General features: G+C 44.8%; 116 protein-coding genes, 20 tRNA genes, 7 rRNA genes, 4 pseudogenes and 2 other annotated features (2 of these 149 only partly in view). Of the genes and pseudogenes, 137 read left to right on the top strand and 10 right to left on the bottom strand.

The genetic code is table 11. The features are described from left to right. From yabQ to BDD39_RS00530, 104 genes are all read left to right on the top strand, one after another. A protein-coding gene (yabQ, locus tag BDD39_RS01040; RefSeq protein WP_166907348.1) for a spore cortex biosynthesis protein YabQ crosses the window boundary here: on the top strand, window positions 1–515 show its 3' portion. 118 nt of this gene lie to the left of the window's left edge; only the last 515 of its 633 coding nucleotides appear in the window; the start codon falls outside the window, past its left edge; its stop codon occupies window positions 513–515. 18 nt (window positions 516–533) lie between these two features. Then, complete coding sequence (locus tag BDD39_RS01035; protein WP_166907346.1) at window positions 534–905, top strand: FtsB family cell division protein; 372 nt, start codon at window positions 534–536, stop codon at window positions 903–905. Window positions 906–1,023: 118 nt separating this feature from the next. Beyond that, a complete protein-coding gene (locus BDD39_RS01030; RefSeq protein WP_166907344.1) occupies window positions 1,024–1,422 on the top strand; it encodes a S1 domain-containing RNA-binding protein in 399 nt (132 codons plus the stop codon). 340 nt (window positions 1,423–1,762) lie between these two features. After that, window positions 1,763–1,839, top strand: a tRNA-Met gene (locus tag BDD39_RS01025). Window positions 1,840–1,845: 6 nt separating this feature from the next. Next, a tRNA-Glu gene (locus BDD39_RS01020) sits at window positions 1,846–1,917 on the top strand. A 199-nt stretch (window positions 1,918–2,116) separates the two neighbouring features. Continuing rightward, window positions 2,117–4,594, top strand: coding sequence for a stage II sporulation protein E (spoIIE, locus tag BDD39_RS01015; protein ID WP_166907342.1), 2,478 nt, complete (start codon window positions 2,117–2,119; stop codon window positions 4,592–4,594). 63 nt (window positions 4,595–4,657) lie between these two features. Beyond that, window positions 4,658–5,395: a VWA domain-containing protein gene (locus tag BDD39_RS01010; protein WP_166907340.1), complete on the top strand. Its 738-nt coding sequence runs from the start codon at window positions 4,658–4,660 to the stop codon at window positions 5,393–5,395. Next, window positions 5,361–6,338, top strand: a complete 978-nt coding sequence (locus BDD39_RS01005; protein ID WP_166907338.1) for a protein kinase domain-containing protein — start codon at window positions 5,361–5,363, stop codon at window positions 6,336–6,338. Before BDD39_RS01010 ends, BDD39_RS01005 begins: the two co-directional genes overlap by 35 nt. A gap of 125 nt (window positions 6,339–6,463) precedes the next feature. After that, window positions 6,464–7,852 (top strand): tRNA lysidine(34) synthetase TilS, encoded by a 1,389-nt coding sequence (tilS, locus tag BDD39_RS01000; RefSeq protein ID WP_243845962.1) that lies wholly within the window; start codon window positions 6,464–6,466, stop codon window positions 7,850–7,852. A 33-nt stretch (window positions 7,853–7,885) separates the two neighbouring features. Further along, window positions 7,886–8,431 (top strand): hypoxanthine phosphoribosyltransferase, encoded by a 546-nt coding sequence (gene hpt / locus BDD39_RS16240; RefSeq protein ID WP_243845961.1) that lies wholly within the window; start codon window positions 7,886–7,888, stop codon window positions 8,429–8,431. A gap of 95 nt (window positions 8,432–8,526) precedes the next feature. After that, entirely contained in the window at window positions 8,527–10,434 is a 1,908-nt protein-coding gene (gene ftsH, locus BDD39_RS00995; protein WP_166907336.1) for an ATP-dependent zinc metalloprotease FtsH, read from the top strand. A gap of 99 nt (window positions 10,435–10,533) precedes the next feature. Continuing rightward, window positions 10,534–11,310: a type III pantothenate kinase gene (locus tag BDD39_RS00990; RefSeq protein ID WP_166912192.1), complete on the top strand. Its 777-nt coding sequence runs from the start codon at window positions 10,534–10,536 to the stop codon at window positions 11,308–11,310. A 14-nt stretch (window positions 11,311–11,324) separates the two neighbouring features. Continuing rightward, window positions 11,325–12,215: an Hsp33 family molecular chaperone HslO gene (hslO, locus tag BDD39_RS00985; RefSeq protein WP_166907334.1), complete on the top strand. Its 891-nt coding sequence runs from the start codon at window positions 11,325–11,327 to the stop codon at window positions 12,213–12,215. Window positions 12,216–12,309: 94 nt separating this feature from the next. Continuing rightward, window positions 12,310–13,236 (top strand): cysteine synthase A, encoded by a 927-nt coding sequence (cysK, locus tag BDD39_RS00980; protein WP_166907329.1) that lies wholly within the window; start codon window positions 12,310–12,312, stop codon window positions 13,234–13,236. A gap of 116 nt (window positions 13,237–13,352) precedes the next feature. Further along, window positions 13,353–14,774: an anthranilate synthase component I gene (trpE, locus tag BDD39_RS00975; RefSeq protein ID WP_166907324.1), complete on the top strand. Its 1,422-nt coding sequence runs from the start codon at window positions 13,353–13,355 to the stop codon at window positions 14,772–14,774. 6 nt (window positions 14,775–14,780) lie between these two features. Further along, the gene (gene pabA / locus BDD39_RS00970) at window positions 14,781–15,359 is read left to right on the top strand and encodes an aminodeoxychorismate/anthranilate synthase component II (RefSeq protein ID WP_166907320.1); all 579 of its coding nucleotides are present in this window, start codon (window positions 14,781–14,783) and stop codon (window positions 15,357–15,359) included. A gap of 3 nt (window positions 15,360–15,362) precedes the next feature. Next, window positions 15,363–16,241, top strand: coding sequence for an aminodeoxychorismate lyase (gene pabC, locus BDD39_RS00965; protein ID WP_166907316.1), 879 nt, complete (start codon window positions 15,363–15,365; stop codon window positions 16,239–16,241). Next, on the top strand, window positions 16,238–17,092 hold the full coding sequence (gene folP / locus BDD39_RS00960; protein ID WP_166907312.1) for a dihydropteroate synthase: 855 nt from the start codon (window positions 16,238–16,240) through the stop codon (window positions 17,090–17,092). The genes pabC and folP overlap by 4 nt, the downstream gene beginning before the upstream one ends. Then, entirely contained in the window at window positions 17,085–17,444 is a 360-nt protein-coding gene (folB, locus tag BDD39_RS00955; protein WP_341801480.1) for a dihydroneopterin aldolase, read from the top strand. Before folP ends, folB begins: the two co-directional genes overlap by 8 nt. Then, the gene (gene folK / locus BDD39_RS00950; protein WP_166907307.1) at window positions 17,445–17,972 is read left to right on the top strand and encodes a 2-amino-4-hydroxy-6-hydroxymethyldihydropteridine diphosphokinase; all 528 of its coding nucleotides are present in this window, start codon (window positions 17,445–17,447) and stop codon (window positions 17,970–17,972) included. It begins immediately after the preceding gene. Then, the gene (locus BDD39_RS00945; protein WP_166907305.1) at window positions 17,924–18,139 is read left to right on the top strand and encodes a helix-turn-helix domain-containing protein; all 216 of its coding nucleotides are present in this window, start codon (window positions 17,924–17,926) and stop codon (window positions 18,137–18,139) included. Before folK ends, BDD39_RS00945 begins: the two co-directional genes overlap by 49 nt. Window positions 18,140–18,155: 16 nt before the next feature. Continuing rightward, window positions 18,156–19,157, top strand: a complete 1,002-nt coding sequence (gene dusB / locus BDD39_RS00940; protein WP_166907303.1) for a tRNA dihydrouridine synthase DusB — start codon at window positions 18,156–18,158, stop codon at window positions 19,155–19,157. An 89-nt stretch (window positions 19,158–19,246) separates the two neighbouring features. Beyond that, on the top strand, window positions 19,247–20,731 hold the full coding sequence (gene lysS / locus BDD39_RS00935) for a lysine--tRNA ligase (RefSeq protein ID WP_166907301.1): 1,485 nt from the start codon (window positions 19,247–19,249) through the stop codon (window positions 20,729–20,731). A gap of 355 nt (window positions 20,732–21,086) precedes the next feature. Next, window positions 21,087–21,203 (top strand): 5S ribosomal RNA (gene rrf, locus BDD39_RS00930). 10 nt (window positions 21,204–21,213) lie between these two features. Next, window positions 21,214–21,289, top strand: a tRNA-Val gene (locus BDD39_RS00925). A gap of 418 nt (window positions 21,290–21,707) precedes the next feature. Further along, window positions 21,708–21,783: transfer RNA gene (locus tag BDD39_RS00920), tRNA-Lys, on the top strand. A gap of 4 nt (window positions 21,784–21,787) precedes the next feature. Continuing rightward, window positions 21,788–21,872: transfer RNA gene (locus tag BDD39_RS00915), tRNA-Leu, on the top strand. A 14-nt stretch (window positions 21,873–21,886) separates the two neighbouring features. Beyond that, window positions 21,887–21,961: transfer RNA gene (locus BDD39_RS00910), tRNA-Gly, on the top strand. A 6-nt stretch (window positions 21,962–21,967) separates the two neighbouring features. Beyond that, window positions 21,968–22,053: transfer RNA gene (locus tag BDD39_RS00905), tRNA-Leu, on the top strand. 3 nt (window positions 22,054–22,056) lie between these two features. Further along, window positions 22,057–22,133: transfer RNA gene (locus BDD39_RS00900), tRNA-Arg, on the top strand. 3 nt (window positions 22,134–22,136) lie between these two features. Beyond that, window positions 22,137–22,210, top strand: a tRNA-Pro gene (locus tag BDD39_RS00895). A 13-nt stretch (window positions 22,211–22,223) separates the two neighbouring features. Next, window positions 22,224–22,296 (top strand) — tRNA-Ala (locus tag BDD39_RS00890). A gap of 114 nt (window positions 22,297–22,410) precedes the next feature. Further along, window positions 22,411–23,967, top strand: a 16S ribosomal RNA gene (locus BDD39_RS00885). 268 nt (window positions 23,968–24,235) lie between these two features. Next, a 23S ribosomal RNA gene (locus BDD39_RS00880) occupies window positions 24,236–27,166 on the top strand. Between the two features lie 357 nt (window positions 27,167–27,523). Next, window positions 27,524–27,640: ribosomal RNA gene (gene rrf, locus BDD39_RS00875) — 5S ribosomal RNA — on the top strand. Together the 16S, 23S and 5S rRNA genes with 8 tRNA genes alongside form the textbook arrangement of a ribosomal RNA operon. A gap of 261 nt (window positions 27,641–27,901) precedes the next feature. Beyond that, window positions 27,902–28,363: a CtsR family transcriptional regulator gene (locus BDD39_RS00870; protein ID WP_166907298.1), complete on the top strand. Its 462-nt coding sequence runs from the start codon at window positions 27,902–27,904 to the stop codon at window positions 28,361–28,363. A gap of 14 nt (window positions 28,364–28,377) precedes the next feature. Next, window positions 28,378–28,926: a protein-arginine kinase activator protein McsA gene (gene mcsA / locus BDD39_RS00865; protein WP_166912190.1), complete on the top strand. Its 549-nt coding sequence runs from the start codon at window positions 28,378–28,380 to the stop codon at window positions 28,924–28,926. 4 nt (window positions 28,927–28,930) lie between these two features. Then, complete coding sequence (gene mcsB / locus BDD39_RS00860) at window positions 28,931–30,010, top strand: protein-arginine kinase McsB (RefSeq protein WP_166907296.1); 1,080 nt, start codon at window positions 28,931–28,933, stop codon at window positions 30,008–30,010. A 6-nt stretch (window positions 30,011–30,016) separates the two neighbouring features. Beyond that, window positions 30,017–32,449 carry an ATP-dependent protease ATP-binding subunit ClpC gene (gene clpC, locus BDD39_RS00855; RefSeq protein ID WP_166907294.1) on the top strand — a complete coding sequence of 811 codons (2,433 nt, stop codon included), beginning with the start codon at window positions 30,017–30,019 and terminating at the stop codon, window positions 32,447–32,449. Window positions 32,450–32,530: 81 nt separating this feature from the next. After that, window positions 32,531–33,904: a DNA repair protein RadA gene (gene radA / locus BDD39_RS00850; RefSeq protein ID WP_166907292.1), complete on the top strand. Its 1,374-nt coding sequence runs from the start codon at window positions 32,531–32,533 to the stop codon at window positions 33,902–33,904. Window positions 33,905–34,015: 111 nt separating this feature from the next. Further along, window positions 34,016–35,110 (top strand): PIN/TRAM domain-containing protein, encoded by a 1,095-nt coding sequence (locus tag BDD39_RS00845; protein ID WP_166907290.1) that lies wholly within the window; start codon window positions 34,016–34,018, stop codon window positions 35,108–35,110. A 20-nt stretch (window positions 35,111–35,130) separates the two neighbouring features. Continuing rightward, the gene (gene ispD / locus BDD39_RS00840) at window positions 35,131–35,817 is read left to right on the top strand and encodes a 2-C-methyl-D-erythritol 4-phosphate cytidylyltransferase (protein WP_166907288.1); all 687 of its coding nucleotides are present in this window, start codon (window positions 35,131–35,133) and stop codon (window positions 35,815–35,817) included. A gap of 15 nt (window positions 35,818–35,832) precedes the next feature. Beyond that, window positions 35,833–36,309 carry a 2-C-methyl-D-erythritol 2,4-cyclodiphosphate synthase gene (ispF, locus tag BDD39_RS00835; RefSeq protein WP_166907286.1) on the top strand — a complete coding sequence of 159 codons (477 nt, stop codon included), beginning with the start codon at window positions 35,833–35,835 and terminating at the stop codon, window positions 36,307–36,309. A 96-nt stretch (window positions 36,310–36,405) separates the two neighbouring features. Further along, a complete protein-coding gene (gltX, locus tag BDD39_RS00830; RefSeq protein WP_166907283.1) occupies window positions 36,406–37,866 on the top strand; it encodes a glutamate--tRNA ligase in 1,461 nt (486 codons plus the stop codon). 46 nt (window positions 37,867–37,912) lie between these two features. Further along, window positions 37,913–38,145: a binding site (T-box leader), on the top strand. An 88-nt stretch (window positions 38,146–38,233) separates the two neighbouring features. Next, entirely contained in the window at window positions 38,234–38,905 is a 672-nt protein-coding gene (gene cysE / locus BDD39_RS00825) for a serine O-acetyltransferase (RefSeq protein WP_166907279.1), read from the top strand. After that, a complete protein-coding gene (gene cysS, locus BDD39_RS00820) occupies window positions 38,883–40,283 on the top strand; it encodes a cysteine--tRNA ligase (RefSeq protein ID WP_166907277.1) in 1,401 nt (466 codons plus the stop codon). Before cysE ends, cysS begins: the two co-directional genes overlap by 23 nt. 6 nt (window positions 40,284–40,289) lie before the next feature. Next, the gene (locus tag BDD39_RS00815) at window positions 40,290–40,709 is read left to right on the top strand and encodes a Mini-ribonuclease 3 (protein WP_017434037.1); all 420 of its coding nucleotides are present in this window, start codon (window positions 40,290–40,292) and stop codon (window positions 40,707–40,709) included. Window positions 40,710–40,711: 2 nt separating this feature from the next. Next, window positions 40,712–41,452, top strand: coding sequence for a 23S rRNA (guanosine(2251)-2'-O)-methyltransferase RlmB (rlmB, locus tag BDD39_RS00810; protein WP_166907274.1), 741 nt, complete (start codon window positions 40,712–40,714; stop codon window positions 41,450–41,452). Next, entirely contained in the window at window positions 41,452–41,964 is a 513-nt protein-coding gene (locus BDD39_RS00805; protein ID WP_166907272.1) for an NYN domain-containing protein, read from the top strand. The genes rlmB and BDD39_RS00805 overlap by 1 nt, the downstream gene beginning before the upstream one ends. Before the next feature lie 93 nt (window positions 41,965–42,057). Next, entirely contained in the window at window positions 42,058–42,684 is a 627-nt protein-coding gene (gene sigH / locus BDD39_RS00800; protein ID WP_166912188.1) for an RNA polymerase sporulation sigma factor SigH, read from the top strand. Window positions 42,685–42,795: 111 nt separating this feature from the next. Next, window positions 42,796–42,945, top strand: coding sequence for a 50S ribosomal protein L33 (rpmG, locus tag BDD39_RS00795; RefSeq protein ID WP_166907269.1), 150 nt, complete (start codon window positions 42,796–42,798; stop codon window positions 42,943–42,945). A gap of 43 nt (window positions 42,946–42,988) precedes the next feature. Further along, window positions 42,989–43,171, top strand: coding sequence for a preprotein translocase subunit SecE (gene secE, locus BDD39_RS00790; protein WP_166907266.1), 183 nt, complete (start codon window positions 42,989–42,991; stop codon window positions 43,169–43,171). A gap of 130 nt (window positions 43,172–43,301) precedes the next feature. After that, window positions 43,302–43,835 (top strand): transcription termination/antitermination protein NusG, encoded by a 534-nt coding sequence (gene nusG / locus BDD39_RS00785; protein ID WP_166907265.1) that lies wholly within the window; start codon window positions 43,302–43,304, stop codon window positions 43,833–43,835. A 250-nt stretch (window positions 43,836–44,085) separates the two neighbouring features. Further along, a complete protein-coding gene (rplK, locus tag BDD39_RS00780) occupies window positions 44,086–44,511 on the top strand; it encodes a 50S ribosomal protein L11 (RefSeq protein ID WP_017434030.1) in 426 nt (141 codons plus the stop codon). Between the two features lie 108 nt (window positions 44,512–44,619). Beyond that, window positions 44,620–45,321, top strand: coding sequence for a 50S ribosomal protein L1 (gene rplA, locus BDD39_RS00775; protein WP_017434029.1), 702 nt, complete (start codon window positions 44,620–44,622; stop codon window positions 45,319–45,321). A gap of 48 nt (window positions 45,322–45,369) precedes the next feature. Next, window positions 45,370–45,523: a sequence feature (ribosomal protein L10 leader region), on the top strand. 44 nt (window positions 45,524–45,567) lie between these two features. Then, window positions 45,568–46,068, top strand: coding sequence for a 50S ribosomal protein L10 (gene rplJ, locus BDD39_RS00770; RefSeq protein WP_166907263.1), 501 nt, complete (start codon window positions 45,568–45,570; stop codon window positions 46,066–46,068). 48 nt (window positions 46,069–46,116) lie between these two features. Further along, window positions 46,117–46,485 (top strand): 50S ribosomal protein L7/L12, encoded by a 369-nt coding sequence (rplL, locus tag BDD39_RS00765; protein WP_017434027.1) that lies wholly within the window; start codon window positions 46,117–46,119, stop codon window positions 46,483–46,485. Between the two features lie 102 nt (window positions 46,486–46,587). Continuing rightward, window positions 46,588–47,190 carry a class I SAM-dependent methyltransferase gene (locus tag BDD39_RS00760; protein WP_166907261.1) on the top strand — a complete coding sequence of 201 codons (603 nt, stop codon included), beginning with the start codon at window positions 46,588–46,590 and terminating at the stop codon, window positions 47,188–47,190. A 227-nt stretch (window positions 47,191–47,417) separates the two neighbouring features. After that, on the top strand, window positions 47,418–50,987 hold the full coding sequence (gene rpoB / locus BDD39_RS00755; protein ID WP_166907259.1) for a DNA-directed RNA polymerase subunit beta: 3,570 nt from the start codon (window positions 47,418–47,420) through the stop codon (window positions 50,985–50,987). 107 nt (window positions 50,988–51,094) lie between these two features. Then, window positions 51,095–54,694: a DNA-directed RNA polymerase subunit beta' gene (gene rpoC, locus BDD39_RS00750; RefSeq protein WP_166907257.1), complete on the top strand. Its 3,600-nt coding sequence runs from the start codon at window positions 51,095–51,097 to the stop codon at window positions 54,692–54,694. Between the two features lie 132 nt (window positions 54,695–54,826). Beyond that, a complete protein-coding gene (locus BDD39_RS00745; RefSeq protein WP_166907255.1) occupies window positions 54,827–55,075 on the top strand; it encodes a 50S ribosomal protein L7ae-like protein in 249 nt (82 codons plus the stop codon). Between the two features lie 99 nt (window positions 55,076–55,174). Then, a complete protein-coding gene (gene rpsL / locus BDD39_RS00740) occupies window positions 55,175–55,597 on the top strand; it encodes a 30S ribosomal protein S12 (protein WP_166907252.1) in 423 nt (140 codons plus the stop codon). Between the two features lie 39 nt (window positions 55,598–55,636). Continuing rightward, window positions 55,637–56,107 (top strand): 30S ribosomal protein S7, encoded by a 471-nt coding sequence (gene rpsG, locus BDD39_RS00735; protein WP_017434021.1) that lies wholly within the window; start codon window positions 55,637–55,639, stop codon window positions 56,105–56,107. A gap of 161 nt (window positions 56,108–56,268) precedes the next feature. After that, complete coding sequence (gene fusA, locus BDD39_RS00730; RefSeq protein ID WP_166907250.1) at window positions 56,269–58,347, top strand: elongation factor G; 2,079 nt, start codon at window positions 56,269–56,271, stop codon at window positions 58,345–58,347. Window positions 58,348–58,490: 143 nt separating this feature from the next. Next, on the top strand, window positions 58,491–59,678 hold the full coding sequence (gene tuf / locus BDD39_RS00725; RefSeq protein WP_166907246.1) for an elongation factor Tu: 1,188 nt from the start codon (window positions 58,491–58,493) through the stop codon (window positions 59,676–59,678). Window positions 59,679–59,985: 307 nt separating this feature from the next. After that, window positions 59,986–60,294, top strand: a complete 309-nt coding sequence (gene rpsJ, locus BDD39_RS00720; RefSeq protein ID WP_003247558.1) for a 30S ribosomal protein S10 — start codon at window positions 59,986–59,988, stop codon at window positions 60,292–60,294. Between the two features lie 20 nt (window positions 60,295–60,314). Beyond that, window positions 60,315–60,950 carry a 50S ribosomal protein L3 gene (rplC, locus tag BDD39_RS00715; RefSeq protein WP_166907244.1) on the top strand — a complete coding sequence of 212 codons (636 nt, stop codon included), beginning with the start codon at window positions 60,315–60,317 and terminating at the stop codon, window positions 60,948–60,950. Window positions 60,951–60,979: 29 nt separating this feature from the next. Further along, a complete protein-coding gene (rplD, locus tag BDD39_RS00710; RefSeq protein WP_166907242.1) occupies window positions 60,980–61,603 on the top strand; it encodes a 50S ribosomal protein L4 in 624 nt (207 codons plus the stop codon). Further along, on the top strand, window positions 61,603–61,890 hold the full coding sequence (gene rplW, locus BDD39_RS00705) for a 50S ribosomal protein L23 (protein ID WP_166907240.1): 288 nt from the start codon (window positions 61,603–61,605) through the stop codon (window positions 61,888–61,890). Before rplD ends, rplW begins: the two co-directional genes overlap by 1 nt. A 27-nt stretch (window positions 61,891–61,917) precedes the next feature. Then, window positions 61,918–62,748 (top strand): 50S ribosomal protein L2, encoded by an 831-nt coding sequence (rplB, locus tag BDD39_RS00700; protein WP_166907238.1) that lies wholly within the window; start codon window positions 61,918–61,920, stop codon window positions 62,746–62,748. 57 nt (window positions 62,749–62,805) lie between these two features. Continuing rightward, window positions 62,806–63,084, top strand: coding sequence for a 30S ribosomal protein S19 (rpsS, locus tag BDD39_RS00695; protein ID WP_003247570.1), 279 nt, complete (start codon window positions 62,806–62,808; stop codon window positions 63,082–63,084). An 18-nt stretch (window positions 63,085–63,102) separates the two neighbouring features. Further along, window positions 63,103–63,444, top strand: a complete 342-nt coding sequence (rplV, locus tag BDD39_RS00690; RefSeq protein WP_012748888.1) for a 50S ribosomal protein L22 — start codon at window positions 63,103–63,105, stop codon at window positions 63,442–63,444. Between the two features lie 3 nt (window positions 63,445–63,447). Continuing rightward, complete coding sequence (gene rpsC / locus BDD39_RS00685; RefSeq protein ID WP_166907236.1) at window positions 63,448–64,104, top strand: 30S ribosomal protein S3; 657 nt, start codon at window positions 63,448–63,450, stop codon at window positions 64,102–64,104. 2 nt (window positions 64,105–64,106) lie between these two features. After that, window positions 64,107–64,541 (top strand): 50S ribosomal protein L16, encoded by a 435-nt coding sequence (rplP, locus tag BDD39_RS00680; protein ID WP_017434012.1) that lies wholly within the window; start codon window positions 64,107–64,109, stop codon window positions 64,539–64,541. Then, window positions 64,531–64,731 (top strand): 50S ribosomal protein L29, encoded by a 201-nt coding sequence (gene rpmC / locus BDD39_RS00675; protein WP_043903323.1) that lies wholly within the window; start codon window positions 64,531–64,533, stop codon window positions 64,729–64,731. The genes rplP and rpmC overlap by 11 nt, the downstream gene beginning before the upstream one ends. A gap of 23 nt (window positions 64,732–64,754) precedes the next feature. Then, window positions 64,755–65,018 (top strand): 30S ribosomal protein S17, encoded by a 264-nt coding sequence (gene rpsQ, locus BDD39_RS00670; RefSeq protein WP_003247581.1) that lies wholly within the window; start codon window positions 64,755–64,757, stop codon window positions 65,016–65,018. Window positions 65,019–65,068: 50 nt separating this feature from the next. Next, a complete protein-coding gene (gene rplN / locus BDD39_RS00665; RefSeq protein WP_008881934.1) occupies window positions 65,069–65,437 on the top strand; it encodes a 50S ribosomal protein L14 in 369 nt (122 codons plus the stop codon). 37 nt (window positions 65,438–65,474) lie between these two features. Then, window positions 65,475–65,786, top strand: coding sequence for a 50S ribosomal protein L24 (rplX, locus tag BDD39_RS00660; RefSeq protein ID WP_043903325.1), 312 nt, complete (start codon window positions 65,475–65,477; stop codon window positions 65,784–65,786). A gap of 27 nt (window positions 65,787–65,813) precedes the next feature. Then, complete coding sequence (rplE, locus tag BDD39_RS00655) at window positions 65,814–66,353, top strand: 50S ribosomal protein L5 (protein WP_166907234.1); 540 nt, start codon at window positions 65,814–65,816, stop codon at window positions 66,351–66,353. Between the two features lie 34 nt (window positions 66,354–66,387). Further along, window positions 66,388–66,573: a type Z 30S ribosomal protein S14 gene (locus BDD39_RS00650; protein ID WP_003247599.1), complete on the top strand. Its 186-nt coding sequence runs from the start codon at window positions 66,388–66,390 to the stop codon at window positions 66,571–66,573. A gap of 33 nt (window positions 66,574–66,606) precedes the next feature. Further along, window positions 66,607–67,005 carry a 30S ribosomal protein S8 gene (gene rpsH / locus BDD39_RS00645; protein ID WP_012748893.1) on the top strand — a complete coding sequence of 133 codons (399 nt, stop codon included), beginning with the start codon at window positions 66,607–66,609 and terminating at the stop codon, window positions 67,003–67,005. 31 nt (window positions 67,006–67,036) lie between these two features. Continuing rightward, on the top strand, window positions 67,037–67,573 hold the full coding sequence (rplF, locus tag BDD39_RS00640; protein WP_166907232.1) for a 50S ribosomal protein L6: 537 nt from the start codon (window positions 67,037–67,039) through the stop codon (window positions 67,571–67,573). A 32-nt stretch (window positions 67,574–67,605) separates the two neighbouring features. Beyond that, window positions 67,606–67,968 carry a 50S ribosomal protein L18 gene (gene rplR / locus BDD39_RS00635; RefSeq protein ID WP_043903328.1) on the top strand — a complete coding sequence of 121 codons (363 nt, stop codon included), beginning with the start codon at window positions 67,606–67,608 and terminating at the stop codon, window positions 67,966–67,968. A gap of 19 nt (window positions 67,969–67,987) precedes the next feature. Then, window positions 67,988–68,488: a 30S ribosomal protein S5 gene (rpsE, locus tag BDD39_RS00630; protein ID WP_017434005.1), complete on the top strand. Its 501-nt coding sequence runs from the start codon at window positions 67,988–67,990 to the stop codon at window positions 68,486–68,488. A gap of 13 nt (window positions 68,489–68,501) precedes the next feature. Continuing rightward, window positions 68,502–68,690, top strand: a complete 189-nt coding sequence (rpmD, locus tag BDD39_RS00625) for a 50S ribosomal protein L30 (RefSeq protein ID WP_017434004.1) — start codon at window positions 68,502–68,504, stop codon at window positions 68,688–68,690. Between the two features lie 23 nt (window positions 68,691–68,713). Then, a complete protein-coding gene (gene rplO, locus BDD39_RS00620; protein ID WP_017434003.1) occupies window positions 68,714–69,154 on the top strand; it encodes a 50S ribosomal protein L15 in 441 nt (146 codons plus the stop codon). Continuing rightward, window positions 69,154–70,446, top strand: coding sequence for a preprotein translocase subunit SecY (gene secY, locus BDD39_RS00615; protein WP_166907230.1), 1,293 nt, complete (start codon window positions 69,154–69,156; stop codon window positions 70,444–70,446). Before rplO ends, secY begins: the two co-directional genes overlap by 1 nt. A 50-nt stretch (window positions 70,447–70,496) precedes the next feature. Next, a complete protein-coding gene (locus tag BDD39_RS00610; RefSeq protein WP_166907228.1) occupies window positions 70,497–71,147 on the top strand; it encodes an adenylate kinase in 651 nt (216 codons plus the stop codon). Beyond that, the gene (map, locus tag BDD39_RS00605; RefSeq protein ID WP_166907226.1) at window positions 71,147–71,893 is read left to right on the top strand and encodes a type I methionyl aminopeptidase; all 747 of its coding nucleotides are present in this window, start codon (window positions 71,147–71,149) and stop codon (window positions 71,891–71,893) included. Before BDD39_RS00610 ends, map begins: the two co-directional genes overlap by 1 nt. A gap of 102 nt (window positions 71,894–71,995) precedes the next feature. Further along, window positions 71,996–72,214, top strand: a complete 219-nt coding sequence (gene infA, locus BDD39_RS00600; RefSeq protein WP_003247618.1) for a translation initiation factor IF-1 — start codon at window positions 71,996–71,998, stop codon at window positions 72,212–72,214. A 34-nt stretch (window positions 72,215–72,248) separates the two neighbouring features. Continuing rightward, on the top strand, window positions 72,249–72,362 hold the full coding sequence (rpmJ, locus tag BDD39_RS00595) for a 50S ribosomal protein L36 (protein WP_003247619.1): 114 nt from the start codon (window positions 72,249–72,251) through the stop codon (window positions 72,360–72,362). 20 nt (window positions 72,363–72,382) lie between these two features. Then, window positions 72,383–72,748, top strand: coding sequence for a 30S ribosomal protein S13 (gene rpsM / locus BDD39_RS00590; protein ID WP_017433999.1), 366 nt, complete (start codon window positions 72,383–72,385; stop codon window positions 72,746–72,748). A gap of 25 nt (window positions 72,749–72,773) precedes the next feature. Next, window positions 72,774–73,166: a 30S ribosomal protein S11 gene (gene rpsK / locus BDD39_RS00585; RefSeq protein ID WP_166907223.1), complete on the top strand. Its 393-nt coding sequence runs from the start codon at window positions 72,774–72,776 to the stop codon at window positions 73,164–73,166. A gap of 177 nt (window positions 73,167–73,343) precedes the next feature. Next, entirely contained in the window at window positions 73,344–74,288 is a 945-nt protein-coding gene (locus tag BDD39_RS00580; RefSeq protein WP_166907221.1) for a DNA-directed RNA polymerase subunit alpha, read from the top strand. A 164-nt stretch (window positions 74,289–74,452) separates the two neighbouring features. Then, the gene (rplQ, locus tag BDD39_RS00575) at window positions 74,453–74,815 is read left to right on the top strand and encodes a 50S ribosomal protein L17 (protein WP_017433996.1); all 363 of its coding nucleotides are present in this window, start codon (window positions 74,453–74,455) and stop codon (window positions 74,813–74,815) included. A gap of 132 nt (window positions 74,816–74,947) precedes the next feature. Next, entirely contained in the window at window positions 74,948–75,787 is an 840-nt protein-coding gene (locus BDD39_RS00570; protein WP_166907219.1) for an energy-coupling factor ABC transporter ATP-binding protein, read from the top strand. Then, window positions 75,763–76,638: an energy-coupling factor ABC transporter ATP-binding protein gene (locus BDD39_RS00565; RefSeq protein WP_166907216.1), complete on the top strand. Its 876-nt coding sequence runs from the start codon at window positions 75,763–75,765 to the stop codon at window positions 76,636–76,638. The genes BDD39_RS00570 and BDD39_RS00565 overlap by 25 nt, the downstream gene beginning before the upstream one ends. Then, entirely contained in the window at window positions 76,628–77,425 is a 798-nt protein-coding gene (locus BDD39_RS00560) for an energy-coupling factor transporter transmembrane component T family protein (RefSeq protein ID WP_166907214.1), read from the top strand. Before BDD39_RS00565 ends, BDD39_RS00560 begins: the two co-directional genes overlap by 11 nt. 13 nt (window positions 77,426–77,438) lie before the next feature. After that, window positions 77,439–78,185, top strand: a complete 747-nt coding sequence (truA, locus tag BDD39_RS00555) for a tRNA pseudouridine(38-40) synthase TruA (protein WP_166907211.1) — start codon at window positions 77,439–77,441, stop codon at window positions 78,183–78,185. A 151-nt stretch (window positions 78,186–78,336) separates the two neighbouring features. Further along, complete coding sequence (gene rplM, locus BDD39_RS00550; RefSeq protein WP_166907208.1) at window positions 78,337–78,774, top strand: 50S ribosomal protein L13; 438 nt, start codon at window positions 78,337–78,339, stop codon at window positions 78,772–78,774. Between the two features lie 21 nt (window positions 78,775–78,795). Beyond that, on the top strand, window positions 78,796–79,188 hold the full coding sequence (gene rpsI / locus BDD39_RS00545) for a 30S ribosomal protein S9 (RefSeq protein ID WP_166907205.1): 393 nt from the start codon (window positions 78,796–78,798) through the stop codon (window positions 79,186–79,188). 122 nt (window positions 79,189–79,310) lie between these two features. Beyond that, window positions 79,311–79,751, top strand: coding sequence for a YbaK family protein (locus tag BDD39_RS00540; RefSeq protein ID WP_166907202.1), 441 nt, complete (start codon window positions 79,311–79,313; stop codon window positions 79,749–79,751). Between the two features lie 66 nt (window positions 79,752–79,817). After that, window positions 79,818–80,528 carry an N-acetylmuramoyl-L-alanine amidase CwlD gene (gene cwlD, locus BDD39_RS00535; protein ID WP_166907200.1) on the top strand — a complete coding sequence of 237 codons (711 nt, stop codon included), beginning with the start codon at window positions 79,818–79,820 and terminating at the stop codon, window positions 80,526–80,528. Window positions 80,529–80,620: 92 nt separating this feature from the next. Then, on the top strand, window positions 80,621–81,637 hold the full coding sequence (locus tag BDD39_RS00530; RefSeq protein WP_166907197.1) for an Mrp/NBP35 family ATP-binding protein: 1,017 nt from the start codon (window positions 80,621–80,623) through the stop codon (window positions 81,635–81,637). Between the two features lie 40 nt (window positions 81,638–81,677). Here the strand turns inward: BDD39_RS00530 and gerD are convergent, their stop codons facing one another. After that, the gene (gene gerD / locus BDD39_RS00525) at window positions 81,678–82,310 is read right to left on the bottom strand and encodes a spore germination lipoprotein GerD (protein ID WP_166907194.1); all 633 of its coding nucleotides are present in this window, start codon (window positions 82,308–82,310) and stop codon (window positions 81,678–81,680) included. Window positions 82,311–82,461: 151 nt separating this feature from the next. Between gerD and BDD39_RS00520 the strand changes: the two genes are divergently transcribed. After that, window positions 82,462–83,067 carry a KinB-signaling pathway activation protein gene (locus BDD39_RS00520; protein WP_166907192.1) on the top strand — a complete coding sequence of 202 codons (606 nt, stop codon included), beginning with the start codon at window positions 82,462–82,464 and terminating at the stop codon, window positions 83,065–83,067. Window positions 83,068–83,127: 60 nt separating this feature from the next. Here BDD39_RS00520 and pdaB read toward each other — a convergent pair whose 3' ends face one another. Continuing rightward, window positions 83,128–83,889, bottom strand: a complete 762-nt coding sequence (gene pdaB, locus BDD39_RS00515) for a polysaccharide deacetylase family sporulation protein PdaB (protein ID WP_166907189.1) — start codon at window positions 83,887–83,889, stop codon at window positions 83,128–83,130. 431 nt (window positions 83,890–84,320) lie between these two features. On the opposite strand from pdaB, the gene BDD39_RS00510 reads away from it, so the two are divergent. From BDD39_RS00510 to BDD39_RS00410, 21 genes are all read left to right on the top strand, one after another. After that, window positions 84,321–85,877, top strand: a 16S ribosomal RNA gene (locus BDD39_RS00510). A gap of 268 nt (window positions 85,878–86,145) precedes the next feature. Next, window positions 86,146–89,076: ribosomal RNA gene (locus BDD39_RS00505) — 23S ribosomal RNA — on the top strand. Window positions 89,077–89,235: 159 nt separating this feature from the next. Next, window positions 89,236–89,352 (top strand): 5S ribosomal RNA (gene rrf / locus BDD39_RS00500). 259 nt (window positions 89,353–89,611) lie between these two features. Continuing rightward, a tRNA-Asn gene (locus BDD39_RS00495) sits at window positions 89,612–89,686 on the top strand. 4 nt (window positions 89,687–89,690) lie between these two features. After that, window positions 89,691–89,763: transfer RNA gene (locus BDD39_RS00490), tRNA-Thr, on the top strand. A 17-nt stretch (window positions 89,764–89,780) separates the two neighbouring features. After that, window positions 89,781–89,852, top strand: a tRNA-Glu gene (locus BDD39_RS00485). A gap of 17 nt (window positions 89,853–89,869) precedes the next feature. Beyond that, a tRNA-Val gene (locus tag BDD39_RS00480) sits at window positions 89,870–89,945 on the top strand. 106 nt (window positions 89,946–90,051) lie between these two features. Then, window positions 90,052–90,124, top strand: a tRNA-Thr gene (locus BDD39_RS00475). Between the two features lie 6 nt (window positions 90,125–90,130). Next, a tRNA-Tyr gene (locus tag BDD39_RS00470) sits at window positions 90,131–90,212 on the top strand. A gap of 79 nt (window positions 90,213–90,291) precedes the next feature. Beyond that, window positions 90,292–90,366: transfer RNA gene (locus BDD39_RS00465), tRNA-Gln, on the top strand. 215 nt (window positions 90,367–90,581) lie between these two features. Beyond that, window positions 90,582–90,654 (top strand) — tRNA-Lys (locus tag BDD39_RS00460). Window positions 90,655–90,661: 7 nt separating this feature from the next. After that, a tRNA-Gly gene (locus BDD39_RS00455) sits at window positions 90,662–90,733 on the top strand. Between the two features lie 13 nt (window positions 90,734–90,746). Beyond that, window positions 90,747–90,819: transfer RNA gene (locus BDD39_RS00450), tRNA-Ala, on the top strand. Between the two features lie 161 nt (window positions 90,820–90,980). Next, window positions 90,981–91,883 (top strand): arginase, encoded by a 903-nt coding sequence (gene rocF / locus BDD39_RS00445; RefSeq protein ID WP_166907186.1) that lies wholly within the window; start codon window positions 90,981–90,983, stop codon window positions 91,881–91,883. Between the two features lie 140 nt (window positions 91,884–92,023). Continuing rightward, a complete protein-coding gene (gene sigW / locus BDD39_RS00440) occupies window positions 92,024–92,587 on the top strand; it encodes an RNA polymerase sigma factor SigW (protein WP_166907183.1) in 564 nt (187 codons plus the stop codon). A 13-nt stretch (window positions 92,588–92,600) separates the two neighbouring features. Beyond that, complete coding sequence (rsiW, locus tag BDD39_RS00435) at window positions 92,601–93,212, top strand: anti-sigma-W factor RsiW (protein ID WP_166907181.1); 612 nt, start codon at window positions 92,601–92,603, stop codon at window positions 93,210–93,212. 99 nt (window positions 93,213–93,311) lie between these two features. Beyond that, window positions 93,312–94,133 (top strand): diadenylate cyclase CdaA, encoded by an 822-nt coding sequence (gene cdaA, locus BDD39_RS00430; RefSeq protein WP_166907179.1) that lies wholly within the window; start codon window positions 93,312–93,314, stop codon window positions 94,131–94,133. Beyond that, complete coding sequence (locus BDD39_RS00425) at window positions 94,126–95,361, top strand: CdaR family protein (RefSeq protein ID WP_166907176.1); 1,236 nt, start codon at window positions 94,126–94,128, stop codon at window positions 95,359–95,361. Before cdaA ends, BDD39_RS00425 begins: the two co-directional genes overlap by 8 nt. Before the next feature lie 36 nt (window positions 95,362–95,397). Continuing rightward, entirely contained in the window at window positions 95,398–96,744 is a 1,347-nt protein-coding gene (gene glmM / locus BDD39_RS00420; RefSeq protein WP_166907174.1) for a phosphoglucosamine mutase, read from the top strand. Between the two features lie 493 nt (window positions 96,745–97,237). Beyond that, window positions 97,238–99,040, top strand: coding sequence for a glutamine--fructose-6-phosphate transaminase (isomerizing) (gene glmS / locus BDD39_RS00415; protein ID WP_166907172.1), 1,803 nt, complete (start codon window positions 97,238–97,240; stop codon window positions 99,038–99,040). Window positions 99,041–99,361: 321 nt separating this feature from the next. Continuing rightward, window positions 99,362–99,841, top strand: a complete 480-nt coding sequence (locus BDD39_RS00410) for a flavin reductase family protein (RefSeq protein ID WP_003247648.1) — start codon at window positions 99,362–99,364, stop codon at window positions 99,839–99,841. Between the two features lie 264 nt (window positions 99,842–100,105). Here BDD39_RS00410 and BDD39_RS00405 read toward each other — a convergent pair. Further along, window positions 100,106–100,373, bottom strand: a pseudogene (locus BDD39_RS00405) (transposase); the annotation flags it as partial. 277 nt (window positions 100,374–100,650) lie between these two features. On the opposite strand from BDD39_RS00405, the gene BDD39_RS00400 reads away from it, so the two are divergent. Beyond that, window positions 100,651–101,397, top strand: coding sequence for a MerR family transcriptional regulator (locus BDD39_RS00400; RefSeq protein ID WP_166907170.1), 747 nt, complete (start codon window positions 100,651–100,653; stop codon window positions 101,395–101,397). A 147-nt stretch (window positions 101,398–101,544) separates the two neighbouring features. Here the strand turns inward: BDD39_RS00400 and BDD39_RS00395 are convergent, their stop codons facing one another. From BDD39_RS00395 to BDD39_RS16525, 3 genes are all read right to left on the bottom strand, one after another. Then, the gene (locus tag BDD39_RS00395; protein WP_166907169.1) at window positions 101,545–102,000 is read right to left on the bottom strand and encodes a DUF2269 family protein; all 456 of its coding nucleotides are present in this window, start codon (window positions 101,998–102,000) and stop codon (window positions 101,545–101,547) included. 514 nt (window positions 102,001–102,514) lie between these two features. Then, window positions 102,515–102,895 carry a DinB family protein gene (locus BDD39_RS00390; RefSeq protein WP_243845960.1) on the bottom strand — a complete coding sequence of 127 codons (381 nt, stop codon included), beginning with the start codon at window positions 102,893–102,895 and terminating at the stop codon, window positions 102,515–102,517. Then, entirely contained in the window at window positions 102,868–102,996 is a 129-nt protein-coding gene (locus BDD39_RS16525) for a hypothetical protein (protein WP_279587907.1), read from the bottom strand. Before BDD39_RS16525 ends, BDD39_RS00390 begins: the two co-directional genes overlap by 28 nt. Window positions 102,997–103,204: 208 nt before the next feature. Here BDD39_RS16525 and BDD39_RS00385 point away from each other — a divergent pair. Beyond that, window positions 103,205–103,904, top strand: a pseudogene (locus BDD39_RS00385) (acyl-CoA dehydrogenase family protein); the annotation flags it as partial. 174 nt (window positions 103,905–104,078) lie between these two features. Then, window positions 104,079–104,285 (top strand): annotated as a pseudogene (locus tag BDD39_RS16235) (nuclear transport factor 2 family protein); the annotation flags it as partial. Window positions 104,286–104,648: 363 nt separating this feature from the next. Here the strand turns inward: BDD39_RS16235 and BDD39_RS00375 are convergent. After that, window positions 104,649–105,740 carry a DUF5050 domain-containing protein gene (locus BDD39_RS00375; protein ID WP_166907167.1) on the bottom strand — a complete coding sequence of 364 codons (1,092 nt, stop codon included), beginning with the start codon at window positions 105,738–105,740 and terminating at the stop codon, window positions 104,649–104,651. 282 nt (window positions 105,741–106,022) lie between these two features. Here BDD39_RS00375 and BDD39_RS16520 point away from each other — a divergent pair, with 282 nt between their 5' ends. Together BDD39_RS16520 and BDD39_RS00365 are read left to right on the top strand one after the other, a co-directional pair. After that, a complete protein-coding gene (locus BDD39_RS16520; RefSeq protein ID WP_279587906.1) occupies window positions 106,023–106,151 on the top strand; it encodes a hypothetical protein in 129 nt (42 codons plus the stop codon). A gap of 141 nt (window positions 106,152–106,292) precedes the next feature. Then, window positions 106,293–107,003 carry a DsbA family oxidoreductase gene (locus tag BDD39_RS00365; protein WP_166907165.1) on the top strand — a complete coding sequence of 237 codons (711 nt, stop codon included), beginning with the start codon at window positions 106,293–106,295 and terminating at the stop codon, window positions 107,001–107,003. A 60-nt stretch (window positions 107,004–107,063) separates the two neighbouring features. Here BDD39_RS00365 and BDD39_RS00360 read toward each other — a convergent pair whose 3' ends face one another. Together BDD39_RS00360 and BDD39_RS00355 are read right to left on the bottom strand one after the other, a co-directional pair. Further along, complete coding sequence (locus tag BDD39_RS00360; protein WP_166907163.1) at window positions 107,064–107,528, bottom strand: DinB family protein; 465 nt, start codon at window positions 107,526–107,528, stop codon at window positions 107,064–107,066. A 63-nt stretch (window positions 107,529–107,591) separates the two neighbouring features. Beyond that, window positions 107,592–107,759, bottom strand: a pseudogene (locus BDD39_RS00355) (ATP-binding protein); the annotation flags it as partial. Window positions 107,760–107,815: 56 nt separating this feature from the next. Here BDD39_RS00355 and BDD39_RS00350 point away from each other — a divergent pair. The 6 genes from BDD39_RS00350 to BDD39_RS00325 all read left to right on the top strand — a co-directional run bounded on the left by BDD39_RS00350 (window position 107,816) and on the right by BDD39_RS00325 (window position 113,408). After that, window positions 107,816–108,073 (top strand): DUF3949 domain-containing protein, encoded by a 258-nt coding sequence (locus BDD39_RS00350; RefSeq protein WP_166912186.1) that lies wholly within the window; start codon window positions 107,816–107,818, stop codon window positions 108,071–108,073. A 234-nt stretch (window positions 108,074–108,307) separates the two neighbouring features. Then, the gene (locus BDD39_RS00345) at window positions 108,308–108,946 is read left to right on the top strand and encodes a response regulator transcription factor (protein WP_166912183.1); all 639 of its coding nucleotides are present in this window, start codon (window positions 108,308–108,310) and stop codon (window positions 108,944–108,946) included. A gap of 9 nt (window positions 108,947–108,955) precedes the next feature. After that, window positions 108,956–110,059: a sensor histidine kinase gene (locus BDD39_RS00340; protein ID WP_166907161.1), complete on the top strand. Its 1,104-nt coding sequence runs from the start codon at window positions 108,956–108,958 to the stop codon at window positions 110,057–110,059. 118 nt (window positions 110,060–110,177) lie between these two features. After that, window positions 110,178–111,113: an ABC transporter ATP-binding protein gene (locus tag BDD39_RS00335; protein ID WP_166907159.1), complete on the top strand. Its 936-nt coding sequence runs from the start codon at window positions 110,178–110,180 to the stop codon at window positions 111,111–111,113. A gap of 26 nt (window positions 111,114–111,139) precedes the next feature. After that, window positions 111,140–112,261, top strand: coding sequence for an ABC transporter permease (locus BDD39_RS00330; RefSeq protein WP_166907157.1), 1,122 nt, complete (start codon window positions 111,140–111,142; stop codon window positions 112,259–112,261). 1 nt (window position 112,262) lies between these two features. Further along, entirely contained in the window at window positions 112,263–113,408 is a 1,146-nt protein-coding gene (locus BDD39_RS00325) for an ABC transporter permease (protein ID WP_166907155.1), read from the top strand. 94 nt (window positions 113,409–113,502) lie between these two features. On the opposite strand, the gene ltaS is transcribed toward BDD39_RS00325, so the two are convergent. Next, on the bottom strand, window positions 113,503–114,100 hold the 3' end of the coding sequence (gene ltaS / locus BDD39_RS00320; RefSeq protein WP_166907153.1) for a lipoteichoic acid synthase. Its footprint extends 1,364 nt past the window's final position; the window shows 598 of its 1,962 coding nt (coding positions 1,365–1,962); its start codon lies beyond the right edge, outside the window; its stop codon occupies window positions 113,503–113,505.

Raw genomic sequence — 114,100 nt, 5'->3', positions numbered from 1 at the left:
TTGTGTTTATCAATGATATTTTATTTTGGATCGTTCAAAGTTTAATCATTTTCTACGTGTTACTGCTCGTCAATCAAGGCGAGCTGCGCTTTTATATTTTCTTGGCGATTTTATGCGGTTATGCCGCTTATCAAAGTTTGTTTCGCAAGATCTATTTAAAAGTGCTAGAATGGCTGATTTGGTTTGTAACGAGGCTGTACCAATTTTTTGTCCAACTATGCCGTTATGTTATCATTCGTCCCATCCAACTGCTTTTGCAAATATTATTGGCTCTTATACTGTTTATAGGGAAAATGCTCCTTTCCCTTTTTCGTCTGTCCCTTCGTATTTTGCATCAACTGGCAAGGCTTTTGTTTGCCCCGTTTCGCTGGATGGCCTTGATCATTTGGAAGATCACTCCGCCACGTTGGCAAAGGATATGCACAAAAATTTTTGCCTATCTAACAGGAATTATTCGCCAGATGAAGAATATGAAAGATAGGATTAGAACATGGATATCAAAATGGCAAAAGTAAAAGCAGAGGTGCAGAATAATGAGTGTACCGCACAAAACGAATGTGACAAAATTACAATCTTCATACGTATCAGCGCAGGAGGAGAAAAAGAAGAAGGCGTCAAAAAGGCGGCGAATCGCCGTCGTCCGCTTTACTTTTTTTGGAACTATTTTAGCGCTAATCTCTTCGATGTTTGTTTATACGATGCATTCGCAAACGAAAGATATTGAAGCGAATTTAGCCAGCAAAAAGCAGCTTGAGCAAAAGTTAGACAAGCTGGAAAAACAAAAGAAGCAGCTGAAAGAGGAAATTAAAAAGCTGCATGACGATGGATACATCGCGGAATTGGCGCGAAAAAAATATTATTTATCCAAAAATGGGGAGATTATTTTCGTCACTCCGGAAAAGTAATTTTTATCTTGCGCCATCCGGCGAATACGGGCATCCGCCTTATTGACACTTGTTTTTTGCATTCGTTATAATGAAAGAAAATAATTTTTAAAGTTCTTTAAGGAGGAGCACTTTTTTTATGTCAATTGAAGTAGGCAGCAAGTTACAAGGCAAAGTAACAGGGATTACGAAATTCGGGGCGTTTGTGGAGCTGCCAGAAGGTGTTACTGGGCTAGTTCATATTAGTGAGGTAGCAGATAATTACGTAAAAGATATTCACGATCATCTGAAGGTCGGAGATATCGTTTATGTTAAAGTAATTAATGTAGAGAAAGACGGAAAAATCGGTTTGTCGATTAAAAAAGCAAAAGATACGCCGCCTTCACAGCGTCCACGCCATAAAACAAACGACCGAGCCGCAGCGGAGAGCTTGGAACAAAAAATCAACCGTTTCCTAAAAGAAAGCGAAGACCGTTTGGCGTCGCTGAGACGTCATATGGAGTCGAAGCGGGGAGGTCGTGGAGCGAGACGTGGGTAACTTGCTGCTGAATGTATGACAGGGTAAGATCGTGGAATAACGGATAAAAAGCATCCATTTTTTGGTGGGTGCTTTTCTTGTTTTGGCTTTTCGATAAGGGGCGTCGTATTTCATCTGCCCAGGAACATGATGGAAGAAGGTTTGCTACGATATAAGTTTAACTTGACGCATAAGAATTTCATCAGACCCTTGGATACAAAGCGCGGAATACGAAACATCAATATAATGTCGTCTTCTCTATTTTCGTTGCTCCGAAGGAAAATTTCACCAATTCGATCTAGATGAAGAACCTATTGACAATGATATATTTGATCCATTATTATATTAAATGTTGTTGCGTGGCGGTGTAGCTCAGCTGGCTAGAGCGTACGGTTCATACCCGTGAGGTCGAGGGTTCGACTCCCTCCGCCGCCACCATCATAAGGCCCGTTGGTCAAGTGGTTAAGACACCGCCCTTTCACGGCGGTAACACGGGTTCGAATCCCGTACGGGTCACTATGAAAACGAGGATGTTTCTCGATCGAGAAGCATCCTCGTTTTTTTATTTGCGTTTTTTTGAACGAATTTGTGAATTTATGACGTGTTAGCAAGAATTGCGTCGAACGTTTTTTTTCTTGCTTTTCTTTTTTTGACAAATTTTTGATAATTCAAAATATATAATAGGGTTAAGAGAAAAGCAAAGGAGAGGATCGGAATGGAAAGAGTAGAAAGAAGGTTGATGAATCGAATTTCGGAAGTGTCTATTAACGACACACAGGCAGCGTTGTCGCGCTGGGTGCGCCATGTGAAATTGCGGCTAGGACACTTATTTATTCATAAGGGGTTTCTTCTTATTATTATCGGCTTTTTGCTTGGACGAGCTCTTATTCTGTCAAAGCTAACTCCGTTTGCCTTACCGTTTTTCGCTGCTGTTTATATGTTGCGCCGCGATAAGGCTGCGTTAGCGTTTATTGCATTGCTGGCGGGTTCTCTTACTTTATCGTTTGATACAACGTTATTTGTATTTGCCGGAGTGTTTGGTTTTCTCATTGTCCATGCATGGATTCGGAAATTTTTTAGCGAGTCGTTAAAATTGGTGCCTTTTGTTGTTTTTTGTCTATCCTTTTCTACAAAATTAGCTATTTCGTATTATTGGTTAGGAAACAAAACGTTATACGAAGCCGCCATGGCGTTGGTGGAAGCTGGTTTAGGATTGGTGTTAACACTTATTTTTATCCAAAGCATTCCGCTGTTAACGGTGCGTAAATATAAACATGCGTTAAGGGCGGAAGAGATTATTTCGTTAATCATTTTACTGGCATCCATGCTAACGGGAATGATCGGATGGACGGTTTACGGACTTTCGCTCGAACATGTGATGTCGCGCTATCTTGTGTTGCTATTTGCGTTTGTGGCGGGAGCGACGATCGGTTCTACCGTGGGGGTGGTGACGGGGTTGATTTTAAGTTTAGCGAATGTCGGCAATTTATATGAAATGAGTTTGCTGGCATTTGCCGGACTTTTAGGAGGATTGTTAAAAGAAGGAAAGAAAGCAGGCGTGTCTTTCGGATTGCTGATTGCCACATTGTTAATTGGACTGTATGGGAACGGCAAAGCGGAGCTTGTGCCGACGATTATGGAATCATGTTTTGCCGTGATTCTCTTTGCTTTGACATCCCGCTCCATAACGGAAAAAATCGCAAAACATATTCCGGGCACAGTGGAATATACGAATGAACAGCAGCAATATGTCCGAAAAATCCGTGATGTGACGGCACAGCGAGTTTCCCAATTTTCAAATGTATTCCAGGCGCTGGCCAACAGCTTTTCCGCAGGAGGCTTGTCTGCTTCTGACGATTATAGCGAACGGGAGATTGACTACTTTTTAAGCGATATTACCGAAAAAACGTGCCAAACTTGTTTTAAGAAAGAGCAGTGCTGGTCGTACAACTTTGATACAACATATGAATATATGAAACAAATTATGCTAGAAGCGGATGCGAAAACGCTGCCACACAATCACAAACTATTGCGGGAATGGGACCGCCACTGCGTCAAAGCCAGCAAAGTAGTGGATCTCATTGAAAAAGACGTGATGGTGTATCAGGCGAATCGCAAACTGCGGAAACAAATCAACGAAAGCAGAAAATTGGTCGCTGAACAGCTGTCAGGGGTTTCGCAGGTAATGGAGGATTTTGCTAAGGAAATTCAGAAGGAGCGCGAAAATCATTATTTGCAGGAAGAACAAATTTTCCATGCTTTGCAGGAATTCGGAATCGAAGTCGGCCACGTCGATATTTATAGCCTTGAAAAAGGAAACATTGATATTGAAATGAGCATTCCGTATTGCGAAGGCCGTGGCGAATGTGAAAAGTTAATTGCGCCAATGCTATCGGATATTTTAGGAGAAACGATCGTTGTCAAACGGGAAGAATGTGCGGTATATCCGAATGGCTACTGCCGGGTGGCCTTTGGCTCGACGAAAGCGTTTGTGGTTGAAACAGGCGTGGCATTTGCGGCAAAAGGCGGCGGGCTGGTGTCGGGCGACAGCTATTCGATGATTGAGTTGGGAAGTGGAAAGTATGCGATTGCGATCAGCGACGGCATGGGAAATGGAGAGAGGGCGCATAACGAAAGCAACGAGACACTGCGCCTTTTGCAAAAAATTTTACAAACAGGGATTGATGAATCGATCGCCATTAAGTCGATTAACTCCATCCTATCCTTACGGACGACGGAAGATATGTATTCGACGCTCGACTTAGCGATTATCGACTTGCAAGACGCTGTGACGAAGTTTTTAAAAATTGGTTCCACCCCGAGTTTTGTCAAACGCGGCGATAAAGTCATGAAAATTGAAGCAAGCAATTTGCCAATCGGCATTATTAAAGAAGTAGAATTTGAAATTGTCAGTGAACAATTAAAAGCAGGCGATTTATTGATTATGATGAGCGACGGGGTATTTGAAGGGCCGGTGCATGTGGAAAATCACGACGTATGGATGAAACGGAGAATTGCAGAATTAAAAACGAACGACCCTCAGGAAGTAGCGGATTTAATCATGGAAGAAGTGATTCGCAGCCGTGCAGGAAGGATTGACGATGATATGACGGTAGTCGTCGCGAAAATTAAACATAATACGCCGAAATGGGCGACGATTCCGGCTTATATGTATACAAAAAAAGCACAATAATAGTATAAAAACCCTATCCTCCGGCGATGCTTGTAATACATCAGCTGAGGAGGGGAAGAGAAAATGCGTAAAGGGACGTTAAGACAAATTTTGCTCATTACCGATGGTTGCTCCAATCATGGAGAAGATCCAGTTGCGATGGCCGCCCTGGCGAAAGAGCAGGGAATTACCGTGAACGTGATCGGTGTGCTCGATCAAGATACGATTGATGAAAGCGGATTGCGCGAAATTGAAGGGATTGCTTTGTCCGGTGGCGGGATTAGCCAAGTCGTGTATGCGAAACAGTTGTCACAGACGGTGCAAATGGTAACGCGAAAAGCGATGACGCAAACACTTCAAGGCGTCGTCAATAAAGAATTGAAGCAAATATTGGGTTCCGATGTGTCGCTTGAGGATTTGCCTCCAGAAAAGCGCGGCCAAGTGATGGAAGTAGTCGATGAACTTGGCGAGACAGTGGAATTAGAAGTTTTAATATTGATAGACACAAGCGGGAGTATGAAAACAAAACTCCCAACGGTGAAAGAGGCGCTGCTTGATTTATCGCTTAGTCTGAATGCGCGGACGGGAGATAATCGCTTTGCTGTATTTGTATTTCCAGGGAAACGGGGAGATGTGGAAAAAATTGTTGACTGGACGCCACGAATGGAAGAGCTGTCGACGGTATTTCCAAAACTAACATCGGGAGGATTGACGCCAACAGGGCCGGCCTTGCGTGAAGCATTAGCGTATTTCGGCAGAAAAAGATCATTAAGGAGCTGGATTGGCGATGATGAGTCATACTTTGAGGAATCATCCATGTAATCTTCCGCAGGGAACGGTCATTACGGGAAAATGGCATCGCCACTCCTATAAGTTGCTGAAACAGCTTGGCAGCGGGGCAAACGGAGTTGTTTATTTGGCGGAAAGCAAGAAAGGACTTGTTGCTGTAAAGCTTAGTGATGATCACGCATCGGTTACATCGGAAGTCAATATATTGCGCCGGTTTTCCAAGGTCCAGGGAGTTGCCCTTGGACCTTCTTTACTAGATGTCGATGATTGGATGAATCCTTTTTTACATCAAACCGTTCCATTTTATGTGATGGAATATATTAAAGGAGAAAGTCTTCCTGCTTTTATTCGTAAACATGGGAAAGAGTGGGTTATTATTCTTTTGTTGCAACTTTTAGCTGCCCTTGATCAGCTTCATCAGGAAGGATGGGTGTTTGGCGATTTGAAGCCGGAAAATTTACTCGTTTCCGGTCCACCTCCTACGATCCGGCTTCTCGATGTAGGGGGCACGACGTTGCAAGGGAGGGCGATTAAGGAATTCACAGAGCTTTACGATCGCGGTTACTGGGGACTGGGTTCTCGCAAGGCAGAGCCATCGTATGATTTATTCGCGGTGGCAATGATCATGATTACCGTTTGCAGCCCGGTGAAACTGGAGAGAAAAGGGGATGGACGAAGCCAGTTGTTGTCGATCATTCAGAAAGATACAATATTACGGAAATATGAGAACATATTGTTGAAGGCGATCGACGGCAAGTATAAGCGGGCATCTGAGATGAGGCAGGACATTTTAGCCGCTTTTCATCGTTCTTCTCGTTCCCATGATCAGCAGCCTGCCCGGCATATGAAACAGGCATCGCGCCGCAGCCAAAAGAGAAAGCGGCGCAAAGGAAAAGGAGTGCTAGAAACGGTATTAATTGCGGCTGTCCTTTTATGTGTTTACGCCATCTATGTGTATCATCAAATGCTCCCTTAATAAAATTTTTTATCGCTAGCACGGCTATTTCTTGATAAAATAATGGTCGAGATTTTTGAGAAAATATTGCAATAATGATACGATGAGAATGAAAAACTATGTTTGGATGAAGAGGTTTTTTCGAAATGATCGCGGAAGTGTACGAGTTTATCGAAAAGCATGCCCTGCTTACCCGGAATGCGACAGTGATTGTCGGAGTATCAGGCGGTCCGGATTCGCTGGCGCTATTGCATTTTTTTTGGTCGATGCAAAAGGAATGGAATATCACATTAATCGCTGCCCATGTAGACCATATGTTTCGCGGCAAACAGTCTGAAGAAGATATGCATTTTGTGAAACATTTTTGCGCGGCGCGCGGTATTATATGTGAGGCGAAGCAAATCGATGTTCCGGCGTTCCAGCGTCGGTCGAAATTAGGCGCCCAAGAGGCAGCGCGTCATTGCCGCTATCGATTCTTTGCGGAAGTAATGAAAAAATATCAAGCGCAATATTTAGCTTTAGGCCATCATGGCGATGACCAAGTTGAAACCATTCTAATGCGGCTTGTGCGTGGCAGTACAAGCAAAGGCTATGCCGGCATTCCCGCCAAGCGACCATTTTATGGCGGATACATTATCCGTCCGTTTCTGGCGGTAAGCCGCGCGGATATTGAAGCGTACTGCCAGCAGCATCAAATTACACCACGCCATGACGCTAGCAATGATAAAGAAGACTATACGCGAAATCGATTTCGCCATCACATTATTCCATTGTTAAAAAAAGAAAATCCGCGCCTTCATGAACGGTTTCAACTGTATAGCGAAATGGTAATGGAAGATGAGGAGTTTTTAGAGGAATTAGCGAGGGATGCGCTGAATAAAGTAATGGAAAAACAACGCGATGCGGTGATGTTAAAAATCAAGCCGTTTCTAGCGCTAGCCAAACCTTTGCAACGAAGAGGGCTTCAGCTGTTGCTTGGCGATCTTTATCAAGACGTCCCTTCTTCTCTCACTTCGATACATATTCATAATATATTGACGCTTTTGCATCGCCGCCGTCCTTCGGGAAGGTTAGACTTGCCAAATGGCTTAAAGGTCATTCGTTCTTATGATTGCTGCTTGTTTACTTTTCAGGAAGAAAAAAAAGATGCAGGCTATACATTCGAATTAAACATTCCGGCTGTATTGCCCCTCCCGAATCATCATGTAATTGTTAGCGAATTTTGGGAACACTATCCGAAAGAGCAGAAAGGAAACGATATGTTTATTATCGATCCAGAGGCAATATGCCTCCCGTTGCGGGTGCGAACGCGCCGCGCGGGTGACCGGATGACGTTAAAAGGGATGACAGGAACAAAAAAAGTAAAAGAAATTTTCATTGAAGCGAAAATTCCGCTGCATGAAAGAGAGCGCTGGCCGATTGTCGAAGATGGGCAAGGAAATATTATATGGATTCCAAAACTAAAAAAATCAGCTTTTGAAACAACAGATGTTACCAAATCACGCTATATTGTATTACACTATAAAGAGCAATGAAAAGAGCAATGAACAGCTAGGAGGAAAAGAAAGATGGGGATGAAAGACGATATTCAAAAAGTACTGATTACGGAAGAGCAAATTCAAGAAAAGGTTAAGGAGTTAGGCAAAATTTTGACCGAGGAATATGATGGGCGTTTTCCGTTAGCGGTCGGCGTATTAAAAGGAGCCATGCCGTTTATGGCCGATTTGTTGAAGCATATTGATACATATTTAGAAATGGATTTTATGGATGTGTCCAGTTATGGAAACGCGACTGTATCATCCGGTGAAGTGAAAATTTTAAAGGATTTAAATACATCGGTGGAAGGGCGAGATATTTTAATTATCGAGGATATTATCGATAGCGGCTTGACGCTAAGCTACTTAGTGGACCTGTTCCGATACCGCAAAGCAAACTCGATTAAAATTGTGACGCTGCTAGACAAACCTTCCGGACGGAAAGCGGATATTGAAGCGGATTATGCTGGGTTTATTGTTCCTGATGAATTTGTTGTCGGCTATGGTTTAGATTACTGCGAAAAATACCGCAACCTTCCTTTTATCGGGGTGTTGAAGCCGGAAGTGTATAATAAATAAAATTGCTTTTCGTGCCGCTAGCGAATTGTTTGTATTTATACAAAATTCTATGATAGTATTGAGTATAGTGTGTTTCATATGGGAGGAGGCAAGAAATGAATCGGATCTTCCGAAATACAATATTTTATTTATTGATCTTTCTCGTTGTTATCGGTGTGGTCAGCTTCTTTAACGGAAGCAACCAGCGGACAGAGCCGATGACATACGATGCGTTTATTACTCATTTGGAAAATGGCGATGTAAAATCATTTTCCATGAAGCCGGAGCGCGGCGTATATGAAATAAAAGGGCAGCTGAAAACGTATAGCGAGGATCAATACTTTTCCACTTATGTCATGAACAGCGATACGGTGTTAAACCGTATTGACGCGGCAGCGAAGCGGACGCGAGTGGAAGTCTTGCCAGCGGACGAAACAAGTGGATGGGTCACTTTCTTCACTTCGATCATCCCATTTGTCATCATTTTTATCTTGTTTTTCTTCTTGCTGAATCAAGCGCAAGGCGGCGGCAGCCGGGTAATGAACTTCGGAAAAAGCCGAGCAAGGCTATATACGGACGATAAAAGAAAAGTTCGTTTCCGTGATGTCGCTGGTGCGGACGAAGAAAAACAAGAGCTCGTGGAAATTGTTGAATTTTTGAAAGATCCGCGCAAGTTCGTCGAACTTGGTGCCCGTATTCCAAAAGGGGTGCTGCTCGTAGGTCCTCCGGGAACGGGGAAAACGTTGCTTGCGCGTGCGGTTGCTGGAGAAGCAGGCGTGCCATTCTTCTCCATTAGCGGTTCGGATTTTGTGGAAATGTTCGTTGGTGTCGGTGCATCGCGTGTGCGTGACTTGTTTGAAACGGCGAAGAAAAATGCCCCATGTATCATTTTCATTGATGAAATTGATGCGGTTGGTCGTCAACGCGGTGCAGGGCTTGGCGGTGGACACGATGAACGCGAACAAACGCTCAACCAATTGCTTGTTGAGATGGATGGTTTCAGCGGCAATGAAGGAATTATCATTATCGCGGCAACCAACCGTCCAGACATTTTAGACCCGGCGCTGTTGCGCCCTGGACGCTTTGACCGGCAAATTACGGTAGACCGTCCAGACGTTAAAGGCCGTGAAGCAGTATTGCGTGTACATGCACGCAATAAGCCGCTTGATGAATCGGTCGACTTAAAAACGATTGCGATGCGTACACCAGGCTTTTCCGGCGCGGATTTGGAAAACTTGTTGAACGAGGCGGCTCTGGTGGCAGCGCGGCGGAACAAAAAGAAAATTGATATGAGCGATATTGATGAGGCGACAGACCGCGTCATTGCTGGACCGGCAAAGAAAAGCCGCGTCATTTCCGAAAAAGAGCGCCGCATTGTCGCGTTCCACGAAGCAGGGCATACCGTCATCGGCATGGTGCTTGCTGATGCGGAAATGGTGCATAAAGTAACGATCGTACCCCGCGGTCAGGCGGGCGGTTATGCGGTGATGCTTCCAAAAGAAGACCGCTATTTTATGACAAAACAAGAGCTAATGGATAAAATTACTGGCTTGTTAGGCGGACGCGTAGCGGAAGAAATCGTGTTTAATGAAGTCAGCACAGGCGCGCATAACGACTTTCAGCGCGCAACCAATATTGCCCGCCGCATGGTGACGGAATTTGGAATGAGCGAAAAACTCGGTCCGCTGCAGTTTGGCCAGCCGAGCGGGCAAGTATTTTTAGGCCGCGATTTGCATAACGAGCAAAATTATAGTGATAAAATTGCTTATGAAATTGATTTGGAAATTCAACGCATTATTAAAGAGTGTTACGAAAAGGCAAAAAGCATTTTAACGCAATATCGCGATAAATTGGATTTAATCGCTACAACATTGTTAGAAGTAGAGACGTTGGATGCCGAACAAATTAAACATTTGTTTGAGCACGGCACATTGCCAAACCGCGATAGAGGCGCTGACAGCAACAACAAAGACCAAGGCGGTAACAACGACGTTAAAATTAATATTCAAAAGAAAGAGGAGTAAAAGGTGTCTCTTTGACAGGGACATCTTTTTTTATCCGGGAAAAAACAATGTATGATATGATGTAGGAAGTAATAATTTGTGAAAAGTGGGGATGAGGCAATGATTTTTGTGTTAGATGTTGGCAATACGAATACAGTGTTAGGGGTATATGACGGGGATGATTTAAAGCATCATTGGCGCATTGAAACAAGCCGCAGCAAAACGGAAGATGAATACGGCATGACGATCAAGGCGCTATTGAACCATGTCGGGCTTCAGTTTTCCGACATTGATGGCATTATTATTTCTTCCGTTGTTCCGCCAATTATGTTTGCGCTTGAGCGCATGTGTTTAAAATACTTCCATATTAAGCCGATTATCGTCGGACCAGGTATTAAAACGGGGCTAAATATTAAATACGACAATCCAAGGGAAGTTGGAGCCGACCGGATTGTCAATGCGGTGGCCGGCATTCATTTATACGGCAGCCCGCTCATTATTGTCGATTTCGGTACGGCGACAACGTATTGTTATATTAATGAACATAAACAATATATGGGGGGCGCGATTGCTCCAGGGATTATGATTTCGACGGAGGCGCTGTTTGCGCGGGCAGCGAAATTGCCGCGCATCGAAATTGCCCGTCCTGACGATATTATCGGGAAAAATACGGTTAGTGCGATGCAGGCGGGAATTTTGTATGGCTATGTAGGGCAAGTAGAAGGCATTGTGTCGCGGATGAAGGCAAAAAGCCCTGTTCCGCCAAAAGTGATTGCGACAGGAGGATTAGCGTCCTTAATTGCTAGCGAATCCGATGTCATTGATATTGTAGATCCATTTTTGACCTTGACTGGATTAAAAATTTTATATGAGAAAAACGTCGACAAAAAACAATGAAAGGTTGAGTTAGTATGGGAGATTACTTAGTAAAAGCGTTAGCTTATGACGGACAAGTAAGAGCGTACGCGGCCCGCACGACAGAAACGGTTGGCGAAGCACAGCGCCGCCACCAAACGTGGCCGACCGCCTCCGCAGCACTTGGCCGAGCGCTTACCGCGGGAGTGATGATGGGGGCGATGTTAAAAGGTGACGAAACATTAACGATTAAAATTGACGGCGGCGGTCCGATCGGCACCATTCTGGTGGACAGCAACGCGAAAGGAGAGGTACGCGGGTATGTCGCCAATCCACATGTGCACTTTGAGTTAAACGAACATGGAAAATTAGATGTGGCGAGAGCCGTAGGAAAAAACGGGATGTTAACGGTCGTGAAAGACCTAGGACTGCGTGATTTTTTTACTGGACAAGTACCGATTATTTCCGGGGAACTTGGTGAGGATTTTACGTACTATTTTGCTTCTTCGGAACAAGTTCCATCTTCTGTCGGGGTCGGTGTACTTGTGAATCCAGACAATACCATATTGGCGGCAGGAGGCTTTATCATCCAGCTGATGCCGGGAACGGAAGAGAAGACGATTGAACAAATCGAACAGCGTTTACAAACGATTCCTCCGGTTTCGAAAATGATCGAAAGCGGGCTAACACCGGAGGAAATTTTAGAGAAGCTGCTTGGGAAGGGAAATGTCAAAGTGCTAGAAACACTTCCGGTTGCGTTTGTTTGCCGCTGTTCACGGGAACGAATTGCCGATGCGTTGATCAGTTTAGGGCCGCAGGAAATTCAAGATATTATTGATAAAGAAGGATATGCCGAAGCGTCGTGCCATTTTTGCAATGAAACGTACCACTTCACCAAAGAGGAGCTCAAGCAGCTGAAACAGATTGCAGATGCGAAAGCAGAATAAAAATTTAAAAAGATTAAAATGATTGACAATTACGCCAATAACTGATACATTTGAAACAAATTCGATAAAATTAATCGGGATTAGGGGTGAAAACATGGCAAGAACAGTAAACTCCGTAACAGAATTGATCGGTGATACGCCAGCAGTGAAACTAAACCGCATTGTCGATGAAGACAGTGCCGACGTTTATCTAAAACTCGAATTTATGAATCCAGGAAGCAGCGTCAAAGACCGGATTGCCTTGGCGATGATTGAAGCGGCGGAAAAAGAAGGAAAATTAAAACCAGGCGATACGATTGTCGAGCCGACAAGCGGAAATACAGGAATTGGGTTGGCAATGGTTGCTGCCGCCAAAGGCTATAAAGCGGTTTTAGTCATGCCAGACACGATGAGTTTAGAGCGCCGTAATTTATTGCGCGCATATGGCGCCGAATTAGTGCTTACGCCGGGAAGCCAAGGAATGCGCGGCGCCATTGAAAAGGCGGAAGAATTGGTCAGAGAGCATGGCTATTTTATGCCGCAACAGTTTAAAAATGAGGCTAACCCAGAAATTCACCGCTTAACGACAGGGAAAGAAATTGTTGAGCAAATGGGCGATCAATTAGATGCGTTCATTGCCGGCGTCGGTACGGGCGGAACGATTACCGGAGCAGGGCAAGTTCTTCGTGAAAAATATCCAAACATTAAAATTTATGCTGTAGAGCCTGCTGATTCGCCGGTATTATCAGGCGGAAAACCAGGCCCTCACAAAATTCAAGGAATCGGAGCCGGATTTGTGCCAGACATTTTAGATACAAACATTTACGATGAAGTCATTACGGTGACAACGGAAGAAGCGTTTGCCGCCGCTCGCCGCGCTGCCCGCGAAGAAGGAATTCTTGGTGGAATTTCTTCTGGCGCTGCCATTCATGCCGCGTTGAAAGTAGCGAAACAACTTGGAAAGGGAAAGAAAGTATTGGCGATTATCCCAAGCAATGGCGAACGCTACTTAAGCACACCGCTTTACCAATTCGAAGAGTAAATCATCCTATTCGGCAGGGGAAAGGAACCCTGTCGAACTTTTTTTATAATGATATGTTTTCTGACTCGTTGTACAATAAGAATATATAGCGGTGGAGGGCAAGGAGTGATGTTGCTATGGGACAAAATCGAAAAAGGAAAAGGCGAACGGTTTCTTATGCATACAGAGACTGGTTCGCGCAATATAAGATGCTTGCGCATGAACAGCCATATCACGTTTTGTTAGAAAGCGGTCAAGGCGGACGGTATAGCATCATCGGATTCGCCCCCAATGGCATCATTCGCGCGACGGAAAATCAGCTCCATATTGTTTATCATGGGGAAAGAAAACGGTATGAAGGCAACCCGCTATTATTGTTGAAGCAATGGTTTGCCGGTGTTTCTCTTTCCGCCGCTGATGACGGCGTCCCTTTTCAGGGCGGGGTGATCGGTTATATCAGCTATGATGGTATGCGGTATATTGAAAGAATCCCGTCTTATGCCAAAGACGACTTGCAGCTTCCGTATATGTATTTTTTCATTTTTGACGATGTATTTGTATACGACCATCAAAAGCAGCTGCTGCATATGATTGTTCATTATAGGGACGGAGAAGAATTAGAAGCAGATCGGCGCCTCTCCTTTTATGAGATGTGTTGGCTGCAGGAAAAGAAAGAAGACATTTGCTGGCCATTTCAAGCTAAAAAAGCCGATCCCTCGGTTTCGATGACAAAAGAGGAATTTGTGCAAGCCGTTTGCCGAGTGCAGCAATATATCGCCCAAGGCGATGTATTTCAAGTCAATTTATCGGTGCGCCAGTCAAAGCCGCTATTGGTGCATCCGTTTCATATTTACGAGCAGCTTCGCGCCATCAATCCATCTCCGTATATGGCGTATATTCATTTCCCAGAGTTTCAAATCGTTAGCGGTTCGCCCGAATTGCTTGTCAAAAAACGGGGAAATGACATTAGCACAAGACCGATTGCCGGAACGCGTTCACGCGGGAAAACAAAAGAAGAAGACGAACGGATCGCGCAAAAGTTGCTTGCCAATGAAAAGGAAATCGCTGAACATGCCATGCTCGTCGATTTAGAGCGCAATGATTTGGGACGCGTATGTCAATACGGCACGGTGAAAGTGGATGAGTGGATGACGATTGAACGATACTCTCATGTGATGCATATCGTTTCGCATGTATCTGGAAAACTGCAACAAGGAAAAGATGCGTTTGATGTTATCCAGGCCATGTTTCCTGGCGGCACCATTACTGGCGCACCAAAAGTGCGAACGATGGAAATTATCGAAGAACTCGAGCCGGTACGGCGGGGGGTGTATACCGGTTCGATCGGATGGATCGGATTTAATGGAGATATGGAATTTAACATTGCGATTCGCACGATGATCGCGAAAGACGGCATGGCCCATGTGCAAGCAGGAGCTGGAATTGTCATTGATTCGCATCCGGAATATGAATATGAGGAATGCTTGAAAAAGGCGGCAGCCCTTTGGAAAGCGAAAGAGCTGAGCGAAGCAGAGAAACTATATCAGAGCATGAGGTGAGATAGAATGATTATCATGATTGATAATTATGATTCCTTTACATATAACTTAGTGCAATATTTAGGCGTGCTAGGTGAAGAGTTGATCGTGAAACGAAATGACGAAGTGACCATTAAAGAAATAGAGAAGTTAAATCCAGATTTCCTCATGATTTCGCCCGGACCTTGCACACCAAACGAAGCTGGCATCAGCCTCGAAGCGATCGCATATTTCGCTGGGAAAATTCCGATTTTTGGCGTCTGTCTTGGCCATCAAGCGATCGCGCAAGTATTTGGCGGAAAAATCGTTCGCGCCGACCGTTTAATGCACGGCAAGACGTCACAAGTATTTCACGATGGAAAAACGATTTTTAGCGGCATTCCTAGTCCGTTTACCGCTACTCGCTACCATTCCCTTATTGTTGAAAAAGAAACGTTGCCGGATTGCTTCGAAATTTCCGCGTGGACAGAAGAAAACGAAATCATGGCGATCCGCCACAAGACGCTGCCAGTGGAAGGAGTGCAGTTTCACCCAGAGTCGATTATGACCAGTCACGGAATGCAGTTGTTGAAAAACTTTATAGAAACATATAAAAGGGTTCGATAGTACATGTACGTATATATCAATGGAGATATCGTCCATAAAAATGAAGCGCGCATTTCTCCATTTGACCACGGTTTTTTATACGGGCTTGGCGTATTTGAAACGTTTCGCACTTATGATGGCCATCCGTTTTTGCTCGATGACCATTTGGAGCGGTTAAACGGCAGCTTGCAGGAGATGAATATTGCCAAGGTTTTTACTCGCGATGAAGTGAAAGAAATACTTTATCGATTATTAGAAGTGAACGGGTTAAGAAATGCCTATGTTCGCTTGAATGTTTCCGCAGGCATTGGCGATATTGGTTTGCAAACGGATGCTTACGATGCACCGACGATTATTATGTATATGAAGCCTTTGTCTGCCCCATCCTTTACGAAAGGAAAAGTAGGAATCATTTTAAAAGCGAGACGAAATACCCCGGAGGGAACCGAACGGTTAAAATCGCACCATTATCTCAACAATATGATCGGGAAACGGGAAATTGGCAGCCGTACGGATGCAGAAGGAATGTTTTTGAATGAACAAGGATATGTCGCCGAGGGAATCGTTTCGAACATTTTTTGGGTGAAAAACGAGACGGTATACACTCCGGCAATTCGTACAGGAATTCTAAATGGCGTCACAAGACAGTTTGTGCTTGCGATGTTGAGGGCGCTAAACATCGCTTATGAGGAAGGGTTTTATCCACTAACGCATCTAAAGCAAGCCGATGAAATCTTTGTGACCAATTCGATTCAGGAAATTGTTCCGATTTATCAAATCGGGGACCGCGCCTATCCAGGCGCCGATGGGATCATTACGTCATTACTGCAGAAACATTATAAACGTTTTACGCCTTTTTTATGGACAAGACAAGAATTGACAGAAAGGATTGGGGACCAATGAACGTGGCAAGTGCAACTTCTCTTGTACTGCGTTGCGGGGATTATGAGTTAGATTTACGTAAAAAAACAATGATCATGGGAATCGTCAACGTCACACCTGATTCTTTTTCTGACGGTGGACGGTTTTATGATGTTGACCGCGCTGTCGAGCACGCCAAACGGCTGGTGGCAGACGGGGCCGATATCATTGATATCGGCGGTGAGTCGACTCGTCCGGGGGCGGAAAAAGTATCGTTGGAAGAAGAATTGCGCCGCGTCATTCCAGTCGTAAAGGCTATTGCGAAAGAAGTGAAGGTTCCGATTTCTATTGATACGTATAAAGCGGAAGTCGCCAAACAGGCCATTGAAGCGGGGGCCCATATCATTAACGATGTATGGGGAGCCAAAGCGGATGCAAAAATGGCGGAAGTCGCCGCTTCCTACGATGTTCCGATTATTTTAATGCATAACCGTCATCATTTAGAGTATCAAGACTTAATTTCCGATATGATCGCAGATTTGATGGAAAGCGTTGCGATCGTAAAACGTGCGGGTGTGAAGGATGAAAACATTATTTTAGATCCAGGTATCGGATTTGCGAAAACATTTGAACATAACCTAGAAGTCATGCGCCGTTTAGACGAATTTACCCGGCTCGGATACCCACTGCTGCTTGGAACGTCCCGCAAGCGGTTTATTGGACATGTGTTGGACTTGCCAGTTGATGAGCGGGTCGAAGGAACAGGAGCAACGGTATGCCTTGGTATTGCGAAGGGCGCTCATATCGTGCGCGTGCATGATGTATTGCCGATTGCGCGAATGGCGAAAATGATGGATGCGATGTTAGGAAAAGGGGTGGAGGGCGATCGATAAAATTTATCTTCAACGTATGGAGTTTTATGGGTATCACGGCGTTCTTCCGGAAGAAAATATGCTTGGACAACGCTTTATCGTCGATGTCACCCTAGAAACGAATTTACAAAAAGCTGGAAAGAGCGATCGGTTAGAAGATACGATTAATTACGCGGAAGTGTACAATATTTGCCGCCATATTGTTGAGAAAAAAAAGTTCGCGCTGATTGAAGCAGTAGCAGAGACGATCGCTGGGGGAATTTTGTCTTCTTTCCCAGCCGTTATTCGCTGTACGGTGAAAGTCACCAAACCAAATCCGCCTATTCCAGGCCATTATGAATCCGTAGCAGTAGAAATTGTAAGGGGTCGTTAAATGGAAAATTGTGCGTATATTGCGTTAGGGTCTAATATTGGTAACCGCCTATATTATTTGCGAGAAGCAGTCAAGGCATTGGACAGCCATGAGCAAATTTCTGTCATTGCTACCTCGTCTATTTACGAGACAGAGCCAGTCGGTTACATCAACCAAGATAAGTTTTTAAATATGGTTATCAAAATTACTACTGTCCTTTCTCCTTTTGCATTGCTTGAGGTGACGCAAAAAATCGAACAAAGATTTGGAAGAAAGAGGGAAATACGCTGGGGACCACGAACGTTAGACCTTGACATTTTACTATATAATCATGAAAATATTGAAACAGAGCAGCTTATCATTCCACACCCGCGTATGACGGAACGTGCGTTTGTGATGATTCCGTTATTGGAATTAAATCATCATATTCATATCCCAAATGTTTCCCAATGCTTGGAAGACCTCATAGATCAACTACCTGATAGAGAAGGAGTTCATGTATGGAAGCAGAAAAATGGGGAAGACGTATTCGCGCTTTTCGAAAGCTAAAAGGATTTACACAAGAAAGGTTAGCAAAGGAACTGGGGATTTCCGTATCGATACTGGGGGAAATTGAACGAGGAAATCGCTTTCCGTCGGAGCAATTAATCCAACAAATTGCCGAACGGTTAAATATATCTGTAAAGGAGCTAGCTCCGCCGCAGTTAGAAGAATAGGAAAGGAGGTAAACCGATGTTTAAAATCGGCGATGTAGAAATTAAAAACCGTGTCGTTCTTGCGCCAATGGCCGGAGTGTGCAATTCCGCATTTCGCCTTACGGTGAAAGAATTCGGTGCAGGGCTTGTTTGTGCGGAAATGGTAAGCGATAAAGGAATTGTCTACAATAATGAAAAGACGTTAGAAATGTTATATATTGACGAGCGAGAAAAGCCGTTAAGCCTGCAAATTTTTGGCGGGGAAAAAGAAACGCTTGTCAAAGCGGCCAAATTTGTCGACAAAAACACGAATGCCGATATCATTGACATTAATATGGGATGCCCTGTCCCGAAAATTACGAAATGTGATGCGGGGGCGAAATGGCTTTTAGATCCAAATAAAATTTATGATGTGGTTGCCGCTATTGTAGACGCGGTGGAAAAGCCAGTAACCGTAAAAATGCGGATCGGTTGGGATGAAAATCATATTTATGCGGTAGAGAATGCCCAAGCAGTCGAACGGGCTGGCGGTAAAGCAGTCGCAGTCCATGGACGAACAAGAGTGCAGATGTACGAAGGCAAAGCAGATTGGAATATCATTAAACAAGTAAAAGAAGCGGTCAACATCCCTGTGATCGGAAACGGCGACGTAAAAACCCCGCAAGATGCAAAACGGATGTTGGAGGAAACAGGGGTTGACGGAGTAATGATTGGCCGCGCGGCCCTCGGGAATCCATGGGTCATCTACCGTACTGTTCGCTATCTAGAAACAGGAGAGCTAATTCCAGAACCAACGGCAAGAGAAAAGGTTGATGTATGCCTTTTGCATTTAGACCGTTTAATTGCGTTAAAAGGGGAACATATTGCCGTCAAGGAAATGCGCAAACATGCGGCATGGTATTTAAAAGGAGTGCGCGGTGCGGCAAAAATCCGCAACGCGATTAACGAATGCGAAACTCGCGAACAACTTGAAACGCTACTGCTTCATTTTGTCGAAGAAGTGGAAAACAGATCGGAAACAGATGCACAGGCTGTATAAGAAACGAATGAAATGATCGCAGTGATGACTGCCAGCCTTCGCTGGCAGTATTTTTCATAAAAAAACTTGTTAAATGGAGTGAATGATGTATGAGTCACGAAGAATTAAACGATCAATTACTCGTCCGTAGAGAGAAACTAAAAAAACTGCAGGAAATGGGAGTAGATCCATTCGGAAAACGGTTTGAACGCACACATAAAGCGCAAGAGCTGTTTGATTTATATGGCGATTTGTCGAAAGAAGAACTCGAAGAGCGGCAAATACAAGTGGCCGTCGCGGGACGGATTATGACAAAACGCGGCAAAGGGAAAGCGGGGTTTGCCCATATCCAAGATGTGACGGGGCAAATTCAAATTTACGTTCGCAAAGATGATGTCGGCGAAGACCAATACGAGCTTTTTAAAATTTCCGATTTAGGCGATATTATCGGCGTTCGTGGAACCGTATTTAAAACAAAAGTAGGGGAGCTTTCGATTAAAGTATCGTCTTACGAATTTTTAACGAAATCGCTGCGCCCGCTTCCAGAGAAATATCATGGCTTAAAAGATATTGAACAGCGCTACCGTCAGCGGTATTTAGACTTAATTATGAACCCAGAAAGCAAAAATACATTTATTACCCGCAGTTTAATTATTCAATCGATGCGGCGCTACCTGGATAGCCATGGTTATTTGGAAGTAGAAACGCCGATGATGCATACTATTGCTGGGGGAGCGGCAGCGCGTCCGTTTATCACCCATCACAACGCACTAGATATGCCGTTGTATATGCGAATTGCGATTGAGCTCCATTTGAAACGTTTAATTGTCGGCGGTTTGGAAAAAGTATATGAAATTGGACGCGTTTTTCGTAATGAAGGCATTTCGACACGGCACAATCCAGAGTTTACGATGCTGGAACTATACGAAGCATATGCCGATTTCCGCGATATTATGAAGTTGACGGAGAATCTGATCGCCCATATCGCGCAGGAAGTATTAGGGACGACCAAAATTCAATATGGCGAGCATATAGTGGATTTAACGCCAGAATGGAAACGGCTCCACATGGTCGATGCAATTAAAGAATACGTCGGTATTGACTTTTGGAAGCAAATGAGCGATGAGGAAGCGCGGGAGTTAGCGAAAGAACACGGTGTAGAAATAGCGCCGCATATGACGTTTGGGCATATTGTCAATGAATTTTTCGAGCAAAAAGTAGAGGACAAGCTCATTCAGCCAACATTTATTTACGGCCATCCGGTAGAAATCTCGCCGTTAGCGAAGAAAAATCCAGATGATCCACGCTTTACGGATCGTTTTGAACTGTTTATCGTCGGCCGTGAACACGCAAATGCCTTTACCGAATTAAACGATCCAATCGACCAGCGCGAACGCTTTGAAGCGCAATTAAAAGAGCGTGAACAAGGAAATGACGAAGCGCATGAGATGGATGAAGACTTCCTTGAAGCACTTGAATACGGAATGCCGCCAACAGGTGGTTTAGGTATTGGTGTGGACCGTCTTGTGATGTTATTAACCAATTCTCCGTCTATTCGCGATGTATTGTTATTCCCACAAATGCGTCATAAATAAGATATTCTCTTCCCCTATGGGGTTTTGCCCATAGGGGAAATATTTTAAGAATAGTTGACTTTTAAATATAAATTATTATAAAATAAAAAAGTCGCTTTCAGAAAAAGAAAAAGGAATAAAAAGTTGACAATAAGATTTTTAGATGATATATTATTAAAGTCGCTTTGAAAGACGGATGACCTTGAATCAAAGGCGAATTCAATACATAAGAAGCACTTAAAGAAAAGGACTATAAACCGAGAGAAGATTTTGCTTTCGTGAACAGCGAAAAGCGAATTTTAACGAAAATTGGCGAAATAAAATAGTTCTTGACAATGCTATCGGTTGAACTATAATAAAACTTGTCTATCACTTGCCTAGTGGCTATAGCGGAGAGGAAACACCCGTTCCCATCCCGAACACGGAAGTTAAGCTCTCCAGCGCCGATGGTAGTTGGGGCCAGCGCCCCTGCAAGAGTAGGTCGTCGCTAGGCAAGTTTATATGGAGGATTAGCTCAGCTGGGAGAGCACTTGCCTTACAAGCAAGGGGTCGGCGGTTCGATCCCGTCATCCTCCACCATTTCTAGTAAAAAACATTAGCTTGGTGAGAAGTAACGAGCTAAACATCCGTGAATTCACTACGAGTTGTCCCGACACATCCCGCGTCATTGAATCGACTAGAAGAGCAAGGGACATCGGAATACTGAGTATCTTGATTGCAGATGAGCCATTAGCTCAGTAGGGGAGCAACGAGCCTAAGCTTCTATGAATCTGCTCCGAGTTGCCTCGACGCATCCAACATCTTTGAATTCGCTGGTAGAGGAAGAGGCAACGAAAAAACAACGAGTGTCTTCATTACATGAGCCATTAGCTCAGCAGGTAGAGCAACGAGCCTAAGCTTCCATGAATCTGCTCCGAGTTGCCTCGACGCATCCTACATCTTCGAATTTGCTGGTAGAGGAAGAGGCATCGAAAAACAATGAGTGTCTTCATTACATGAGCCATTAGCTCAGTAGGTAGAGCATCTGACTTTTAATCAGAGGGTCGGAGGTTCGAGTCCTCCATGGCTCACCATTTTGCGGGTGTGGCGGAATTGGCAGACGCGCTAGATTCAGGGTCTAGTGCCCTTTACGGGCGTGGGGGTTCGAGTCCCTTCACCCGCATACATAAGTTGCATGCGGAAGTAGTTCAGTGGTAGAACACCACCTTGCCAAGGTGGGGGTCGCGGGTTCGAGTCCCGTCTTCCGCTCCATCATTCGCCGGGGTGGCGGAATTGGCAGACGCACAGGACTTAAAATCCTGGGGTAGGTAACTACCGTGCCGGTTCGAGTCCGGCCCTCGGCACGTGCGCTCGTAGCTCAATTGGATAGAGCATCTGACTACGGATCAGAAGGTTAGGGGTTCGAATCCTCTCGAGCGCGCCATAGCGGGAAGTAGCTCAGCTTGGTAGAGCACATGGTTTGGGACCATGGGGTCGCAGGTTCGAATCCTGTCTTCCCGATTTTAGTGAATATGGGGCCTTAGCTCAGCTGGGAGAGCGCCTGCTTTGCACGCAGGAGGTCATCGGTTCGATCCCGATAGGCTCCACATTTAGGCATGTTCCTTGAAAACTGAACAAAACGAAGCGTCCACAAAGAAAAGCGAAGGCGAGCGACATCTTGCGGTGTTGACGCCGAAGCTTGAGAATAAGCCAATCAACTTTCTATGGAGAGTTTGATCCTGGCTCAGGACGAACGCTGGCGGCGTGCCTAATACATGCAAGTCGAGCGGACCGAATAGGAGCTTGCTCTTGTTCGGTTAGCGGCGGACGGGTGAGTAACACGTGGGCAACCTACCCGTAAGACCGGGATAACTCCGGGAAACCGGAGCTAATACCGGATAACACCGAAGACCGCATGGTCTTCGGTTGAAAGACGGCTTCGGCTGTCACTTACGGATGGGCCCGCGGCGCATTAGCTAGTTGGTGAGGTAACGGCTCACCAAGGCGACGATGCGTAGCCGGCCTGAGAGGGTGACCGGCCACACTGGGACTGAGACACGGCCCAGACTCCTACGGGAGGCAGCAGTAGGGAATCTTCCGCAATGGACGAAAGTCTGACGGAGCGACGCCGCGTGAGCGAAGAAGGTCTTCGGATCGTAAAGCTCTGTTGTTAGGGAAGAAGAAGTACCGTTCGAATAGGGCGGTACGGTGACGGTACCTAACGAGAAAGCCCCGGCTAACTACGTGCCAGCAGCCGCGGTAATACGTAGGGGGCGAGCGTTGTCCGGAATTATTGGGCGTAAAGCGCGCGCAGGCGGTCCCTTAAGTCTGATGTGAAAGCCCACGGCTCAACCGTGGAGGGTCATTGGAAACTGGGGGACTTGAGTGCAGAAGAGGAGAGCGGAATTCCACGTGTAGCGGTGAAATGCGTAGAGATGTGGAGGAACACCAGTGGCGAAGGCGGCTCTCTGGTCTGTAACTGACGCTGAGGCGCGAAAGCGTGGGGAGCAAACAGGATTAGATACCCTGGTAGTCCACGCCGTAAACGATGAGTGCTAAGTGTTAGAGGGGTCAAACCCTTTAGTGCTGCAGCTAACGCGTTAAGCACTCCGCCTGGGGAGTACGGCCGCAAGGCTGAAACTCAAAGGAATTGACGGGGGCCCGCACAAGCGGTGGAGCATGTGGTTTAATTCGAAGCAACGCGAAGAACCTTACCAGGTCTTGACATCCCCTGACAACCCTAGAGATAGGGCGTTCCCCCTTCGGGGGGACAGGGTGACAGGTGGTGCATGGTTGTCGTCAGCTCGTGTCGTGAGATGTTGGGTTAAGTCCCGCAACGAGCGCAACCCTCGACCTTAGTTGCCAGCATTCAGTTGGGCACTCTAAGGTGACTGCCGGTGACAAACCGGAGGAAGGTGGGGATGACGTCAAATCATCATGCCCCTTATGACCTGGGCTACACACGTGCTACAATGGGCGGTACAAAGGGCTGCGAACCCGCGAGGGGGAGCCAATCCCAAAAAGCCGCTCTCAGTTCGGATTGCAGGCTGCAACTCGCCTGCATGAAGCCGGAATCGCTAGTAATCGCGGATCAGCATGCCGCGGTGAATACGTTCCCGGGCCTTGTACACACCGCCCGTCACACCACGAGAGCTTGCAACACCCGAAGTCGGTGAGGTAACCCTTTCGGGAGCCAGCCGCCGAAGGTGGGGCAAGTGATTGGGGTGAAGTCGTAACAAGGTAGCCGTACCGGAAGGTGCGGCTGGATCACCTCCTTTCTAAGGATGATATGTGTGTGAAATAAGAGGGACGCTTACGTTTTGTTCGGTTTTGAGGGAACATATTTATGTTCTCTTCAATTAATCCGTTTTGCGTCTGCGTCTTCTAGTGAATTCAGAGAAGCTGGATTCCTCGACGCAAAGCTGCAAAGAAGCGAATGCAATGAAGTAGCTTCGTTCCTTGAAAACTAGATAACCGAAAAGAAAAGCGGAGGCGCCGCGGTTAGGCGCCGAAGCTAGACAAAGGAAGAAGCCGAGAAGCGCTATTGGTTAAGTTAGAAAGGGCGCACGGTGGATGCCTTGGCACTAGGAGCCGATGAAGGACGGGGCAAACGCCGAAACGCTTCGGGGAGCTGTAAGCAAGCGTTGATCCGGAGATGTCCGAATGGGGGAACCCACTGTCCGTAATGGGACAGTATCCATACCTGAATCCATAGGGTATGGAGGGCACACCCGGGGAACTGAAACATCTTAGTACCCGGAGGAGAAGAAAGCAAAAGCGATTCCCTGAGTAGCGGCGAGCGAAACGGGAACAGCCCAAACCAAGAGGCTTGCCTCTTGGGGTTGTAGGACCACTCATATGGGAGTGACAAAGGAACGGGGTAGACGAAGCGGTCTGGAAAGGCCCGCCAGAGAAGGTGACAGCCCTGTAGTCGAAACTTCGTTCCCTCCCGAGTGGCTCCTGAGTACGGCGGGACACGGGGAATCCCGTCGGAAGCTGGGAGGACCATCTCCCAAGGCTAAATACTCCCTAGTGACCGATAGTGAACCAGTACCGTGAGGGAAAGGTGAAAAGCACCCCGGAAGGGGAGTGAAAGAGAACCTGAAACCGTGTGCCTACAAGTAGTCAGAGCCCGTTGATGGGTGATGGCGTGCCTTTTGTAGAATGAACCGGCGAGTTACGATGACGTGCGAGGTTAAGTCGAAGAGACGGAGCCGCAGCGAAAGCGAGTCTGAATAGGGCGTTCAGTACGTCGTCGTAGACCCGAAACCAGGTGATCTACCCATGTCCAGGGTGAAGGTAGGGTAACACCTACTGGAGGCCCGAACCCACGCACGTTGAAAAGTGCGGGGATGAGGTGTGGGTAGGGGTGAAATGCCAATCGAACTTGGAGATAGCTGGTTCTCCCCGAAATAGCTTTAGGGCTAGCCTCAAGGGAAGAGTCTTGGAGGTAGAGCACTGATTGAGCTAGGGGCCCTCATCGGGTTACCGAACTCAGTCAAACTCCGAATGCCAATGACTTATCCTTGGGAGTCAGACTACGAGTGATAAGATCCGTGGTCGAGAGGGAAACAGCCCAGATCACCAGCTAAGGTCCCTAAGTGCACGTTAAGTGGAAAAGGATGTGGAGTTGCCCAGACAACCAGGATGTTGGCTTAGAAGCAGCCATCATTTAAAGAGTGCGTAATAGCTCACTGGTCGAGTGACTCTGCGCCGAAAATGTACCGGGGCTAAACGTGCCACCGAAGCTGTGGGATGACCTTCGGTCATCGGTAGGGGAGCGTTCTAAGGGCGTCGAAGCGAGACCGGAAGGACTCGTGGAGCGCTTAGAAGTGAGAATGCCGGTATGAGTAGCGAAAACAGAGGTGAGAATCCTCTGCACCGAAAGCCTAAGGGTTCCTGAGGAAGGTTCGTCCGCTCAGGGTTAGTCGGGACCTAAGCCGAGGCCGAAAGGCGTAGGTGATGGGCAACAGGTAGAGATTCCTGTACCACCTCCTCACCGTTTGAGCGATGGGGGGACGCAGGAAGGTAGGGCGAGCAGGCTGCTGGAATAGCCTGTCCAAGCGGTTAGGCTGCCAGATAGGCAAATCCGTCTGGCGCAAAGGCGGAGCCGTGATGGCGAAGGGACCATCGGTCCCGAAGTCCCCGATCCTACACTGCCAAGAAAAGCCTCTAGCGAGGTGAGAGGTGCCCGTACCGCAAACCGACACAGGTAGGCGAGGAGAGAATCCTAAGGTGCGCGGGAGAACTCTCGTTAAGGAACTCGGCAAAATGACCCCGTAACTTCGGGAGAAGGGGTGCTCTCTTGGGTGAATAGCCCGAGGGAGCCGCAGTGAAAAGGCCCAAGCGACTGTTTATCAAAAACACAGGTCTCTGCGAAGCCGAAAGGCGAAGTATAGGGGCTGACACCTGCCCGGTGCTGGAAGGTTAAGGGGAGCGCTTAGCGCAAGCGAAGGTGCGAACCGAAGCCCCAGTAAACGGCGGCCGTAACTATAACGGTCCTAAGGTAGCGAAATTCCTTGTCGGGTAAGTTCCGACCCGCACGAAAGGTGTAACGACTTGGGCACTGTCTCAACGAGAGACCCGGTGAAATTATACTACCTGTGAAGATGCAGGTTACCCGCGACAGGACGGAAAGACCCCGTGGAGCTTTACTGCAGCCTGATATGGAATTTTGGTATCGCTTGTACAGGATAGGTGGGAGCCTGGGAAGCCGGAGCGCCAGCTTCGGTGGAGGCGCCGGTGGGATACCACCCTGGCGGTATTGAAATTCTAACCCGCACCCCTGATCGGGGTGGGAGACAGTGTCAGGTGGGCAGTTTGACTGGGGCGGTCGCCTCCCAAAAGGTAACGGAGGCGCCCAAAGGTTCCCTCAGAATGGTTGGAAATCATTCGTAGAGTGCAAAGGCACAAGGGAGCTTGACTGCGAGACGGACAGGTCGAGCAGGGACGAAAGTCGGGCTTAGTGATCCGGTGGTTCCGTATGGAAGGGCCATCGCTCAACGGATAAAAGCTACCCCGGGGATAACAGGCTGATCTCCCCCAAGAGTCCACATCGACGGGGAGGTTTGGCACCTCGATGTCGGCTCATCGCATCCTGGGGCTGTAGTCGGTCCCAAGGGTTGGGCTGTTCGCCCATTAAAGCGGTACGCGAGCTGGGTTCAGAACGTCGTGAGACAGTTCGGTCCCTATCCGTCGCGGGCGCAGGAAATTTGAGAGGAGCTGTCCTTAGTACGAGAGGACCGGGATGGACGCACCGCTGGTGTACCAGTTGTCCCGCCAGGGGCACCGCTGGGTAGCTATGTGCGGAAGGGATAAGCGCTGAAAGCATCTAAGCGTGAAGCCCCCCTCAAGATGAGATTTCCCATCGCGTCAAGCGAGTAAGATCCCTCGAAGATGACGAGGTCGATAGGTCCGAGGTGGAAGCGTGGCGACACGTGCAGCTGACGGATACTAATCGATCGAGGACTTAACCAAGAAAAGCGCACGAAAAGCGGAGGCGACTGCTTAGCCCCGATGGGCGCTGGAAGACCTGCGAGGAGGCTGTCGCCGCCACAGCAGGTCTGAAGCGACCCAAGGGGCTAGGAGCCGGAGCTAGACACCACGAAAAGCGGAGGACGCCCGCCTATCGGCGACACGCGCTGGAGGGCCCGTGAGGAGGCTGTTGCCGCCGCAACGGGACCGAAGCGTCGCGAGCCGATGGCGTCCGGAGCTAGACAGCAAAGGCGCCCGGCTTCTTCCAAACAGACGGTTATCTAGTTTTGAAGGAATGAACTCCTTCTTGACAACATCGATTAGATGGATATAATAATACATGTCCAATTGAAATACTTGCCTAGTGACTATAGCGGAGAGGAAACACCCGTTCCCATCCCGAACACGGAAGTTAAGCTCTCCAGCGCCGATGGTAGTTGGGGCCAGCGCCCCTGCAAGAGTAGGTCGTCGCTAGGCAGGGTGAAGAAGCATGTCTTTCTTATGAAGGGCATGCTTCTTTTTTTGCCTTACTTTTGTTTATTCTTCTTTTCCTTGACCTTAAAAATAATGTTGATGTTTCATTTTTCGCAAAAAAGGATATCCTATGACTAAAAAAAGGATATCCTAATGACCAGTCATTTTTATCGGCAACTCTTGCATTTTTTTGTAATACACTATATAGTAGAATTAAGGTCAAATATAGTCAAAGTCAACTTTGATTGTTAAGGAGGAGGTAGAGTGCCAAACATTTCAGACATTATCGAGCAATATCTAAAACAAGTATTAAATATGAGTGACAAAGACATTGTCGAGATTAAACGTAGTGAAATTGCCAGTAAATTTCAGTGCGTTCCGTCACAAATTAATTACGTGATCAATACCAGGTTTACACTCGAGAGAGGGTATATTGTCGAGAGCAAACGCGGAGGCGGCGGCTATATCCGCATTATGAAAGTGAAAGCCAAAAGCGAGGCGCAATTAATTGATCAATTGCTCGAATTAGTCGGACATCGTCTCAGCCAATCCAATGCGGAAGACATTATTGAGCGCCTTATCGAGGAAAAAGTCATTTCTAAGCGGGAAGCAAAGATCATGTTAAGCGTGATGGATCGCTCTGTTTTATATATTGATTTGCCGCAGCGCGATGAATTGCGGGCTCGCATGCTCAAAGCGATGCTGACATCGCTGAAATACAAATAGTGGAGGGGACCATGTTGATATGCCAAGAGTGTAAACAAAGACCGGCGACGATGCATTTTACAAAGATTATTAACGGCGAAAAAACCGAATTTCATCTTTGTGAACAATGCGCGAAAGAGCATGGAGATATGTTTATGTTTTACGAAAACGATGACTTTTCGTTAAACAATTTATTGGCCGGATTGCTTAATTTCCAAACGCCGATGAAGGAAATGACCGCCAATACGTTCCCAAACTCAGATATTTTACAGTGTGAAACATGTAAAATGACCTATCATCAATTCACCCAAATCGGGCGTTTTGGTTGCTCCGATTGTTATCGGACATTTGCGCGATATTTGCCCCCAATATTAAAAAGGCTTCATAGCGGAAATTCGACCCATTACGGAAAAATACCGAAACGAAAAGGTGGAGTACTTCACCTGCGCAAACAACTCTCCATTCTAAAACAAAAGCTACAGGAACTTGTAGCGAGAGAAGAGTTTGAAAAAGCGGCAGAAGTCCGCGACCAAATTCGCTCCTTGGAATATCAGCTGCGTCAACGCGGAGAGGAGGAAATGTAGCTGTATGTCATTTGAAAAGTTTTTTAATACAGCCGTTAGTTCTTGGATGAGCCAGGAAGGTCCTGATTCTGACATCGTATTAAGCAGCCGCATCCGCTTGGCAAGAAACCTTGTTGATTTCCGCTTTCCAACCGTGTTTAGCAGCGAAGAGGCACAGCAAATCGTTTCCTTGTTTGAACAAACATTTGCCTATCGTTCTTACCATCCAGTCGGCCGTTTTGAACTGCTGAAAATGTCCGAGCTTCAGCCGATCGAAAAAAGGGTATTGGTAGAAAAGCACTTAATTAGCCCGCTTTTGGCGGAAGATTCTCCATTCGGGGCCTGTCTGCTTTCCGAAAATGAAGAAGTAAGCATTATGATTAACGAAGAAGACCATATTCGCATTCAATGCTTATTCCCAGGATTGCAATTAACGGAAGCATTGGAAGCAGCGAACGAACTGGACGATTGGATTGAAGAACATGTGAATTATGCGTTTGATGAAAAACTCGGCTATTTAACAAGCTGTCCAACTAACGTTGGAACAGGGATGCGCGCTTCTGTGATGATGCATCTTCCGGCGCTCGTTTTAACACAGCAAATGAATCGTATTATTCCGGCTATTAATCAATTAGGATTGGTAGTACGAGGGACATATGGAGAAGGGAGCGAAGCTTTAGGAAATATATTTCAAATATCAAACCAAATTACATTAGGAAAATCAGAAGAAGATATTGTCGAAGATTTAAAAAGCATCGTTCAACAATTAATCGCTCAAGAAAGAATGGCAAGGGAGGCATTAGTCAAAACTTTAAACATACAATTAGAAGACAGAGTATTCCGTTCGTATGGAATATTGGCCAACTGCCGGATGATTGAATCGAAAGAAGCAGCACAATGTTTGTCCGACGTGCGCTTAGGGATTGATTTAGGATATATTAAAAATATTTCACGCAATATTTTAAATGAGTTAATGATTTTGACACAGCCTGGATTTTTGCAACAGTATGCTGGCGGCGTATTAAGACCGGAGGAGAGAGACGTCCGGCGGGCTGCGTTGATACGGGAACGCCTAAAAATGGAAGAGAAAAAACATGGAGGGTGATGAATAATGATGTTTGGCAGATTTACAGAACGGGCGCAAAAAGTATTAGCATTAGCCCAAGAAGAAGCGATCCGCCTTGGCCATAATAACATTGGCACGGAGCATATCTTATTGGGTCTCATCCGCGAAGGGGAAGGAATCGCAGCGAAAGCATTGATGGCGTTGGGCCTTGGCCCGGAGAAAATTCAAAAAGAAGTGGAATCATTGATTGGCCGCGGACAAGAAGTTTCCCATACGATTCACTATACACCGCGGGCGAAAAAAGTGATTGAATTGTCAATGGATGAAGCGAGAAAACTTGGTCATTCCTATGTGGGCACGGAACATATTTTACTTGGCCTTATTCGCGAAGGCGAAGGGGTTGCGGCCCGTGTACTTAACAACTTGGGAGTCAGCCTGAATAAAGCGCGCCAGCAAGTATTGCAGCTGCTTGGAAGCAGCGAATCGGTTTCGAGTCATTCCGGCGGTGCTTCCCACGTAAGTACACCGACTTTAGATAGTTTAGCGCGTGATTTAACGGCGATTGCCCGCGAAGGACGGTTGGACCCTGTCATTGGCAGAAGCAAAGAAATTCAGCGCGTAATTGAAGTGTTGAGCCGGCGCACAAAAAATAATCCGGTGCTAATCGGGGAGCCTGGCGTTGGGAAAACGGCGATTGCTGAAGGGCTTGCGCAGCAAATTGTTAATAATGAAGTGCCGGAAACGCTCCGCGATAAGCGGGTGATGACGCTGGATATGGGGACGGTTGTGGCCGGAACGAAATATCGGGGCGAATTTGAAGATCGTTTGAAAAAAGTGATGGATGAAATTCGTCAGGCCGGCAATATCATTCTTTTCATCGACGAGCTTCACACCTTGATTGGTGCCGGAGGGGCGGAAGGTGCGATTGACGCCTCGAACATTTTAAAACCGGCGCTTGCCCGTGGCGAGTTACAATGTATTGGTGCGACAACGTTGGATGAGTACCGTAAATATATCGAAAAGGACGCAGCACTAGAGCGTCGCTTCCAGCCAATTTATGTTGATGAGCCGACGGTGGAAGAATCGATTCAAATTTTAAAAGGGTTGCGTGACCGTTATGAAGCCCATCACCGCGTTTCTATTTCCGATGAAGCGATCGTTCAAGCTGTCAAATTATCCGACCGGTATATTACGGATCGTTTCCTCCCGGATAAAGCGATTGACTTAATTGATGAGGCTTGCTCGAAAGTCCGTCTTCGTTCCTTTACCGCACCGCCAAAATTGAAAGAGCTGGAACAAAAACTGGAAGAAGTGCGCAAAGAAAAAGATGCGGCAGTACAAAGCCAAGAATTTGAAAAAGCGGCTTCCTTGCGTGATATGGAACAACGGCTGCGTGAAGAACTAGAAGAGACAAAACGGGCATGGAAAGAAAAACAAGGTCAGGAAAATTCAGAGGTAACGGTTGAAGACATTGCCATGGTCGTATCAAGCTGGACAGGAATTCCAGTTGCAAAATTGGCGCAAACCGAAACCGAACGTTTGCTGAAACTAGAAGAAATTTTACATTCGCGTGTCGTTGGGCAAGACGAGGCCGTCAAAGCCGTAGCGAAAGCGGTGCGCCGTGCGCGCGCTGGATTAAAAGATCCGAAACGCCCGATTGGTTCATTTGTTTTCCTCGGACCGACAGGGGTCGGAAAAACGGAGCTGGCAAGGGCACTTGCCGAAGCAATGTTCGGCGACGAAGACGCCCTTATCCGCATCGATATGTCGGAATACATGGAGAAACACTCGACATCCCGTTTAATCGGATCGCCTCCTGGTTATGTTGGATATGAAGAAGGAGGTCAGCTGACAGAAAAAGTGCGCCGCAAGCCATATTCTGTCGTGCTTCTAGACGAAATGGAAAAAGCCCATCCGGACGTCTTTAACATTTTGCTTCAAGTGTTAGAAGATGGTCGTTTAACCGATTCGAAAGGAAGAACGGTGGATTTCCGCAATACGATTATCATTATGACGTCAAACGTCGGCGCGGACGCGCTAAAACGAAACAAATACGTCGGCTTTAACGTCCAAGATGAAGATCAGAAATACAAAGACATGAAAGGAAAAGTCATGGACGAGTTAAAGAGAGCGTTCCGTCCGGAGTTTTTAAACCGTATTGATGAAATTATCGTCTTCCATTCGCTTGAAAAACAACATTTAAAACAAATTGTCAAACTGATGGCGGAAACATTAGTAAAACGCTTAAAAGAGCAAGATATTGATTTAGAGCTGACGGATGCGGCGATTGAAAAAATTGCTGCGGAAGGATATGACCCAGAGTATGGTGCTCGGCCATTGCGCCGCGCGCTACAAAAACATATCGAAGACCGTTTGTCAGAAGAGCTGTTAAAAGGAACGATTGCAAAAGGGCAAAAAGTCGTTGTTGATGTCAAAGACGGGGAATTTGTTGTATTATCAGAACAAGCGGTAATGTAATCTGAGTTTTTACGAAAGGTATGCGGCAGCTCCATTGCCCATACCTTTTTGTTTCAATGTGAAAAAGAGAGGGTTTTTTCGATGGGGAAAAAGAAAACAAAATTCGTTTGTCAAGAATGCGGTTACGAATCAGCAAAATGGCTTGGGAGATGCCCGGGATGCAATACTTGGAATTCCATGGTCGAGGAAATCGAGCGGGTAAAGCCATCAACAAGAGGCGTGTTTGTCCATTCTGCGCCTGACGCCTTGGCTAAACCTGTGCCGATTACTACGGTAACGACCACACAGGAACCGCGTATGCAAACGAATATGTCGGAATTTAACCGTGTGTTAGGCGGAGGGATTGTGAAAGGGTCGCTCGTGTTAATTGGCGGGGATCCTGGTATTGGAAAATCCACACTTCTTTTACAGGTTTCTGCGCAGCTTGCTGCGATGCAACATAAAGTATTATATATTTCCGGCGAAGAATCGATTAAGCAAATGAAGCTTCGCGCCGACCGTCTCCATGTCGCCTCTGATCAATTATATGTGTTAGCGGAGGCAGATTTGGAATATATTGTAGAAGCAATAGACCATATTCATCCTGCGTGTGTAATCATTGATTCCATTCAAACGGTGTATCGCGCCGATATTACATCCGCTCCGGGAAGCGTGGCACAGGTGCGTGAATGCACGGCAGAATTAATGAAAATCGCGAAAACGAAAGGAATTGCCATTTTTATCGTCGGACATGTGACGAAAGAGGGGGCCATTGCCGGTCCAAGAATTTTAGAACATATGGTTGATACCGTTCTTTATTTCGAAGGAGAACGTCACCATACGTATCGGATTTTGCGGGCGGTGAAAAACCGTTTCGGCTCGACGAACGAAATCGGCATTTTCGAAATGAGGGATGTAGGGCTTGCCGAAGTTGAAAACCCTTCGGAAGTGTTTTTAGAAGAACGTTCCCGCGGTGCAGCAGGTTCAACCGTTGTCGCGGCGATGGAAGGAACTCGCCCTGTATTAGTCGAAATTCAAGCGTTAGTATCTCCAACGAGCTTTGGCAATCCACGGCGGATGGCGACAGGAATCGATCATAACCGTGTTTCTTTATTAATGGCCGTATTGGAAAAAAGGGTCGGTCTTCTTTTACAAAATCAGGACGCTTACTTGAAAGTAGCGGGGGGCGTGAAACTCGATGAACCAGCGATCGATTTGGCGATTGCTGTCAGCATTGCCTCCAGCTTTCGCGACCAGCCGACAAATCCGTCTGATGTAATTATCGGCGAGGTCGGTTTGACCGGAGAAGTGCGACGAGTGTCCCGCATTGAGCAGCGCGTGCAAGAGGCAGTCAAATTAGGATTTTCCCGTATTATTATTCCAAAAAATAATTTAATGGGCTGGAATCCTCCGAAACATATTACAGTCATCGGGGTATCCCATGTTTCGGAAGCGTTGGAGTATACGTTGCAGTAAAATCGTTACAAGCCTATGTCAAATGTTTTAAAAAACATTAAAAACTATGCTATCATTGGTTTCAAACATTGGAAACTGTTTATAATGGTAATAGGGAGGTGAAGTTCACACATGGTAAAACGGATCGTACAGTTATTTTTTCTTGTTGTCGGAGGAACATTAGGTGCGGTTTTTTTGCCTGATTTATTGCGGCTTATGCATATAAAAGATGCTCCGCTTTTAAATAATTCCTATACATTAGCAATATTAGGGGCAATTATTTTCTTTATGATGACATTTTGGCTAGTCGATTATGTTGTCGATATGATCCGCTGGGTCGAAGAAACGCTCGTCAAAGCGCCTGTTGCCGATTTGCTGTTTGGTAGTTTAGGGCTTATTTTTGGTCTTATTATCGCATTTTTAGTTGTCATGCCGCTGCAATCGTTTCACATTCAAGTCGTCAATACGGTGCTGCCAATCTTTTTAACGATTTTGCTCGGTTATTTAGGGTTCCGCGTTGGTTTTAACAAACGGCATGAATTAATGAACTTATTTTCGCTTTCTAATCGAATGGCGAAGAAAAAAAGCGGAGAAGGAGAAGCGGAGCCGCCAAGGGGTGGTTCGGTTAAAATTTTAGATACAAGCGTCATTATTGATGGTCGGATTGCAGACATTTGCCAAACCGGTTTTTTAGAAGGACCGATTGTCATTCCGCGCTTTGTGCTGGAAGAATTACAGCATATTGCCGACTCTTCAGATGTGTTGAAACGCAACCGTGGTCGCCGCGGACTGGACATTTTGAACCGCATCCAAAAAGAATTAGATATAAAAGTAGAAATTTATGAAGGCGATTTTGACGACATTCAGGAAGTCGATAGCAAGCTGGTGAAATTAGCGAAATTGCTATCAGGGGTTGTCGTTACGAACGATTTTAATTTAAATAAAGTATGTGAGCTGCAAAATGTGCGCGTTCTCAATATTAACGATTTAGCTAATGCCGTGAAGCCGGTCGTTCTGCCTGGGGAAGAATTAAACGTTCATGTGATCAAAGATGGCAAAGAGCATAATCAAGGTGTAGCATATTTAGATGATGGCACGATGATCGTCGTCGAGGATGGAAAAGAGTATATTGGCAAACGGGTTGACGTATTGGTGACGAGCGTGTTACAAACATCTGCGGGGAGAATGATTTTTGCCAAGCTAAAGTTGTTGCAAAAAGCGCTATAAACAAATGAGGGGAAACGGCAATGAAGTATGAGGTAGTCATTCCAGCAGCTGGGCAAGGAAAGCGAATGAGAGCGGGAGTGAATAAACAGTTCATTGAGCTTCGCCATGAACCGTTGATCGTGCGCACATTGAAAGTGTTTGACAGCGATGAATGGTGCGACGGCATCATTGTGGTGATTAACGAGGCGGAAAGGATTCAATTTGAACAATTATTTTCCCGCTTTCATCTAAACAAAATCATCGCGGTGGTCAACGGTGGCGAAGAGCGGCAGCATAGCGTGTACAATGGACTAAAAGCGCTCAAAAACAGCGATATTGTCCTTATTCACGACGGCGCCCGTCCATTTGTTACCGTGGAGCACATTCATGAATTAGTAACAGCGGCAAACAAGTACGGTGCAGCGGTTCCGGCGGTTCGCGTCAAAGATACGATTAAGAAAGTCCACGGACAGTTTGTGAAAGAGACGATGGAACGTTCTAGCTTGTGGGCTGTACAAACTCCACAAGCTTTTCATGTTTCTCTCATTTTACAGGCACATGAGCAAGCAAAAAAGGAAGGTTACATCGGCACGGATGATGCCAGCCTCGTCGAGCGAATCGGCGGAAAAGTAAAGATTGTGGAAGGAGATTACCGCAATATTAAATTAACGACACCGGATGATCTATTGTTTGCGGAAGCAATTTTATCGAGCCGCGCCAGTTTATAACGAGAGGGGAGCAACATGTTTCGCATTGGTCAAGGATTTGATGTGCATCAACTTGTTCATGGACGTCCTTTAATTATCGGTGGCGTTCGTATTCCCTACGAAAAAGGGCTGCTTGGCCATTCCGACGCCGACGTCTTGCTACATGCGGTTGCAGACGCTTGTCTAGGGGCGATCGGAGCCGGCGACATCGGAAAGCATTTCCCGGACACGGACAACCGCTATAAAGACGCGGATTCTGCGTTATTATTAAAACATGTATGGGAGCTAGTCAAACAGCAAGGATATAGGTTGGCGAACGTCGATTGCACCATTATTGCGCAAAAGCCGAAAATGGCGCCATATATTGAACAAATGAAAGAGAAAATTGCCGAATTGTTAGAAGGGGAAACATCACAAGTCAATGTAAAAGCAACAACGACGGAAAAGCTTGGCTTTACCGGTCGGGAAGAAGGAATTGCCGCGCAGGCGGTCGTATTATTACAAAAACAGTAAGCTTCTGCTATAGCGGAAAACAATCCATTTTGAACTTTGCCGCGATAAAATGTACAATAGTGGTACAAAGCTTGATTATATTGGAGGTTATTGACAATGGCACAAGAAGTACGAGTGCGCTATGCACCAAGTCCAACCGGCCATTTGCATATTGGTGGGGCGCGGACAGCGTTGTTTAACTATTTATTTGCCCGTCATCATAACGGAAAATTTATTGTACGCATTGAGGATACGGATATTGAACGCAACGTGGAAGGCGGCGAACAATCGCAGCTGGAAAACTTAAAATGGCTCGGTATTGATTATGACGAATCCGTCGATAAAGGCGGAGAATATGGTCCGTATCGCCAAACAGAACGTCTTGATATATACCGTAAATATATCGATGAACTTTTAGAAAAAGGACATGCCTATAAATGTTTCTGTACGCCGGAAGAGCTCGAAAAAGAGCGGGAAGCGCAAAGAGCAGCAGGCATCGCCGCGCCGCAATATAGCGGGAAATGCCGCCATTTAACAAAAGAGCAAGTTGCCCAATTGGAAGCGGAAGGAAAGCCGTATACGATCCGCCTCAAAGTTCCTGAAGGAAAGACATATGAATTTGAAGATATGGTGCGCGGAAAAGTGACGTTTGAATCGAAAGATATCGGCGACTGGGTCATTATGAAAGCGAACGGCATTCCGACATACAATTTCGCCGTTGTCATCGATGACCACTTAATGAAAATCACACATGTGTTCCGCGGCGAAGAACACTTATCGAACACGCCGAAACAGCTGATGGTGTACGACTATTTCGGCTGGGAGCCGCCGCAATTTGCCCATCTAACCTTGATTGTAAACGAGCAGCGCAAAAAGCTTTCGAAACGCGACGAGTCCATTATTCAATTTGTTTCGCAGTATAAGGAGCTTGGCTATCTGCCGGAGGCCATGTTTAACTTTTTTGCACTGTTAGGCTGGTCGCCGGAAGGAGAAGAAGAAATTTTCTCGAAAGAAGAACTAATCCGTATTTTTGATGTTTCTCGATTGTCCAAATCGCCGTCGATGTTTGACACGAAAAAACTGACATGGATGAATAACCAATATATTAAAAAGCTAGACTTAGACCGTCTAGTGGAAATTTCCCTGCCTCATTTAATTAAAGCAGGGCGACTGCCGGAGCAGATGAGCGAAGAACAGCGGCAATGGGCGCGCGATTTAATTGCCCTGTACCAGGAACAAATGAGTTATGGGGCGGAAATTGTAAAGCTATCGGAGCTGTTCTTCAAAGAAGAGATTGAGTATAATGAAGAAGCGAAACAAGTATTGGCGGAAGAACAAGTTCCGGATGTATTAAAGGCCTTTTTAGAAGAAGTGAAGCAGCTTGAGCCGTTTACGGCAGAAAATATTAAAGCGGCAATTAAATCGGTGCAAAAAGCGACAGGACAAAAAGGGAAAAAATTGTTTATGCCGATTCGCGTTGCGGTAACAGGGCAAACACACGGTCCGGAATTGCCGTTTGCACTCCAATTACTAGGAAAAGAAAAAGTGATCAGCCGATTAGAAAAAGTTATTGGTTAACCATTTTTGTACGCTTTTCATATAGTTAAGTAAAAATGAAAATATGGAAAAAGCGTTGATGAGGAGAAGTAGGAAACATTGGCATCCCAGAGAGAATCACCTTGGCTGGAAGTGATTCATGACCGATGTTTTCCGAAATGCCCCTCGGAGCCTCCTTTCGAACCGGAACAGAGACGTTCTGTAGTAGATGGGAGCGGAGTTTCACCGTTATCAGACTAGAGCGAGCTAAACGATCGTTTAGCTAAACAGAGTGGAACCGCGCCTAGAAGCGTCTCTGTGTCTTTGGCACAGAGGCGCTTTTTTCAATGGAAAACAAAACTGTTATCGATGCAATGCAAATATTTGATAGTCTTGGGGGGAGGACTATATGTTTAAAACAATGAAAGAAGATATTGAGGTGATTTTCGAGCAAGATCCAGCGGCAAGAAGCTATTTAGAGGTAATTTTAACGTATTCCGGTTTGCATGCGATTTGGGCGCATCGTATTGCTCATGCGTTGTACAAACGTAAATTTTATTTTCTCGCCCGCTTGATTTCGCAAATTAGCCGCTTTTTTACAGGTATTGAAATTCACCCTGGAGCGAAAATCGGCCGCCGCTTTTTCATCGACCATGGTATGGGAGTGGTCATTGGCGAAACGTGTGAAATTGGCGATAATGTAACTGTATACCAAGGTGTGACATTAGGCGGAACTGGGAAAGAGAAAGGGAAGCGCCATCCGACGATTAAAGATAACTGCTTAATTGCGGCAGGAGCGAAAGTGCTTGGCTCGATTACGATCGGGGAAAACTCGAAAATTGGCGCCGGTTCGGTCGTCTTAAAAGACGTGCCGCCAAACTCGACTGTTGTCGGGATTCCGGGACGGGTAGTTATCCGTGACGGGGTAAGAGTGAAAAAAGACTTAAACCATACAGACTTGCCAGATCCAGTGGCTGATCGTATTAAAGAGTTGGAAGCGGAAATCGCCAAATTGCGTAGTGAAATTGAGAGCTTAAAACAGGAAAGGAAGAACGAACATGGGCAGCATTCGGCTTTATAACACGTTAACAAGAAAAAAAGAAACGTTTGAACCGCTCGAACCGAATAAGGTGAAAATGTACGTATGCGGTCCGACGGTATATAACTATATTCATATCGGCAACGCCCGCGCCGCGATCGTATTTGATACGATTCGCCGCTACTTAGAGTTCCGCGGCTATGAAGTGACATACGTATCCAATTTTACGGATGTCGATGACAAATTAATTAAAGCGGCGCGGGAGATAGGGGAAGATGTACCGACGATTGCCGAGCGTTTTATTCAAGCATATTTTGAAGATATTACCGCACTTGGCTGCAAAAAAGCGGACGTGCATCCGCGCGTCACAGAAAATATCGATGTCATTATTGCGTTTATTCAAGCGTTAATCGATAAAGGGTATGCATATGAAGTCGACGGTGATGTGTATTACCGTACGAGAAAATTTGCGGAGTATGGCAAACTCTCTCACCAGTCTATTGACGAGCTAAGAGCGGGAGCGCGCATCGAAATCGGGGAAAAGAAAGACGACCCGCTTGACTTTGCCTTATGGAAAGCGGCAAAAGAAGGAGAAATTTGCTGGGACAGCCCATGGGGAAAAGGCCGTCCGGGATGGCACATCGAATGCTCGGCAATGGCACGTAAATATTTAGGAGATACGATTGATATTCATGCTGGCGGTCAAGATTTGACATTTCCTCATCATGAAAACGAGATCGCCCAATCGGAGGCGTTAACGGGAAAACCGTTTGCAAAATATTGGCTGCACAACGGATATTTAAATATTAACAACGAAAAAATGTCAAAATCGCTTGGCAACTTTGTGCTCGTTCATGATATTATCCGGCAAATCGATCCGCAAGTGCTACGGTTCTTTATGCTGTCGGTTCATTACCGCCATCCAATCAACTATAGCGGCGAGCTGTTAGAAAGTGCAAAAAAAGGACTGGAGCGATTAAAAACCTCTTATTTTAACTTGAAGCATCGATTGCAAAGCAGCACCAACTTAACCGATGACGACGAGCAATGGCTTGAGCGGATTCAAGAGCAACATGAGGCATTTATTCGTGAAATGGACGACGATTTTAATACAGCTAATGGAATCGCCGTGTTATTTGAGTTGGCGAAACAAGCGAATTTATATTTGCATGAGAAAAATACATCGGAACGAGTCATTCATGCGTTTTTACGCGAATTCGAACAGCTGCTTGATGTGCTTGGCATTACGCTAAAAGAGGAAGAATTATTAGATGAGGAGATTGAAGCGCTCATTGAACAGCGAAATGAAGCGAGAAAAAACCGTAATTTCGCCTTAGCCGATCAAATTCGTGATCAATTAAAAGCGAAAAACATCATTTTAGAAGATACGCCGCAAGGAACAAGATGGAAAAGAGGATAAGAAGGAATGAGTTTGCTACAGCCGATCAAAGATGTAAAACAGCTAAACGGATTAGCGCTTGCCTATATCGGTGATGCCGTCTACGAAGTATACGTACGGCATCATCTTCTTGCCAACGGCAGCGTGAAACCGCACCAGCTTCATCGCCAAGCGATTCAATACGTATCCGCCAAAGCACAGGCTAAAGTGTTGCTAGCTTTATTGGAAAAGGAATTATTGACGGAAGAAGAAAGGGCCATTGTTCGCCGCGGAAGAAATGCCAAATCCGGCACGATTCCGAAGAATACGGATGTGCAAACGTACCGATATAGCACGGCATTTGAAGCATTGATTGGTTATCATTTTTTAGGGAAAAATGAAAAGCGGGTCGAAGAGCTGATTCGTTGTTCATTTGCAATCATTGAAAGTAAGGAAAGGACGTTGTAACGATGGATTTTATTATTGGGAGAAACCCAGTGATGGAAGCGTTGAAGTCGCAGCGGGAAATCAATAAAATTTGGATCGCGGAAGGAGCGCAGCGCCACTCCGTGCAGCCGATTATTCAGCTTGCAAAACAAAACGGTGTGCTTGTGCAATACGTTCCGAAAAAAAAGCTCGATCAAATGGTAGAAGGGACACACCAAGGAGTGGTGGCTCAAGTTGCCGCATACCGTTACTACGAAGTTGACGATTTATTCGCCCGGGCATCGGAAAAAGGCGAACCGCCGTTTTTTCTTATTCTCGATGAACTAGAAGATCCGCATAATTTAGGATCTATTATGCGAACAGCGGATGCTGTAGGGGCGCACGGCATCATTATTCCGAAACGGCGCTCTGTCGGCTTGACGGCGACGGTAGCGAAAGCTTCCACAGGCGCTATCGAGCATATTCCCGTTGCTAGAGTGACAAATCTAGCGAGAACGATCGATGAATTAAAAGAGCACGGGGTATGGATTGTCGGGACTGATGCGAAAGCAAAAGATGACTACCGCTCCTTTGATGGAACAATGCCATTAGCTCTGGTGATTGGCAGTGAAGGAAAAGGAATCAGCAGGCTTATTTTAGAAAAATGTGATTTTCTCCTTCGTCTGCCGATGAGAGGACATGTGACATCATTGAATGCTTCCGTCGCTGCAAGTCTTCTCATGTATGAGGTGTACCGCAAACGATATCCGTTAGGGGATAAATGATGAATATTTTAATTGTCGACGGCTATAACATGATCGGTGCTTGGCCGGAACTCCGCAAACTAAAAGAAGAAGATGACCTTGCAGCGGCAAGGGATTTGCTGATTGACAAAATGGCGGAGTATCAAGGATTTACGGGAGACCAAGTCATTATCGTTTTTGATGCACACCTCGTACAAGGGAAGGAGAAAAAATATAAAAACCATCAAGTCGAAGTGATATTTACAAAAGAACACGAAACAGCCGACGAGCACATTGAACGGTTGGCCAAAAGCTTAATCAATGTACGAACAAAGGTGTATGTTGCTACATCGGATTATACGGAGCAATGGACGATTTTCAGTCAAGGAGCGCTGCGCAAGTCAGCGCGTGAGCTTTTAGCGGAAATGGAGGCCATCGAAAAAGATATTTCCAAAAAACTGCAACACATGCAACAGCAGACCCCGATGTCCAAAGTTCCGTTAACCGATGAAGTTGCTGAAATTTTCGAAAAATGGCGAAGAGGGCAAAAATGAATGGTTGACGCTGTAAAAATTTGTACTGTATAATAAATTCTAGCGATTGATGCGGTCGGGGGGATCAGCGTGGGCCATTGCTTCAAGGAAAAAATGTATAAAAATTACAAAAATATGGAAGATGAGCAGCTGGTGGAACTGGTGCATCAAGGGGATGGAGATGCGCTAGATTTTTTGATTCATAAATACCAAAATTTCGTGCGTGCCAAAGCCCGCTCTTATTTTTTAGTCGGCGCCGATCGCGAAGACATCATTCAGGAAGGGATGATCGGCTTATACAAGGCGGTTCGTGACTTTAAAGGGGACAAGCTCTCCTCTTTTAAAGCGTTTGCAGAACTTTGTATTACAAGGCAGATGATTACGGCTATTAAAACGGCCACAAGACAAAAACATATTCCGCTGAATTCTTACGTTTCCTTAGATAAACCTATTTATGATGAGGAATCAGATCGGACGCTGATGGATGTTATTTCCGGCACGAAGGCGACGGATCCGGAAGAGCTTATTGTCAATCGCGAAGAAGTGGACGATATTGAGGTGAAGATGGCGGAGCTTCTCAGCGATTTAGAGCGAAAAGTGCTTGCTTTGTATTTAGATGGACGTTCCTACCAAGAGATTTCTGAAGAATTGAACCGTCATGTCAAATCGATTGATAACGCTCTGCAACGTGTAAAAAGAAAGTTAGAAAAATATTTGGAGTACCGCGAAATCAGCATGTAAGAACGTGGAGAATGATTTCTCAACCTAGTAGAGGAAAAAAATCCGGCGTTGACAGCAGAAATAAGGGTATGGTAAATTTTTATGGACATCCTTAAGAACGGTGGGATATCCATGCGGAAAAAAGTGATTTTAGCTTGCAGTAAATGCAACAGTCGAAATTACGTAACGATGAAAAAAATGAGCGACGCAACAGAACGCTTTGAAACGAATAAATTTTGCAAAATTTGCAATATGCATACACCCCACCGTGAGACGAAGTAGCGCTACGTGGGCAGCTTTTTAAGTTTGTTGGAGGTTATTAATCATGCAGCGAATGATAAACTTTTTCAAAGAAGTAGTTCGGGAAATGAAAAAAGTAAGTTGGCCAAACCGGAAAGAATTGGTTAACTATACAGCTATTGTATTAACTACCGTTGCGTTTTTTACAGTGTTTTTTGCCGTTGTTGATTTAGGAATTTCTGAATTAATTCGCTTTGTTTTTGAATAAGTCTGTTGCCCATATGATATAATGAAAGATAATAAAATGAGAGCGTCTGACCCGGTAACGGGTTTTTGTTTTGCTTAAAAAAGGAAACCAAACCGATTTAGGGAGGGAAAGGACAGTTAAGTCCTAATCAATGGAGAAAAATTGGTATGTGATTCATACGTATTCCGGTTATGAAAATAAAGTGAAGGCCAACTTAGAAAAACGCGTTGAATCTATGGGTATGCAGGATAAAATTTTTCGCGTTGTCGTTCCTGAAGAAACAGAAACGGATGTCAAAAACGGAAAAAGAAAAACAACGAAAAAGAAAGTCTTTCCAGGCTATGTACTAGTGGAAATGGTAATGACGGATGATTCCTGGTATGTAGTACGCAACACTCCTGGAGTAACGGGATTTGTCGGCTCAAGCGGAGCTGGTTCCAAACCAACCCCGTTGATGGAAGAAGAAGTGAAAATGATTTTAAAACGAATGGGCATGCCGCTGACAGAGGTCGATATAGATTATGAGCTAAATGAAACTGTAAGGGTGAAAGAAGGTCCTTTTACCAACTTTACGGGTAAAATTGAAGCGATCGATGTGGATAAACGAAAAGTAAAAGTGCTCGTCAATATGTTTGGTCGTGAGACACCGGTGGAATTGGAATTTTCGCAGATTGAAAAAATATGATGGAAAAGAACTTGCAATCAAAATGGAAAAGTGATAATATTTTAAAGTCAGTATGTCTCATAAACCGGGACAGATATATTCTCTACAGGCAATGAACTTATACCAGTGTATAAGGGAGCATGTGATTTACCAACACGCAGATCCTCTCAACCGAAACGGGAGATATGGAAAAGGGCTAATAGGATGTTAGCCTTATGAGTGGGAGGGACAATCCCTAATACCACATCACGGACTTAAGGAGGTGTGTCTCGTGGCAAAAAAAGTTGTGAAAGTCGTCAAGCTGCAAATTCCTGCAGGGAAAGCGAATCCGGCACCACCAGTTGGTCCTGCATTAGGTCAAGCCGGTGTTAATATTATGGCGTTTTGTAAAGAGTTCAATGCTCGCACAGCTGATCAAGCGGGTTTGATTATTCCGGTTGAAATTACGGTGTTTGAGGACCGTTCATTTACATTTATTACAAAAACTCCGCCAGCTGCAGTATTGCTGAAAAAAGCGGCCGGCATTGAATCAGGTTCTGGTGAACCAAACCGTAACAAAGTAGCGACAATCAAACGCGACAAAGTGCGTGAGATTGCGGAAATGAAAATGCCGGATTTAAACGCAGCAAGCATTGAAGCTGCGATGCGCATGGTTGAAGGTACAGCCCGCAGCATGGGCATTGTTATCGAAGACTAATGTGCATAGTGTTGGCTGAGGAGGTTGCGACTACAAGGAGTGATCCTTTTCGCAACCTTTATTCGTGGGAGGTTATTCCGCTAAAACCACAATGAGGAGGAATTAAACATGCCAAAAAGAGGAAAGAAATATTTAGAAGCATTGAAGCTGGTAGACCGCTTCAAAGCGTATCCAATCGCAGAAGCGATTGAACTGGTGAAAAAAACGAACATTGCTAAATTTGATGCTACGGTGGAAGTTGCGTTCCGTTTAGGCGTTGATCCAAAAAAAGCGGACCAACAAATTCGCGGCGCGGTTGTATTGCCTCATGGTACAGGGAAAGTACAGCGCGTATTAGTATTCGCGAAAGGGGAAAAAGCAAAAGAAGCCGAGGCAGCTGGTGCTGACTACGTCGGCGATACAGAATATATCAACAAAATCCAACAAGGTTGGTTTGATTTTGACGTCGTTGTCGCAACACCTGACATGATGGGTGAGGTTGGTAAATTAGGACGTATTTTAGGTCCAAAAGGATTAATGCCAAACCCGAAAACTGGTACCGTTACATTTGATGTAGCAAAAGCCGTACAAGAAATTAAAGCTGGTAAAGTCGAATATCGCGTTGACAAAGCCGGCAATATTCATGTACCGATTGGTAAAGTTTCATTCGACAACGAGAAACTGGTAGAAAACTTCGCTACGATTTATGAGGCGATTTTAAAAGCAAAACCAGCCGCTGCAAAAGGTACGTACGTGAAAAACGTAACGGTTACTTCGACGATGGGGCCTGGTATCAAAGTGGATCCATCTACTGTAGCGGTAGCGCAATAAGATATTGACTTCTTTCAATCCTTTTAGTAAAATGTCTTTTGTCTGGAAAAATGAATATCATTTGTACCGTAGACAGTAGGTGCTCTTAGGAGCTTAATTTCCTACCGAGGTATTTGCACGATAGAAAAACGCGTTCAAGGTCGTTTTGCGCGTTTTACGATACCTCCATGTCTACGTGGCATGGAGGTTTTTTGCTGATGCGGTATAAGTGGTGTTTTCATTTTATCTTCTACAGGAGGTGTAAAAATGAGCAGCGCGATCGAACTCAAAAAACAGATTGTAGCAGAGATAGCTGAAAAATTCCGCGCCAGCAAATCTACGGTTATCGTAGACTACCGCGGCTTAAACGTAGCGGAAATTACAGAACTTCGCAAACAGCTTCGCGAAGCGGGCGTTGAGTTCAAAGTGTATAAAAACACATTAACCCGCCGCGCGCTAGCTGAAGTTGGGTTAGAAGGATTAAACGACGTATTGACTGGACCAAATGCGATTGCATTTAGCAATGAAGATGTCGTAGCGCCTGCGAAAGTTTTAAGTGAATTTGCCAAAAACCATGAAGCGCTGGAAATTAAAGCAGGTGTGATTGAAGGGAACATTGCAACGCTTGAAGAAATCAATGCACTTGCAAAACTTCCTTCCCGCGAAGGCTTGCTTTCTATGTTGCTTAGTGTTCTTCAAGCGCCAATTCGCAACTTTGCACTTGTTACAAAAGCAGTTGCGGAGAAAAAAGAAGAGCAAGGCGCATAATCTCGCATCCATATATGCATAAAACCATAAATTAAGGAGGAACTGACAATGACAAAAGAACAAATCATTGAAGCGGTTAAAAATATGACAGTATTAGAATTAAATGAATTAGTAAAAGCAATTGAAGAAGAGTTCGGCGTAACTGCTGCTGCTCCTGTAGTAGTTGCTGGCGGTGCTGCTGCTGGCGGCGAAGCTGCTGCTGAAAAAACAGAATTCGATGTTATCCTTGCTGATGCTGGTGCGCAAAAAATTAAAGTTATCAAAGTTGTTCGTGAAATCACTGGTCTTGGTTTAAAAGAAGCAAAAGACTTAGTCGATAACACTCCAAAACCAATTAAAGAAGGCGTTTCAAAAGAAGAAGCAGAAGAAATCAAAGCAAAACTTGAAGAAGTTGGCGCTAGCGTAGAAGTAAAATAATCGTCCTTGACAGAGAAAAAAGCCCGCTGAAACCAGCGGGCTTTTTTACTGCAAAAATGGATATGATGGAAGATATAGATCAGCAAAGGAAAGGTGATGGAATTGAGCGAACATTATTATTCTTCCAACCCGTCGTCAGAAAGCAATCGTCATACATGGACGTTTTTATTGCGGGGCCACGAGCTCGTGTTCACCACTGACAGTGGTGTATTTTCCAAGCGGGAAGTTGATTTTGGCACGCGGCTGTTGATTGAAACGTTTTCGGAACCGGATATAAATGGCGATTTTTTAGATATCGGCTGCGGATATGGTCCGATCGGTTTGGCGCTTGCAAAGTCATTTCCTCACCGACATGTAGATATGGTGGATATTAACAAACGAGCGCTTGAATTGGCCGTTGAAAATAAACTGGCCAACGATATTACAAATGTAACGATTTATGAAAGTGATTTATTTGCGCAAGTAGGCGATAAAAAATTTGCCGCGATTTTAACCAATCCCCCGATTCGCGCCGGAAAACGTGTTGTTCATGCGATATTCGAACAAAGCGCTGACCATCTTTTCGATCAAGGAGAGCTATGGGTCGTGATTCAGAAAAAACAAGGTGCGCCTTCCGCATTAAAAAAATTGCAAGAAGTATTTTCGCACGTAGAAGTGGTGACAAAGAAAAAAGGATATTATATCATAAAGGCGAAAAAATGTTGACAGTGTTTTGTTGTTGTGGTAGCATTATAAAATGCTAAATGTGTACATTTTCCTAGTAAGGATATGAAGTATAATTTTGTTTATAATGGAAAAAATGATAAAATCAATAAACAGGTAAAAATATGGTTTTCTATCATAGAAACCATTTTCTTTTTTTCTCCATGAAAAGCATAGCTCCATGTTTACCTTCTAATTTGATTAATGTTTACATTTGAGGGGTGAATCACTTGACAGGCCGACTAGTTCAATATGGACGACACCGCCAACGGAGAAGTTACGCGCGCATTAGTGAAGTGCTGGAATTGCCAAATCTTATTGAGATTCAAACTTCCTCTTACAAATGGTTTCTGGATGAAGGATTGCGGGAAATGTTCCGCGAAATTTCCCCAATCGAAGACTTTTCTGGCAATCTTTCTCTTGAATTTATTGATTATAGTTTAGGGGAGCCGAAATACACGGTAGAAGAAGCGAAAGAACGCGATGTTACATATGCTGCACCGCTTCGCGTAAAAGTGCGTTTAATTAACAAAGAGACAGGTGAAGTAAAGGAACAAGATGTGTTTATGGGTGACTTCCCGTTAATGACAGAAACGGGGACGTTTATCATTAACGGGGCAGAGCGGGTTATTGTATCCCAGCTTGTCCGTTCACCGAGCGTGTACTACAGCGATAAAGTAGATAAAAATGGGAAGCGCGGCTATTCGGCGACAGTGATTCCGAACCGCGGCGCATGGCTAGAATACGAAACCGATGCCAAAGATGTCGTATATGTTCGCATTGATCGCACCCGTAAACTGCCAGTTACGGTGCTTCTTCGTGCGCTCGGTTTTGGTACCGATCAAGAAATTATTGATTTACTTGGCGATAACGAATATTTGCGCAACACGCTTGAAAAAGATAATACGGATAGCACTGAAAAAGCGCTCATTGAAATTTACGAACGCCTACGACCAGGCGAACCACCAATAATAGAAAACGCGAAAAACTTGTTAATCTCTCGCTTTTTTGATCCAAAACGCTATGATTTAGCAAGCGTCGGACGTTATAAAATTAATAAAAAACTTCATATTAAAAACCGCCTGTTTAACCAACGTCTTGCCGAAACATTAACGGATCCGGAAACAGGCGAGATTATTGCGGAAAAAGGAGCAATCATTGACCGCAGAACGTTAAATCGCTTGATGCCATACCTTGAAAAAGGCATTGGTTTGCAAACCTATAAACCTGCTGGGGGCGTGGTGGAAGAGCCAATTTCCGTGCAGTCGATTAAAATTTACTCGCCAAATGACTTGGATAACGAACAAGTGATCAATGTCATCAGCAATGGCTATATTGCTGAAGATGTCAAACATATTACCCCGGCGGATATTATCGCTTCCATTAGCTACTTCTTTAACTTGTTGCATGGGGTTGGCGATACGGACGATATCGACCATTTAGGAAACCGCCGTCTTCGTTCGGTCGGTGAATTGCTGCAAAACCAATTCCGCATTGGTTTATCGCGCATGGAACGGGTCGTTCGCGAGCGGATGTCCATTCAAGATACCAACACGATTACACCGCAACAGCTGATTAACATCCGCCCGGTTATTGCAGCGATTAAAGAGTTTTTCGGAAGTTCGCAGCTTTCGCAATTTATGGACCAAACAAACCCGCTTGCCGAATTAACGCATAAGCGCCGTCTTTCTGCGTTAGGGCCAGGGGGGTTAACGCGTGAACGCGCAGGGTTTGAGGTGCGCGACGTTCACTACTCCCACTATGGACAGATGTGTCCGATTGAAACACCTGAGGGTCCAAACATTGGATTAATTAACTCTCTATCGACTTATGCGAAAGTCAATAAATTCGGTTTCATTGAAACGCCATATCGTCGCGTCGACCCAGAAACAGGAAGAGTAACCGATCAAATTGATTACTTAACGGCGGACGAAGAGGATAACTATGTCGTGGCGCAAGCGAACGTCCCGCTCGCGGAAGATGGAACATTCTTAGAAGAAAATGTGGTTGCACGTTTCCGCGGGGAAAACATTGTCGTCAAACGCGACCGTGTGGACTATATGGACGTGTCGCCAAAGCAAGTTGTATCGGTAGCGACGGCGTGTATTCCGTTCTTAGAAAACGACGACTCGAACCGCGCGCTCATGGGTGCGAACATGCAGCGCCAAGCGGTGCCGCTATTAGAGCCGGAAGCGCCAATTGTCGGCACGGGAATGGAATATGTGTCCGCAAAAGACTCTGGTGCTGCGGTTATTTGTAAGCACCGCGGTATTGTCGAGCGGGTAGAGGCGAAAGAAATTTGGGTTCGCCGCCTCATTGAAGTGGACGGAAAAGAAGTAAAAGGAGACCTTGACAAATATCGTCTCTTGAAATTCGTCCGCTCGAACCAAGGAACTTGTTACAATCAGCGCCCGATTGTGAAAAAAGGCGATATCGTAGAGAAAGGTGAAATTTTAGCAGACGGTCCATCGATGGATAAAGGTGAGCTCGCGCTTGGCCGCAACGTGCTTGTCGCCTTTATGACTTGGGACGGCTATAACTACGAAGACGCGATTATTATGAGTGAACGCCTCGTCAAAGAGGACGTATACACATCGATCCATATCGAGGAATACGAGGCGGAGTCCCGCGACACAAAACTAGGGCCAGAGGAAATTACGCGTGATATTCCAAACGTCGGGGAAGATGCGCTGAAGAATTTAGATGAGCGCGGAATCGTCCGCATTGGTGCCGAAGTAAAAGACGGTGACTTGCTCGTCGGAAAAGTAACGCCAAAAGGAATGACGGAACTTACAGCCGAAGAACGGCTATTGCACGCCATCTTCGGAGAAAAAGCGCGTGAAGTGCGCGATACGTCGTTGCGCGTTCCACATGGCGGCGGCGGTATTGTGCTCGATGTAAAAGTATTTAACCGCGAAGACGGCGATGAGCTTCCGCCTGGTGTTAATCAGCTTGTCCGCGTGTATATCGTGCAAAAACGGAAAATTTCCGAAGGCGATAAAATGGCAGGCCGCCACGGAAACAAAGGGGTTATTTCCCGCATTTTGCCGGAAGAAGATATGCCGTTCTTGCCGGATGGCACACCGATTGATATTATGTTAAACCCATTAGGCGTTCCGTCGCGGATGAACATCGGGCAAGTGTTTGAGCTACACCTCGGTATGGCGGCGAAAAAGCTCGGTCTTCATATTGCGTCGCCGGTATTTGATGGAGCTACAGAAGAAGACGTATGGAACATTCTAGAAGAAGCAGGAATGCCGCGCGATGCAAAAACGGTTCTATATGATGGCAGAACGGGAGAGCCGTTTGACAACCGCGTATCTGTCGGCATCATGTATATGATTAAGCTGGCGCACATGGTCGATGATAAACTTCACGCTCGCTCGACGGGACCATACTCGCTTGTTACGCAGCAGCCGCTCGGCGGGAAAGCGCAATTCGGCGGACAACGTTTCGGCGAAATGGAAGTATGGGCGCTCGAAGCTTACGGTGCGGCGTATACATTGCAAGAAATACTTACCGTCAAATCCGATGATGTTGTCGGTCGTGTCAAAACGTACGAAGCGATCGTCAAAGGAGAAAACATACCGGAACCAGGTGTGCCGGAGTCGTTTAAAGTGTTAATTAAAGAGCTGCAAAGCTTAGGTATGGATGTAACGATTTTAACGAGCGATGAACAAGAAATTAATATGGAAAACTTCGACGAGGACGAAGACAATGCTGCCGATGCGGTCGTTTCGGAAGTAAAGCCGGCAGAAAAGGAAAAAGTAGATGAAAAAGACGCTGTCACGAAAGAATAAGCTTGATTGATAGTGATGGAGGCGATATTCCTCCATCACTATTAGGATGTTATCCGACAAACAAGCATTTGAGGCAAAACCGATGGATAAAGAGGGAGGTATACCCCTTGCTAGATGTAAACAAATTTGAGTACATGAAAATTGGGCTCGCTTCACCGGAGAAAATCCGTTCTTGGTCGTACGGCGAGGTAAAAAAACCGGAAACGATTAACTATCGTACATTAAAGCCGGAAAAAGACGGACTGTTTTGCGAGCGCATTTTTGGACCGACCAAAGACTGGGAATGCCATTGCGGAAAATATAAGCGCGTACGCTATAAAGGTGTTGTCTGTGACCGCTGCGGTGTCGAAGTTACTCGTTCGAAAGTCCGCCGCGAACGGATGGGACATATTGAACTAGCCGCTCCTGTTTCACATATTTGGTATTTCAAAGGCATCCCAAGCCGTATGGGGCTTGTTTTGGATATGTCGCCGCGGGCATTAGAAGAAGTTATTTATTTTGCTTCCTATGTGGTGACGGATCCAGGTGATACACCACTGGAGAAAAAACAACTGCTTTCTGAAAAAGAATATCGTGCGTATCGTGAAAAATACGGGCAATCATTCCAAGCTTCCATGGGGGCGGAAGCGATTAAAAAGCTTCTTCAAGATATTGACTTGGATAAAGAAGTAGCGACGTTAAAAGAAGAGCTGAAAACGGCACAAGGCCAACGTCGTGCTCGTATTATCAAGCGATTGGAAGTGTTAGAGGCGTTCCGTAATTCAGGAAACGATCCTGCGTGGATGGTGCTTGATGTGCTTCCTGTTATCCCACCTGAATTACGGCCGATGGTGCAATTAGACGGCGGACGCTTTGCGACATCGGACTTGAACGATTTGTACCGCCGCGTTATTAACCGAAACAACCGCTTAAAACGTTTATTGGATCTTGGTGCACCAAATATTATCGTGCAAAATGAAAAACGGATGCTGCAAGAAGCCGTTGACGCGCTCATTGACAACGGCCGCCGCGGCCGTCCGGTAACAGGGCCTGGAAATCGCCCGTTAAAATCATTGTCCCATATGTTAAAAGGGAAACAAGGGCGTTTCCGGCAAAACTTGCTTGGTAAGCGCGTAGACTATTCCGGACGTTCGGTTATTGTTGTCGGGCCAAACTTAAAAATGTACCAATGCGGTTTGCCGAAAGAAATGGCACTCGAACTCTTTAAGCCATTTGTGATGAAAGAACTGGTGGAACGCGGATTAGCGCACAATATTAAAAGCGCGAAACGGAAGATTGAACGCGTTCATCCAGAAGTATGGGACGTATTAGAAGACGTCATTAAAGAACATCCGGTACTTTTGAACCGTGCTCCAACGCTTCACCGTTTAGGTATTCAAGCGTTTGAACCAACGCTTGTCGAAGGCCGCGCGATTCGTTTGCATCCGCTTGTATGTACGGCGTATAACGCGGACTTTGACGGAGACCAAATGGCGGTTCACGTTCCGCTCTCGGCGGAAGCACAGGCGGAAGCGCGCTTGCTCATGCTAGCCGCACAAAACATTTTGAACCCGAAAGATGGAAAACCGGTTGTTACTCCTTCGCAAGACATGGTGTTAGGGAACTATTATTTAACGATGGAGCGCGAAGGAGCCATCGGCGAAGGCATGGTATTTAAGGATACGGACGAGGCGCTGCTTGCATATCATAACGGCTATGTTCATTTGCATTCGCGCATTGCCGTTCACGCGGGTTCATTGAAAAACGAGACGTTTACGGAAGAGCAAAATAACAAATTATTGCTCACTACCGTTGGCAAATTGATTTTCAACGAAATTTTGCCAAACTCGTTCCCTTACATTAATGAGCCGACAACAGAAAACATTGAAGGGCGGACGCCGGATAAATATTTCCTTGACAAAGGCGTAAATGTGAAAGAAGAGATTCGCAAACGCGAGCTCGTGCCGCCGTTTAAGAAAAAAGTGCTCGGGCAAATTATCGCGGAAGTATTCAAACGGTTTAAAATTACGGAAACGTCGAAGATGCTTGACCGCATGAAAGATTTAGGTTTCCAATATTCGACAAAAGCTGGTATTACGATCGGTGTTGCTGATATCGTAGTATTGCCGGAAAAACAAGAAATTCTGGAAGAAGCGCAAGCGAAAGTCGACACGGTCTTAAAACAATTCCGCCGCGGTTTAATTACTGAAGAAGAACGCTATGAACGTGTCATTTCGATTTGGAGTGCGGCGAAAGACAAAATTCAAGAAAGACTAATGAAATCATTGGATAAACGCAACCCGATCTTTATGATGAGCGATTCCGGTGCACGCGGTAACGCTTCGAACTTTACGCAGCTTGCCGGAATGCGCGGTCTCATGGCGAACCCGGCGGGACGTATCATTGAGTTGCCGATTAAATCTTCATTCCGTGAAGGATTAACGGTATTGGAATACTTTATTTCTACGCACGGCGCACGCAAAGGGCTGGCCGATACGGCTCTGAAAACGGCAGACTCTGGTTATCTCACGAGACGGCTCGTCGACGTGGCGCAAGATGTCATTGTCCGCGAAGAAGATTGCGGTACAGACCGCGGTATTCTTGCAAGAGCGTTAACAGACGGAACGGAAGTGATCGTCAAATTAGAAGAACGCCTTGTTGGCCGTTATGCGCAAAAAACAGTGAGACATCCGGAAACAGGAGAAATACTCGTTCGTAAAGATGAAATGATCACCGAAGATATTGCGAACGAGATCATTAAAGCAGGCATTACGGAAGTATGGATTCGCTCGGCGTTTACATGCAATACGCGGCATGGCGTATGTAAAAAATGTTATGGCCGCAACTTGGCGACAGGCGCCGATGTCGAGGTTGGCGAAGCGGTCGGTATTATCGCGGCGCAGTCGATCGGTGAGCCTGGTACGCAGCTGACGATGCGTACGTTCCATACAGGCGGTGTTGCGGGTGACGACATCACCCAAGGTTTGCCTCGGGTACAAGAATTGTTTGAAGCGCGTAATCCGAAAGGGCAAGCCGTCATTTCGGAAATTGATGGAGTTGTTGTTTCCATTAACGAAACGCGAGATCATCAATATGAAATTGTTGTCAAAGGCGAGGTTGAAACACGTTCGTATGTCGCCCCTTACAACGCAAGATTGAAAGTAGAAGAAGGGCAGCAAGTAGAGAGAGGCCAAGAGCTGACGGAAGGCTCCATCGATCCAAAACAATTGTTAAGAGTTCGCGACATTACATCGGTTCAAGAATACTTGCTGCGTGAGGTACAAAAAGTATACCGGATGCAAGGGGTAGAAATTAGCGATAAACATATTGAAGTGATGGTTCGCCAGATGTTGCGCAAAGTGCGTGTCATTGATGCGGGCGATACGGACGTGTTGCCTGGAACGTTGTTGGATGTGCATCAATTTACAGACGTCAATGAAAAGGCGCTTCTCGAAGGGAAACGCCCAGCAACAGCACGTCCGGTGCTGCTCGGTATTACCAAAGTGTCGCTTGAAACCGATTCGTTCTTATCGGCCGCATCGTTCCAAGAAACAACACGCGTGTTGACGGATGCGGCGATTAAAGGAAAACGCGATGAATTGCTCGGCTTAAAAGAAAATGTCATTATCGGTAAGCTTGTTCCAGCCGGAACAGGAATGGCGCGTTATCGCAAAGTCAAGCCGGTGATTAAGAAAGAAACGACTAGCGATACCGTTACAACGAAATAACCTGCTTAGCCAGCAAAGGAGATTCTCCTTTGCTGGCAACAAATTGTTTGAAAACATAGTTGACAACGCCTTGTGAAAATGATAGTCTAATAAAGGTGTTCCAAAAACCTGGTACTTTGGAGGATATGTTACATGTCTTATGAAAAAGTATTACAGGCTGGAAAAATTGTCGTTGGAACAAAACAAACAGTAAGAGCTCTGAAAGAAGGAAAAGCGCTCGAAGTGATCATTGCCGAGGATGCGGATCCATCCATCATTGAAAAGGTGATGGAAGCGGCAAAAGAGGCAAACGTTCCTGTTACAAAAGTAGATTCGATGAAAAAACTGGGAAAAGCGTGCAAAATTCAAGTAGGAGCAGCTGCTGTAGCGATTCTTGGTTAAAAACCGTTTTGGTTTTTATCTTAAAAACCTTTTTTGTATAAATAATGAACCGCCTGGATATGTGGGCTTAAGTTTATGTGTGAAGGGAGGACATTTAACATGCCTACAATTAACCAATTAGTCCGCAAAGGACGCGAGAAAAAAGTAGTAAAATCCAAATCCCCTGCGTTGAATAAAGGGTACAACAGCTTTAAAAAAGAGCAAACAAACGTTCCTTCGCCACAAAAACGCGGTGTTTGCACACGTGTTGGTACGATGACCCCGAAAAAGCCAAACTCTGCGCTTCGTAAATATGCGCGTGTTCGTTTGACGAACGGTATCGAGGTAACGGCTTATATCCCTGGTATCGGCCATAACTTGCAAGAACACAGCGTTGTATTAATTCGTGGCGGACGTGTTAAAGACTTGCCAGGGGTACGCTATCACATCATTCGTGGTGCCCTTGATACAGCAGGTGTGGCAAACCGTATGCAAGGTCGTTCGAAATACGGTGCGAAAAAGCCAAAAGAATCGAAAAAATAATAAAGTAAATCGGATTTTTTACTGAAAGGAGGAAAAACTATGCCACGTAGAGGTCCAGTTGCGAAACGTGACGTACTACCAGATCCAATTTACAATTCGAAACTAGTAACCCGTCTAATCAATAAAATTATGGTGGACGGAAAAAAATCAAAAGCGCAAAAAATTCTTTACACGGCATTTGATATAATCCGCGAACGTACGGGTAAAGATCCTATGGAAGTATTTGAACAAGCATTAAAAAATGTGATGCCTGTTTTAGAAGTTCGTGCACGCCGCGTCGGTGGGGCAAACTATCAAGTTCCTGTTGAGGTTCGTCCAGATCGCCGTGTGTCGTTAGGACTTCGTTGGTTAGTGCAATACGCTCGTCTCCGCGGCGAAAAAACGATGGAAGAGCGTCTTGCGAATGAAATTATGGACGCGGCAAACAACACTGGTGCAGCGGTGAAAAAACGCGAAGATACGCACAAAATGGCGGAAGCAAACAAAGCGTTTGCTCACTATCGTTGGTAATAACCCGTCTTTATTATTGGTGTACCATTAAGGAAATAGGTGATGGCAGTAAAAGAAGCTTGCTGCCCATTCACCTATATTCCTATATTATGATTTTGTATTCTTTTCTAAGCTGATTATGATACATGATACTTATTTGAAGGAAGGAGAAAATAACCACCATGGCAAGAGAGTTCTCCTTGGAAAACACTCGTAACATTGGGATTATGGCGCATATTGACGCCGGTAAGACGACAACAACGGAGCGCATCTTGTTCTATACAGGACGTGTTCATAAGATCGGTGAAGTCCATGAAGGCGCGGCTACAATGGACTGGATGGAACAAGAGCAAGAACGCGGGATTACCATTACTTCTGCGGCAACAACAGCGCAATGGAAAGGTCATCGCATTAACATCATTGACACACCAGGGCACGTAGACTTCACGGTAGAAGTAGAACGTTCCCTTCGCGTGCTTGATGGTGCGATCACCGTTCTTGACGCGCAATCCGGCGTAGAACCGCAAACAGAAACGGTTTGGCGTCAAGCGACTACGTACGGAGTTCCACGTATCGTATTCGTCAACAAAATGGATAAAATCGGCGCTGACTTCTTATATTCGGTAAAAACGCTTCATGACCGCTTGCAAGCAAACGCACATCCAGTGCAATTACCAATCGGTGCGGAGGACCAATTCTCCGGCATTATTGACCTCGTCGAAATGTGCGCTTACCATTATCATGATGAGCTTGGCAAAAATATTGAACGCATTGAAATTCCGGAAGAATACCGCGATATGGCGGAAGAATATCATAACAAGCTCATTGAAGCAGTTGCGGAATTAGATGAAGAGCTGATGATGAAATATTTAGAAGGGGAAGAAATTACAAAAGAGGAATTGAAAGCTGCGATTCGCAAAGCGACGATCAGCGTAGAATTCTTCCCTGTGTTCTGCGGTTCCGCATTTAAAAACAAAGGTGTTCAATTGCTGTTAGATGGAGTAATAGATTATTTGCCATCTCCAGTCGATATTCCGCCAATTAAAGGTGTCGTACCGGATACGGAAGAGGAAGTCGTTCGTGAAGCAAGCGATGACGCTCCATTCGCAGCATTAGCGTTTAAAATTATGACAGACCCTTACGTTGGTAAGTTAACGTTCTTCCGCGTGTACTCTGGTACGCTCGATTCCGGTTCTTATGTCATGAACTCGACGAAGCGCAAGCGTGAACGTATCGGTCGTCTCCTGCAAATGCATGCGAACCACCGTCAAGAAATTTCGAAAGTATATGCCGGTGACATCGCGGCAGCAGTAGGTTTAAAAGATACAACAACAGGCGATACTCTATGTGATGAAAAGAACATTGTTATACTAGAATCAATGGAATTCCCTGAACCAGTTATTTCGGTAGCAATTGAACCGAAATCGAAAGCGGACCAAGACAAAATGGGTCAAGCATTGCAAAAACTACAAGAAGAAGACCCTACATTCCGCGCTCATACAGATCCGGAAACCGGCCAAACGATCATTTCTGGTATGGGTGAGCTTCACCTAGACATTATCGTTGACCGTATGCGCCGTGAATTCAAAGTGGAAGCAAACGTTGGTGCTCCACAAGTTGCGTATCGTGAAACGTTCCGCAAATCGGCGCAAGTCGAAGGAAAATTCATCCGTCAATCCGGTGGTCGTGGTCAGTACGGTCACGTTTGGATCGAATTCTCGCCAAACGAACGCGGAAAAGGATTCGAGTTCGAAAACGCGATTGTCGGTGGGGTTGTCCCGAAAGAATATGTACCGGCAGTACAAGCAGGTCTTGAAGAAGCAATGCAAAACGGGGTTCTTGCCGGATATCCAGTGGTCGATATTAAAGCGAAACTATTTGATGGTTCTTACCATGATGTCGACTCGAGTGAAATGGCGTTCAAAATCGCAGCTTCGTTAGCATTGAAAAACGCTGCGACAAAATGTGACCCTGTGCTGCTTGAGCCAATCATGAAAGTCGAAGTAGTAATCCCAGAAGAATATCTTGGCGATATTATGGGCGACATCACTTCCCGCCGCGGACGAGTAGAAGGAATGGAAGCCCGCGGTAACGCACAAGTGGTCCGCGCGATGGTTCCACTTGCGGAAATGTTTGGATATGCTACTTCGTTGCGTTCTAATACGCAAGGACGCGGAACATTCTCAATGGTATTTGACCATTATGAAGAAGTTCCGAAAAACATTGCAGATGAAATCATCAAAAAAAATAAAGGTGAATAATTGATTTCTCTGCATAGTTTCGATATAAATACTTATGTAAGACTTGGGAACAAATACAATCTGTATTTGTTCCCAGGCATCCTATATATTTTATTTATATAAACCATTAAAATTATATTCTAATTTTAAGGAGGATATTTCTCATGGCTAAAGCGAAATTCGAACGTACGAAACCACACGTCAACATTGGTACTATCGGCCACGTTGACCATGGTAAAACGACGTTAACTGCTGCGATTACAACGGTTCTTGCAAAACAAGGTAAAGCAGAAGCAAGAGCTTACGACCAAATCGACGCAGCTCCAGAAGAACGTGAACGCGGTATCACGATCTCTACTGCACACGTTGAGTATGAAACTGACAAACGCCACTATGCGCACGTTGACTGCCCTGGCCACGCTGACTACGTGAAAAACATGATCACAGGTGCAGCGCAAATGGACGGCGCGATCCTTGTTGTATCTGCAGCTGACGGCCCAATGCCACAAACTCGTGAGCACATTCTTCTTTCTCGCCAAGTAGGTGTGCCATACATCGTTGTATTCTTGAACAAATGCGACATGGTAGATGACGAAGAATTATTAGAACTAGTTGAAATGGAAGTTCGCGATCTATTATCTGAATATGACTTCCCAGGCGATGAAGTACCTGTTATCAAAGGTTCTGCATTAAAAGCGCTTGAAGGCGATCCACAATGGGAAGAAAAAATTATTGAATTGATGAATGCGGTTGACGAATACATTCCAACTCCACAACGTGAAATTGATAAACCATTCATGATGCCAATTGAAGACGTATTCTCGATCACTGGTCGTGGTACGGTAGCAACTGGCCGTGTAGAACGCGGTACGTTAAAAGTTGGTGACGCTGTAGAAATCGTTGGTCTTTCTGATGAACCAAAATCTACAACGGTTACTGGTGTAGAAATGTTCCGCAAACTTCTTGACCAAGCAGAAGCTGGTGACAACATCGGTGCGCTTCTTCGCGGTATTTCCCGTGACGAAGTAGAACGCGGTCAAGTACTTGCGAAACCAGGTTCTATCACACCACATACAAAATTTAAAGCGCAAGTTTACGTTTTAACAAAAGAAGAAGGTGGACGTCATACTCCATTCTTCTCTAACTACCGTCCACAATTCTACTTCCGTACAACAGACGTAACAGGCATCATCACGCTTCCAGAAGGCGTTGAAATGGTTATGCCTGGCGACAACGTTGAAATGACAGTAGAATTAATCGCGCCAATCGCGATCGAAGAAGGTACAAAATTCTCGATCCGTGAAGGCGGACGTACAGTAGGCGCAGGTTCCGTATCTGAAATCATTGAATAATGACGCTTGCGTCCTAGCTTAAAAACAAGCAGGTTTGCCGATGTGCAAACCTGCTTTTCTTTTTTTATGCATTTTTTTCGACAGGTTGAAAATGGACATTTGGCTATGTATAATTAAGAAGTGCGCAGAAAAACGAAGAAATAGCTTGCAATCCCGTTTACATATCTGTATAATATCAAATGTTGGTCTTTGACTGCGATGAAGTGGAAGGTTGCTGACACACCCGGTTGCTTTGCCATGACGAGTGTGCAGGAAATTTCCATGGAGAATGTCTATTTTGAAAATAGGCGAAGAAGGAGGGAAAACAATGGCAAAAGAAAAAATTCGTATCCGTTTAAAAGCTTACGATCATCGAATTCTTGATCAATCTGCGGAAAAAATCGTAGAAACAGCAAAACGTTCCGGTGCAAAAGTATCTGGACCGATTCCATTGCCAACGGAAAGAACTGTTTATACGATTTTGCGCGCTGTTCACAAGTACAAAGATTCTCGTGAACAATTCGAAATGCGTACACATAAACGTTTGATCGATATCGTAAACCCTACTCCACAAACAGTAGATTCTTTAATGCGCCTTGATTTGCCATCTGGCGTTGATATTGAAATTAAACTTTAATTAAGCAGGAGGTGTGACGAATGACCAAAGGAATCTTAGGGAGAAAAATTGGTATGACGCAAGTATTCGCGGAAAACGGCGATTTAATTCCTGTAACCGTCATCGAAGCGACTCCAAACGTTGTATTGCAAAAGAAAACAATTGAAAAAGACGGTTATGAAGCGATCCAATTAGGATTCGAGGATTTAAGCGAAAAACGGGCAAATAAACCGCAAATCGGCCATGCCGCAAAAGCGAATACTGCACCTAAGCGCTTCATCCGTGAAATTCGCGGCGCAAATGTCGACGAATATGAAGTTGGTCAGGAAGTCAAAGTAGATATTTTTGCTGAAGGCGATATTGTCGATGTTACTGGAATTTCAAAAGGGAAAGGATTCCAAGGTGCGATTAAACGGCACGGTCAATCGCGCGGACCAATGGCACACGGTTCTCGCTATCATCGCCGTCCTGGTTCGATGGGTGCGATTGCGCCAAACCGCGTATTCAAATCAAAAGAATTGCCAGGCCGTATGGGTGGCGAACGTGTAACGATCCAAAACTTAAAAATTGTGAAAGTCGATCCAGAACGCAACCTTCTTCTTATCAAAGGAAACGTACCTGGTCCAAGAAAAGGTTTAGTGATCGTAAAAAGCGCAGTAAAAGCGAAAGCAAAATAACATTTTGCTAGGAAAGGAGGAACTATCCAATGCCAAAAGTAGCATTGTATAACCAGAACGGAGAAACAATCGGTGAAATTGAACTGAACGATTCCGTTTTTGGTATTGAGCCAAATAAATATGTGTTATTCGAAGCGGTCATTATGCAACGCGCTTCGTTGCGTCAAGGAACGCATAAAACAAAAAATCGTGCGGAAGTAAGTGGCGGTGGCCGCAAACCATGGCGCCAAAAAGGAACAGGCCGCGCTCGTCAAGGTTCAATTCGCGCTCCTCAATGGCGTGGCGGTGGTACAGTATTCGGTCCGGTTCCACGCAGCTATAGCTATAAGTTGCCGAAAAAAGTCCGTCGCTTAGCAATTAAATCCGCGTTATCTTCCAAAGTTCTTGAAAACAACATTGTTGTTTTAGACAACTTAACATTAGAAGCGCCAAAAACAAAAGAAATGGTGAAAATCTTAAATAATCTTTCTGTTGATCGCAAAGCGTTAATTGTAACCGATGATGTGAACGAAAATGTTGCACTATCTGCACGCAATATTCCTGGCGTTACCGTGGTTACAGCGAACGGTATAAACGTTCTTGATGTATTAAATCATGATAAACTTGTAATCACGAAAGCGGCCGTGGAGAAAGTAGAGGAGGTGCTTGCATAATGAAAGATCCTCGTGATATCATTAAGCGCCCCATCATCACGGAAAACACGATGAATTTAACAGCGCAAAAAAAATATACGTTTGAAGTAGATGTAAAGGCGAATAAAACCGAAGTAAAAGACGCTGTGGAAAAAATCTTCGGCGTGAAAGTAGAGAAAGTCAACATTATGAACTACAAAGGGAAATTTAAACGCGTTGGCCGTTACAGCGGTTATACGAACCGTCGCCGCAAAGCGATTGTAACGTTAACGCCAGACAGCAAAGAGATCGAATTGTTTGAAGTATAAGTTTAAAAGCGAAGGAGGGAAACCAACATGGCGATTAAAAAATATAAACCGACATCAAACGGTCGTCGTGGCATGACAGTGCTTGATTTCTCAGAAATCACAACAGATCAGCCGGAAAAATCGTTGCTTGCACCACTGAAGAAAAAAGCGGGCCGCAACAACCAAGGGAAAATTACAGTGCGCCATCAAGGCGGCGGTCATAAACGTCAATATCGTATTATTGACTTTAAACGTGATAAAGATGGAATTCCAGGCCGCGTTGCTACAATTGAGTATGATCCAAACCGTTCCGCAAACATTGCATTAATTAACTATGCAGACGGTGAAAAACGTTATATTATTGCGCCGAAAAACCTTAAAGTAGGCATGGAAATTATGTCTGGGCCAAATGCGGACATTAAAGTTGGTAACGCATTGCCGCTTGAAAATATCCCAGTTGGTACGCTTGTACACAATATTGAGCTGAAACCAGGAAAAGGCGGCCAGTTAGTTCGCGCAGCTGGTACATCGGCACAAGTGCTTGGGAAAGAAGGAAAATACGTTATCGTTCGTCTTGCTTCTGGCGAAGTGCGCATGATTTTAGGTGCTTGCCGTGCAACAGTTGGAGAAGTAGGTAACGAACAGCATGAGCTTGTCAACATCGGTAAAGCAGGTCGTGCTCGTTGGTTAGGTATTCGTCCAACAGTTCGTGGTTCGGTTATGAACCCTGTTGATCACCCACACGGTGGTGGTGAAGGTAAAGCACCAATCGGACGCAAATCACCAATGACTCCTTGGGGCAAACCAACACTTGGATTTAAAACTCGTAAAAAGAAAAATAAATCGGATAAATTTATTATTCGCCGTCGTAAAAAATAACGGGGTTGAACTACGGTTCTTAAGAACCGTAGCACAATCACGAAGGGAGGTTCATTTATGGGTCGCAGCTTAAAAAAAGGTCCGTTTTGTGATGAGCATTTAATGAAAAAAATCGAAAAATTAAATGAAACAGGACAAAAACAAGTGATTAAAACATGGTCTCGTCGTTCGACAATTTTCCCACAATTTGTTGGTCACACCATCGCCGTATATGATGGACGCAAACATGTACCGGTTTATATTACAGAAGACATGGTCGGACACAAACTTGGCGAATTCGCACCGACGCGTACGTTCCGAGGCCACGCTGGCGACGATAAGAAAACAAAACGTTAATGAGAGGAGGTTCAACCTATGCAAGCTAAAGCTGTTGCGAGAACAGTTCGTATTGCTCCTCGTAAAGCACGTTTAGTGATTGACTTGATTCGAGGAAAAGAAGTTGGTGAGGCAGTTGCCATTCTTCGCCACACGCCAAAAGCTGCTTCTCCGATTATTGAAAAAGTGTTAAAATCCGCGGTAGCAAACGCTGAACATAACTATGACATGGACGTGAACAAACTGGTCATTACGGAAGCATATGTGGATGAAGGTCCAACGTTGAAACGTTTCCGTCCGCGCGCAATGGGTCGTGCAAGCGCGATTAATAAACGCACAAGCCATATCACCATCGTTGTTTCAGAAAAGAAGGAGGGATAATCAGTGGGTCAAAAGGTGAATCCGGTCGGTCTCCGCATCGGCATTATTCGTGACTGGGACTCTAGATGGTACGCTGAAAAAGATTATGCGGACCTTTTACATGAGGATCTGAAAATCCGTGAGTACATTAATAAACGCTTGCAAGATGCTGCAGTATCTCGCATTGAAATTGAACGTGCGGCAAACCGCGTCAATATTACGATTCATACGGCAAAACCTGGCATGGTCATCGGTAAAGGCGGTTCAGAGGTAGAATCGCTCCGAAAAGCGTTAACGCAATTAACAGGCAAACGCGTTCATATCAACATCGTTGAAATTAAAAAGCCAGACTTAGATGCGAAACTAGTAGCGGAAAATATTGCTCGCCAATTAGAAAACCGCGTTTCCTTCCGTCGTGCGCAAAAACAAGCTATTCAACGCGCAATGCGCGCAGGTGCAAAAGGGATTAAAACGATGGTATCCGGTCGTCTTGGCGGTGCTGATATCGCTCGTTCGGAACATTATAGCGAAGGAACTGTTCCACTCCATACACTTCGCGCTGACATCGATTACGGAACGGCAGAAGCGGATACAACATACGGAAAAATCGGCGTAAAAGTATGGATTTATCGTGGAGAGGTCCTTCCGACAAAAAAGAAAACTGAGGAAGGAGGAAAATAATTATGTTAATGCCAAAACGCGTAAAATATCGTCGTGAACATCGCGGACGTATGAAAGGTCGCGCAAAAGGCGGCACGGAAGTACATTTCGGTGAATACGGATTGCAAGCGTTGGAATCTGCTTGGATTACCAACCGCCAAATTGAGGCAGCTCGTCGTGCGATGACTCGTTATATGAGACGTGGCGGTAAAGTATGGATTAAAATTTTCCCTTCTAAACCATATACAGCAAAACCATTGGAAGTGCGGATGGGTTCCGGTAAAGGTGCTCCTGAAGGTTGGGTAGCGGTTGTTAAACCTGGTAAAGTAATGTTTGAAGTTGGCGGTGTTTCAGAGGAAGTAGCGCGTGAAGCATTGCGTCTTGCTTCTCACAAACTTCCGATCAAATGCAAATTCGTAAAACGCGAAGAAATTGGTGGTGAAGCAAATGAAAGCTAAAGAAATTCGTGATCTTACCACTGCCGAAATTGAACAAAAAATTAAAGCGCTGAAAGAAGAATTATTCAACCTTCGCTTCCAATTGGCAACAGGACAATTGGAAAACACAGCACGCATTCGCCAAGTGCGTAAAGATATCGCACGCATGAAAACGATCATCCGCGAAAGAGAGATCGCTGCCAATAAATAAACGTTTGAGAGGAGGTTTGCGAAATGAGTGAACGCAATCAACGCAAAGTGTATGTCGGTCGCGTTGTATCCGACAAAATGGATAAAACGATTACGGTTCTCGTTGAGACATACAAAAAACATCCGCTTTACGGCAAACGCGTAAAATATTCGAAAAAATATAAAGCGCATGACGAAAATAACATTGCAAAAGTTGGCGACATCGTAAAAATTATGGAAACTCGCCCGCTTTCGGCAACAAAACGTTTCCGTTTAGTAGAAATCGTGGAAAAAGCAGTTATCGTTTAATCATATCGATGTTTGGATCGGTGATATAATTCCGAAAGGAGGTTTCGTCGATGATTCAACAAGAATCTCGCTTAAAAGTGGCTGATAACTCAGGTGCACGGGAAGTGCTTGTTATTAAAGTTTTAGGTGGCTCTGGTCGCCGCTATGCAAACATTGGCGATGTTGTCGTTGCGACGGTCAAAGATGCGACACCAGGTGGCGTTGTTAAAAAAGGTCAAGTCGTAAAAGCAGTAGTTGTCCGTACGAAACGCGGTGTTCGCCGTTCGGATGGTTCTTACATCCGTTTTGACGAGAATGCTTGCGTGATCATTCGTGATGACAAAAGCCCACGTGGTACGCGTATTTTCGGACCAGTGGCCCGCGAATTGCGCGATAAAGACTTTATGAAAATTATTTCTTTAGCTCCGGAAGTAATTTAACGGAAAGGAAAAGCCTTTCAAGGAGGTGCGAACTGCGATGCATGTTAAAAAAGGTGATAAAGTACAAGTAATCTCCGGTAAAGATAAAGGGAAACAAGGCGTTATTCTTGCGGCATTTCCTAAGAAAAACCGCGTTATTGTTGAAGGTGTAAATATCGTCAAAAAACATGCGAAACCATCTCAAGCAAATCCACAAGGCGGTATTATCACAAAAGAGGCACCAATTCACGTATCCAAAGTAATGCCTTTAGATCCGAAAACAGGAACTCCAACTCGCGTTGGATATAAAATTGTCGACGGCAAAAAAGTACGTTATGCGAAAAAATCTGGTGAGATTTTAGATAAATAATCGTGATGTCAGAAAGGAGGTACTCTTATGAACCGCCTAAAAGAGAAATACGTAAAAGAAGTGGTACCTGCTCTTATGGGCAAGTTTAATTATAAATCTATTATGCAAGTCCCAAAAATTGAAAAAATCGTCATCAACATGGGTGTTGGTGATGCGGTACAAAATCCAAAAGCACTTGACAGCGCAGTGGAAGAATTAACATTGATCGCTGGTCAGCGTCCAGTTGTTACTCGTGCGAAAAAATCGATCGCTGGATTCCGTCTTCGTGCAGGAATGCCAATCGGTGCGAAAGTAACATTGCGTGGAGAACGCATGTATGAGTTTTTAGATAAATTGATTTCTGTATCTCTTCCGCGTGTTCGTGACTTCCGTGGCGTATCGAAAAAGTCGTTTGATGGCCGCGGCAACTACACGTTAGGGATTAAAGAACAATTAATTTTCCCTGAAATCGACTATGATAAAGTCAATAAAGTGCGCGGCATGGATATCGTGATTGTTACGACTGCAAACACGGATGAAGAAGCTCGCGAACTTTTAACATTGCTCGGCATGCCATTCCAAAAATAATGAATCCCATTCGTAAAGCAAGGGAGGCGAAATCGTGGCTAAAAAATCAATGATTGCGAAACAAAAACGTACGCCAAAGTTTAAAGTAAGAGCGTATACTCGCTGCGAACGCTGCGGCCGTCCGCACTCCGTTTATCGCAAATTTAAACTTTGCCGTATTTGTTTCCGTGAACTAGCATATAAAGGTCAACTTCCAGGCATTAAAAAAGCAAGCTGGTAATCAACCCGTGAATTGGGAAGGAGGTAAAACATAATGGTGATGACAGATCCAATTGCTGATATGCTTACTCGCATTCGTAATGCGAACATGGTACGTCACGAAAAGTTAGAAGTGCCGGCTTCGAAAATGAAACGTGAAATCGCGGAAATTTTAAAACGCGAAGGGTTCATTCGTGATGTGGAATACATTGAAGATAATAAACAAGGCATTCTTCGCATTTTCTTAAAATACGGTCCAAATAACGAACGTGTAATCACTGGATTAAAACGCATTAGCAAACCTGGTTTGCGCGTTTATGTTAAAGCGCATGAAGTGCCTCGCGTATTGAACGGATTAGGAATTGCAATTCTTTCTACATCGCAAGGCATTTTAACGGATAAAGAAGCGCGTCAAAAAGGAACTGGCGGCGAAGTAATCGCATACGTATGGTAATTCATTTTGTTAAGAATGGAGGTGTTTGTACATGTCACGTGTCGGTAAAAAGCCAATTGAAATTCCGTCTGGTGTAACAGTAACGGTGAACGGCAATACCGTTACAGTGAAAGGGCCAAAAGGCGAATTAACTCGCACTTTTCACCCTGATATGACTATCAAAGTAGAAGATAATGTGATCACAGTTACTCGTCCAAGCGACGATAAATTCCATCGTGCGCTTCATGGTACGACTCGCAGCTTGCTTGCAAACATGGTAGAAGGTGTATCCAAAGGGTACGAAAAAGCACTTGAGCTGGTTGGTGTCGGATACCGTGCGGCGAAACAAGGCAAAAAACTTGTCCTTAGCGTCGGTTTTTCTCATCCGGTAGAAATTGAACCGGAAGAAGGATTAGAAATTGAAGTTCCTTCGCAAACAAAAATCGTTGTAAAAGGTGCAGATAAACAACGTGTTGGCGAACTTGCCGCGAACATTCGCGCGGTGCGTCCACCTGAGCCGTACAAAGGTAAAGGAATTCGCTACGAAGGTGAAGTTGTACGTCTTAAAGAAGGTAAAACTGGTAAATAACGCGGCTTAGCGAAATGAAAGGAGTGACATAAATGATCACGAAAGTTGATAGAAACGCAGTTCGTAAAAGAAGACACGCACGCGTTCGTAAAAAAATATTTGGAACTGCTGAGCGTCCACGCTTAAATGTGTTCCGTTCCAACAAACACATTTATGCGCAAATTATTGATGATATGAAAGCTGTGACAATTGTCAGTGCTTCAACGCTAGATAAAGAATTTGACCTAGAATCGACTGGAAATATTGAAGCGGCGAAAAAAGTCGGTGAATTAGTGGCAAAACGGGCATTAGAAAAAGGCATTAAAAAAGTGGTGTTTGACCGCGGCGGATATTTATATCATGGACGGGTAAAAGCACTTGCCGATGCCGCTCGTGAAGCAGGCTTAGAATTTTAATCATAAAGGAGGGACAAAGATGCGTCGTATCGATCCAAATAAACTTGAACTCGAAGAGCGCGTAGTAGCGGTGAACCGTGTTGCAAAAGTAGTAAAAGGTGGACGTCGTTTACGCTTTTCCGCATTAGTCGTTGTCGGCGATAAAAACGGCCATGTCGGTTTTGGTACGGGGAAAGCACAAGAAGTTCCGGATGCGATTCGCAAAGCGATTGAAGATGCAAAGAAAAATTTAATTGAAGTACCGATCGTTGGCACAACGATCCCTCACGAAGTGATCGGCCATTTTGGCGCTGGAAAAATCATTTTAAAACCTGCATCCGAAGGTACAGGGGTTATCGCCGGTGGTCCGGCACGTGCCGTATTGGAGTTAGCGGGCATCAGCGATATTCTTTCTAAATCAATCGGTTCAAACACGCCAGTGAACATGGTGCGCGCTACTGTGGACGGATTAAAACAATTAAAACGTGCTGAAGATGTAGCGAGATTGCGCGGCAAAACAGTTGAGGAACTGTTAGGATAAGGAGGGAAATACAGTGGCAAAAAAATTAGCGATTACCCTCACTCGCAGCGTTATCGGTCGTCCGGAAGACCAACGGATTACTGTTAAAACATTAGGCTTACGGAAAATGCATCAAACTGTCATTCATAATGATAATCCTGCGATCCGCGGGATGATTAACAAAGTCGCACACCTTGTCAAAGTAAAAGAAATTGAAGAATAATGATCATAAGGAGGTGCTTCGCCATGAAACTTCATGAATTACAACCAGCACCGGGTTCCCGGAAAGAACGTAATCGCGTCGGTCGCGGTATCGGTTCTGGTAACGGCAAAACATCTGGCAGAGGTCAAAAAGGTCAAAATGCCCGCTCTGGCGGTGGGGTACGCCTCGGTTTTGAAGGTGGTCAAACTCCTTTATTCCGTCGTCTTCCAAAACGCGGTTTCACCAATATCAACCGCAAAGAATATGCCATTGTTAACCTTGACAAGTTAAACCGTTTTGAAGACGGAACAGAAGTAACGCCTGAGTTGCTGCTCGAAACAGGTGTCATCAGCAAATTGAAATCAGGTGTGAAAATTTTAGGCAAAGGACAAATTGAGAAAAAGCTAACGGTAAAAGCACATAAATTCTCTGCTTCTGCAAAAGAGGCAATCGAAGCTGCTGGCGGTAAAACTGAGGTGATTTAATGTTTCGGACAATCTCCAACTTTATGCGCGTCGGTGACATAAGAAAAAAAATCATCTTTACTCTTCTTATGCTTATTGTATTTCGAATTGGAACGTTTATCCCGGTTCCGAATGTAAACACCGATGTACTAAAAGTGCAGGATCAGCTGAACGCTTTTGGTGTTCTTAACATATTCGGTGGCGGGGCTTTGCGAAACTTCTCGATTTTCGCAATGGGCGTTATGCCGTATATCACAGCATCCATCATCGTGCAGCTACTGCAGATGGATGTTGTTCCTAAATTTACGGAGTGGTCGAAGCAAGGTGAGGTTGGACGACGTAAATTAGCTCAGTTTACCCGCTATTTTACGGTCATTTTAGGTTTTATTGAGGCGCTTGGAATGTCGTATGGTTTTAACCGTATGGCGTCAGGAGCGCTCATTAAAGACCCTGGTATACCAACCTATTTATTAATTGCTACGGTTTTAACAGCTGGAACGGCATTTCTTATGTGGCTTGGTGAACAAATCACTGCGAAAGGCGTAGGAAACGGCATTTCCGTTATTATCTTTGCCGGGATCGTTTCCGGTATCCCTGCCGTGCTGAACCAAATATACGCACAGCAATTTGAAAATGCCGGCCAAGATTTGTTTTTGCGCATTGTGAAGATTCTGCTACTTGTGCTAGCAATCGTTGCCGTTATTGTTGCTGTTATTTACATTCAGCAAGCATTCCGAAAAATTCCGATTCAATATGCAAAACGATTGGAAGGACGGAGTCCGGTTGGTGGACATTCCACCCATTTGCCGCTGAAAGTCAATCCAGCGGGAGTTATTCCGGTGATTTTTGCTGTGTCGTTTCTTCTTGCTCCACGGACAATTGCATCGTTTTTTGGCTCGAATGATGTAACATTGTGGATTCTAAAAACATTTGACTATACGCACCCAGTTGGCATGGTTATTTACGTGCTATTAATTATCGCCTTTACGTATTTCTATGCCTTTGTTCAAGTCAACCCCGAACAAATGGCGGACAATTTGAAAAAACAAGGCGGTTATATCCCGGGGATACGTCCAGGGAAAAACACACAGGAGTATGTCACCAAAATTTTATATCGGCTTACATTTGTCGGTTCGCTATTTTTAGCAGCAATTGCGGTTCTGCCTGTGTTCTTTATCAATTTTGCTAATTTACCACCTTCCGCTCGCATCGGTGGAACCAGCTTGCTCATTGTCGTCGGTGTTGCGCTCGAGACAATGAAACAGCTAGAAAGCCAGCTTGTGAAACGTCATTATCGAGGTTTTATTAAATAAAGAGGTCAGGAGCAACCGCCCTTGCCTCTTAGAGTTGAGGGGGAGCGAGGATGAATTTAGTACTAATGGGTTTGCCTGGTGCCGGAAAAGGTACTCAAGCGGAGAGAATTGTTGAAGCATATGGAATTCCGCATATTTCCACTGGTGATATGTTCCGTGCGGCCATTAAAGAGGGAACACCATTAGGATTGAAAGCGAAAGAATACATGGATCGCGGTGATCTTGTTCCGGATGAAGTGACCATCGGCATCGTTCGCGAGCGTTTAAGCAAAGAGGATTGCCAAAAAGGATTTTTGCTAGATGGGTTCCCGCGGACGGTTGCCCAGGCGGAAGCGTTAGAAAACATTCTTGCCGAATTAAACCGCTCGATTGATTATGTCATTCATATTCACGTAGATAAAGATATTTTAATGGAGCGGCTGACAGGAAGAAGAATTTGCAAAAATTGTGGCGCAACGTACCATCTTGTATTTAATCCGCCGGCAAAGCCAGGCGTTTGTGATAAATGCGGCGGCGAACTGTACCAACGCGCCGATGATAACGAAGAGACGGTAGCCAACCGGCTTGAAGTCAACTTCAAACAAATGCAGCCGTTGCTGGATTTTTACGAGAGAAAAGGATATTTACGTCACATTAACGGACAGCAAGATATTGAAAAAGTGTTCGCAGATATTCGTGAACTTCTCGGAGGATTACAATAATGATTATTTGCAAAACTCCGCGTGAAATTGAAATCATGCGCGAGGCCGGAAAAATTGTGGCGCTGACCCGAAAAGAATTAGAAAAGCATATTCGTCCTGGGATTACAACGAAAGAGTTGGATGCTATTGCGGAAGAAGTGATACGCCAACACGGTGCCATCCCTTCGTTTAAAGGATACAACGGATTTCCAGGAAGCATCTGTGCTTCCGTAAATGAAGAGCTTGTTCACGGGATCCCTGGCGACCGGGTATTAAAGGAAGGCGATATCATTAGTATTGATGTCGGTGCCCAATATAATGGCTATCATGCCGACTCCGCATGGACGTATCCTGTTGGGGAAATCGCGGCAGAAACGAAAAAACTCCTTGAAGTAACGGAAAAATCCTTATATATAGGATTAGAAGAAGCGAAACCAGGTGCCCGTTTGTCCAATATTTCTCACGCGATTCAAACATATGTGGAATCTCACCATTTTTCGATTGTTCGCGAGTATGTTGGACACGGAATTGGTCAAGACTTACATGAAGACCCGCAAATACCGCATTATGGTCCGCCGAATAAAGGACCTCGTTTAAAACCAGGAATGACGTTATGTATTGAACCGATGGTCAATGCGGGCAGCCGCTATGTAAAAACACTTGCTGATAACTGGACCGTTGTTACGGTAGACGGAAAGATGTGTGCCCATTTTGAGCATACAATTGCCATTACAGAAAATGGTTATGAAATTTTGACAACCCTCTAATATAATCATGATGGACACAGATTGTGGAGCCGTTGGCGAAATGGTGTTCGTTCGGTTTTTCGTAACACTATGTTACTCATTCGAAGGAGGGAGAGCCGCTCGATGGCTAAAGACGATGTAATTGAAGTGGAAGGCACTGTAGTCGAAACATTGCCAAACGCGATGTTTCGTGTAGAATTAGAAAATGGCCACACTGTATTGGCGCATGTCTCTGGTAAAATTCGCATGCATTTCATTCGGATTTTACCTGGAGATAAAGTTACGGTAGAATTATCTCCGTACGATTTGACACGTGGTCGAATCACGTATCGTTATAAATAATGAAAGCACTCCGTTCGACAGGGAGGTAAAAAAGATGAAAGTAAGACCATCTGTGAAACCTATTTGCGAAAAATGTAAAGTTATTCGCAGACGTGGTAAAGTTATGGTGATTTGCGAAAATCCAAAACATAAACAACGACAAGGGTAATCTTTAAGGAGGTGTACAATATGGCACGTATTGCAGGTGTAGATATTCCACGTGATAAACGTGTAGTTATTTCGTTAACTTATATCTACGGAATCGGCAAACCAACCGCACAAAAAATCTTGAAAGAAGCAGGCGTATCCGAAGATACTCGCGTTCGTGACTTGACAGAAGAAGAATTGGGAAGAATTCGCGAGATCGTCAGCCGCTTGAAAGTAGAAGGAGATCTTCGTCGCGAAGTATCGTTAAATATTAAACGTTTAATTGAGATCGGATGCTATCGTGGCCTTCGCCACCGTCGCGGCTTGCCAGTTCGCGGTCAAAATACGAAAAACAATGCTCGGACACGTAAAGGCCCACGCCGTACCGTAGCGAATAAGAAAAAATAATTAAGCAAAGGAGGTAATTCCACGAATGGCAGCACGTAAAACAAATACACGCAAACGTCGTGTAAGAAAAAATATTGATACCGGTATTGCCCATATTCGTTCCACTTTTAACAATACGATCGTAACGATTACAGATGTTCACGGAAATACGATTGCTTGGTCCAGCGCTGGCGCATTAGGTTTTAAAGGTTCTCGTAAATCAACACCGTTTGCGGCGCAAATGGCAGCAGAAGCAGCTGCAAAAGCTTCGATGGAACATGGAATGAAAACGGTAGAAGTAAACGTTAAAGGACCTGGTGCTGGTCGTGAGGCAGCGATTCGTGCATTGCAAGCAGCCGGATTGGAAATTACAGCGATTAAAGACGTAACTCCTATCCCGCACAATGGATGCCGTCCGCCAAAACGTCGCCGTGTGTAATATCCCTGTATAGAATTTGTATCCTTGTCAATAATGGGATATGATAAGTATCATGATGTACAGGGAAAATATTGCTTAGCCATTTACACATTTGGGAACTTATTCATGGGGGAATTTCGATTAGGCGTGTATCGTTTGGTCGGGGTCTCGACGTTTTGAAGGAGGGTATAATAATCGATGATTGAAATTGAAAAGCCGAAAATCGAAACGGTTGAAATCAGCGAAGATGCCAAATATGGCAAATTCGTCGTCGAACCGCTTGAGCGTGGATATGGTACAACTTTGGGTAACTCCTTACGTCGTATCCTATTATCTTCACTCCCTGGTGCTGCTGTGACATCGGTACAAATAGATGGTGTGCTGCATGAGTTCTCAACGATTGATGGCGTCGTGGAAGATGTGACAGCAATCATTTTGAACATAAAAAAATTAGCGTTAAAGATTTACTCCGATGAAGAAAAAACGTTAGAAATTGATGTACAGGGTGAAGGAGTTGTCACAGCTGCTGATATTACTCACGACAGCGATGTGGAAATTTTAAACCCGGACCTTCATATTGCTACGTTGGCAGAAGGCGGGCGTTTGCGCATGAGAATGACCGCCAAACGAGGACGTGGGTATGTTCCAGCTGAGGCCAACAAGCGCGAGGATCAGCCAATAGGCGTTATCCCTATCGATTCGATTTATACACCTGTTTCACGTGTTTCTTATCAAGTAGAAAATACGCGTGTCGGACAGGTGACGGACTATGATAAGTTAACCATTGATGTGTGGACAGATGGAAGCATCGGACCGAAAGAAGCTATTTCTCTCGGCGCGAAAATTTTAACCGAGCACTTAAATATTTTTGTCAATCTGACAGATGAAGCGCAACATGCGGAAATCATGGTAGAAAAAGAAGAAGACCAAAAAGAAAAAGTGCTCGAAATGACAATTGAAGAGCTGGATCTTTCTGTCCGTTCCTATAACTGCTTGAAGCGTGCTGGCATTAACACGGTTCAAGAACTGACGCAAAAAACAGAAGAAGATATGATGAAAGTGCGCAATCTCGGTCGCAAATCTTTAGAAGAAGTAAAAGCGAAGCTGGCTGAGCTCGGGCTTAGCTTGCGTAAAGATGACTAGTTAACGTTGTTTAACTAGTATTTTCATGTTACAATTCATGGACACAAAAAACCTGGACCTGAGTCATCGGGATGAAGAGGGAACCAGTTTTGAACCGATCATTTGGCTAAATAAGAGATTTGCATCGGATATTTAGCGAAAATGTTAAAAAGGAGGGACACTTTATGTCATACAGAAAATTAGGACGTACAAGCGCTCAACGCAAGGCATTGCTTCGAGATTTAGCAACAGATTTAATTATTAACGAGCGTATTGAAACAACAGAGGCGCGTGCGAAAGAATTGCGCTCGGTGATTGAAAAAATGATCACGCTTGGCAAGCGCGGTGATTTGCATGCTCGTCGTCAAGCGGCGGCATTTATCCGTAAAGAAGTAGCAAACAGCGAAACTGGTCAAGACGCGCTGCAAAAACTGTTCAGCGACATTGCACCGCGTTATCAAGATCGCCAAGGCGGTTATACTCGCATTATGAAACTTGGTCCTCGCCGTGGCGATGGGGCGCCAATGGTGATTATTGAACTAGTGTAAAGCAGTTCTGTTGACTAACAAGGGCGAGACAGTTTATTTCGAACTGGATCTATGCCCTTTTTTTATTTTCCCTTTTTGTAGTAGAGTAGAGATGAGAGAGATGTGAGATAGAAGAGACAAGGAGAAGGAATGATGGCAGAAACTATTTTATCCGTAGAAAAACTATATTTTCGCTATCCTAACCAATCTGATTATGCGGTGCAAAATGTAACGTTCCAAGTGGAGCGCGGGGAATGGCTGGCGATTGTCGGTCATAATGGGTCAGGAAAATCGACGATTGCGAAGCTATTAATCGGATTGTTAAAGCCGGAAAGCGGTGTGATTAAGCTGTTTCACCATGTGCTCGATGAACAGACGGTCTGGGAAATCCGTCGCCGCGTTGGCATGGTGTTTCAAAATCCGGATAATCAGTTTGTCGGAACGACGGTAGAAGATGATGTGGCTTTTGCCCTCGAAAACAACGGGATTCCTCGCGACGAAATGGTCAAAAGAGTCCATGAAGCGATTCGGCAAGTTCATATGGAAGAGTTTCTCCACCATGAGCCGCATCATCTTTCCGGCGGTCAAAAGCAACGTGTAGCGATCGCAGGCATTCTTGCGCTGCGGCCTGATATTATTATTTTGGATGAAGCTACATCGATGCTCGACCCAAAAGGCAGGCAAGAAGTGCTAGAAACCGTACGCGACTTAAATAAAAAACAGCGCATCACCGTATTGTCGATCACCCATGACCTAGAGGAGGTTGCAAAGGCAGACCGCGTGATTGTCATGAACAAAGGGGAAATCATGACGGAAGGCACGCCAAAACAAATATTTATGCTTGGCACCAAACTGGAGCGAATCGGTTTAGACTTGCCGTTTGCTGTCAAAATGAGAGATCGGCTAAAGCAGAGTGGGATTCCCTTGACTCAAAGCTATTTTACGATAGAGGAGTTGGTAGAGGAATTATGGACATTATATTCGAAAAAGTAGAGCATGTGTATAATGCCAACTCACCGTTTGCCCGCCGCGCGTTATACGATATTGACATCATGATCGAAAGCGGGTCTTACGTGGCCATCATCGGTCATACTGGCTCAGGGAAGTCCACGCTGCTGCAGCATTTAAACGGTTTGCTTCAGCCGACAAGTGGAACCGTAAAGATTGGAGACCAAACGATTACGAGTAAAAAACGCCAAAAAGACTTAAAACCGCTTCGCAAAAAAGTCGGCATCGTCTTTCAATTTCCGGAACATCAGCTATTTGAAGAGACGGTGGAAAAGGATATATGTTTCGGGCCGATGAATTTTGGCGTGCCTGAGGAGGAGGCCAAAAAGAAGGCAAGGGAGCTGATTAAACTAGTCGGACTTCCGGAAGATGTATTAAACAAGTCGCCGTTTGATTTAAGCGGCGGACAAATGCGCCGTGTTGCGATTGCCGGGGTGCTGGCGATGGAACCGGATGTCATTGTGTTGGACGAGCCGACGGCTGGCTTAGACCCGCGCGGACGAAAAGAAATCATGGAAATGTTTTACCACCTTCATCGTGAAAAACAGCTGACAACCGTGCTAGTTACCCATAGCATGGAGGACGCCGCCATGTATGCGGATTATATGATTGTGATGCATCAAGGAACGGTATGGAAAAGGGGAACCCCGGAACAAATTTTCCAAGACAGCGATGATTTGGCGCAAATCGGCCTCAGCGTGCCGGAAACGGTGCGGCTAAAACAGGAATTAGAAAAACGGTTGGGGGTTACCTTGCCATCTCCATGCTTAACGATCGAACAAACGGTAGATGCGGTGCAAAAATTATTTTCCAAGGTGAACGCCTATGATAAATAGTATGATTATCGGCAAATATGTGCCCGGCAATTCGGTCATTCACCGCATGGATCCGCGTGCCAAACTGTTAATCATCTTTATGTACGTATTTATTGTTTTTTTGGCCAATAATAGCGCCACGTATGCCGTATTAACGGTATTTACCTTTGGTTTTCTCGCATTGTCACGCATCCCATTATCGTTTGTGATTAGAGGTTTAAAACCGATTATATGGATTATTGTCATTACGTTCTTATTGCATGTTTTCATGACAAAAGAAGGGGACGTGCTATACCATATCGGTTCCTTTTCGATTTACGAGGGTGGTGTGAAGCAAGGAATTTTTATTTCGCTTCGCTTTCTGCTGCTCATTATCATTACCACCTTATTAACCTTAACCACCACCCCGATCGAAGTGACAGATGGAGTGGAAAGCCTGCTGGGACCATTGAAAAAAATGCGCGTTCCGGTTCATGAGCTGGCATTAATGATGTCCATTTCCCTTCGTTTTATCCCGACGTTAATGGAGGAAACGGAAAAAATCATGAAAGCACAGACGGCACGCGGTGTCGATTTTACCGGAGGCCGATTTTCCGACAGAATGAAGGCGATTGTGTCCCTGCTTGTTCCGCTGTTTATCAATTCATTTAAACGCGCTGAAGAACTGGCAACCGCCATGGAAGCACGCGGCTATCGCGGCGGCGAGGGAAGAACGAAATTTCGTCAGCTGACATGGAAATGGACCGATACGGTTTTTCTAATAGCGGTATTTCTGCTGGCCGTTGTGTTGTTCGTATTACGTTCATAGCGAGGAGGCAATGATGAATAAACGGATGAAATGTACGCTTGCCTATGACGGTACACATTTTTCCGGCTATCAAGTTCAGCCTGGTAAGCGCACGGTGCAAGGGGAATTAGAAAGAGTGCTGACACAAATGCATAAAGGACAGACGGTGCGTGTAACCGCTTCAGGAAGGACCGATGCCGGCGTTCATGCATGCGGGCAAGTGATCCATTTCGATACGTCTTTATCGCTTTCCCCACAACAATGGAAAAAAGCATTAAACGCTCTATTGCCGGACGATATCGTCATTAAACATATACAAGAGGTCGATGCTTCTTTTCATGCCCGTTTTGCTGCCAAGGCAAAAGAATATCGGTACAAAGTGAGAAATGCTGAGGAACGCGATGTGTTTTTACGCCATTACTGCTATCATTATCCGTATAGACTAGATATCGAGGCAATCAAGCAGGCATTGCGATTCATAGAGGGAACACATGACTTTACTAGTTTTTGTTCAGCAAAAACGGATGTGGATGATCGCGTACGCACTATTTATCAAGCAGACGTAGCCGTCAATCAAGAGATGTTGGAATTTCGCCTGATTGGCAGCGGATTTTTATATAATATGGTGCGGATTATCGTTGGAACGGTTTTAGAAGTTGGACAAGGAAAGCGGAGTGTAGACAGCATATCAACTATTTTGGCAGCAAAAGACCGGCGGCTCGCCGGTCCGACAGCCCCTCCTCAAGGTCTGTATTTATGGAAAGTATATTATGACAACTAGTCCTGGTGTAACATTTTCTTGACATCGATATGCTAAAGAGATATTATATCATATGGTATGTATTTTTCCACGATTAGCCCCGGAAAGTAATCGTGTTGAAATAAATCGATCGTAAATTGCTTGTTTATTTTTTATTTTAGGAGGGAATGGAATGCGTACAACTTACATGGCGAAGCCGAATGAAGTAGAACGCAAATGGTACGTTGTGGACGCTGCTGGCAAAACGTTAGGACGCCTTGCAAGTGAAGTAGCAGCAATTTTGCGCGGTAAACATAAACCAACATTCACCCCACATGTGGATTGCGGCGATCATGTCATTGTGATCAATGCAGATAAAGTGGAATTAACAGGAAAAAAATTAACAAAAAAACTATATTATCGTCACAGCTTGCATCCAGGTGGATTAAAAGTAAGAACGGCATTAGAAATGCGTACAAATTATCCAGAGCAAATGATCGAAAGAGCGGTACGCGGAATGCTTCCAAAAGGCCGCTTAGGTCGTCAAATGTTTAAAAAATTGCATGTATACCGCGGGAACGAACATCCGCATCAAGCACAAAAACCAGAAGTTTATGAAATTCGCGGATAATCGATGAAGGAGGGTATTATTTTGGCACAGGTACAATATTACGGAACAGGTCGTCGCAAAAGCTCTGTTGCACGCGTGCGCCTAGTTCCAGGTGACGGACGCATTATCGTGAACAACCGTGACATTCGTGACTATATCCCAACGGAAGCGTTAATCGAAGTGGTGAAACAACCGCTAGTGTTAACAGAAACGTTAGGGAACTATGATGTATTAGTAAACGTAAAAGGCGGCGGATTTGCCGGCCAAGCAGGCGCGATTCGCCACGGCATCGCCCGCGCGTTATTGCAAGTAGATCCGGATTATCGTCCGGTGCTGAAACGCGCAGGATTATTAACACGCGATGCTCGCGTGAAAGAACGGAAAAAATACGGTCTCAAAGGTGCCCGCCGCGCTCCACAATTCTCAAAACGCTAATTGTATTTTTCCACAAATCCCAGCCATATCGGCTGGGATTTTTTTCTTTACTTCTCCGTTTTGATTCACGCATGTTTAGGATAAATCGTTGAAAACTACATCCTAAAGGAGCGTGAAAGAACATGAATGTCATTACTTCATTTAAAGAAAAGAAACAGGAAAAACAAGTATTATACGAACGAAAAATGCTGCGTGAGCTGTCGCTAGAAAAGCTAAAAACGAAAGTCATTGAACATTTTAGCCCTTTTTATCAGATGTATCGTGTACTCCCATCCATTATTGAAGAAGGTTGTGTCGATATCGCGATTGAAGCATATTTGCTTGGCGCGAGCTATAGCCGGTTTGGTTACTATGGGGAGCCGGCAGAAAGCGTAAGAAGGCGATGTGCGCAAGAGGAAAAATACTTAATCGATACATTATTCGATTTCCTTTGCTTTTGGGGGAATATCGATGACGGATTGATAAGCGAATCGCTTTATTATACATGCGAGCATTATATCGTTTATTGGTGGATTGAAGGGTTTGAAAAAGGAAAAAAACGCCGGCGTTTGAAACTTCACTAAAAGAAGTTCTATTTTTGCCTCTTGTCCCATATAAGATAGAGAAGGGGAAACGCAGGAGGAGAAACAATGAAAGGAAAATGGTTGGGTGCTCTCGTTATTAGTTTTACCATTATTATTATTTTTTTCCAATATCTTTTTTCCGACCATACTTCGACAAAATCATGGAATCTTCCGCTATCTGGCAGGATTATCATTTTAGACCCCGGTCACGGAGGACCCGATGGCGGAGCTGTCGGCGGTGATGTGGTAGAAGAAGAAGTGACGCTGAAAGTGGCGGAGAAATTGCGAGACTACTTGCAGCAGCAAGGTGCGCTCGTGTTGATGACAAGGGAAACGGACAGCGACCTTGCCGATAAAGACACACGTGGCTACAGCCGGCGGAAAACCGAAGATTTGCGAAAGCGCGTGGCCTTTATTAATGAATCAGAGGCGGATTTATTTATTAGCATCCATCTCAATGCTATTCCTTCTCCGCGTTGGCGTGGAGCGCAAACCTTTTATTACGGTTCGCTAATCGAAAACGAACGGCTTGCAAAATTTATTCAGGCCGAATTGCGGCGCAATCTCGAAAATACGGATCGCGTCGCTAAATTGATTGATACGGTTTATTTGTTAAAGTATGCGAAAAAACCAGGCGCGCTCGTGGAAGTCGGCTTTTTATCCAATCCGGAAGAGCGGGAGCTTTTAGCTTCTGATCAATATCAAACAAAGCTGGCCGCATCGATATACAAAGGAGTGTTGCGATATTTTTCGAATGAAAAAAATCCCCCTGAATAGGGGATTCTTTTTTGCATAATGGCTATTCGATCACTGTATATGGTATAGTAAAAGTATGGGTGCAATACATACATAAGGGCTGGTGATGATCGATGCTTACGGAGAACGAGGTTAGAGAGCTGCTCGAAAATATCAAAGATCCGTTTTTAAACAAAACGTTTAAGGAAACAAATGCGATTCAAGAAATTAAAATTAAGGAAGATAAAAACCATGTCAGCGTGAAAGTGGCGTTAGCAAAAACCGGAACAGCGGAGCAGCTTCGGGTGCAAACGACGATTGTCCAACTATTAAAAGATGCGGGAGCCGCCTCGGTAGGCTTGCGGTTTGCACAGCTTCCTGAGGAAGTAGTGGAGAAATATGAAGCGAACAAATCAAAAACAACTTACATTGCAATCGCCAGCGGAAAAGGAGGAGTCGGAAAGTCGACCGTTTCCGTCAATTTGGCTGTTTCCCTCGCCCGCCTTGGCAAAAAAGTTGGTCTCATTGATGCCGATATTTACGGATTTAGTGTCCCGGACATGATGGGCATTGTCGAACGCCCGGCGGTGCGCGGCGATAAAATTATTCCAGTGGAGCGCTTTGGCGTGAAAGTCATTTCCATGGCCTTTTTTGTCGAAGATAATGCTCCTGTCATTTGGCGTGGCCCAATGTTAGGAAAAATGCTAAACAACTTTTTCAAAGAAGTGGAATGGGGCGACCTAGACTACTTATTATTAGACTTGCCGCCAGGCACGGGGGATGTTGCGTTAGACGTCCATACGATGCTGCCATCGTGCAAAGAGATCATCGTTACTACTCCGCATCCGACCGCGGCTTTTGTTGCAGCGCGCGCGGGGGCAATGGCGCTCCGTACTGAGCATGAAATCATCGGTGTGATTGAGAATATGTCCTATTTTGAAAGCCGCAAAACAGGCGAAAGAGAATACGTATTTGGCAAAGGCGGCGGTGAAAAGCTTGCTAAAGAACTGCAAACGGAACTATTAGGCCAATTGCCGTTGCAGCAGCCGGACTGGAATGACGACGATTTTGCTCCATCGGTGTATGCCGAGGATCATCCGATTGGAAAAATATATATGGACATTGCTCGAAAAATTATTCAAAAATGTTAAACAAAAAAGGAGAAGCATCTCTAATGAGATGTTCTCCTTTTTAGCTTCCTCCCTGTCCTTGCTGGTTGCCGCTGTTTTCTTCTCCTTCTCCGCCTTCTCCCTCATCACCACCATGTTTTTTCGTTCCCTGCTGTATGTTTCCAGCTGACTTGATTAATATGTCCTGAATTTTTGCTTGGAATAATGGGCTGTTCAGTGTTTCGGTGATGACTTTTTGCAGATGTTGGCGAAATTCCTTGCTTTTTAACACATCTATCATCGCTTTTTCCATTTCTGGATTTTTCAAAATATCTATCATCATCCCTTGGTATTCCGGGTCTTTCATCAATGCTTTAATCGTTTTTTCGTGCTCTGTTTTTAAGCTTTTGGCAAAGCTTTCCGCAAATTTTGGATCTTGTAATGCCTTTTCCCAAAATTTTACCCCTTCTTTGGATGTCAGTACTTGTTGCAGTGTTTCTTTAACAATCGCTTGCTCCATGACGAGCTGTTGTTTCGTTTTTTCATCCGTCATGATTTCCTGAATCGCCTTTTTCCCCTCATCCGTTTTTAAAATATCCACAACCATTTTCTTCGTCGCGTCATAATCAGGGGGAGGGGGACTGGTTTCTTGAGGAGCACAAGAGCTAAGGACCAGAAAATAGCCCAATAAGAGGAGCAATATGTTTTTTTTCATGCAAGTAAGCTCCTTTCTGCAAAAATCCCTCACCCTTAATATGAATTTTCGCCAAAAAAATATGCATTCCCCGTATTCCAAGCTGGCTTTTTTTGAAAGTCGCTGATAAAATTTAAAGCGAATCATGCTGAAAATAATGGAGGATAGAGCTGTGAACAGCCGTAAATGGGTGCGTTTGTTTTTAACAACATTAGCAATCGGAGGAATCACAACAGCCATTGTAGGAATTGTTTTTAGTTGGAGTGAATACCAAAAACTACTTTCGCGTTGGGACATAGTGGAAATCCTTGCCGTATTGATGTGGCATATTGGTGTTGGCTTTATTTTTAGTGTTATTAGCCAGGCAGGTTTTTTTGCCTATTTAACCGTTCACCGCTTTGGATTGGGCATTTTCCGTTCGGCTTCGCTTTGGAACGCTGTACAAACCGTGTTAATTTTGTTTGTGCTTTTTGACTTAGTATATTTCCGCTATCAAGTGTTTGCCAAAAAAGGCGAATCTGTCATCAGTTATATATTGGTGGCTTTATTTCTTCTCGTGGTTGGGCTTGTTGTAGCGTATATAAAAAGCGCACAAACGAATAAAGGCGCGTTTGTGCCAGCTTTGTTCTTTATGGTTGTCGTCACGGTCATTGAATGGGTTCCTGTATTGCGTATTAATGATAGGGATTGGCTTTATTTGATGTTGTTCCCGTTATTAGTTTGCAATGCTTATCAGCTTCTTATACTGCATAAATTAACAGGTGTTGCGAAATCATAATCGTTCAAGGAGGAGGTGAACCTCCTTTTTTTGTATAAAAAACCGTCTAAGCAATAACCATTAATTAATTTCCCTGCTGCTGACATCTCCATTAACAATCAGCTGCGAAACGCTAACATTGCGGTAACCTTTTTCTTTCATTGCCGCAATAATTTTTGGAAGCGCCTTTGCCGTTTGATTAGCCGAATCAGAGGCGTGAAGCAAAATGATATCTCCAGCTTCCATATTGTCGGTAACGTTTTCCACAATGGTTTTCGTTCCAGGGTTAAGCCAATCTTTGGAATCAATGCTCCAGTGGACGACAGTGTAACCGAGAGAGTCGGCAATCTTTAACACATTTTTGTTAAAGTTGCCTCCCGGAGGACGCAATAGTTTTACTTCTTTGATGCCACACGTATCAAATATTTTCTTTGCTTGCAAAAGATCTTGGCGGATTTTCGAATTTTCCAGCTCGGTATAGTTTACAAAGTTATAACCCATGCTACCGATTTCATGACCTTCCTCCTTAATTCGTTTTACGATGCTTGGATGGCGTTCCGCCCAAGAAGCGGATAAAAAAAAGGTTGCATTTTTGATGCCGTTTCGTTTTAATACATCAAGAATACGTGGGGCGTTTTGGTCTCCCCAGCTAATATCAAATGTTAATGCTATTTCATCCTTGCTGTTTTTCACTTTATAAATAGCCTTTGGACCGGAAGAGAAAGAAAGGGTCGCATTATGCATTCCATGCGCGTATAAAATAGCGGCGGTGAAAAACGCAGAAAGAACAATAATAAGTGCCTTTTTTAGAGAACGCCCGTTTAAAGCGTAGAAAACATTCACTTTACTTCCCCCTTTGTTCTAAAGTTGTCCTGTGACCATCTTATGCTTGTCATCGTCGATGTTATGAAACATATTTTTGACAAAAAAGTGTTGACAACAGAAAAAAATCATGATAAATTAATCCTCGTCGTTAAGCGATATAACAAAAAACGATATTGACATCTTGTTTATGGGTATGTTAGTATAAAAAAGTCGCAAACAGGAGAAAATGTTCCTTGAAAACTGAACAAAACGAAGCGTCCACATAGAAAAGCGAAGGCGACTGATTAGCCCCGGCAGGCGCTGGAGGGCTCGCGAGGAGGCTGTTGCCGCCACAGCGAGACCGAAGCGGCCCGAGGGGCTAGGAGCCGGAGCTGGACAATAAGAAAAGCGAAGGCGACTCGACACCTTGCGGTGTCGGTGCTGAAGCTTAGAAATAAGCCAATCAACTTTCTATGGAGAGTTTGATCCTGGCTCAGGACGAACGCTGGCGGCGTGCCTAATACATGCAAGTCGAGCGGACCGAATAGGAGCTTGCTCTTGTTCGGTTAGCGGCGGACGGGTGAGTAACACGTGGGCAACCTACCCGTAAGACCGGGATAACTCCGGGAAACCGGAGCTAATACCGGATAACACCGAAGACCGCATGGTCTTCGGTTGAAAGGCGGCTTTGGCTGTCACTTACGGATGGGCCCGCGGCGCATTAGCTAGTTGGTGAGGTAACGGCTCACCAAGGCGACGATGCGTAGCCGGCCTGAGAGGGTGACCGGCCACACTGGGACTGAGACACGGCCCAGACTCCTACGGGAGGCAGCAGTAGGGAATCTTCCGCAATGGACGAAAGTCTGACGGAGCGACGCCGCGTGAGCGAAGAAGGTCTTCGGATCGTAAAACTCTGTTGTTAGGGAAGAAGAAGTACCGTTCGAATAGGGCGGTACGGTGACGGTACCTAACGAGAAAGCCCCGGCTAACTACGTGCCAGCAGCCGCGATAATACGTAGGGGGCGAGCGTTGTCCGGAATTATTGGGCGTAAAGCGCGTGCAGGCGGTCCCTTAAGTCTGATGTGAAAGCCCACGGCTCAACCGTGGAGGGTCATTGGAAACTGGGGGACTTGAGTGCAGAAGAGGAGAGCGGAATTCCACGTGTAGCGGTGAAATGCGTAGAGATGTGGAGGAACACCAGTGGCGAAGGCGGCTCTCTGGTCTGCAACTGACGCTGAGGCGCGAAAGCGTGGGGAGCAAACAGGATTAGATACCCTGGTAGTCCACGCCGTAAACGATGAGTGCTAAGTGTTAGAGGGGTCAAACCCTTTAGTGCTGCAGCTAACGCGTTAAGCACTCCGCCTGGGGAGTACGGCCGCAAGGCTGAAACTCAAAGGAATTGACGGGGGCCCGCACAAGCGGTGGAGCATGTGGTTTAATTCGAAGCAACGCGAAGAACCTTACCAGGTCTTGACATCCCCTGACAACCCTAGAGATAGGGCGTTCCCCCTTCGGGGGGACAGGGTGACAGGTGGTGCATGGTTGTCGTCAGCTCGTGTCGTGAGATGTTGGGTTAAGTCCCGCAACGAGCGCAACCCTCGACCTTAGTTGCCAGCATTCAGTTGGGCACTCTAAGGTGACTGCCGGTGACAAACCGGAGGAAGGTGGGGATGACGTCAAATCATCATGCCCCTTATGACCTGGGCTACACACGTGCTACAATGGGCGGTACAAAGGGCTGCGAACCCGCGAGGGGGAGCCAATCCCAAAAAGCCGCTCTCAGTTCGGATTGCAGGCTGCAACTCGCCTGCATGAAGCCGGAATCGCTAGTAATCGCGGATCAGCATGCCGCGGTGAATACGTTCCCGGGCCTTGTACACACCGCCCGTCACACCACGAGAGCTTGCAACACCCGAAGTCGGTGAGGTAACCCTTTTGGGAGCCAGCCGCCGAAGGTGGGGCAAGTGATTGGGGTGAAGTCGTAACAAGGTAGCCGTACCGGAAGGTGCGGCTGGATCACCTCCTTTCTAAGGATGATATGTGTGTGAAATAAGAGGGACGCTTACGTTTTGTTCGGTTTTGAGGGAACATATTTATGTTCTCTTCAATTAATCCGTTTTGCGTCTGCGTCTTCTAGTGAATTCAGAGAAGCTGGATTCCTCGACGCAAAGCTGCAAAGAAGCGAATGCAATGAAGCAGCTTCGTTCCTTGAAAACTAGATAACCGAAAAGAAAAGCGGAGGCGCCGCGGTTAGGCGCCGAAGTTAGACAAAGGAAGAAGCCGAGAAGCGCTAATGGTTAAGTTAGAAAGGGCGCACGGTGGATGCCTTGGCACTAGGAGCCGATGAAGGACGGGGCAAACGCCGAAACGCTTCGGGGAGCTGTAAGCAAGCGTTGATCCGGAGATGTCCGAATGGGGGAACCCACTGTCCGTAATGGGACAGTATCCATACCTGAATCCATAGGGTATGGAGGGCACACCCGGGGAACTGAAACATCTTAGTACCCGGAGGAGAAGAAAGCAATAGCGATTCCCTGAGTAGCGGCGAGCGAAACGGGAACAGCCCAAACCAAGAGGCTTGCCTCTTGGGGTTGTAGGACCACTCACATGGGAGTGACAAAGGAACGGGGTAGACGAAGCGGTCTGGAAAGGCCCGCCAGAGAAGGTGACAGCCCTGTAGTCGAAACTTCGTTCCCTCCCGAGTGGCTCCTGAGTACGGCGGGACACGGGGAATCCCGTCGGAAGCAGGGAGGACCATCTCCCAAGGCTAAATACTCCCTAGTGACCGATAGTGAACCAGTACCGTGAGGGAAAGGTGAAAAGCACCCCGGAAGGGGAGTGAAAGAGAACCTGAAACCGTGTGCCTACAAGTAGTCAGAGCCCGTTGATGGGTGATGGCGTGCCTTTTGTAGAATGAACCGGCGAGTTACGATGACGTGCGAGGTTAAGTCGAAGAGACGGAGCCGCAGCGAAAGCGAGTCTGAATAGGGCGTTCAGTACGTCGTCGTAGACCCGAAACCAGGTGATCTACCCATGTCCAGGGTGAAGGTAGGGTAACACCTACTGGAGGCCCGAACCCACGCACGTTGAAAAGTGCGGGGATGAGGTGTGGGTAGGGGTGAAATGCCAATCGAACTTGGAGATAGCTGGTTCTCCCCGAAATAGCTTTAGGGCTAGCCTCAAGGGAAGAGTCTTGGAGGTAGAGCACTGATTGAGCTAGGGGCCCTCATCGGGTTACCGAACTCAGTCAAACTCCGAATGCCAATGACTTATCCTTGGGAGTCAGACTACGAGTGATAAGATCCGTGGTCGAGAGGGAAACAGCCCAGATCACCAGCTAAGGTCCCTAAGTGCACGTTAAGTGGAAAAGGATGTGGAGTTGCCCAGACAACCAGGATGTTGGCTTAGAAGCAGCCATCATTTAAAGAGTGCGTAATAGCTCACTGGTCGAGTGACTCTGCGCCGAAAATGTACCGGGGCTAAACGTGCCACCGAAGCTGTGGGATGACCTTCGGTCATCGGTAGGGGAGCGTTCTAAGGGCGTCGAAGCGAGACCGGAAGGACTCGTGGAGCGCTTAGAAGTGAGAATGCCGGTATGAGTAGCGAAAACAGAGGTGAGAATCCTCTGCACCGAAAGCCTAAGGGTTCCTGAGGAAGGTTCGTCCGCTCAGGGTTAGTCGGGACCTAAGCCGAGGCCGAAAGGCGTAGGTGATGGGCAACAGGTAGAGATTCCTGTACCACCTCCTCACCGTTTGAGCGATGGGGGGACGCAGGAAGGTAGGGCGAGCAGGCTGCTGGAATAGCCTGTCCAAGCGGTTAGGCTGCCAGATAGGCAAATCCGTCTGGCGCAAAGGCGGAGCCGTGATGGCGAAGGGACCATCGGTCCCGAAGTCCCCGATCCTACACTGCCAAGAAAAGCCTCTAGCGAGGTGAGAGGTGCCCGTACCGCAAACCGACACAGGTAGGCGAGGAGAGAATCCTAAGGTGCGCGGGAGAACTCTCGTTAAGGAACTCGGCAAAATGACCCCGTAACTTCGGGAGAAGGGGTGCTCTCTTGGGTGAATAGCCCGAGGGAGCCGCAGTGAAAAGGCCCAAGCGACTGTTTATCAAAAACACAGGTCTCTGCGAAGCCGAAAGGCGAAGTATAGGGGCTGACACCTGCCCGGTGCTGGAAGGTTAAGGGGAGCGCTTAGCGCAAGCGAAGGTGCGAACCGAAGCCCCAGTAAACGGCGGCCGTAACTATAACGGTCCTAAGGTAGCGAAATTCCTTGTCGGGTAAGTTCCGACCCGCACGAAAGGTGTAACGACTTGGGCACTGTCTCAACGAGAGACCCGGTGAAATTATACTACCTGTGAAGATGCAGGTTACCCGCGACAGGACGGAAAGACCCCGTGGAGCTTTACTGCAGCCTGATATGGAATTTTGGTATCGCTTGTACAGGATAGGTGGGAGCCTGGGAAGCCGGAGCGCCAGCTTCGGTGGAGGCGCCGGTGGGATACCACCCTGGCGGTATTGAAATTCTAACCCGCACCCCTGATCGGGGTGGGAGACAGTGTCAGGTGGGCAGTTTGACTGGGGCGGTCGCCTCCCAAAAGGTAACGGAGGCGCCCAAAGGTTCCCTCAGAATGGTTGGAAATCATTCGTAGAGTGCAAAGGCACAAGGGAGCTTGACTGCGAGACGGACAGGTCGAGCAGGGACGAAAGTCGGGCTTAGTGATCCGGTGGTTCCGTATGGAAGGGCCATCGCTCAACGGATAAAAGCTACCCCGGGGATAACAGGCTGATCTCCCCCAAGAGTCCACATCGACGGGGAGGTTTGGCACCTCGATGTCGGCTCATCGCATCCTGGGGCTGTAGTCGGTCCCAAGGGTTGGGCTGTTCGCCCATTAAAGCGGTACGCGAGCTGGGTTCAGAACGTCGTGAGACAGTTCGGTCCCTATCCGTCGCGGGCGCAGGAAATTTGAGAGGAGCTGTCCTTAGTACGAGAGGACCGGGATGGACGCACCGCTGGTGTACCAGTTGTCCCGCCAGGGGCACCGCTGGGTAGCTATGTGCGGAAGGGATAAGCGCTGAAAGCATCTAAGCGTGAAGCCCCCCTCAAGATGAGATTTCCCATCGCGTCAAGCGAGTAAGATCCCTCGAAGATGACGAGGTCGATAGGTCCGAGGTGGAAGCGTGGCGACACGTGCAGCTGACGGATACTAATCGATCGAGGACTTAACCAAGAAAAGCGCACGAAAAGCGGAGGCGAGCGCTTAGCGCCGAGCGGACACAGGCGACTGGCTTCTTCCAAACAGACGGTTATCTAGTTTTGAAGGAATGAACTCCTTCTTGACAACATCGATTAGATGAATATAATAATACATGTCCAATTGAAATACTTGCCTAGTGACTATAGCGGAGAGGAAACACCCGTTCCCATCCCGAACACGGAAGTTAAGCTCTCCAGCGCCGATGGTAGTTGGGGCCAGCGCCCCTGCAAGAGTAGGTCGTCGCTAGGCAAGTTGAATGTTAGAAACTTTATCATAAAACTTCTTCATTCTTATTCCGCAGTAGCTCAGTGGAGAGCAACGAGCCTAGGCTTCTGTGAATTTGCTTCGAGTTGTCCCGACGCATATAACATCGTTGAATAAACTAGAAGAGGAAGGGACAACGATTAGGAAAATTTAGGCGAGTTGCCTCGCCGCATCAAGCATCTTCGAATTTGCTAGAAGAGGAAGAGGCAATATAAAATTGAGTATAGATAAATCATCACTTCATTCCGCAGTAGCTCAGTGGTAGAGCAATCGGCTGTTAACCGATTGGTCGCAGGTTCGAATCCTGCCTGCGGAGCCATCACGCTTCCATAGCTCAGTTGGTAGAGCACTTCCATGGTAAGGAAGAGGTCACCGGTTCAAGCCCGGTTGGAAGCTTTGATGTTGTTCTTTTTGGCCCGTTGGTCAAGTGGTTAAGACACCGCCCTTTCACGGCGGTAACACGGGTTCGAATCCCGTACGGGTCACTTTCTTTTTGTTTACTGGAGGATTAGCTCAGCTGGGAGAGCACTTGCCTTACAAGCAAGGGGTCGGCGGTTCGATCCCGTCATCCTCCACCATGATTAATGAAAATGCTTCGAGTTGTCTCGACGCATTTGACATCTTTGAATTCGCTAGCAGAGGAAGAGGCAACGAAAATAATTGGAGTATAGATGCGTTCCTTATGCCGGCTTAGCTCAATTGGTAGAGCAACTGACTTGTAATCAGTAGGTTGCGGGTTCAAGTCCTGCAGCCGGCATCATACGGAGGGGTAGCGAAGTGGCTAAACGCGGCGGACTGTAAATCCGCTCCCTTTGGGTTCGGCGGTTCGAATCCGTCCCCCTCCATATACATAAAAAACTTGGACAAGTATAATTTTCATCTAATGTGAAATAATATGTTTCAGCTATTAATATTTAATATCGTTGGGCTATAGCCAAGCGGTAAGGCAACGGACTTTGACTCCGTGATGCGCTGGTTCGAATCCAGCTAGCCCAGCCATAATCTCATTAATTAGCTCAGTAGGGGAGCAACGAGCCTAGGCTTCTGTGAATTTGCTTCGAGTTGTCCCGACGCATATAACATCGTTGAATAAGCTAGAAGAGGAAGGGACAACGATTAGGAAATTTAGGCGAGTTGCCTCGACGCATCCAGCTTCTTTGAAAAAGCTTGTTGAGGAAGAGGCAACAAAAAAACAACGAGTGTCTTCACTACATGAGCCATTAGCTCAGTAGGTAGAGCATCTGACTTTTAATCAGAGGGTCGGAGGTTCGAGTCCTCCATGGCTCATCGATTTGCGGAAGTAGTTCAGTGGTAGAACACCACCTTGCCAAGGTGGGGGTCGCGGGTTCGAGTCCCGTCTTCCGCTTTTTATCCCGCTCGGGGCCTTAGCTCAGCTGGGAGAGCGCCTGCTTTGCACGCAGGAGGTCATCGGTTCGATCCCGATAGGCTCCATTGAAGCATCCTATTTCGTATTTTCGAAATAGGATGCTTTTTTATTTTTTGTCCGTCTATACTTTTAGTTAAGAATAAATATTCAAAAAATTGTCGAGTTGAGTCATGATGGCGTTTTCATCTACAATAATAACGTAGTACAACGGAAAGGGGGAGGCAGCATGAAGAAAATTTCGATCATTGGTGTACCGATGGATTTAGGACAGACGCGCCGCGGCGTCGATATGGGGCCGAGTGCCATGCGCTATGCGGGGGTCTTTGAGCGATTGGAGCGCCTTCATTATGATATTGAAGACTTAGGTGATATTTCCATTGGAAGAGCTGAACGGTCTGATGATGAAGGATTGCGTCTTAACTTGCGAAATTTGAAAGCGGTTGCGGAAGCGAATGAAAGATTGGCCAAGGCTGTGGATGATGTGATCAAACGGGGGAGATTTCCTCTCGTTTTGGGCGGTGATCACAGCATCGCCATTGGTACATTAGCTGGTGTTGCCAAGCATTATAAGAATTTAGGGGTAATTTGGTATGACGCCCATGGTGATTTAAATACAGCGGAAACGTCACCGTCAGGAAACATTCATGGAATGCCGCTGGCCGCAAGCCTTGGATTAGGTCATCCGGCATTGACCAATATCGGCGGCTACAGCCCGAAAGTAAAGCCAGAAAACATCGTTCTTATTGGTGTTCGGGCCCTTGATGAAGGCGAAAAACGATTAATCCGCGAAAAAGGGATTAAAATATATACGATGCATGAAGTAGATCGTCTTGGGATGACGACGGTGATGGAAGAAACAATTGCTTATTTGAAAGGGCGGACAGACGGGGTGCATTTATCACTCGATTTAGATGGATTGGATCCTCATGATGCACCAGGAGTCGGCACTCCAGTGATTGGCGGTCTTACATATCAGGAAAGCCATTTGGCAATGGAAATGCTCGCCGAGGCACAGTTAATTACATCGGCAGAATTTGTCGAGGTCAATCCTATTTTAGATGAGCGCAATAAAACTGCTTCTGTCGCTGTAGGATTGATGGGTTCTCTTTTTGGCGAAAAGCTAGTGTGATGGTGCAAAAACAGCAGATTCAGCAAAATCTGCTGTTTTTCTTTTTGTATATGGTAAAATAAATTATATGTTTACATGAAACTTTTTTTAGGGAAAAACGTAGTACACTGTAGCCGCAGGGGCGGGGGTATTGTGCTATTATGGATATATTTGTAAAAAAACGTATTAAAGCAATAAAAAAGGGCGACCAAAATGCCTATGCCGATATTGTCGATCTTTATAAAGATAAAATATACCGTCTATGTTACCGGATGTTAGGGAATCGTCATGAGGCGGAAGATGCGGCGCAAGAGGTGTTCATCCGCGCTTATGTTCATATCGATACGTATAACCCGAAGATGAAATTTTCCACATGGCTTTACCGCATTGCTACGAATTTGGCGATTGATAAAATCAGAAAGAAGAAACCAGATGCGTATTTGGATGAGGAGATCAACGGTACCGATGGGCTTACCATGTACGCCCAGCTTTCTTCTCACGAGGCTTCCCCCGAAGAAACAATAGAAAGTTTAGAACTGAAGGAGACGGTGCAGAAGGCGATCGAAAAGCTGCCAGAAAAATATCGCAGTGTGATCGTACTGAAGTATATAGAAGATTTATCATTACAAGAGATTAGCGAAATTTTAGAGCTGCCGCTCGGTACAGTGAAGACGCGGCTTCATCGCGGCAGGGAAGCGTTACGAAAGCATTTGGGTCATCTGTAAGAGGGTGAAAAACATGAAATGTCCAGAACATATTGTCAAGCTGATGCACGATTATTTGGATGGCAATACGGGTCCGCATGAGGAAAAGCGATTAAAGGAGCATTTACGGCAATGCTCGGCGTGTGCTGTCCATTTCCATGAATTAACGAAAACCGTAGCTTTTATTCAGTATGCATCTCATGTTCCTTCGCCGCCTGACTTTACGGCGCGAGTGATGGCGAATTTGCCGAAAGAAAAGAAGATCGTTCGGGTGCAAAGATGGTTGCAGAGCCATCCGTTTCTTACCGCCGTTTCGCTGTTTATCCTTTTAACAATGGGAAGTTTATTTACGGCATGGAATGGAGAGGAACAATTCTCCGTTTCCACACATGAAAATGTAATTATTCGCGGCCATACTGTCATCGTTCCAAAAGGGAAAACGGTGAAAGGGGATATCGTTGTCCGTAACGGCTCCATTAAAATAGAAGGAAAAGTCGACGGCAATGTGACAGTCATTCACGGGGAAAAATATTTAGCTTCCGCAGGACAAGTAACAGGGGAAATTGAAGAAATTAATCAAGTATTTGAATGGATTTGGTATAATATTAAAGAACGGCTTAAAGACGCAATGAAATCGTTCGAATAACTAGCCATCTTTTTGATGGCTTTTTTCAGTGATATGTTATAATAAAAGAGCTGTTTCCATAAACATGATGTTGGAATTAGTAATAAAGGAAGTGTGAAAATGCCTTTCGGAGAGCTCCCAGTTGTAGATTATTTAGTGAAAATTGTCGATATTCTCGTTGTTTGGTACGTAATCTATAAATTGATTATGATGATTCGCGGGACGAAAGCAGTCCAGCTTTTAAAGGGAATTATTCTGATTATACTAGTGCGAATCGTTAGTAACTTTTTTGGCCTTAGCACATTGCAGTGGCTAACGGGCCAGGCCATTACATGGGGGTTTCTCGCTATTATTATTATTTTTCAGCCGGAATTCCGGCGTGCCCTTGAGCAGCTGGGGCGCGGAAAACTATTTGCAAGGAGCAGCGCAAACGAAGATGAAGAACAAGTGAAGATGGTTGAAGCGATTATTAAAGCTACGGAATATATGGCGAAACGGCGAATTGGTGCGTTAATTTCCGTAGAGCGGGAAACAGGAATGGGAGACTATATTGAAACTGGAATTATTTTGAATGCTCGTGTTTCGTCGGAACTATTAATTAATATTTTCATTCCGAATACCCCTCTGCACGATGGAGCTGTTATTATTCAAAAAAATCATGTTGCCGCTGCGGCCTGTTATTTGCCGCTTTCGGAAAGCCCATTTATTTCAAAAGAATTAGGGACCCGTCACCGCGCTGCACTGGGAATTAGTGAGGTGACCGATAGCGTAACGGTTGTTGTATCGGAAGAAACTGGTGCGGTATCGATCACAAAAAACGGGGAGTTACATCGAGATTTAACTCCGGAGCAGTTTCGGGAGTTGCTTACAAAAGAATTAGTGCCGGCACCAAAAGCGACTTCCTCATCCCGTTGGCAATGGAGGGGGAAGAGACATGGATAAGTTGATGAACAACCCTTGGTTTATTAAAGTATTTTCTTTACTGTTAGCCATCATGCTCTACATATCAGTCAATATCGAAACAAAATCCGGAGGGATCGTTCGCAATGCGATCGGACAAGAGGATACGGAAACGCTGATGAATGTCCCCGTCGTTGTTTACTATGACGAGGAAAATTTAATTGTTTCCGGCGTTCCGAAATACGTAAACGTGACGTTGCAAGGGCCGGCAAGCATCGTAAAACCGACCGCTTTACAGCGGAATTTCGAAATATATATGGACTTAACCGACCTGCCACTAGGTACCTATACCGTGCCGATCAAGTATAAAGATATATCTGACAAACTAAAGGTAAAAATTCAGCCAGCGGCAGCAAGGATAACGATTCAAGAAAGAGTATCAAAAAGTTTCCCTGTCGGGGTTGAATTTATCAATAAACATAAAGTGCCAGAAGGCTATTCAGTGAACCAGCCCATTGTAAAACCAAACTCGGTCACGATCACGGGCGCTAGAGAATTAATTGATAGCATCTCATCGGTAACAGCGAAAGTAAATTTGGAAGGCGCCACGGATACGTTGACACAAGAATCGAAAGTGAACGTTTATGATCATCGCGGCAGGAAGTTAAATATTCATGTGCACCCTTCGGTTGTCGAAGTAACGGTTCCGATTAACAGTCCAAGCAAAACCGTTCCGCTAAAAATCAACCAAACAGGAACGTTACCGGATGGATTAAGTATAGTAAAAATAGAAACAGTTCCAAATAAAGTGACCATCTTTGGTCCTAAAGAAAAAATAGACCCTATTAAATTTATCGATGGGATCACCGTTAATCTGGATGAAATTACGAAAGATACTACATTGGAAATGGATGTTCCGATGCCGGAAGGAATCAAAAGCGTTAATCCTTCTAAAGTAAAAATCCATATCGATGTGCAAAAAGAAGAAGCAAAAACATTCAAAGACGTGCCGATTCATGTCATAGGGTTAGGAGAACAAAATACAGTGGAGTTTATAGACCCAAAAAAGCAAGCGATGGATGTTCGGCTTTACGGAACACCTGACATCTTAAATGGGGTTACAGAAAATGATGTGGAATTATATATTGATGTTAGTGGCTTAGGCGTCGGGGAACATGAAGTAAAGCTAGAATGGAATGGGCCACAAAATGTAAAATGGGAACTGCCAAAAGAAAACGTAAAAGTGAAAATAAGCGAAAAAAATCAATGAACGATAATTTCATAGATGTAAGGAGAGATTGACATAATGGGTAAATATTTTGGTACTGACGGTGTACGCGGAGTAGCGAATCGAGAGTTGACACCAGAGCTGGCGTTTAAAATCGGGCGCTGCGGCGGATATGTATTGACCAAAAGTGAAGAACGCCCGAAAGTGTTAATTGGCCGTGACACTCGTATTTCCGGCCATATGCTCGAAGGAGCGCTTGTTGCCGGATTGCTTTCGATCGGGGCAGAAGTTATGCGGCTCGGTGTCATCTCCACCCCAGGGGTCGCTTATTTAACGAAGGCGTTAGGGGCGCAGGCAGGCATTATGATTTCGGCGTCTCATAACCCTGTTCAAGATAATGGAATTAAATTTTTTGGTCCGGACGGGTTTAAACTATCGGACGAGCAAGAAAGAGAAATTGAAGAGCTAATCGACAGCCCAGAAGATATGCTGCCAAGACCGATCGGCAAAGCGTTAGGGCAAGTGAACGATTATTTTGAAGGCGGGCAAAAATATTTACAATATTTAAAGCAGACGATTGATGAAGACTTTTCCGGTCTGAAAATCGCACTTGACTGCGCGCACGGGGCTACTTCATCGTTGGCGACGCATCTATTTGCCGATTTGGAAGCAGATGTTGTCACGATGGGCGCCTCACCAAACGGACTGAACATTAACGAAGGAGTAGGCTCCACCCATCCGGAAGCATTAGCGGCGTTTGTGAAGGAAAAAGGTGCCGATGTTGGACTTGCCTTTGACGGCGATGGCGACCGCCTCATTGCTGTTGATGAACATGGCAATATCGTAGATGGCGATCAAATTATGTACATTTGCGCCAAATACTTAAAAGAAACCGGGCGGTTGAAGCATCAAACGGTTGTTTCTACCGTGATGAGCAACCTTGGGTTCTACAAAGCGCTCGAAGCGCAAGGAATTCAAAGTGTACAAACCGCGGTCGGCGACCGCTATGTAGTCGAGGAAATGAAGAAAAACGGCTACAATTTAGGCGGGGAACAGTCAGGACACATTATTTTCCTTGACTATAACACGACAGGAGACGGATTGCTGACGGCGCTGCAACTTGTCAATATTATGAAAATCAAGGGAAAACCACTGTCCGAGCTGGCGAGCGAAATGAAAAAATATCCGCAGCTACTTGTCAATGTCAAAGTAGCGGATAAAGAGAAAGTCATGGAAAATGAAAAAGTAAAAGCGGTCATTCAAGAAGTAGAAGCAGAAATGAATGGAAATGGCCGCGTGCTTGTTCGCCCGTCGGGAACGGAGCCGGTTGTGCGTGTGATGGCGGAAGCGCCGACAGAGGAAGCTTGCCGAAATTATGTAGAACGGATCGCTTCCGTCATTCGTGAAGAAATGGGAATGGAATAAAAGGAATTGTTTATAACCAACCTATGCATTAATGGAACATTGTATTCCATTGATGCATAGGTTATTTTATAAACAATAACAAATATTACAGTTTATGAACAATGACTATATTACAGTTGACGCTTTTTTCGATGTGCTGTAATATTAACGTTGTTGTTATTTTTCAAGGAAGGAGGACAGAGAGAATTACTAGTTCTTTTTTCAAAGCGCCTGGACTAAGCGTGGGACGGCAAAACGCTTAGTTGACGAGGAGGAGGTTTATCGAGTTTTCGGCGGATGCCTCCCGGCTGTGGCGATTACAGCCGCAAGTCCTTCCTTAAAACAAAGGGGTGACCCTTTGGACAAAGGGGAGGATGTAATCGCAAAAAACGGAAAAGTAGGGAGTCTGTCTATACAAAAAGGTCAGACCCCTGATACGTTCTTTGACAAGAGAATAGACGTTTTTGGGTCGTTTTGTAAGGCGGGCTCCCAACTAAAGGGAGGAAACGTATTTATGTGCGGAATTGTTGGTTATATTGGCTACCAAGACGTAAAGGAAATTTTATTGCGCGGATTGGAAAAATTAGAGTATCGCGGCTATGACTCGGCAGGCATTGCCATGCTAAACGATGAAGGCGTTCATTTATTTAAAGAAAAAGGCCGTATTGCTGATTTACGTAATGTCGTTGACGGGACGGTGAGCGCATCGATCGGAATCGGCCATACGCGCTGGGCGACGCACGGAGCGCCAAGCCGTGTGAATGCACACCCGCATCAAAGCGCATCGAGCCGCTTTACGTTAGTGCATAATGGTGTGATTGAAAACTATGCGATTTTAAAACGCGAATATTTGCAAGATGTCGCGTTTCGCAGCGATACGGATACGGAAGTGATCGTGCAGCTTGTTGAAAAATTTGTAAACGATGGTCTTTCTGTCGAAGAAGCGTTCCGCAAAACATTAACATTGTTGAAAGGTTCTTATGCCATCGCAATGATTGATGCGGAAAATCAAGAAGTTATTTATGTCGCGAAAAATAAAAGCCCGTTGCTAGTCGGACTCGGTCATGGTTTCAATGTGGTAGCGAGCGATGCAATGGCGATGCTCCAAGTCACCAACCAATTCGTCGAGTTAATGGACAAAGAAATGGTGATCGTGACAAGAGAAGACATTACGATTAAAACATTGAACGGTGATATCGTCAAACGCGCTCCATATACAGCGGAATTGGATGCCAGCGACATTGAAAAAGGCACCTATCCGCACTACATGTTAAAAGAAATCGATGAGCAGCCGTTTGTGATGCGCCGTATTATCCAAAAATATCAGGATGAGAACGGTCAGTTGACGATTGATCCGCAAATCATTCAAGAAGTGCTGAATGCGGACCGTTTATATATTATTGCGTGCGGAACGAGCTATCACGCTGGTTTGGTCGGTAAGCAATTGATCGAAAAATGGGCGAAAATTCCGGTTGAAGTCCATGTGGCAAGCGAGTTTTCTTACAATATGCCATTGTTGTCGGAAAAGCCGCTTTTCATTTACATTTCGCAAAGCGGCGAAACGGCAGACAGCCGGGCGGTGCTAGTGCAAACAAACAAACTTGGCTACAAAGCAATTACGATTACGAACGTTCCAGGCTCGACGCTGTCCCGTGAAGCTGATTATACGCTATTGCTTCACGCCGGTCCGGAAATCGCCGTTGCTTCTACGAAAGCATATACAGCGCAAATCGCCGTGCTTGCCATTTTAGCGGTCACTACGGCGAAGGCAAAAGGGATCGAGCTTGATTTTGACCTCGTCAAAGAATTGGCTATCACTGCCAATGTGATGGAGATGTTGTGCGACGCGAAAGAGGAAATGGAGAAAATCGCGCGCGAATATTTAGCGGCAACGCGCAACTGTTTCTTTATCGGCCGTGCCGTTGACTACTATGTATGCCTGGAAGGTGCATTAAAACTAAAAGAAATCTCTTATATTCAAGCAGAAGGATTCGCCGGCGGCGAATTGAAGCATGGGACGATCGCTTTAATTGAAGACGGCACCCCAGTTATCGCCTTGGCGACACAAGAGCATGTGAACTTGAACATTCGCGGCAATGTTAAAGAAGTCGTCGCTCGCGGCGCCAACCCATGCATCATTTCGATGCGTGGCTTAGAGACAGACGAAGACCGCTTCGTTATTCCAGCGGTTCACCCAATGCTTACTCCGCTCGTTTCCGTCGTGCCGCTGCAGCTGATCGCGTACTACGCGGCATTACATCGCGGCTGCGACGTTGACAAACCGCGTAACTTGGCGAAGAGCGTGACGGTTGAATAAAAGATAAAAAAACATGTCACGTTGTTGTTGAGTGACAAAAAAGCTGTATACTGGGCTTTTTAAACGAGGGTGTCCCATTTTCTACTTTTGGGACACCCTCTTTTTTAAGGAATATCCTTCCATTCTCTTTTCCAATAAAGGATTATGCCATCTGTCGTTTTCTTGAAAACTTGTGTCCGGCCGCTGTTTCTAAGTTGTGAAATCTCCCTTGTCTCCTAAAAATGAAAAGCTGGACATATATTATTATTTTGAATAAAATGGAAAATAAGAACATCTACACAACTGAAAAATGCGATTTTTACGGAAGGAGGAGTTCCATACATGGATGCCAAGGCGAAAAAAACGGCTTTACGCGGAATTACATACGGTTTATACATTGTCGGCACAAAAGATGAAAATGGCGCTGCCAATGCTTTTGCGGGAAACTGGCTGACACAAACGTCTTTTAATCCTCCATTGGTAGCGGTTGCAGTGAAAGTAGGCACCCGTTCCCAAGAGCAAATTGCCAAAAGTGGCGTATTTAGCGTCAATATTTTAGAGACAGGCCAAAAGGATATGGTCACCGCTTTCTTTAAATCTTTAGAACCGGAAGGAAATAAGCTGGCAGGGTACGAATTCTATACCGAGGAAACAGGATGCCCGATTTTTAAAGATGCGCTCAGTTTCTTTGAGTGCAAAGTCGTCGAAAAAGTAGAAAAAGGCGATCACTATATTTATGTAGGCGAAGTAATCAATGCGGGTGTGCATCGGGAAGGTGATCCGCTGACACTGAAGGAAACCGGATTTTATTACGGGGGGTAATTTGGGGACTCCTAACGTACAAGCCTGTTATAAGTGTTAAGTGACAAAAAAGTTGTATACTGGGCTTTTTAAAGATAAGGCTCTGTTCGTATTATAAGGTCAGCCAGATATTTCTGGTTGACCATTTTTTATATGGTTTATTATAACGGCAGCCGGGGCAGACGTCCGCACCTGTGGCTAAACAGTTTGCCCCCCTACTTGCGGAAACATGATTGAGGCTGGTTGGGATTTGTAATCCCGTATAACAAGTGAACCTATAATATTTCAAGGAAGGAATGTTTCTCGTCCTGCCCATTTCTCGTTAAAATCTTGGATGGTCAAATATACGACTTTTTCAGCGGCTTCTAAGCTACTCAAGCTGTTCGGGGGTTTGAGGCGTTTCCGAATCTCCTTGACCGTCCGTTCGATGGTATTCGTCGTATAAATCGCACTGCGAATACTACTTGGGTAGTCCATGAAGGTGAGGGGGACATCCAACCCATTCGGCCAAGATTGAAACTTCCCTCGGATACTTGTTCCGCCATTTCAACTCAAGCGTTCTAATTTTTCCTTTACAAACAAACTGACGAATGACATGTTCTAGTTGATGAGTCTGAATTTAAATTCGGTATACTTTTAGACATAGGTAGGGTATCCCTTTCTCTGGAATGTGTGAGCCAAATTAGAGAATACCCTACCTTTTTCTTTTGGTCTAACGAAATGCTTTACACAAACTTTTATACATTACGTGTGCAATATTTTTTCCAAACGTATGTTGACTCTCACGTCACGTGATACTTTATAGTGAATGTTGAAGGGAGGCCAAAGTGATGGCAATGAAAGTGAAAGAAGTTGCGGATTTAGTTGGCATTAGTGTGCGCACACTGCATTATTATGATGAAATCGGGCTGTTAACCCCAGAGAAGGTAACGGAATCCGGTTATCGCCTTTACACAGATAATGATCTTGAGAAATTACAACAAATCTTATTTTTCAAAGAACTCGGCTTCCCTTTAAAGAAAATCAAAGAAATTATCAATAGTCCTTCGTTTGATCGTCATGAGGCGTTGGTGCTGCAACGGAAAATGTTGCTTGAGAAACGCAGGCGGCTCGATAAAATGATTGCGACGATTGATAAAACCATTCAGCATATGAAAGGAGAAATTCAAATGACAAACAAAGAGAAGTTTGAAGGCTTTGACTTTAGTCATAATCCATATGAACAAGAAGCCCGTGAGCGCTGGGGAGATGAAGCCGTTGACAAAGCAAATGCCAAAATCGGGAGCATGTCTAAAGATGAACAAGAAGCTATGGCTAAAGCGATGAATTCGATCTATAAAAAACTTGCGGCCCTTCGCCACGGCTCGCCTGAATCAGAGGAGGCGCAAGCCGCGATTAAAGAATGGTATGACTTTTTGAATAACTTCGGTAATTACTCGCTCGAAGCGTTCAAAGGATTAGGTCAAATGTATGTGGACGATGAACGCTTCACCAAAAACATCGACCAATTTGGGGAAGGGTTAGCGAAATTTATGCGCGACGCCATGGCAGTCTTTGCGGATCAAAACAAAAAATAATGTGAACGAAAGCAGGGCATTGCCCTGCTTTCGTTCAAAGTGTTGAAATCCCAATATGACCTAGGGTTCAGGTTTTGCTAAATAGAACGGTGTCTCGATTAAAAAAGGCTATTTATTAAATAGAATTTTTTGCATATCAGCACATGCTCAAAACGGTTTTAGAATCATGAGTGCAATAATGATTAAGAAAATACCATTTTCTATGCGCTCATAACGAAAAAGCTGATTGGATAAACGTGTATATTCCTCTGGTATGTCTTCTCCCTTATAAGTTTCTAACAAACGTTTTAATGGTTTGGATTTAGGCGCTAATACAAGCGGTCCCATCGCGAGTGCAATTAAGAAGAGAACAAGGCTTGTCACATACCAACCCATTTGAAATAAGCCTGTATTTAAAAGTCCCATTAACAAACCTGTAATAAGTAAAAGCGTACCTCCGATCATAACGAACGTATGCAGCTGCCGTCTCATTTCGTAAGCATATTTTAGTTGCGTCATTGTTTTCGCGGATTTTACGACATGAATTAAAATAAAACTTGGTCCCATACCTAATATCGCTGAAAAAATATGTATGAAAACAAGAATTTTATAAAATGTTGTCATGAGAATCCCCCTCTCTGCTGAGGTAAGTTTCGCTTTCTCCTTTAATCATACACCATTATGCTGCGTATAACGCAGTGATATTTCATACAAAATGCAAAAATTTCGTATGAAGAAATCTCTGAATTTGATAGGGAAGCGCTTGTTTCATATATTGTAGAATATAACGGCCAATTTTAAAAGATGTTTGAGAAGTCTCCCTCCTCGAAACGAGGGGAAGGTGGAGATAAATTAGGAGGTTTTTGAACCTTCTAATCAGGCAAAGGGAAGTCCCCCGCTTCGTGGCCAAAAGTGTACTTCGGGCGTCGAAAGTGGATTGGGCTGATTGTACGCCTGCAGGAGTTCGCCTGTGTTTGGAATGAATGTCTTCAATTGGCGAAGGAACATCCGGAAAGGCTTCCGATGGCAGGCGTCGGGTAGAAGGAGACCGCCTTCTTCTACGCAGAAGCTTCTTCCGATGAAGGTGGTAAGAAACTCCCACCTCTTCATGGAATGAAGGTGGGAAAGGTTCCATGATCTATAACTTCACTTTTAATTCCTCGATTTGGACGAGATGGCGCTTTTCATGGTAGCCGACAAATGAAATCCATTGTTTTAAGCTTATTGGTCCGAATGCGGGATGTGGGAACGATTTTTGCTCTAAATCGGAAGGGGTTGCTTCTTTGGAGACTTTCATCAATAGCTGGCGCGATTGGCGGAGTTTTTCTTTCACTTCTTCTAGTGTCTTAAACTGATCGCTTGGAATGCTAAATGACGGAGCTTGCACTTTTTTCAAATGGTTCACCGTCAGATGGATTGGTTTTTCTTTTACTGGCTGGATGATGCCGTTTGCGAGCGTATCGGCAATCATGTTCGCGATGTACATTTCCATCAAATAAAGATGTTCCAGCACTTGCATATGGTCCAGCTTCCTTCTTCTACTCGCTTGTTTAACAGCTCATCCAATAAGCCGCTGACGCTTGCTAACAATTCTTGTCTCACTTGTTCATTATAATCCATGTGACCCCTCCTAATATGAATGATATTTGATTTTATTATCCCGCCGTTTTTTACCTCTGTCGAGTCTTTTCATGAAAGTGGTTTCACATTGGTTAACGAAACATTGTGTTGCCAAATCGCAACATATCTCTGAAACAGTGGCAGCCCGTTACCGCTTTAGGGGTTGGATGTTGTGACAGCGCAACGAAATGTTATTGTTTTGCAACAATCTGAACACTATATTACGAATGCGGTCTAAGCGCATGTCTTTACCGTGATGGCGGTTACTGATCCTTCCAAAGGAGCGAAGGGAATCACTTCCTTTATCGTCGAAAAAGACTTTCCGGGCTTTATTTTAGGGAAAGTGGAGCGGAAAATGGGACTAAGAGGCTCGCATTCGGCAGAAATTTTCTTTGATAATTTGGAAGTCCCGGTCGAAAACGTGCTCGGCAAAGAGGGAGAAGGGTATGTCAATGTATTGAAAATATTGTCGAACGGCCGCGCCGGATTGGCGGCGAGAAATTTAGGATCATGCATCAGATTGTTGGAATACTGCATGGAATACGCGCAGCAGCGTGAGCAATTTGGCAAGCCTATTTTTGAACAACAAGCCATTCAAATATGTTGGCAGAGATGAGCATGCTCATTGAAGTGCTACGGTCGATTACATATCGCGTCGCCTGGATGACGGACCAAAAAATGCGGGTCGTCAAAGAAGCGGCGATTGCTAAGCTGTTTGGTTCTGAAGTATATAACAAAATTGCCGATTTAGCCGTTCAAATTCACGGAGGATTAGGATATATGAAAGACTATCCAATTGAGCGCTTCTACCGCGACGCGCGGATTACGAAAATTTACGAAGGTACCTCCGAAATCCAGCGAAATATTATCATGAATTAAGGAAAGAATATTCTAAAGTAAGAGTATAATTGTTTTATCTATTAAGGCTGTATGTATATATAAAGGAAAAGGTTCAGGCGTTTGCCTGGACTTTTTTTGTACGCAACAATAGCCAATAGTTTTAGACTTCCATATGGATAAAAAATTAGTTAAATATTTACGATGATGTTGCAAAAATAGCAAAGTTATGCATAAGATGCAGCATAACACATTTACGCGCTATAGCAGGAATGGTGCCGCCTGGACACTCAGACATCGATCCTAAACTCAACGCACATCACACGCTTATCGCAGTTAAGAGCGAAGAGGGCTGACAGATCGAGCTTTTTCAGAATACCCCTGCTCAGTTTCACGGAAGGCCTGAGTTGGTCGAGCAAATGACAGAGGAATTAAGGCAGTTGCTTAAGTGAGCATTGCCACAATCAAGCACGATGGCGTGATAAGCACCTGTTTTTAGCTTTTCAGACGAAATATCCTTTGTCCAGTAAAAATTCAACAATTTATTTTAAACCCCAGGTATGATGACCTGGGGTTTAGTGTGTTTTAGGCTCTAAAATGAAATAACTTAACTTCGTCTGTTGCCGAAAACGTTGTATGTGACAGTGGGATTATCATGTCAAAAAGTCATCGTTGAAATATGAAATGATACCCTTATTTCAAATAGTTTCTGGAATTATAAAAAAACCCTTCCTAACATTAAGTGTCTGTTAGAAAGGGAAAGAAATTTAGTAAGCTAAGCAAAAACACGATCAGTACTTTAGTTTTCAATTAAATTAAAATGTGATCTTTTTCAAACTTGTTCCTTGAATATATAGTAGTTGTCCATTTTTTGCACTAACCGAATAAATGTAAGTTTCTGATTTCAGATAATCATATGTCAACAGTTTCTTAATCAATTTTCCTTTCAAATCATATAAGCCAACGATCGCATAAGATCCACTAAACTTTTCGGCAACAAAGCGGTTTTTCTTCAAATCGATGCTTTGAACGTCATCATATGTTGTAGGGGAAGGGAGTTTCGTGACTTTTTTACTTGCAAAATCGAAATAATAATAGTCTATAGTTGTGTCTCCTGAATCCTCGATCCAATGAAATCCCTCATCTAAAATGAAGTAATTTCCAGGTGCACACCCACTGTCACCATAAAGTTCTGATTGGATAGCCGAAGCTCGTTTAACTCCTTTGCCATCGAGCCCCATCCAATAGAGCTCTCCGTTTTTAATAAAATAAATTTGGTTTTGCGCTATCCAAAAGTCCGTTACGCCTTTATATAGGACTTGCTTTTTCTTTCCATCTAACGTGGATTTGATGATCGTAAAATTACCCATTGCCTCATTTTCGATTTTTGCGTAGTAAATATAAGAGCCAATTACTTTAAATGGATTTGCGGTAAGCGAAGAAACTTTATCGCTTATTACTTTTGTGATTTTACCGTTGCTGCTGCGTTTGTAAATTTCTAATATATCAGAAGGAGTTCCTCTACAGTAACCTTCAGTCAAAAGGGCGCGGGCAAGTAGTTTAGTAAAGTATATATTTTCTCCAACCACCTGAATATACTGAATAGGTTCGTTATTCAATTCAACATTGGTTTTATAATCGGCTGCTTGAGCAATGCGTTCATTAATGTAAACCTCTTTAGTGTCTATGAAGTTTAGGGGCGGTTTAGTTGTTTGTTTCATTTTATATACTTTTTCTTTTAATACTGGAACTGGTTTTCCATTTGGTATCGCTTTATAAATGCCTGGGGATATTTTTGAGCTGCCTTTCACCGTGTAATAAATTTCTTTAGATGCCGCATGACTAGATAAAGGAAAAGACAAGAAAAGGATGAATATTGTACATAATAGTATCCAATATTTTCTCATCTTTATTACCTGACTGCTAAAAATCTAATTGATTAACCGAACCAAACAGATGTGAATGCAGATTTAGCAGCCGAGCTGCACCTCCTCACCTTTGTTTGATTTTTCAGAAATTATTTTAATTGCTTTTTTTCTATGTTTCAATGACTGTTTTTTTGACAAATTTTTCAACATATTAAGCGAGTCATATTCGCGTGGAAGAAGGCGGAGTATATCGAATCGTCCTTCATGAACGCCAGTTGAGAGGAAAGGTGGAGGTTTACTGGCGCATAGGCCGTACCGGTTTTGATATATCGATTTGCCCCTGAATTTGGTTACCGCATTGAAGCGGGAGGAATGGTTCGCATCCTTGTCGGCTTGTTTGTATTAGCTGTGACATGGCTGCTTAATAAGAAGTTTCGCATTACAAAATAATGATGGGCGGTATTTCTTTTATGGATTCCGAGTTCATTTATTTGAATGCCGGCATGGCGATTCGCTACAATAAGGTGGAAACATGAATTTCGCTTTCTTGTTGTTTACGCAACGGAGAGCTGAAACCGAGGTGCATATACGATGAAAATAGAAGTTTGGTCCGATTTTGTCTGTCCATTTTGCTATATTGGGAAACGCCGGTTGGAAAGAGCGCTTGAGCAGTTTCCGCATAAAGACCAAGTTGAAGTCGTGTTCCGCAGTTTTGAGCTGGATCCAAACGCGAAAAAGCATTATGATATGACGATCCATGAAATTATCGCGAAAAAATACGGCATTTCGGTTGAAGAAGCGAAAAGGGTCAATGCCGATATTGGCAGACAGGCAGAGTCGGTCGGGCTGACATTTCGCTTTGATACGATGAAGCCGACGAATACGTTCGACGCCCACCGCCTTGCCAAATATGCGGAAGAGAGAGGAAAACTTCCGGAAATGGCGGAGCGGCTGTTTCAAGCCTATTTTACCGATTCGAAACGGATTAGCGACCATGACGTGCTCATCGAGCTGGCTAGCGAAGCCGGTCTGGATCGGGAGGAAGCGAGACAAGTTCTCGAAAGCAGCCGCTATACCGATGAAGTGAGAAAGGATGAGGCGGAGGCGGCCCGTTTGGGTGTCCGCGGCGTGCCGTTCTTTGTGCTGAACCGCAAATACGCGATTTCCGGCGCGCAGCCGACAGAAGTGTTTATGCAGGCGCTTGAAAAAGTATGGGAAGAGGAAAACGCAAACTCGCCATTGCAGCCGCTGGCATCGGACGGAGGGGGCCAATGCACAGACGGCAGCTGCCAGATCGAATAGGCAAATGTATGAAAAAACAACCAGACGGTCTTTGGAGAGAGCCGCCTGGTTGTTTTTTTGTTAACCGCGTTTGACAAACAATGGCAAGTCGGTATGCCCCATTTCGCGGACGTATACGAAGAGCTGGCCTTTATGGTGGATTTCATGGTCCATTGCCATTTGCAAAAATTGCGCTGTTGGGATTTTCGCGCCAAATACGTTCGTGAGATCTAAAACGCGTTCGAAGTCTTCATCAGTAAGGGATTCCAGCAATTGCTTCGTTTTTTCCGTATATGTTTGGGCAAGCTTTTGCAAATTGGTCTCCGTTTCCTCAATTTTTTGTGTAAATAACGCTGGATCTCCATGTTTTGCGGTGTTGGCGAATTTATAAAAGCTGAAAAGAATATGAGTGGCTAAATCTTTTGCCGGCATCGACGTTGGTGTCGGCTTGTAGTCGTAATGTTTTTCTTCGATTTTGTTAATTAGCTCTACCGTGACATTACGGTGAGACAAAAAGTATTGTACAAATTTCTGTGTTCGGGTCATGTGCATTCCTCCCTTTGGAATCGTTTCTCTTTCTGAATTATATCAAAGAAGGGCAGGATACGGTTAGTGAGGCAGCTTGACGATGAAGGTTGTCCCTTGCCCAAGGGTGCTTTCTACGTCGGTCGTGCCATTATGGGCCAATACAAATTCTTTCGCAATCGCCAGCCCCAGTCCCGTTCCGCCCCGATTGCGCGTTCGTGACTCATCGGTGCGGTAAAACCGATTAAACAACAAATGAAACTTTTGGAAATTTCTTTCGTAATATATAAAAAGGGGGGGAGTGTGTGATGCCGTCTGCATGGCTATTTTTTGGAGGCATTGCTTTGCTGTATTTCTTTGTGATGGTTCCAATTCAATATTTGTATATATCAGGAATAAAAGAACGGGCAAGAAAATCGAAGCTTTCGCAAGAACAAATGTATCAGAACATGTCGTTTGAAGAAGAGCAGCTCCATTACCATATGCAAGGAAATATAATGAATTGGCCTGCTGCGATTGTCGCTCATTTTTTGTATCGATTGCGCCATCGCAATACAAAGGCGTAAAAGAGACGATGTACGGGTCAGATGTACCATGACTGTTTCGCTCCGTTTCTTGCAGATCTATATGTTTACGGAGTGTGTCTGTTATAGAAAGATGTTTGGAGATGACAGGAGGAAGCAGGTGTCCATTTTATCCATGTTTCTACACATATATATGGCTGCGGAGATAAATATAGTAAAATGAAAAGAGAGGAAAGGATGTGAATGGGGATGAAGGACACCTCCTCGCCAGAACCGATGAAAATAAAAGTCATTATAGCCGATGATAATTCCTTTGTTCGCGAAGGAATGCGAATTATATTAAGCACGTACGATGAGTTTGAGGTCGTAGCGACAGTGAACGATGGACAAGAGGCATTCCGTTACTGCAAGAATCATGATGTAGATATCGCGCTATTGGATGTGCGCATGCCGAACATGAACGGAGTCGAAGCGACCAAACTCATATGTGAGCAAACAAAGACGAAACCTCTTATACTCACTACTTTTGATGACGATGAACATATTCTAGATGCCATCCGAAACGGCGCGAAAGGATATTTTTTGAAAAATACCGACCCAGAGAGAATACGGGAGGCGATTAAAGCAGTATATAACGGAAATATCATTATGCAGGATGTCGTAATGGAAAAGATCAAGTCCAGCTTAAAAGAAGAAAAAGAAGCAGAGCCTAAAGTCGACAAAAGCCTTTTTACGGAAAGAGAAATGGAAATTATGTCTCTCATTGCGAAAGGTCTTTCGAATAAAGAGATTTCGAAGCAGCTTTTTATATCGGAAGGAACGATCGCCAATTACATCACTTCGATTTTAGATAAAACAGGATTACAGCATCGCACACAGATCGCCATTTATTATTTAACAGGAAAAATTAGTTGAGGGATATCAATGGAGCTTTGGTTCATCCTGAACAAACTCATCGTGTGGGCCTATATGGCTGCCTGTTACGTGTACTCTGATAATACCGCTATTTCTTGGTTTGTTTTTTCTTCTCTTGTCTACTTTTGTATCAATATGGTCATTTATATTGTCAAAAAAGATGCAGTGAAAAAGGGTGCGGTGCTGCTATCGATCGTTCTTATACTTATTTCGAGTTTCTATATTTACCCTTTATTTATTTTACTTTTGCCCATCAATCTATATGAATTCGCTTCTGGCCATATATGTAAAAAATGGATGCTGTTTCTCTTGCTTTCGATCCCAATTTTATTTGTCCAAGAAGACCTATATTCTATATATGGGCTTGTTATGTCATTTAGTTTTATGAGTGTTACGATGGCAAAACAGTACACGCTTAAAACGGAACAATTGGAAGACCGCCTCGATCAAATGCGGAGAGATATACAACGATTAACAAAAAGTTTAAACGAATATCATGAATACATAAAGCAGTCAGAATATACGCTCCAATTAGAGGAACGAAACCGTCTGTCACAGCGAATTCATGACCAAATCGGCCATTCCATGACCGGGGCGCTGATTCAGTTGGAAGCTGCGAAGCGCTTAATGGACATGGACAAAGAAAAAGCAAAAGAGCTATTGCAAAACGCCATCCATATCTCGAAAGAAGGAATTGAAAATATAAGAATGACGTTAAAACAAATAAAGCCCCCATCTGAACAAATCGGTATGAATCGGGTGAGATTATTCATAGAGGAATTTTCGGCTAAACACCACATTCAAATTCCGCTTGTATGCAAAGGGGATTTGGAGGTCATTTCCCCTATCCAATGGAAAATTATTTATGAGAATATTGCCGAGGCGTTAACGAATGCGATGAAATATGCGGAAGCGACTGTCGTTTCCGTTGAGATTCATGTACTTAACACTCTCATTAAAGTGGAAGTGAAAGATAATGGAAAAGGCGCCGAAAAAATAAAAAAAGGCCTTGGAATCATGGGAATGGAAGAACGGGCCGCTTCGGTAAACGGCACTGTGATTGTCGACGGCACAAAAGGCTTTTCTGTGACAACGTTGCTTCCCATTCAATGAATGACCTCATGCAGAAAACATGAAAATTCTCATGTGGAAAAGATGAACTCCTGCACTTACAGGGGTTCATCTTTTTTTCTATAATAAGCAACATAAAGCAGGTAAAGAGGGTGAAAGGATGAACATATTAGAAATCAAAAACGTAACGAAAAAATTTGGCGACTTCATCGCGGTAGATAATATGTCTTTAACGGTAGCGGAAGGGGAAATATTTGGATTTCTCGGGGCAAACGGAGCTGGGAAAAGTACAACAATCAATATGATTTCCGGGCTGTTGCGTCCCAACGCGGGAGAGATCAAGATTCTTGGGAAAGACATTGGAAATCATAGCCATTTTGCCAAAAGGAACATCGGTATCGTTCCCCAAGATATCGCGATTTATGAAGATTTAACAGCATATGAAAATGTAAAATTTTTTGCCGGCTTATATGGACTGCGTGGTTCCCAGCTGCATGAGCGGGTGGAAGAAGCATTACAGTTTGTCGGGTTAAGCGATAAACAGAAAAGCTATCCGAAAAATTTTTCAGGCGGAATGAAACGAAGATTAAATATTGCTTGCGCGATCGCCCACCGGCCGAAGCTGATTATTATGGATGAGCCTACCGTAGGCATTGATCCGCAATCGCGAAATTATATTTTGGCCTCTGTCAAAAAGTTAAACGAAATGGGATGTACGATCATTTATACAAGCCACTATATGGAGGAAGTCGAAGAAATTTGCACGCGAATCGCCATTATCGATCATGGGAAAATCATTGCGGAGGGAACGAAAGAACAGCTTCAAGCGATTATCACGAACACAAAAGACGTTTGGATCGGAGTCAAATCAACCGAAAACATGGATATAAACAAACTCAAAGAAATTAGTGGAGTAAAGGCAGTGCAAGGCGAAGAAAACATGGTGAAAATCAGCTCGGATATAGGAGTCAATAACCTTAACAGCATTATCCAATGTTTGATGAATGATGGCGTAGAAATACGTTCACTGGAAGAAAAATCACCAAATTTAGAAACGGTCTTCCTTACCTTAACGGGAAGAAATTTAAGAGATTAGCCTTGTAATACAAAGGAGGTTTTTTCTTGAATATCGTTAATATCGCCATAAAAGAAATAAAAAGAGAGTTTCGCGATGTGAGAACACTCATTTTTATGCTTGCATTTCCGATTGTGCTCATGTTAATACTTGGTACGGCCCTTTCTAGCGCGTTTGATTCCACTATTTCGGTGGGGGATATTCATGTTTTGTACAAAGACAAAACGGCTGGGGAGTTTTCCAAATATGTTCGTACATTTATGGAAGAAGCAAAGAAATTTGACATTCATTTCAAAAAAGCCTCCCATCATATGGATGCGAGAAGAGCAGTCAAACAAGGGGATTATGATGGCTACATGGAAATCAGTAATAACGGAATACAGCTATATACGAATAATAACAATTCGGTCAAAGGCAGTGTTCTTCAAGGAATGGTGACTGCTTTTGCCGATCAATATAATATGGTTGCGGCTGTAGCGCAAGTGAAGCCCAATCAAGTTTATCATGTGATGAACAATGGACCTCGTGATGACTATATACAAGAAACCTCTCTGCATTCTAAACGGCAGCCAGGCGCCATGGACTATTATGCCATTACGATGACAACGATGATTGCTCTTTACGGAGCTATATCGGCCAGTTATTTAATAAGGGGAGAAAGAGCAAGAAAAACAGCAGATCGGTTGCTGGCGGCGCCAATTCATAAGAGTGAAATTTTTATCGGAAAAATACTCGGAAGCATGGTTGCCAATTTACTTTGTGTTGCCATTATCATCGTTTTCAGTAAGTTTGTCTTCAAAGCGTATTGGGGACATCACCTTGCCCTCGTGTACCTTGTGGTGCTTACTGAAGTACTATTCGCCATTAGTTTCGGGTTGGGGATCAGCTACATCGCAAGGACAGAAGGAGCTGCGAGAATGATTGTTATGGTGGTGGTACAGTTAGCGTCTTTCTTCGGCGGGGCGTATTTTAAAATAGACGCTACAAGTACAATGGCAAAGTTTATTACTCATCTTTCTCCGCTCACATGGGTAAACACGGCTATTACAAAAATGATTTATGCCAATGATTTGTCCGCCAGCTTCCCTGCCATATTCCTAAATGTCGGATTATCAGCGCTGTTTTTGCTGATCGCGGGGATGTCGTTTACGAGACGGGAGGGATTATAAGATGCGAGACCTGGTTTGGCTAATAAGGCATACATTAAAAGTGACGTTTAAAAACAAAAAAAACATATTGTTGTATTTTGGGACTCCATTGATTGGGATTATGATATCTTTACTGGCTTATGGCGGCTCTACAGCGAAGGATTTGCGTGTCGGTATTGTAAACCATGATCCTCAGTATATTACCAATGATACGATACATTTTGTCAAAAGCATTGAACATATATCGGTTACGAATGTAAAAGAGTCAGAAATAGATGACAAAATTACATCTGGGCAGCTAGACTGTGTGCTTATTTTTCATTCAAGGTTTTCACAAAGCGTTCAAGAAGGACAGCCTAACCATATTCAAATCGTTTCAATTCGGGGAACAGAAATTACAGGTTTTATCAAATCGTATCTGTATCATTATATCGATAATATTGCTGCCCTTGGCAAAATTGCAAAAGGGGATGAACATACATTTTTGGAGATGTACAAACGTTATCAGCAATCTCCGTTTAAAATATCGGCCCATTCGTTACAAGATACATCGAAACACAAATATATGACGTATCAAACAATCGGATATTTGCTCATGATCATGCTTTTATCGGCGGGAAATTTAGCCGAAATCATTATTAAAGAAAAAGAAAATCGAACGTATTTCCGATTATTATCCACCCCTATTAGTGCAAAGCAGTATGTATTATCCAATGTCATCGTTAACATGATCGTAATGACAGGACAGATTATCATTACGTTACTCATGATGGATAAAGTATTTCACATCCAAACGAATATTCCTTTTTGGCAAATGGCAATGATCCTCATGATTTTTTCCTTGGTAGCTATTGGAGTAGCGTTAATGACAGTGGCTTTTGCGAGCAGTTCCGCTTCTTCAGGAGCGTTGCAAAATTTATTGATCGTTCCTACATGCATGCTTGCGGGATGTTTTTGGCCAGTGGATATTATGCCTGCGTTTGTGCAAAAAATGGCTGACTTTCTTCCACAGCGGTGGGCGTTAGATACGTTATTGAAATTACAGCAAGGGCATCATTTCGGAAGCATATATTTAAATATACTTATTCTTTTTGCCTTTGCGCTCGCTTTTTTCTTAATCGCTGTTTACAAATTCGGGAGAAATCGTAGTGTGGGCAATTTTTTATGACACATCATGCGGTTTGATCCAATATATACGGAGATATATCAATGCCAAACGGGTGATTGAATGGCTAAAAGTATAAAAAACGAGGGAAGCATGATCAGTTGCTTCCCTCGTCTTTATTTTCACGATTCGTATAATCATATTTGGATGGATCGACTGGCTTAAATCCTTTCGGTGTATAGAATCGCAACAAGTCACCGTACACAACTTTATCGGAAAGGTCGAGTTTGGTCCGGACGATTTGTTCCATACGTTTCATTTCAGGCGTTGCTTGTAACGGCTGGCCTGTTTTGGAATCATAAAACTTGCCGTTGACCTCGGTAACCGTTGGACTGACAAAGTCGCCGTTGCGGAATGGTACGATTTCTTGATGTTCTGGTGACAACAAGTCTGTACCGAATTGGACATAGTTTTTCGTATCGATTCCTAACAAGTGAAGAAGTGTTGGCAATACGTCGATTTGTCCGCCGTATTTATGAATGACTCCGCCTTTGACACCCGGAACATGGATAAATAAAGGTACTCGTTGCAATTGCGCGTTTTCAAATGGTGTAATTTCTTTTCCTAACAATTGTGACATTGCTTTATTATGGTTTTCGGAAATTCCATAATGGTCACCATATAAAATGATGACGGAACGGTTGTACAAACCGGATTTTTTAAGGTAATCAAAGAACTCTTTTACTGCCTCGTCC

It is taken from the genome of Saccharococcus thermophilus, from assembly GCF_011761475.1.
In the GTDB taxonomy this organism is placed as follows: domain Bacteria; phylum Bacillota; class Bacilli; order Bacillales; family Anoxybacillaceae; genus Saccharococcus; species Saccharococcus thermophilus.
This window is presented reverse-complemented; position numbering and strand designations above follow the sequence as displayed.

Bases quoted from the DNA above. Each gene is read 5' to 3' on its own strand.
- BDD39_RS01005 (WP_166907338.1), top strand. From the start codon at position 5,361: ATGATGAGTCATACTTTGAGGAATCATCCATGTAATCTTCCGCAGGGA.
- trpE (WP_166907324.1), top strand. From the start codon at position 13,353: ATGGGACAAAATCGAAAAAGGAAAAGGCGAACGGTTTCTTATGCATAC.
- ftsH (WP_166907336.1), top strand. From the start codon at position 8,527: ATGAATCGGATCTTCCGAAATACAATATTTTATTTATTGATCTTTCTC.
- BDD39_RS00375 (WP_166907167.1), bottom strand. From the start codon at position 105,740: ATGAGAAAATATTGGATACTATTATGTACAATATTCATCCTTTTCTTG.
- glmS (WP_166907172.1), top strand. From the start codon at position 97,238: ATGTGCGGAATTGTTGGTTATATTGGCTACCAAGACGTAAAGGAAATT.
- rplP (WP_017434012.1), top strand. From the start codon at position 64,107: ATGTTAATGCCAAAACGCGTAAAATATCGTCGTGAACATCGCGGACGT.
- rpmC (WP_043903323.1), top strand. From the start codon at position 64,531: ATGAAAGCTAAAGAAATTCGTGATCTTACCACTGCCGAAATTGAACAA.
- sigH (WP_166912188.1), top strand. From the start codon at position 42,058: ATGTATAAAAATTACAAAAATATGGAAGATGAGCAGCTGGTGGAACTG.
- rlmB (WP_166907274.1), top strand. From the start codon at position 40,712: ATGGATTTTATTATTGGGAGAAACCCAGTGATGGAAGCGTTGAAGTCG.
- BDD39_RS00805 (WP_166907272.1), top strand. From the start codon at position 41,452: ATGAATATTTTAATTGTCGACGGCTATAACATGATCGGTGCTTGGCCG.
- cwlD (WP_166907200.1), top strand. From the start codon at position 79,818: ATGAAAGGAAAATGGTTGGGTGCTCTCGTTATTAGTTTTACCATTATT.
- folP (WP_166907312.1), top strand. From the start codon at position 16,238: ATGAACGTGGCAAGTGCAACTTCTCTTGTACTGCGTTGCGGGGATTAT.
- rplD (WP_166907242.1), top strand. From the start codon at position 60,980: ATGCCAAAAGTAGCATTGTATAACCAGAACGGAGAAACAATCGGTGAA.
- rplL (WP_017434027.1), top strand. From the start codon at position 46,117: ATGACAAAAGAACAAATCATTGAAGCGGTTAAAAATATGACAGTATTA.
- secY (WP_166907230.1), top strand. From the start codon at position 69,154: ATGTTTCGGACAATCTCCAACTTTATGCGCGTCGGTGACATAAGAAAA.
- rpsE (WP_017434005.1), top strand. From the start codon at position 67,988: ATGCGTCGTATCGATCCAAATAAACTTGAACTCGAAGAGCGCGTAGTA.
- BDD39_RS00745 (WP_166907255.1), top strand. From the start codon at position 54,827: ATGTCTTATGAAAAAGTATTACAGGCTGGAAAAATTGTCGTTGGAACA.
- BDD39_RS00570 (WP_166907219.1), top strand. From the start codon at position 74,948: ATGGCAGAAACTATTTTATCCGTAGAAAAACTATATTTTCGCTATCCT.
- rplR (WP_043903328.1), top strand. From the start codon at position 67,606: ATGATCACGAAAGTTGATAGAAACGCAGTTCGTAAAAGAAGACACGCA.
- rpmJ (WP_003247619.1), top strand. From the start codon at position 72,249: ATGAAAGTAAGACCATCTGTGAAACCTATTTGCGAAAAATGTAAAGTT.
- BDD39_RS00410 (WP_003247648.1), top strand. From the start codon at position 99,362: ATGGATGCCAAGGCGAAAAAAACGGCTTTACGCGGAATTACATACGGT.
- BDD39_RS00815 (WP_017434037.1), top strand. From the start codon at position 40,290: ATGAGTTTGCTACAGCCGATCAAAGATGTAAAACAGCTAAACGGATTA.
- rpsG (WP_017434021.1), top strand. From the start codon at position 55,637: ATGCCACGTAGAGGTCCAGTTGCGAAACGTGACGTACTACCAGATCCA.
- BDD39_RS01035 (WP_166907346.1), top strand. From the start codon at position 534: ATGAGTGTACCGCACAAAACGAATGTGACAAAATTACAATCTTCATAC.
- rplE (WP_166907234.1), top strand. From the start codon at position 65,814: ATGAACCGCCTAAAAGAGAAATACGTAAAAGAAGTGGTACCTGCTCTT.
- BDD39_RS00610 (WP_166907228.1), top strand. From the start codon at position 70,497: ATGAATTTAGTACTAATGGGTTTGCCTGGTGCCGGAAAAGGTACTCAA.
- BDD39_RS00530 (WP_166907197.1), top strand. From the start codon at position 80,621: ATGCTTACGGAGAACGAGGTTAGAGAGCTGCTCGAAAATATCAAAGAT.
- tilS (WP_243845962.1), top strand. From the start codon at position 6,464: ATGATCGCGGAAGTGTACGAGTTTATCGAAAAGCATGCCCTGCTTACC.
- truA (WP_166907211.1), top strand. From the start codon at position 77,439: ATGAATAAACGGATGAAATGTACGCTTGCCTATGACGGTACACATTTT.
- rplC (WP_166907244.1), top strand. From the start codon at position 60,315: ATGACCAAAGGAATCTTAGGGAGAAAAATTGGTATGACGCAAGTATTC.
- BDD39_RS00350 (WP_166912186.1), top strand. From the start codon at position 107,816: ATGCCGTCTGCATGGCTATTTTTTGGAGGCATTGCTTTGCTGTATTTC.
- cdaA (WP_166907179.1), top strand. From the start codon at position 93,312: ATGCCTTTCGGAGAGCTCCCAGTTGTAGATTATTTAGTGAAAATTGTC.
- cysS (WP_166907277.1), top strand. From the start codon at position 38,883: ATGGGCAGCATTCGGCTTTATAACACGTTAACAAGAAAAAAAGAAACG.
- gerD (WP_166907194.1), bottom strand. From the start codon at position 82,310: ATGAAAAAAAACATATTGCTCCTCTTATTGGGCTATTTTCTGGTCCTT.
- rplN (WP_008881934.1), top strand. From the start codon at position 65,069: ATGATTCAACAAGAATCTCGCTTAAAAGTGGCTGATAACTCAGGTGCA.
- BDD39_RS01030 (WP_166907344.1), top strand. From the start codon at position 1,024: ATGTCAATTGAAGTAGGCAGCAAGTTACAAGGCAAAGTAACAGGGATT.
- BDD39_RS00345 (WP_166912183.1), top strand. From the start codon at position 108,308: ATGAAAATAAAAGTCATTATAGCCGATGATAATTCCTTTGTTCGCGAA.
- BDD39_RS00990 (WP_166912192.1), top strand. From the start codon at position 10,534: ATGATTTTTGTGTTAGATGTTGGCAATACGAATACAGTGTTAGGGGTA.
- BDD39_RS00945 (WP_166907305.1), top strand. From the start codon at position 17,924: ATGGAAGCAGAAAAATGGGGAAGACGTATTCGCGCTTTTCGAAAGCTA.
- map (WP_166907226.1), top strand. From the start codon at position 71,147: ATGATTATTTGCAAAACTCCGCGTGAAATTGAAATCATGCGCGAGGCC.
- BDD39_RS16525 (WP_279587907.1), bottom strand. From the start codon at position 102,996: ATGGATTATAATGAACAAGTGAGACAAGAATTGTTAGCAAGCGTCAGC.
- spoIIE (WP_166907342.1), top strand. From the start codon at position 2,117: ATGGAAAGAGTAGAAAGAAGGTTGATGAATCGAATTTCGGAAGTGTCT.
- rplF (WP_166907232.1), top strand. From the start codon at position 67,037: ATGTCACGTGTCGGTAAAAAGCCAATTGAAATTCCGTCTGGTGTAACA.
- rplA (WP_017434029.1), top strand. From the start codon at position 44,620: ATGCCAAAAAGAGGAAAGAAATATTTAGAAGCATTGAAGCTGGTAGAC.
- rplJ (WP_166907263.1), top strand. From the start codon at position 45,568: ATGAGCAGCGCGATCGAACTCAAAAAACAGATTGTAGCAGAGATAGCT.
- mcsB (WP_166907296.1), top strand. From the start codon at position 28,931: ATGTCATTTGAAAAGTTTTTTAATACAGCCGTTAGTTCTTGGATGAGC.
- rplO (WP_017434003.1), top strand. From the start codon at position 68,714: ATGAAACTTCATGAATTACAACCAGCACCGGGTTCCCGGAAAGAACGT.
- glmM (WP_166907174.1), top strand. From the start codon at position 95,398: ATGGGTAAATATTTTGGTACTGACGGTGTACGCGGAGTAGCGAATCGA.
- fusA (WP_166907250.1), top strand. From the start codon at position 56,269: ATGGCAAGAGAGTTCTCCTTGGAAAACACTCGTAACATTGGGATTATG.
- rplM (WP_166907208.1), top strand. From the start codon at position 78,337: ATGCGTACAACTTACATGGCGAAGCCGAATGAAGTAGAACGCAAATGG.
- folK (WP_166907307.1), top strand. From the start codon at position 17,445: ATGGAAAATTGTGCGTATATTGCGTTAGGGTCTAATATTGGTAACCGC.
- sigW (WP_166907183.1), top strand. From the start codon at position 92,024: ATGGATATATTTGTAAAAAAACGTATTAAAGCAATAAAAAAGGGCGAC.
- rplB (WP_166907238.1), top strand. From the start codon at position 61,918: ATGGCGATTAAAAAATATAAACCGACATCAAACGGTCGTCGTGGCATG.
- clpC (WP_166907294.1), top strand. From the start codon at position 30,017: ATGATGTTTGGCAGATTTACAGAACGGGCGCAAAAAGTATTAGCATTA.
- rpsS (WP_003247570.1), top strand. From the start codon at position 62,806: ATGGGTCGCAGCTTAAAAAAAGGTCCGTTTTGTGATGAGCATTTAATG.
- rpsH (WP_012748893.1), top strand. From the start codon at position 66,607: ATGGTGATGACAGATCCAATTGCTGATATGCTTACTCGCATTCGTAAT.
- BDD39_RS00400 (WP_166907170.1), top strand. From the start codon at position 100,651: ATGGCAATGAAAGTGAAAGAAGTTGCGGATTTAGTTGGCATTAGTGTG.
- rpsK (WP_166907223.1), top strand. From the start codon at position 72,774: ATGGCAGCACGTAAAACAAATACACGCAAACGTCGTGTAAGAAAAAAT.
- secE (WP_166907266.1), top strand. From the start codon at position 42,989: ATGCAGCGAATGATAAACTTTTTCAAAGAAGTAGTTCGGGAAATGAAA.
- rplW (WP_166907240.1), top strand. From the start codon at position 61,603: ATGAAAGATCCTCGTGATATCATTAAGCGCCCCATCATCACGGAAAAC.
- BDD39_RS00395 (WP_166907169.1), bottom strand. From the start codon at position 102,000: ATGACAACATTTTATAAAATTCTTGTTTTCATACATATTTTTTCAGCG.
- rplQ (WP_017433996.1), top strand. From the start codon at position 74,453: ATGTCATACAGAAAATTAGGACGTACAAGCGCTCAACGCAAGGCATTG.
- BDD39_RS00565 (WP_166907216.1), top strand. From the start codon at position 75,763: ATGGACATTATATTCGAAAAAGTAGAGCATGTGTATAATGCCAACTCA.
- BDD39_RS00360 (WP_166907163.1), bottom strand. From the start codon at position 107,528: ATGACCCGAACACAGAAATTTGTACAATACTTTTTGTCTCACCGTAAT.
- ispF (WP_166907286.1), top strand. From the start codon at position 35,833: ATGTTTCGCATTGGTCAAGGATTTGATGTGCATCAACTTGTTCATGGA.
- rpsJ (WP_003247558.1), top strand. From the start codon at position 59,986: ATGGCAAAAGAAAAAATTCGTATCCGTTTAAAAGCTTACGATCATCGA.
- hslO (WP_166907334.1), top strand. From the start codon at position 11,325: ATGGGAGATTACTTAGTAAAAGCGTTAGCTTATGACGGACAAGTAAGA.
- cysK (WP_166907329.1), top strand. From the start codon at position 12,310: ATGGCAAGAACAGTAAACTCCGTAACAGAATTGATCGGTGATACGCCA.
- BDD39_RS00340 (WP_166907161.1), top strand. From the start codon at position 108,956: ATGGAGCTTTGGTTCATCCTGAACAAACTCATCGTGTGGGCCTATATG.
- rsiW (WP_166907181.1), top strand. From the start codon at position 92,601: ATGAAATGTCCAGAACATATTGTCAAGCTGATGCACGATTATTTGGAT.
- lysS (WP_166907301.1), top strand. From the start codon at position 19,247: ATGAGTCACGAAGAATTAAACGATCAATTACTCGTCCGTAGAGAGAAA.
- BDD39_RS00540 (WP_166907202.1), top strand. From the start codon at position 79,311: ATGAATGTCATTACTTCATTTAAAGAAAAGAAACAGGAAAAACAAGTA.
- pabC (WP_166907316.1), top strand. From the start codon at position 15,363: ATGTACGTATATATCAATGGAGATATCGTCCATAAAAATGAAGCGCGC.
- BDD39_RS00365 (WP_166907165.1), top strand. From the start codon at position 106,293: ATGAAAATAGAAGTTTGGTCCGATTTTGTCTGTCCATTTTGCTATATT.
- rpmG (WP_166907269.1), top strand. From the start codon at position 42,796: ATGCGGAAAAAAGTGATTTTAGCTTGCAGTAAATGCAACAGTCGAAAT.
- tuf (WP_166907246.1), top strand. From the start codon at position 58,491: ATGGCTAAAGCGAAATTCGAACGTACGAAACCACACGTCAACATTGGT.
- rpsQ (WP_003247581.1), top strand. From the start codon at position 64,755: ATGAGTGAACGCAATCAACGCAAAGTGTATGTCGGTCGCGTTGTATCC.
- rplX (WP_043903325.1), top strand. From the start codon at position 65,475: ATGCATGTTAAAAAAGGTGATAAAGTACAAGTAATCTCCGGTAAAGAT.
- pabA (WP_166907320.1), top strand. From the start codon at position 14,781: ATGATTATCATGATTGATAATTATGATTCCTTTACATATAACTTAGTG.
- infA (WP_003247618.1), top strand. From the start codon at position 71,996: ATGGCTAAAGACGATGTAATTGAAGTGGAAGGCACTGTAGTCGAAACA.
- BDD39_RS00845 (WP_166907290.1), top strand. From the start codon at position 34,016: ATGGTAAAACGGATCGTACAGTTATTTTTTCTTGTTGTCGGAGGAACA.
- rocF (WP_166907186.1), top strand. From the start codon at position 90,981: ATGAAGAAAATTTCGATCATTGGTGTACCGATGGATTTAGGACAGACG.
- cysE (WP_166907279.1), top strand. From the start codon at position 38,234: ATGTTTAAAACAATGAAAGAAGATATTGAGGTGATTTTCGAGCAAGAT.
- rpsM (WP_017433999.1), top strand. From the start codon at position 72,383: ATGGCACGTATTGCAGGTGTAGATATTCCACGTGATAAACGTGTAGTT.
- BDD39_RS00425 (WP_166907176.1), top strand. From the start codon at position 94,126: ATGGATAAGTTGATGAACAACCCTTGGTTTATTAAAGTATTTTCTTTA.
- BDD39_RS00335 (WP_166907159.1), top strand. From the start codon at position 110,178: ATGAACATATTAGAAATCAAAAACGTAACGAAAAAATTTGGCGACTTC.
- gltX (WP_166907283.1), top strand. From the start codon at position 36,406: ATGGCACAAGAAGTACGAGTGCGCTATGCACCAAGTCCAACCGGCCAT.
- nusG (WP_166907265.1), top strand. From the start codon at position 43,302: ATGGAGAAAAATTGGTATGTGATTCATACGTATTCCGGTTATGAAAAT.
- ispD (WP_166907288.1), top strand. From the start codon at position 35,131: ATGAAGTATGAGGTAGTCATTCCAGCAGCTGGGCAAGGAAAGCGAATG.
- BDD39_RS00560 (WP_166907214.1), top strand. From the start codon at position 76,628: ATGATAAATAGTATGATTATCGGCAAATATGTGCCCGGCAATTCGGTC.
- BDD39_RS00390 (WP_243845960.1), bottom strand. From the start codon at position 102,895: ATGCAAGTGCTGGAACATCTTTATTTGATGGAAATGTACATCGCGAAC.
- dusB (WP_166907303.1), top strand. From the start codon at position 18,156: ATGTTTAAAATCGGCGATGTAGAAATTAAAAACCGTGTCGTTCTTGCG.
- rplV (WP_012748888.1), top strand. From the start codon at position 63,103: ATGCAAGCTAAAGCTGTTGCGAGAACAGTTCGTATTGCTCCTCGTAAA.
- rpsL (WP_166907252.1), top strand. From the start codon at position 55,175: ATGCCTACAATTAACCAATTAGTCCGCAAAGGACGCGAGAAAAAAGTA.
- BDD39_RS01010 (WP_166907340.1), top strand. From the start codon at position 4,658: ATGCGTAAAGGGACGTTAAGACAAATTTTGCTCATTACCGATGGTTGC.
- radA (WP_166907292.1), top strand. From the start codon at position 32,531: ATGGGGAAAAAGAAAACAAAATTCGTTTGTCAAGAATGCGGTTACGAA.
- BDD39_RS00325 (WP_166907155.1), top strand. From the start codon at position 112,263: ATGCGAGACCTGGTTTGGCTAATAAGGCATACATTAAAAGTGACGTTT.
- BDD39_RS00580 (WP_166907221.1), top strand. From the start codon at position 73,344: ATGATTGAAATTGAAAAGCCGAAAATCGAAACGGTTGAAATCAGCGAA.
- hpt (WP_243845961.1), top strand. From the start codon at position 7,886: ATGGGGATGAAAGACGATATTCAAAAAGTACTGATTACGGAAGAGCAA.